The organism is Pantoea sp. Acro-807 (genome assembly GCF_011752675.1).
Taxonomy (GTDB): Bacteria; Pseudomonadota; Gammaproteobacteria; order Enterobacterales; family Enterobacteriaceae; genus Pantoea; species Pantoea eucrina.
On sequence record NZ_VWXE01000009.1, the window covers coordinates 1 to 115343 of the forward strand.

The 115343-nt window shown below is 58.0% G+C and carries 100 protein-coding genes, 2 tRNA genes and 1 riboswitch (1 of these 103 running past the window's edge); of the genes, 62 read left to right on the top strand and 40 right to left on the bottom strand.

What is annotated here, in order from left to right:
- Positions 1-49: 49 nt before the first annotated feature.
- Together F3J39_RS16435 and F3J39_RS16440 are read left to right on the top strand one after the other, a co-directional pair.
- Positions 50-126: transfer RNA gene (locus F3J39_RS16435), tRNA-Asp, on the top strand.
- Between the two features lie 8 nt (positions 127-134).
- Positions 135-210 (top strand) — tRNA-Trp (locus F3J39_RS16440).
- A gap of 126 nt (positions 211-336) precedes the next feature.
- Here the strand turns inward: F3J39_RS16440 and hdfR are convergent.
- Positions 337-1158: an HTH-type transcriptional regulator HdfR gene (gene hdfR / locus F3J39_RS16445; protein WP_039381140.1), complete on the bottom strand. Its 822-nt coding sequence runs from the start codon at positions 1156-1158 to the stop codon at positions 337-339.
- Positions 1159-1279: 121 nt separating this feature from the next.
- On the opposite strand from hdfR, the gene F3J39_RS16450 reads away from it, so the two are divergent.
- Positions 1280-1618, top strand: a complete 339-nt coding sequence (locus F3J39_RS16450) for a DUF413 domain-containing protein (RefSeq protein ID WP_039381138.1) — start codon at positions 1280-1282, stop codon at positions 1616-1618.
- A 28-nt stretch (positions 1619-1646) separates the two neighbouring features.
- Here F3J39_RS16450 and F3J39_RS16455 read toward each other — a convergent pair whose 3' ends face one another.
- Positions 1647-3167 (bottom strand): YifB family Mg chelatase-like AAA ATPase, encoded by a 1521-nt coding sequence (locus tag F3J39_RS16455; RefSeq protein ID WP_071669253.1) that lies wholly within the window; start codon positions 3165-3167, stop codon positions 1647-1649.
- Between the two features lie 327 nt (positions 3168-3494).
- Between F3J39_RS16455 and ilvL the strand changes: the two genes are divergently transcribed.
- The 6 genes from ilvL to ilvA all read left to right on the top strand — a co-directional run bounded on the left by ilvL (position 3495) and on the right by ilvA (position 10054).
- On the top strand, positions 3495-3593 hold the full coding sequence (ilvL, locus tag F3J39_RS16460; protein WP_071669254.1) for an ilv operon leader peptide: 99 nt from the start codon (positions 3495-3497) through the stop codon (positions 3591-3593).
- Positions 3594-3741: 148 nt separating this feature from the next.
- Positions 3742-5388, top strand: a complete 1647-nt coding sequence (gene ilvG, locus F3J39_RS16465; protein ID WP_104085985.1) for an acetolactate synthase 2 catalytic subunit — start codon at positions 3742-3744, stop codon at positions 5386-5388.
- A complete protein-coding gene (gene ilvM, locus F3J39_RS16470) occupies positions 5385-5642 on the top strand; it encodes an acetolactate synthase 2 small subunit (protein WP_039381130.1) in 258 nt (85 codons plus the stop codon). The genes ilvG and ilvM overlap by 4 nt, the downstream gene beginning before the upstream one ends.
- Positions 5643-5660: 18 nt before the next feature.
- Positions 5661-6590: a branched-chain amino acid transaminase gene (locus F3J39_RS16475; RefSeq protein WP_039381127.1), complete on the top strand. Its 930-nt coding sequence runs from the start codon at positions 5661-5663 to the stop codon at positions 6588-6590.
- Between the two features lie 61 nt (positions 6591-6651).
- Positions 6652-8502, top strand: coding sequence for a dihydroxy-acid dehydratase (ilvD, locus tag F3J39_RS16480; RefSeq protein WP_039381124.1), 1851 nt, complete (start codon positions 6652-6654; stop codon positions 8500-8502).
- A gap of 4 nt (positions 8503-8506) precedes the next feature.
- On the top strand, positions 8507-10054 hold the full coding sequence (ilvA, locus tag F3J39_RS16485; protein ID WP_071669255.1) for a threonine ammonia-lyase, biosynthetic: 1548 nt from the start codon (positions 8507-8509) through the stop codon (positions 10052-10054).
- Here ilvA and ilvY read toward each other — a convergent pair whose 3' ends face one another.
- Positions 10055-10936: an HTH-type transcriptional activator IlvY gene (ilvY, locus tag F3J39_RS16490; RefSeq protein WP_039381119.1), complete on the bottom strand. Its 882-nt coding sequence runs from the start codon at positions 10934-10936 to the stop codon at positions 10055-10057.
- Between the two features lie 164 nt (positions 10937-11100).
- Between ilvY and ilvC the strand changes: the two genes are divergently transcribed.
- Complete coding sequence (gene ilvC, locus F3J39_RS16495; RefSeq protein ID WP_039381116.1) at positions 11101-12576, top strand: ketol-acid reductoisomerase; 1476 nt, start codon at positions 11101-11103, stop codon at positions 12574-12576.
- A gap of 300 nt (positions 12577-12876) precedes the next feature.
- Here the strand turns inward: ilvC and F3J39_RS16500 are convergent, their stop codons facing one another.
- The 3 genes from F3J39_RS16500 to F3J39_RS16510 form a co-directional block, all read right to left on the bottom strand.
- Positions 12877-14211 carry an MFS transporter gene (locus tag F3J39_RS16500; protein ID WP_039381113.1) on the bottom strand — a complete coding sequence of 445 codons (1335 nt, stop codon included), beginning with the start codon at positions 14209-14211 and terminating at the stop codon, positions 12877-12879.
- 287 nt (positions 14212-14498) lie between these two features.
- Positions 14499-15500, bottom strand: a complete 1002-nt coding sequence (gene yhjD, locus F3J39_RS16505; protein WP_104085987.1) for an inner membrane protein YhjD — start codon at positions 15498-15500, stop codon at positions 14499-14501.
- Between the two features lie 69 nt (positions 15501-15569).
- Entirely contained in the window at positions 15570-16469 is a 900-nt protein-coding gene (locus F3J39_RS16510) for a LysR family transcriptional regulator (RefSeq protein ID WP_104085988.1), read from the bottom strand.
- A 115-nt stretch (positions 16470-16584) separates the two neighbouring features.
- Here F3J39_RS16510 and F3J39_RS16515 point away from each other — a divergent pair, with 115 nt between their 5' ends.
- The gene (locus F3J39_RS16515; protein WP_104085989.1) at positions 16585-17343 is read left to right on the top strand and encodes an SDR family oxidoreductase; all 759 of its coding nucleotides are present in this window, start codon (positions 16585-16587) and stop codon (positions 17341-17343) included.
- 26 nt (positions 17344-17369) lie between these two features.
- Here F3J39_RS16515 and F3J39_RS16520 read toward each other — a convergent pair whose 3' ends face one another.
- Complete coding sequence (locus F3J39_RS16520) at positions 17370-18218, bottom strand: PhzF family phenazine biosynthesis protein (protein ID WP_166714445.1); 849 nt, start codon at positions 18216-18218, stop codon at positions 17370-17372.
- A gap of 107 nt (positions 18219-18325) precedes the next feature.
- Here F3J39_RS16520 and F3J39_RS16525 point away from each other — a divergent pair, with 107 nt between their 5' ends.
- The gene (locus F3J39_RS16525; protein ID WP_039381100.1) at positions 18326-18949 is read left to right on the top strand and encodes a glutathione S-transferase; all 624 of its coding nucleotides are present in this window, start codon (positions 18326-18328) and stop codon (positions 18947-18949) included.
- Here F3J39_RS16525 and F3J39_RS16530 read toward each other — a convergent pair.
- On the bottom strand, positions 18946-20406 hold the full coding sequence (locus tag F3J39_RS16530; RefSeq protein WP_071669258.1) for a PLP-dependent aminotransferase family protein: 1461 nt from the start codon (positions 20404-20406) through the stop codon (positions 18946-18948). The genes F3J39_RS16525 and F3J39_RS16530 overlap by 4 nt on opposite strands.
- A 135-nt stretch (positions 20407-20541) precedes the next feature.
- On the opposite strand from F3J39_RS16530, the gene F3J39_RS16535 reads away from it, so the two are divergent.
- Positions 20542-21129 (top strand): LysE family translocator, encoded by a 588-nt coding sequence (locus tag F3J39_RS16535; protein ID WP_108570165.1) that lies wholly within the window; start codon positions 20542-20544, stop codon positions 21127-21129.
- 35 nt (positions 21130-21164) lie between these two features.
- Here F3J39_RS16535 and mqo read toward each other — a convergent pair whose 3' ends face one another.
- Together mqo and F3J39_RS16545 are read right to left on the bottom strand one after the other, a co-directional pair.
- A complete protein-coding gene (mqo, locus tag F3J39_RS16540; RefSeq protein ID WP_166714446.1) occupies positions 21165-22775 on the bottom strand; it encodes a malate dehydrogenase (quinone) in 1611 nt (536 codons plus the stop codon).
- Positions 22776-23273: 498 nt separating this feature from the next.
- Positions 23274-23519 carry a DUF1158 domain-containing protein gene (locus F3J39_RS16545; RefSeq protein ID WP_039381087.1) on the bottom strand — a complete coding sequence of 82 codons (246 nt, stop codon included), beginning with the start codon at positions 23517-23519 and terminating at the stop codon, positions 23274-23276.
- 284 nt (positions 23520-23803) lie between these two features.
- Between F3J39_RS16545 and mntP the strand changes: the two genes are divergently transcribed.
- The 4 genes from mntP (at position 23804) to F3J39_RS16565 (ending at position 27020) form a co-directional block, all read left to right on the top strand.
- A complete protein-coding gene (gene mntP / locus F3J39_RS16550; RefSeq protein WP_039381085.1) occupies positions 23804-24376 on the top strand; it encodes a manganese efflux pump MntP in 573 nt (190 codons plus the stop codon).
- Positions 24377-24735: 359 nt separating this feature from the next.
- Positions 24736-25572 carry a fumarylacetoacetate hydrolase family protein gene (locus F3J39_RS16555; RefSeq protein WP_071669293.1) on the top strand — a complete coding sequence of 279 codons (837 nt, stop codon included), beginning with the start codon at positions 24736-24738 and terminating at the stop codon, positions 25570-25572.
- A gap of 56 nt (positions 25573-25628) precedes the next feature.
- A riboswitch (Fluoride riboswitch) is annotated at positions 25629-25702 on the top strand.
- Positions 25703-25788: 86 nt separating this feature from the next.
- Positions 25789-26166, top strand: a complete 378-nt coding sequence (gene crcB / locus F3J39_RS16560; RefSeq protein ID WP_039381082.1) for a fluoride efflux transporter CrcB — start codon at positions 25789-25791, stop codon at positions 26164-26166.
- A gap of 56 nt (positions 26167-26222) precedes the next feature.
- Positions 26223-27020 carry a sugar phosphate isomerase/epimerase family protein gene (locus F3J39_RS16565; RefSeq protein ID WP_071669260.1) on the top strand — a complete coding sequence of 266 codons (798 nt, stop codon included), beginning with the start codon at positions 26223-26225 and terminating at the stop codon, positions 27018-27020.
- Here F3J39_RS16565 and F3J39_RS16570 read toward each other — a convergent pair.
- From F3J39_RS16570 to F3J39_RS16580, 3 genes are all read right to left on the bottom strand, one after another.
- Positions 27017-27622, bottom strand: a complete 606-nt coding sequence (locus F3J39_RS16570; protein ID WP_094112041.1) for a prolyl oligopeptidase family serine peptidase — start codon at positions 27620-27622, stop codon at positions 27017-27019. The genes F3J39_RS16565 and F3J39_RS16570 overlap by 4 nt on opposite strands.
- Before the next feature lie 9 nt (positions 27623-27631).
- Complete coding sequence (locus F3J39_RS16575; RefSeq protein WP_039381074.1) at positions 27632-28573, bottom strand: glutathione S-transferase family protein; 942 nt, start codon at positions 28571-28573, stop codon at positions 27632-27634.
- Between the two features lie 99 nt (positions 28574-28672).
- A complete protein-coding gene (locus tag F3J39_RS16580; RefSeq protein WP_104085995.1) occupies positions 28673-29572 on the bottom strand; it encodes a LysR family transcriptional regulator in 900 nt (299 codons plus the stop codon).
- A gap of 518 nt (positions 29573-30090) precedes the next feature.
- Here F3J39_RS16580 and F3J39_RS16585 point away from each other — a divergent pair.
- Complete coding sequence (locus F3J39_RS16585; protein WP_039381070.1) at positions 30091-31215, top strand: GNAT family N-acetyltransferase; 1125 nt, start codon at positions 30091-30093, stop codon at positions 31213-31215.
- Here F3J39_RS16585 and F3J39_RS16590 read toward each other — a convergent pair.
- Positions 31212-33044 (bottom strand): ABC transporter ATP-binding protein, encoded by a 1833-nt coding sequence (locus F3J39_RS16590; protein ID WP_039381067.1) that lies wholly within the window; start codon positions 33042-33044, stop codon positions 31212-31214. The genes F3J39_RS16585 and F3J39_RS16590 overlap by 4 nt on opposite strands.
- 63 nt (positions 33045-33107) lie before the next feature.
- Between F3J39_RS16590 and F3J39_RS16595 the strand changes: the two genes are divergently transcribed.
- Positions 33108-33608 carry a GNAT family N-acetyltransferase gene (locus F3J39_RS16595; protein WP_071669262.1) on the top strand — a complete coding sequence of 167 codons (501 nt, stop codon included), beginning with the start codon at positions 33108-33110 and terminating at the stop codon, positions 33606-33608.
- Positions 33609-33696: 88 nt separating this feature from the next.
- Here F3J39_RS16595 and F3J39_RS16600 read toward each other — a convergent pair whose 3' ends face one another.
- Positions 33697-34611, bottom strand: a complete 915-nt coding sequence (locus tag F3J39_RS16600) for a sugar ABC transporter substrate-binding protein (RefSeq protein WP_166714447.1) — start codon at positions 34609-34611, stop codon at positions 33697-33699.
- A 420-nt stretch (positions 34612-35031) separates the two neighbouring features.
- Here F3J39_RS16600 and F3J39_RS16605 point away from each other — a divergent pair, with 420 nt between their 5' ends.
- The 8 genes from F3J39_RS16605 (at position 35032) to F3J39_RS16640 (ending at position 45587) form a co-directional block, all read left to right on the top strand.
- The gene (locus F3J39_RS16605) at positions 35032-36426 is read left to right on the top strand and encodes an MFS transporter (protein ID WP_166714448.1); all 1395 of its coding nucleotides are present in this window, start codon (positions 35032-35034) and stop codon (positions 36424-36426) included.
- Positions 36427-36572: 146 nt separating this feature from the next.
- Positions 36573-37736, top strand: coding sequence for an HD-GYP domain-containing protein (locus tag F3J39_RS16610; RefSeq protein ID WP_039381059.1), 1164 nt, complete (start codon positions 36573-36575; stop codon positions 37734-37736).
- Between the two features lie 108 nt (positions 37737-37844).
- Positions 37845-37934: a K(+)-transporting ATPase subunit F gene (kdpF, locus tag F3J39_RS16615; protein WP_071669265.1), complete on the top strand. Its 90-nt coding sequence runs from the start codon at positions 37845-37847 to the stop codon at positions 37932-37934.
- Positions 37934-39613, top strand: coding sequence for a potassium-transporting ATPase subunit KdpA (gene kdpA / locus F3J39_RS16620; RefSeq protein WP_071669266.1), 1680 nt, complete (start codon positions 37934-37936; stop codon positions 39611-39613). The genes kdpF and kdpA overlap by 1 nt, the downstream gene beginning before the upstream one ends.
- A 7-nt stretch (positions 39614-39620) precedes the next feature.
- Positions 39621-41669 carry a potassium-transporting ATPase subunit KdpB gene (kdpB, locus tag F3J39_RS16625; RefSeq protein WP_166714449.1) on the top strand — a complete coding sequence of 683 codons (2049 nt, stop codon included), beginning with the start codon at positions 39621-39623 and terminating at the stop codon, positions 41667-41669.
- Positions 41670-41680: 11 nt separating this feature from the next.
- Positions 41681-42253, top strand: a complete 573-nt coding sequence (gene kdpC / locus F3J39_RS16630) for a potassium-transporting ATPase subunit KdpC (protein ID WP_039381048.1) — start codon at positions 41681-41683, stop codon at positions 42251-42253.
- A gap of 97 nt (positions 42254-42350) precedes the next feature.
- Positions 42351-45026 (top strand): two-component system sensor histidine kinase KdpD, encoded by a 2676-nt coding sequence (gene kdpD, locus F3J39_RS16635; protein WP_166714466.1) that lies wholly within the window; start codon positions 42351-42353, stop codon positions 45024-45026.
- Between the two features lie 54 nt (positions 45027-45080).
- Positions 45081-45587 carry a TIGR00645 family protein gene (locus tag F3J39_RS16640; protein ID WP_039381043.1) on the top strand — a complete coding sequence of 169 codons (507 nt, stop codon included), beginning with the start codon at positions 45081-45083 and terminating at the stop codon, positions 45585-45587.
- A gap of 5 nt (positions 45588-45592) precedes the next feature.
- Here F3J39_RS16640 and F3J39_RS16645 read toward each other — a convergent pair whose 3' ends face one another.
- Positions 45593-46525, bottom strand: coding sequence for a LysR family transcriptional regulator (locus tag F3J39_RS16645; RefSeq protein ID WP_039381040.1), 933 nt, complete (start codon positions 46523-46525; stop codon positions 45593-45595).
- Between the two features lie 92 nt (positions 46526-46617).
- Between F3J39_RS16645 and F3J39_RS16650 the strand changes: the two genes are divergently transcribed.
- The 4 genes from F3J39_RS16650 (at position 46618) to F3J39_RS16665 (ending at position 50680) form a co-directional block, all read left to right on the top strand.
- The gene (locus F3J39_RS16650; RefSeq protein WP_166714450.1) at positions 46618-47823 is read left to right on the top strand and encodes an MFS transporter; all 1206 of its coding nucleotides are present in this window, start codon (positions 46618-46620) and stop codon (positions 47821-47823) included.
- Positions 47824-47877: 54 nt separating this feature from the next.
- The gene (locus F3J39_RS16655) at positions 47878-49227 is read left to right on the top strand and encodes a sodium:proton antiporter (protein WP_039381038.1); all 1350 of its coding nucleotides are present in this window, start codon (positions 47878-47880) and stop codon (positions 49225-49227) included.
- Between the two features lie 25 nt (positions 49228-49252).
- Positions 49253-49594 carry a hypothetical protein gene (locus tag F3J39_RS16660; RefSeq protein ID WP_104085999.1) on the top strand — a complete coding sequence of 114 codons (342 nt, stop codon included), beginning with the start codon at positions 49253-49255 and terminating at the stop codon, positions 49592-49594.
- A gap of 189 nt (positions 49595-49783) precedes the next feature.
- Positions 49784-50680 carry an alpha/beta hydrolase gene (locus tag F3J39_RS16665; protein ID WP_039381033.1) on the top strand — a complete coding sequence of 299 codons (897 nt, stop codon included), beginning with the start codon at positions 49784-49786 and terminating at the stop codon, positions 50678-50680.
- Positions 50681-50766: 86 nt separating this feature from the next.
- Here F3J39_RS16665 and F3J39_RS16670 read toward each other — a convergent pair whose 3' ends face one another.
- Positions 50767-51858, bottom strand: coding sequence for an RNA-guided endonuclease TnpB family protein (locus F3J39_RS16670; RefSeq protein WP_104086000.1), 1092 nt, complete (start codon positions 51856-51858; stop codon positions 50767-50769).
- A 46-nt stretch (positions 51859-51904) separates the two neighbouring features.
- On the opposite strand from F3J39_RS16670, the gene tnpA reads away from it, so the two are divergent.
- On the top strand, positions 51905-52315 hold the full coding sequence (gene tnpA, locus F3J39_RS16675; protein WP_104086001.1) for an IS200/IS605 family transposase: 411 nt from the start codon (positions 51905-51907) through the stop codon (positions 52313-52315).
- A 102-nt stretch (positions 52316-52417) separates the two neighbouring features.
- On the top strand, positions 52418-53434 hold the full coding sequence (locus F3J39_RS16680) for an NAD(P)-dependent alcohol dehydrogenase (protein ID WP_104086002.1): 1017 nt from the start codon (positions 52418-52420) through the stop codon (positions 53432-53434).
- A 45-nt stretch (positions 53435-53479) separates the two neighbouring features.
- Here F3J39_RS16680 and gorA read toward each other — a convergent pair whose 3' ends face one another.
- Positions 53480-54832, bottom strand: a complete 1353-nt coding sequence (gene gorA / locus F3J39_RS16685) for a glutathione-disulfide reductase (RefSeq protein ID WP_104086003.1) — start codon at positions 54830-54832, stop codon at positions 53480-53482.
- A gap of 125 nt (positions 54833-54957) precedes the next feature.
- On the opposite strand from gorA, the gene rnz reads away from it, so the two are divergent.
- A complete protein-coding gene (gene rnz / locus F3J39_RS16690) occupies positions 54958-55869 on the top strand; it encodes a ribonuclease Z (RefSeq protein WP_094112214.1) in 912 nt (303 codons plus the stop codon).
- Between the two features lie 12 nt (positions 55870-55881).
- Here rnz and F3J39_RS16695 read toward each other — a convergent pair whose 3' ends face one another.
- Complete coding sequence (locus F3J39_RS16695; protein WP_039381025.1) at positions 55882-56724, bottom strand: 23S rRNA (adenine(2030)-N(6))-methyltransferase RlmJ; 843 nt, start codon at positions 56722-56724, stop codon at positions 55882-55884.
- 357 nt (positions 56725-57081) lie between these two features.
- On the opposite strand from F3J39_RS16695, the gene prlC reads away from it, so the two are divergent.
- A complete protein-coding gene (gene prlC, locus F3J39_RS16700; protein ID WP_039381023.1) occupies positions 57082-59124 on the top strand; it encodes an oligopeptidase A in 2043 nt (680 codons plus the stop codon).
- Positions 59125-59132: 8 nt separating this feature from the next.
- Positions 59133-59882, top strand: a complete 750-nt coding sequence (rsmJ, locus tag F3J39_RS16705; RefSeq protein ID WP_071669270.1) for a 16S rRNA (guanine(1516)-N(2))-methyltransferase RsmJ — start codon at positions 59133-59135, stop codon at positions 59880-59882.
- 55 nt (positions 59883-59937) lie between these two features.
- On the opposite strand, the gene uspA is transcribed toward rsmJ, so the two are convergent.
- Positions 59938-60375: a universal stress protein UspA gene (gene uspA / locus F3J39_RS16710; RefSeq protein ID WP_039381019.1), complete on the bottom strand. Its 438-nt coding sequence runs from the start codon at positions 60373-60375 to the stop codon at positions 59938-59940.
- Positions 60376-60791: 416 nt separating this feature from the next.
- Between uspA and uspB the strand changes: the two genes are divergently transcribed.
- A complete protein-coding gene (uspB, locus tag F3J39_RS16715; RefSeq protein ID WP_039381017.1) occupies positions 60792-61127 on the top strand; it encodes a universal stress protein UspB in 336 nt (111 codons plus the stop codon).
- 77 nt (positions 61128-61204) lie between these two features.
- Here the strand turns inward: uspB and pitA are convergent, their stop codons facing one another.
- On the bottom strand, positions 61205-62704 hold the full coding sequence (gene pitA, locus F3J39_RS16720; protein WP_039381015.1) for an inorganic phosphate transporter PitA: 1500 nt from the start codon (positions 62702-62704) through the stop codon (positions 61205-61207).
- Positions 62705-62945: 241 nt separating this feature from the next.
- On the opposite strand from pitA, the gene F3J39_RS16725 reads away from it, so the two are divergent.
- Positions 62946-64130 carry an NAD(P)/FAD-dependent oxidoreductase gene (locus F3J39_RS16725; protein ID WP_071669272.1) on the top strand — a complete coding sequence of 395 codons (1185 nt, stop codon included), beginning with the start codon at positions 62946-62948 and terminating at the stop codon, positions 64128-64130.
- 3 nt (positions 64131-64133) lie between these two features.
- On the opposite strand, the gene F3J39_RS16730 is transcribed toward F3J39_RS16725, so the two are convergent.
- Positions 64134-65078, bottom strand: a complete 945-nt coding sequence (locus F3J39_RS16730; RefSeq protein WP_052246458.1) for a capsular polysaccharide synthesis protein — start codon at positions 65076-65078, stop codon at positions 64134-64136.
- A 269-nt stretch (positions 65079-65347) separates the two neighbouring features.
- Between F3J39_RS16730 and F3J39_RS16735 the strand changes: the two genes are divergently transcribed.
- Positions 65348-65695, top strand: a complete 348-nt coding sequence (locus F3J39_RS16735) for a hypothetical protein (protein WP_039381011.1) — start codon at positions 65348-65350, stop codon at positions 65693-65695.
- A gap of 48 nt (positions 65696-65743) precedes the next feature.
- On the opposite strand, the gene F3J39_RS16740 is transcribed toward F3J39_RS16735, so the two are convergent.
- From F3J39_RS16740 to F3J39_RS16760, 5 genes are all read right to left on the bottom strand, one after another.
- Positions 65744-66178 (bottom strand): helix-turn-helix domain-containing protein, encoded by a 435-nt coding sequence (locus F3J39_RS16740; protein WP_104086005.1) that lies wholly within the window; start codon positions 66176-66178, stop codon positions 65744-65746.
- Positions 66179-66451: 273 nt separating this feature from the next.
- Complete coding sequence (gene hemB / locus F3J39_RS16745; RefSeq protein WP_039381009.1) at positions 66452-67429, bottom strand: porphobilinogen synthase; 978 nt, start codon at positions 67427-67429, stop codon at positions 66452-66454.
- 135 nt (positions 67430-67564) lie between these two features.
- Positions 67565-69070, bottom strand: a complete 1506-nt coding sequence (proP, locus tag F3J39_RS16750; RefSeq protein WP_166714451.1) for a glycine betaine/L-proline transporter ProP — start codon at positions 69068-69070, stop codon at positions 67565-67567.
- 314 nt (positions 69071-69384) lie between these two features.
- Positions 69385-70974: an EAL domain-containing protein gene (locus tag F3J39_RS16755; RefSeq protein ID WP_104086030.1), complete on the bottom strand. Its 1590-nt coding sequence runs from the start codon at positions 70972-70974 to the stop codon at positions 69385-69387.
- A gap of 251 nt (positions 70975-71225) precedes the next feature.
- Positions 71226-72293 carry an AI-2E family transporter gene (locus F3J39_RS16760; protein ID WP_166714452.1) on the bottom strand — a complete coding sequence of 356 codons (1068 nt, stop codon included), beginning with the start codon at positions 72291-72293 and terminating at the stop codon, positions 71226-71228.
- Between the two features lie 204 nt (positions 72294-72497).
- Between F3J39_RS16760 and F3J39_RS16765 the strand changes: the two genes are divergently transcribed.
- The 3 genes from F3J39_RS16765 (at position 72498) to iolB (ending at position 76456) form a co-directional block, all read left to right on the top strand.
- A complete protein-coding gene (locus tag F3J39_RS16765) occupies positions 72498-73706 on the top strand; it encodes an MFS transporter (protein WP_166714453.1) in 1209 nt (402 codons plus the stop codon).
- A 405-nt stretch (positions 73707-74111) separates the two neighbouring features.
- A complete protein-coding gene (locus F3J39_RS16770; RefSeq protein ID WP_104086009.1) occupies positions 74112-75617 on the top strand; it encodes a CoA-acylating methylmalonate-semialdehyde dehydrogenase in 1506 nt (501 codons plus the stop codon).
- Between the two features lie 20 nt (positions 75618-75637).
- Positions 75638-76456: a 5-deoxy-glucuronate isomerase gene (iolB, locus tag F3J39_RS16775; RefSeq protein WP_104086010.1), complete on the top strand. Its 819-nt coding sequence runs from the start codon at positions 75638-75640 to the stop codon at positions 76454-76456.
- A gap of 57 nt (positions 76457-76513) precedes the next feature.
- Here iolB and F3J39_RS16780 read toward each other — a convergent pair whose 3' ends face one another.
- Both F3J39_RS16780 and iolC read right to left on the bottom strand, forming a co-directional pair.
- The gene (locus tag F3J39_RS16780) at positions 76514-77359 is read right to left on the bottom strand and encodes a MurR/RpiR family transcriptional regulator (protein ID WP_039380996.1); all 846 of its coding nucleotides are present in this window, start codon (positions 77357-77359) and stop codon (positions 76514-76516) included.
- 262 nt (positions 77360-77621) lie between these two features.
- Positions 77622-79535 (bottom strand): 5-dehydro-2-deoxygluconokinase, encoded by a 1914-nt coding sequence (iolC, locus tag F3J39_RS16785; RefSeq protein ID WP_108570178.1) that lies wholly within the window; start codon positions 79533-79535, stop codon positions 77622-77624.
- Positions 79536-80072: 537 nt separating this feature from the next.
- Here iolC and iolD point away from each other — a divergent pair.
- Genes iolD through iolE form a run of 3 tightly spaced genes read left to right on the top strand, consistent with a single transcriptional unit; the run spans position 80073 to position 84036 of the window.
- A complete protein-coding gene (gene iolD, locus F3J39_RS16790) occupies positions 80073-82007 on the top strand; it encodes a 3D-(3,5/4)-trihydroxycyclohexane-1,2-dione acylhydrolase (decyclizing) (RefSeq protein ID WP_039380990.1) in 1935 nt (644 codons plus the stop codon).
- A gap of 59 nt (positions 82008-82066) precedes the next feature.
- Entirely contained in the window at positions 82067-83080 is a 1014-nt protein-coding gene (locus F3J39_RS16795) for a Gfo/Idh/MocA family oxidoreductase (protein ID WP_039380988.1), read from the top strand.
- Positions 83081-83139: 59 nt separating this feature from the next.
- A complete protein-coding gene (iolE, locus tag F3J39_RS16800) occupies positions 83140-84036 on the top strand; it encodes a myo-inosose-2 dehydratase (protein ID WP_071669280.1) in 897 nt (298 codons plus the stop codon).
- A 144-nt stretch (positions 84037-84180) separates the two neighbouring features.
- Here the strand turns inward: iolE and glpD are convergent, their stop codons facing one another.
- Complete coding sequence (gene glpD, locus F3J39_RS16805) at positions 84181-85689, bottom strand: glycerol-3-phosphate dehydrogenase (RefSeq protein WP_166714454.1); 1509 nt, start codon at positions 85687-85689, stop codon at positions 84181-84183.
- Positions 85690-85917: 228 nt separating this feature from the next.
- On the opposite strand from glpD, the gene glpE reads away from it, so the two are divergent.
- The 4 genes from glpE to malQ all read left to right on the top strand — a co-directional run bounded on the left by glpE (position 85918) and on the right by malQ (position 90081).
- Complete coding sequence (glpE, locus tag F3J39_RS16810; protein ID WP_166714455.1) at positions 85918-86244, top strand: thiosulfate sulfurtransferase GlpE; 327 nt, start codon at positions 85918-85920, stop codon at positions 86242-86244.
- A gap of 28 nt (positions 86245-86272) precedes the next feature.
- Positions 86273-87103, top strand: a complete 831-nt coding sequence (gene glpG, locus F3J39_RS16815) for a rhomboid family intramembrane serine protease GlpG (protein ID WP_039385660.1) — start codon at positions 86273-86275, stop codon at positions 87101-87103.
- A gap of 32 nt (positions 87104-87135) precedes the next feature.
- On the top strand, positions 87136-87894 hold the full coding sequence (locus F3J39_RS16820) for a DeoR/GlpR family transcriptional regulator (protein WP_039380978.1): 759 nt from the start codon (positions 87136-87138) through the stop codon (positions 87892-87894).
- Between the two features lie 132 nt (positions 87895-88026).
- Positions 88027-90081 carry a 4-alpha-glucanotransferase gene (gene malQ, locus F3J39_RS16825; RefSeq protein ID WP_166714456.1) on the top strand — a complete coding sequence of 685 codons (2055 nt, stop codon included), beginning with the start codon at positions 88027-88029 and terminating at the stop codon, positions 90079-90081.
- Positions 90082-90119: 38 nt separating this feature from the next.
- On the opposite strand, the gene nfuA is transcribed toward malQ, so the two are convergent.
- Entirely contained in the window at positions 90120-90695 is a 576-nt protein-coding gene (gene nfuA, locus F3J39_RS16830) for a Fe-S biogenesis protein NfuA (RefSeq protein ID WP_039380973.1), read from the bottom strand.
- A gap of 58 nt (positions 90696-90753) precedes the next feature.
- Positions 90754-91431: a DNA utilization protein GntX gene (gene gntX / locus F3J39_RS16835; RefSeq protein ID WP_166714457.1), complete on the bottom strand. Its 678-nt coding sequence runs from the start codon at positions 91429-91431 to the stop codon at positions 90754-90756.
- A 35-nt stretch (positions 91432-91466) separates the two neighbouring features.
- Here gntX and bioH point away from each other — a divergent pair, with 35 nt between their 5' ends.
- The gene (gene bioH / locus F3J39_RS16840; protein ID WP_104086018.1) at positions 91467-92240 is read left to right on the top strand and encodes a pimeloyl-ACP methyl ester esterase BioH; all 774 of its coding nucleotides are present in this window, start codon (positions 91467-91469) and stop codon (positions 92238-92240) included.
- On the opposite strand, the gene F3J39_RS16845 is transcribed toward bioH, so the two are convergent.
- Complete coding sequence (locus F3J39_RS16845) at positions 92221-93906, bottom strand: alpha-amylase family glycosyl hydrolase (RefSeq protein WP_094111189.1); 1686 nt, start codon at positions 93904-93906, stop codon at positions 92221-92223. The genes bioH and F3J39_RS16845 overlap by 20 nt on opposite strands.
- A 126-nt stretch (positions 93907-94032) precedes the next feature.
- Entirely contained in the window at positions 94033-96357 is a 2325-nt protein-coding gene (locus tag F3J39_RS16850; protein WP_211049753.1) for a Tex family protein, read from the bottom strand.
- 188 nt (positions 96358-96545) lie between these two features.
- Between F3J39_RS16850 and greB the strand changes: the two genes are divergently transcribed.
- Positions 96546-97031: a transcription elongation factor GreB gene (greB, locus tag F3J39_RS16855; protein WP_039380962.1), complete on the top strand. Its 486-nt coding sequence runs from the start codon at positions 96546-96548 to the stop codon at positions 97029-97031.
- A 53-nt stretch (positions 97032-97084) separates the two neighbouring features.
- Here greB and yjbE read toward each other — a convergent pair whose 3' ends face one another.
- On the bottom strand, positions 97085-97330 hold the full coding sequence (gene yjbE / locus F3J39_RS16860; RefSeq protein WP_039380960.1) for an exopolysaccharide production protein YjbE: 246 nt from the start codon (positions 97328-97330) through the stop codon (positions 97085-97087).
- Between the two features lie 498 nt (positions 97331-97828).
- Here yjbE and ompR point away from each other — a divergent pair, with 498 nt between their 5' ends.
- Together ompR and envZ are read left to right on the top strand one after the other, a co-directional pair.
- Positions 97829-98548 (top strand): two-component system response regulator OmpR, encoded by a 720-nt coding sequence (gene ompR / locus F3J39_RS16865; RefSeq protein WP_001157751.1) that lies wholly within the window; start codon positions 97829-97831, stop codon positions 98546-98548.
- Positions 98545-99903, top strand: coding sequence for a two-component system sensor histidine kinase EnvZ (gene envZ, locus F3J39_RS16870; protein ID WP_039380956.1), 1359 nt, complete (start codon positions 98545-98547; stop codon positions 99901-99903). Before ompR ends, envZ begins: the two co-directional genes overlap by 4 nt.
- Before the next feature lie 55 nt (positions 99904-99958).
- Here the strand turns inward: envZ and pckA are convergent, their stop codons facing one another.
- From pckA to F3J39_RS16890, 4 genes are all read right to left on the bottom strand, one after another.
- Positions 99959-101578, bottom strand: a complete 1620-nt coding sequence (pckA, locus tag F3J39_RS16875) for a phosphoenolpyruvate carboxykinase (ATP) (protein WP_039380954.1) — start codon at positions 101576-101578, stop codon at positions 99959-99961.
- A 268-nt stretch (positions 101579-101846) separates the two neighbouring features.
- Entirely contained in the window at positions 101847-102719 is an 873-nt protein-coding gene (gene hslO / locus F3J39_RS16880; RefSeq protein ID WP_039380951.1) for an Hsp33 family molecular chaperone HslO, read from the bottom strand.
- A 25-nt stretch (positions 102720-102744) separates the two neighbouring features.
- On the bottom strand, positions 102745-103146 hold the full coding sequence (hslR, locus tag F3J39_RS16885) for a ribosome-associated heat shock protein Hsp15 (protein WP_039380949.1): 402 nt from the start codon (positions 103144-103146) through the stop codon (positions 102745-102747).
- A 323-nt stretch (positions 103147-103469) separates the two neighbouring features.
- Entirely contained in the window at positions 103470-105605 is a 2136-nt protein-coding gene (locus F3J39_RS16890) for an intracellular growth attenuator family protein (protein ID WP_071669286.1), read from the bottom strand.
- 388 nt (positions 105606-105993) lie between these two features.
- Here F3J39_RS16890 and nudE point away from each other — a divergent pair, with 388 nt between their 5' ends.
- Positions 105994-106560, top strand: coding sequence for an ADP compounds hydrolase NudE (gene nudE / locus F3J39_RS16895; protein WP_039380943.1), 567 nt, complete (start codon positions 105994-105996; stop codon positions 106558-106560).
- A 30-nt stretch (positions 106561-106590) separates the two neighbouring features.
- Here the strand turns inward: nudE and mrcA are convergent, their stop codons facing one another.
- Positions 106591-109140 carry a peptidoglycan glycosyltransferase/peptidoglycan DD-transpeptidase MrcA gene (gene mrcA / locus F3J39_RS16900; RefSeq protein ID WP_166714458.1) on the bottom strand — a complete coding sequence of 850 codons (2550 nt, stop codon included), beginning with the start codon at positions 109138-109140 and terminating at the stop codon, positions 106591-106593.
- Positions 109141-109293: 153 nt separating this feature from the next.
- Between mrcA and pilM the strand changes: the two genes are divergently transcribed.
- The 8 genes from pilM to F3J39_RS16940 form a co-directional block, all read left to right on the top strand.
- Positions 109294-110109, top strand: a complete 816-nt coding sequence (pilM, locus tag F3J39_RS16905) for a pilus assembly protein PilM (protein WP_039380938.1) — start codon at positions 109294-109296, stop codon at positions 110107-110109.
- Positions 110103-110645, top strand: a complete 543-nt coding sequence (locus tag F3J39_RS16910; RefSeq protein WP_166714459.1) for a PilN domain-containing protein — start codon at positions 110103-110105, stop codon at positions 110643-110645. Before pilM ends, F3J39_RS16910 begins: the two co-directional genes overlap by 7 nt.
- Positions 110638-111126 carry a hypothetical protein gene (locus F3J39_RS16915; RefSeq protein WP_247648280.1) on the top strand — a complete coding sequence of 163 codons (489 nt, stop codon included), beginning with the start codon at positions 110638-110640 and terminating at the stop codon, positions 111124-111126. Before F3J39_RS16910 ends, F3J39_RS16915 begins: the two co-directional genes overlap by 8 nt.
- On the top strand, positions 111116-111523 hold the full coding sequence (locus tag F3J39_RS16920; RefSeq protein WP_039380932.1) for a HofP DNA utilization family protein: 408 nt from the start codon (positions 111116-111118) through the stop codon (positions 111521-111523). Before F3J39_RS16915 ends, F3J39_RS16920 begins: the two co-directional genes overlap by 11 nt.
- Complete coding sequence (gene hofQ, locus F3J39_RS16925) at positions 111441-112700, top strand: DNA uptake porin HofQ (RefSeq protein ID WP_071669289.1); 1260 nt, start codon at positions 111441-111443, stop codon at positions 112698-112700. Before F3J39_RS16920 ends, hofQ begins: the two co-directional genes overlap by 83 nt.
- Positions 112701-113183: 483 nt before the next feature.
- A complete protein-coding gene (gene aroK / locus F3J39_RS16930) occupies positions 113184-113705 on the top strand; it encodes a shikimate kinase AroK (protein WP_039380929.1) in 522 nt (173 codons plus the stop codon).
- Positions 113706-113744: 39 nt separating this feature from the next.
- Positions 113745-114833, top strand: a complete 1089-nt coding sequence (gene aroB / locus F3J39_RS16935) for a 3-dehydroquinate synthase (RefSeq protein ID WP_039380926.1) — start codon at positions 113745-113747, stop codon at positions 114831-114833.
- Between the two features lie 120 nt (positions 114834-114953).
- A protein-coding gene (locus F3J39_RS16940) for an SPOR domain-containing protein (protein ID WP_039380924.1) crosses the window boundary here: on the top strand, positions 114954-115343 show its 5' portion. It continues 642 nt past the right edge of the window; the window shows 390 of its 1032 coding nt (coding positions 1-390); the start codon lies at positions 114954-114956; its stop codon lies off the right edge, out of view.

Genomic DNA, 115343 nt, shown 5'->3' on the forward strand with positions numbered 1-115343 from the left:
GCGAAACACCTGGCTTCAGGCGCGGTCCTGAGGGCAGTAAAGAATCGGTGGAGCGGTAGTTCAGTTGGTTAGAATACCTGCCTGTCACGCAGGGGGTCGCGGGTTCGAGCCCCGTCCGTTCCGCCACCCTAATTAGGGGCGTAGTTCAATTGGTAGAGCACCGGTCTCCAAAACCGGGTGTTGGGGGTTCGAGTCCCTCCGCCCCTGCCAGAAAACAATCCTTTGCTTCGGCAAAGGATTTTTTTTGCCTGAAATTCAGGATCTTTTTGCATCCTTTCAAAAAATAAAGAGTCTGCGCCCGCTTTCACAGCTTCAGACCCTTCTCAATCTGCTATCTCAATGCGTCAGAACCGGAAATTTAAGCAGCTGACGAATATGCGTTTGCTGATCGCTATTCTGCAGCCAGACGGCATATAGCGGGCGCACCGCTACCGGTGTATCGGGGATCGGCACAATATCGTTATATATCCCCTGCCAGGAATCGGGTAAGAAAGCACAGGCCCCGGTAGTGTGTAACAGTTCCCGCGTTACATGTGCCGATGTCGTGGTTAACACCGGAACATCATCACTCGACAAATAGCTCTCATGCTGATGAAAATCTGCGCCCCATTCCAGTTTGATATAATCATACTTCTCGCGTTTTTCCGTTTTACGCGCCCGGAACAGAGCAAGTGAAATATGACCAATCTGCTGGCTGGTCAGCTCATCCATTTTTGGCGCTTCCGTGGTGATTAGCAGATCAAGCTGCCGCTCATGCAGCTGTTTAACCAGCAGATGACGCTGGGCAATACGGGCTTCCATATGCAGGCTCTCACGGTTCTCATAGAGCGTCTGAAGCCAGGGCGTGAGATAAGCCTCCCACAGGGAAGCGCTGGCACCGATTGAGAGCTCATGATGCTGCTGCGTATGCGAAACCTCTTTCTTTGCCATCAGCCAGGTACTCATCAGGCTTTCCGCATAAGGTAATAACCGCTCACCTGCTGAAGTCAGGCGGATGTTATTACGATGGCGGGTAAAGAGATTTACGCCCAGCTGGTTTTCCAATTGACGGATGCGAAAACTGACAGCAGATTGCGTAAGGTACAGCGCCTCCGCAGCACGTCCAAAATGACGCGTTCTGCTCACCTCCAGAAAAGTTTTCAGTAATTCCGTATCCACACTATTCTCCCAAAATTTGTTTGTCGTACTGATTTAAATGTTTTGTTTTACACTCTGTCAAGCCTATCTAATACTCCGCGCCATAAATAGCACGGCCATATGAGAATCAGGAGCGTGTAAAATGGCGGAAAGCTTCGCAACAACAAATCGTTTCTTCGATAACAAACATTATCCACGTGGATTTTCACGTCACGGTGATTTCACCATTAAAGAAGCCCAGCTTCTGGAGCGTCACGGATACGCTTTTAATGAGCTTGATCTGGCAAAACGCGAACCGGTAACAGAAGAAGAGCGGTCGTTTCTTGAAGTGTGCCGCGGACAACGTGAGCCGCTGACCGAAGCAGAGCGCGTCTGGTCTAAGTATATCGCCCGCATCAAGCGTCCTAAGCGCTTTCACACCCTCTCGGGTGGCAAGCCGCAGATGGATACGGTTGAAGATTTCAGCGACAGTGATGACTGATAAAACGGGGCTATGAACGGCCCCGTTTTTATTCCAGCGTCTTATGCAGATAAATCATTAAACGATCGATACTGCGGTAGCTCACCGCTTCCTGCAGATGTGGCCGTACTATCTGTGTTTCCCCGGCAAGATCGGTGATGGTTCTGGCCACTTTCAGGATGCGCTGCCATGCACGCACCGACAAACCCAGCGTATTAAGTATTCCTTCCAGCCACTCTGCATCAGCCTGTAACAACGCACAGTCGCGCGCGATCTCCGCATTAGTAAGATGGGCATTAATTTTGCCAGCGCGCGCCTGCTGTCGTGCTCTGGCTGCCAGCACCCGTTCCCTGACCTGTGCAGTGCTCTCGCCGGTGACAGCCTGCTGACTCAGGGTACCGCCTGGCAGCAGCGGGATCTCAAGCGACAAATCAAAGCGGTCCAGAAAGGGCCCTGACAACCGGCTGAGATAACGCAGTACCTGCTGTGGTGAACAGCGGTTGTGATTGCCCTGGTAATGCCCGGTGGGGCTGGGGTTCATTGCGCCTATCAGCTGAAAGCGCGCAGGATAAGTCACTTTAGCCCGCGTACGGGAGAGCGCAATTTCGCCTGATTCAATAGGTTCACGCAGCGCATCAAGGACGCGGCGATCAAATTCCGGTAACTCATCCAGAAACAGTACGCCATTGTGTGCCAGTGATATTTCACCCGGGCGGGGTATAGAGCCTCCGCCAACCAGCGCATAGAGTGAGGCGCTGTGATGAGGTGCCCTGAAAGGGCGCTTGCGCCACTGAGCGCGCTGTTCACCATTGCTGACCAGGCTGGCAATTGCCGCACACTCCAGCGCTTCACCGTCGTCCAGCGGGGGCATAATGCCCGGCAGACGCGTCGCCAGCATCGTTTTGCCTGTACCGGGTGGTCCGAGCAGCAGCAGATTATGTCCGCCTGCTGCTGCAATCTCCAGCGCGCGTCGTCCCTGCTGCTGACCAATAACGTCACGCAGATCCTGCGGTGAGTCCGTGGCCTCTTCGGCAACGGTCTGCGCCACTCTGAGCGTGGTCTGATTGTGCAGAAAAGCGCATATTTCACTAAGATGCACGCCAGTCAGCGTTTCGCCCTGCTGAATTAATCCCACATCCTGCTGATTCTGTTCAGCAACAATCATCTGGCGGCCGGCTCTGAGCGCTGCCATAGCGGCCGGAATTGCGGCCTGCACGCCACAGAGCGCGCCGTTAAGCGCCAGCTCACCCAGGAACTCATAGCGCGTAAGTTTATCCCCTGGCAGCTGTTCTGAGGCTGCGAGAAGCGCGATAGCAATCGGCAGATCGTAGCGACCACCCTCCTTAGGCAGGTCAGCAGGCGCCAGATTGATGGTGATACGTTTGGCCGGAAAGCTGAATCCGCTATTAATAATAGCGCTGCGTACCCGTTCGCGAGCCTCCTTAACCGTGGTTTCAGGCAGGCCGACCAGCGTCAGCGCAGGCAATCCATTACTGATATGAACCTCGACGGTTACCAGCGGCGCTTCGATTCCCAGTGCCGCACGGGTCAGAACTTTAGATAAAGACATCACCCCTCCTTGTTGCCTCTATCCTTGCTCCTCAGCGCGCTATCTGCGATCCCGGTTGTGCCATTTTGCCCGCCTTATTCCATATTTTTCTCTATTGTTTCACTGTTTTCGTCAAAAATGAGCGATCTCTTCCGCTAAGCATTCTGCAATTACGCGCCGGGCGTGATGAATATTTATCACAAATCTGAATAACCTAGTTTTTACAAGGTGATAACGATGATTGCATCAGAACCGCGAAAAATTGGCTGATGAAAATTATTGTAAATGACCCGGTAACTATGATAACTCTGTAGGCATTACTTCGAACAAGTGAAAAAAAGACAACGTATGAAAGCCCTTCTATCCGTGATTAGCCTAGTCGTGATTAGCGTGGTGGTGATTATTAACCCACCGTGCGGGGCTGCGTCTGGAGAAAGAAAGGCTTAAAAATCAAGTCTGAAATCCAAAAACCCCCGCACCGAAAGGTCCGGGGGTTTTTTTTTGACCAGACAAACTATCAGCTGATTAGCGAGGAGCAGATTATGAGCAGTAGCATAAAATTCTGTTGTTCTCACAGGATTACAGGAGAATAACCATGACAGGTGCACAATGGGTAGTTCAGGCATTACGCGCGCAGGGCGTTGATACCGTGTTCGGTTATCCTGGCGGCGCTATCATGCCCGTGTACGATGCGCTATATGATGGCGGCGTAGAACATCTGTTGTGCCGTCATGAGCAGGGCGCGGTGATAGCGGCTATCGGCTATGCCCGTGCTACGGGTAAAACCGGCGTCTGCATCGCAACCTCTGGTCCGGGAGCCACTAACCTGATCACTGGCCTGGCGGATGCGATGATGGATTCTGTTCCCGTAGTAGCCATCACCGGACAGGTTTCATCCGCTGTGATGGGAACCGACGCTTTTCAGGAGATTGACGTCCTTGGGCTGTCGCTGGCCTGCACCAAACACAGTTTTCTGGTTGAATCGCTTGACGATCTGCCTTCAGTGATGGCCGAAGCCTTTGCTATCGCGCAGTCGGGACGCCCGGGGCCGGTACTGGTTGATATCCCAAAAGATATCCAGATTGCCAGCGCGGAACTGACGCCCCATCTGCTGCCGGTTGAGGAGACCCTTTCCCATTCGCCGCAGCACATTGATGACGCGCGCGCCTTAATGGCACGTGCGGCAAAACCCATCCTCTATGTAGGGGGTGGCGTGGGTATGGCGCAGGCGGTACCGGCACTGCGTGCGCTGGCAAAAGAAAGCGGCATCCCGGTCGTCTCAACCCTGAAAGGGCTTGGCTGTGCAGAGAGCAGCAGCGAGCTTTATCTCGGGATGCTGGGCATGCACGGCACTAAAGCGGCCAACCTTGCCGTACAGTCGTGCGATTTGCTGATTGCAGTAGGCGCCCGCTTTGATGACCGCGTGACCGGCAAGCTGGATACCTTCGCCCCGCATGCCAGCGTTATTCATATCGATATCGATCCGGCGGAGCTGAACAAACTGCGCCGTGCTCATGTTTCGCTGCCGGGCGACCTCCGGCAGATACTGCCCGCGCTGAGTATGCCTCTGCAGATCGATGCATGGCGTCAGGAAGTCCGCGCGATGAAAGCGGAGTTTAGCTGGCGCTACGATCATCCCGGTGACGCTATTTACGCACCGCTGCTGCTGAAGCAGGTTTCCGATCGCAAACCGGACAGTACGGTTGTGACCACCGATGTGGGTCAGCATCAGATGTGGACCGCGCAGCATATGCAGTTCAGCGCGCCGGAAAATTTCATCACCTCCAGCGGTCTCGGCACCATGGGATTTGGTCTGCCGGCAGCCGTGGGGGCGCAGATTGCCCGCCCTGATGATACGGTAATCTGCGTCTCCGGTGATGGTTCCGTCATGATGAACATTCAGGAGCTGGGCACGATTAAACGCAAACAGCTGCCGGTAAAAATTCTGCTGCTGGATAACCAGCGGCTGGGCATGGTGCGCCAGTGGCAGCAGCTGTTTTTCGATGGCCGCTATAGCGAGACCATCCTGACCGATAACCCCGATTTTCTGATGCTGGCCCGCGCGTTTGATATTCCAGGCCAGCGTATCAGCCGTAAAGATGAAGTTGACGCCGCGATTGATGCTCTGCTGAACAGCGAAGGACCTTATTTCCTGCATGTTTCGATTGATGAGCATGAAAACGTCTGGCCACTGGTCCCGCCGGGTGCCAGCAACGCAAACATGATGGAGAAGAGCATATGAATCAGCATCAGTTATCAATTGAAGCCCGTTTTCGCCCGGAAGTGCTGGAGCGCATTTTACGCGTTGTTCGCCACCGCGGCTTTCAGGTCTGCGCGATGAATATGGGCTCCGCCAGCAACGCAGACAATATTAATATCGAAATGACCGTTGCCAGCCAGCGCTCAGTCGATTTACTGTCTTCTCAGTTACGCAAACTTTTGGATGTCGCCTGTGTCGAGATCCAGCAGCAGACAACACAACAAATCCGCGCTTAGTCGCCAAAGGACATAACGATGAGTACGAAGAAAGCAGACTTTATTTGGTTCAACGGAGAGATGGTTAAGTGGGAAGACGCCAAGGTCAGCGTTATGTCTCACGCACTGCATTACGGCACTTCCGTGTTTGAAGGCGTACGCTGCTACGACTCGCACAAAGGCCCGGTAGTGTTCCGTCACCGTGAACATATGCAGCGTCTGCACGACTCCGCAAAAATCTATCGTTTTCCCATCAAAGCCAGCGTCGATGAGCTGATGGAAGCCTGCCGCGAAGTGATCCGCGTTAACAATCTGAAGAGTGCCTATATCCGCCCGCTGGCGTTTGTCGGCGATGTAGGCCTGGGCGTTAACCCGCCGGACGGTTTTACCACTGACGTGATTATTGCGGCTTTCCCGTGGGGAGCCTACCTCGGTCCGGAAGCGCTGGAGCAGGGTATCAACGCCATGGTCTCTTCGTGGAATCGCGTGGCGCCTAACACACTGCCTACCGCAGCCAAAGCGGGCGGTAACTATCTCTCCTCCCTGCTGGTGGGCAGCGAAGCACGCCGCCACGGCTATCAGGAAGGGATCGCGCTGGATACGCAGGGCTACATCTCTGAAGGCGCAGGCGAAAACCTGTTTGAAGTCAAAGATGGCATCCTGTTTACGCCGCCGTTTACCTCTTCCGCTCTGCCAGGCATCACCCGTGATGCAATTATCAAGCTGGCGCACGATCTCGGTATTGAAGTGCGCGAGCAGGTGCTGTCACGCGAGTCGCTCTATCTGGCCGATGAGATCTTCATGTCAGGCACCGCTGCTGAAATCACCCCGGTGCGCAGCGTTGACGGCATTCAGGTCGGCGAAGGCAAGCGTGGTCCGGTGACCACCCGAATTCAGAAAGCGTTCTTTGGCCTGTTTACCGGCGAAACCGAAGATAAATATGGCTGGCTGGATCAGGTTAATCCGTAACAAGAGATCAGCGCGGGGGCAGCAGCGCCCGCGTCATTTTTCAGACTGGAGTAAATAGAGCATGCCTAAGTACCGTTCAGCCACCACCACCCACGGCCGTAATATGGCGGGTGCCCGTGCCCTGTGGCGCGCCACCGGAATGACCGATGATGATTTCGGCAAGCCGATTATTGCGGTAGTGAACTCATTCACACAGTTTGTACCAGGGCACGTGCACCTGCGCGACCTCGGCAAGCTGGTTGCAGAGCAGATTGAAGCAGCGGGCGGTGTGGCAAAAGAGTTCAACACCATCGCGGTAGATGATGGTATCGCCATGGGACATGGCGGCATGCTGTATTCACTTCCGTCACGTGAGCTGATCGCCGACTCCGTAGAGTATATGGTCAACGCCCACTGCGCGGATGCGATGGTCTGTATCTCCAACTGCGACAAAATCACCCCGGGCATGCTGATGGCGGCACTGCGCCTCAACATTCCGGTGATCTTTGTCTCCGGCGGCCCGATGGAAGCGGGGAAAACCAAACTCTCCGACCAGATCATCAAGCTGGATCTGGTAGATGCGATGATTCAGGGGGCGAACCCCAACGTCAGCGACGCCGACAGTGAGCAGATTGAGCGCTCAGCCTGCCCAACCTGCGGCTCCTGCTCCGGAATGTTTACCGCTAACTCCATGAACTGCCTGACAGAAGCGCTGGGCCTGTCACAGCCGGGCAACGGCTCGCTGCTGGCCACCCACGCCGATCGTAAAGCGCTGTTCATCAATGCCGGTAAACGCATTGTGAGCCTGACCAAACGCTACTACGAGCAGGATGACGCCAATATGCTGCCGCGTAATATCGCGACCAAAGCAGCATTTGAGAACGCCATGACGCTGGATATCGCCATGGGCGGCTCCACCAATACCGTACTGCATCTGCTGGCGGCGGCGCAGGAGGGCGAGATCGACTTCAATATCTCCGATATCGACCGCCTGTCACGTAAAGTACCGCAGCTGTGTAAAGTGGCGCCCAGCACTCCGAAATATCATATGGAAGATGTGCACCGCGCCGGCGGCGTAATCGGTATTCTTGGCGAGCTGGATCGGGCTGGCCTGATTGACACCAGCGCGCGCAATATTCTGCAGCAGACGATGCGTGAAACGCTGGATCAGTACGACATCATGCTGACGCAGGACCAGGCCGTAAAAGATATGTTCCGCGCCGGTCCGGCGGGCATCCGCACCACGCAGGCTTTCTCGCAAAGCTGTCGCTGGGACACGCTGGATGACGATCGCGCTGAGGGCTGTATCCGTACGCGCGAACACGCCTACTCACAGGATGGCGGCCTGGCGGTTCTGTACGGTAACCTGGCAGAAGATGGCTGTATCGTTAAAACGGCGGGCGTCGATAAAGAGATCCTGACCTTTAAAGGGCCGGCTAAAGTCTATGAAAGCCAGGATGATGCCGTTGAAGCGATCCTGGGCGGTAAAGTGGTGGCCGGTGATGTCGTCGTCATTCGCTACGAAGGGCCAAAAGGGGGGCCGGGCATGCAGGAGATGCTTTATCCGACGACCTATCTGAAGTCGATGGGCCTTGGCAAAAGCTGCGCGCTGATCACCGACGGGCGCTTCTCTGGCGGCACATCCGGCCTCTCTATCGGCCACGCCTCGCCGGAAGCGGCAAGCGGCGGCACCATTGCGCTGGTAAAAGATGGCGATCTGATTGAGATCGATATCCCGAATCGCGGCATTAAGCTGGCGGTACCGGATAATGAGCTGCACGCCCGTCGTGAAGAAGAAGCTGCGCGCGGAGAAGCCGCCTGGACGCCGCATAATCGCGAACGTCAGGTCTCTTTTGCGCTGCGTGCTTACGCCTCACTGGCGACCAGCGCGGATAAAGGCGCAGTGCGCGACAAGTCGAAGCTGGGAGGCTGATGGTATGGCTGAGTCTCAACCCCTGTCTGCGTCGCCTGGCGGCGCGGAATACCTGCGTGCCATTCTGCGTGCGCCGGTTTATGAAATTGCGCAGGTAACGCCGCTGCAGAAGATGGAGAAACTCTCATCAAGGCTCGGCAACACCGTTCTGGTGAAACGTGAAGATCGGCAGCCGGTGCACAGCTTCAAGCTGCGCGGTGCCTATGCGATGATCGCCGGATTAAACGAAGAGCAGAAAGCGCGCGGCGTGGTGACCGCTTCTGCCGGTAACCACGCGCAGGGGGTTGCACTCTCAGCCAGCACGCTGGGAATTAAATCGCTGATTGTCATGCCGGTCACCACGGCGGATATCAAAGTCGATGCGGTGCGGGCGTTTGGCGGCGAAGCCTTTCTGTTTGGCGCAAATTTCGATGAGGCGAAAGCCAAAGCGATTGAGCTGGCGCAGCAGCAGGGGTACACCTTTGTGCCGCCGTTTGACCATCCGGCGGTGATTGCCGGGCAGGGCACGCTGGCGATGGAGCTGCTGCAGCAGGATGCGCATCTTGATCGCGTATTTGTTCCGGTTGGCGGCGGCGGGCTGGCAGCCGGCGTGGCGGTGCTGATTAAACAGCTGATGCCGCAGATCAAAGTCATCGCGGTGGAGTCTGAAGACTCCGCCTGCCTGAAAGCTGCGCTGACGGCGGGCGAGCCGGTGGATCTGCCGCGCGTCGGGCTGTTTGCCGAGGGCGTGGCGGTGAAACGTATCGGCAGCGAAACTTTCCGGCTCTGCCAGGAGTATCTCGACGACATCATCACCGTTGACAGCGATGCCATCTGTGCGGCGATGAAAGATCTGTTTGAGGATGTGCGGGCCGTGGCGGAACCCTCAGGTGCGCTGGCGCTGGCGGGAATGAAAAAGTATATCCAGCAGCACGACATCAAAGGCGAGCGCCTGGCACACGTGCTGTCGGGCGCCAACGTCAACTTCCACGGCCTGCGCTATGTTTCCGAACGCTGCGAGCTGGGAGAGCAGCGGGAAGCGCTGCTGGCGGTGACCATTCCTGAGCAGCAGGGCAGCTTTCTGACGTTCTGTCAGACGCTGGGCGGCCGATCGGTCACGGAATTCAACTACCGCTATGCGGATGCGGACAGCGCCTGCATCTTTGTCGGCGTGCGTCTGACGCGCGGCCTTGAAGAGCGCGGCGAGATCATCAGTCAGCTTACTGAAGGGGGCTACCAGGTGGTGGATCTCTCTGATGATGAGATGGCCAAGCTGCATGTGCGTTATATGGTCGGCGGGCGTCCGTCAAAACCGCTGCGCGAGCGGCTGTTCAGCTTTGAGTTCCCGGAGGCGCCGGGCGCGCTGCTGAAGTTTCTGCAGACGCTGGGCGCGCACTGGAATATCTCACTGTTCCACTACCGCAGCCACGGCACCGATTTTGGTCGCGTGCTGGCGGCATTTGAAGTGAATGATAAAGAACCCGATTTTGAAACTCACCTGACGGCACTGGGTTACGAGTGGCACGATGAGGCGAATAATCCGGCGTTCCGTTTCTTTCTCGCCGGCCAGTAATCAGAGCAGATGCCAGAATGCATGAATCAGCGGCTCCCCGAGCCGCTTTTTTTGTACGCAAACGCCCAGCTGCAGCGGCGCCACTGACTCCACGTTCTCCAGCGTCATAACCCGGTTTCGCACCGGCTCAGGGCTGTTCTCCAGCACCACATCCGGCACCAGCGCAATTCCGCAGCCCAGCGCCACCATAGAGATGATCGCCTCATGGCCCGCCACCGTAGCGTAGATCTGCGGATTAGCGAGACGATAGCGCCGGAACCAGAGATCGATGCCGCGCCGCGCCGGTCCCTGATCCGGAATAATAAACGGGATCTGCGACCAGTCGGGCTCCGTCTGCGTGGCCTGGCTGCGTACCGGGCAGGGCAGCGCCGGTGCAATCAGCACCAGCGGGATCAGCCCCAGCGGTGTAAAGCCGATGCTGGCGGGCAGCGACTCCGGCCGGCCGGCGATGGCCAGATCCGCCTCGCCAGACTGCACCATCTCAATGGCGTCCGCCGCGTCGCCGGTCGTGAGCTTGATCTCCACCTGCGGATGTTCAGCGCGAAAGCGATCGAGAATCGGCGGCAGATGGCTGTAAGCGGCAGTCACCGAGCAGAACAGACGCAGCTCACCGCTTAGCGAGGGGCCGTTGAGATCCATGACGTGACGCAGCTGCTGATACTGCAGCAGCGTCTGCTGGGCAAACTGGCGCAGCCGCTCACCCGCTTCCGTCAGCGTCACGGTGCGGTTATCACGCAGAAACAGCGCATGGCCGACATCCTCTTCCAGCCGCTGGATCTGGCGCGACAGCGTAGAGGGGCTGACGTGCATGGCGCGTGCCGTACGGCCAAAATGGCAGCTTTCTGCCAGATGCAGAAAGAGTTTTAAATCGCGTAAATCCATCCGGGATCTCCTGACATTTCGTATTGCAAAAATTGCAACGTAACGTTGTTAATATATCAATTTAAGCAATGGATTTCCTGTCATATGATGGGGTCATTCGCAGCGCTGAAACAGGCGCCGCTATCAGACAATAATGCAAACACAACATTGATGCGGAGTACCCCATGGCTAACTACTTCAACACATTAAACCTGCGCAATCAGTTAGCGCAGCTGGGCAAATGTCGCTTTATGGCGCGCGATGAGTTCGCCGATGGCGCCAGCTTCCTGAAAGGTAAAAAAGTAGTGATCGTGGGCTGCGGCGCACAGGGCCTGAACCAGGGGCTCAATATGCGCGACTCCGGGCTGGATGTAGCCTATGCGCTGCGTGCAGAAGCGATTGCAGAGAAGCGCGCCTCGTTCCGCAAAGCAACAGAAAACGGTTTTAAAGTCGGTACCTATGAAGAGCTGATCCCGCAGGCGGATCTGGTGGTTAACCTGACGCCAGACAAACAGCACTCTTCTGTTGTGAAGGCGGTTCAGCCCCTGATGAAAGATGGCGCTGCGCTGGGCTACTCGCATGGCTTTAACATTGTTGAAGTGGGCGAAACCATCCGCAAAGACATCACCGTGGTGATGGTGGCACCGAAGTGCCCGGGTACAGAAGTGCGTGAAGAATATAAACGCGGTTTTGGTGTTCCGACGCTTATCGCCGTGCACCCGGAAAACGATCCGAAAGGCGAAGGCATGGCTATCGCGAAAGCCTGGGCTGCGGCTACCGGCGGTGACCGCGCAGGCGTGCTGGAATCCTCCTTTGTAGCGGAAGTAAAATCGGATCTGATGGGTGAGCAGACCATTCTGTGCGGTATGCTGCAGGCGGGTTCGCTGCTCTGCTTCGACAAGCTGGTGGCTGAAGGGCACGATGTCGCCTATACCGAAAAACTGATCCAGTTCGGCTGGGAAACCATCACTGAATCACTGAAGTTTGGCGGTATTACGCTGATGATGGATCGCCTGTCTAATCCGGCAAAAATCCGTGCCTGGGCGCTTTCTGAGCAGCTGAAAACGATCATGGCTCCGCTGTTCCAGAAGCATATGGATGATATCATCTCGGGTGAATTCTCCTCCGGTATGATGGCTGACTGGGCGAACGATGATAAAAACCTGCTGACCTGGCGTGAAGAGACCGGTAAAACGGCGTTTGAAAATGCGCCACAGTTTGAGGGCAAAATCGAAGAGCAGGAGTACTACGACAAAGGCGTGGTGATGGTCGCGATGGTAAAAGCGGGCGTTGAGCTGGCGTTTGAAACCATGGTAGATGCCGGCATCATTGAAGAGTCTGCATACTATGAGTCGCTGCATGAGCTGCCGCTGATTGCTAACACCATCGCACGTAAGCGCCTGTATGAGATGAACGTGGTGATCTCCGATACCGCTGAGTATGGCAACTACCTGTTCTCATTCGCCGCTGTACCGCTGCTGGAGGAGTTTATGACCACGCTGCAGCCGGGCGATCTGGGCAAAGCGACAGAAGGCACTCAGGTTGATAACGCACAGCTGCGCGACGTTAACGAAGCGATTCGTCAGCATCCGATTGAAACCGTTGGTCGCAAGCTGCGTGGCTACATGACCGATATGAAACGTATCGCGGTAGCTGGCTAAGTTCCCACCGACAATTTTCAGCCTTATCAAACCCCGGCCTGCCGGGGTTTTTTATTGCGCCACACCTCCCGTAGGGGCGCCATTAATGGCGCCCAACGCCGCACCGTCCCGGCACAACGGGCCGCATAAATGCGGCCCCTACGAGATATATCCTGTAGGGGCGCCATTAATGGCGCCCTGGTACAAAGGGCCGCATAAATGCGGCCCCTGTACGATATACCCCGCGCCGCACCGTCCCGCGGCATTACGCAATAAAAAACCCGGACTGGCCGGGTTTTTATGCTGCATCAGGATACGCGTTTACGCCGCATCATACAGCGTCTGGTGCCGCGTCTCTTTACAGGCGATCAGGGCAATCAGCGTCAGCACCGCCATGGCGGCAAGATAGAAACCCACTGCCTGCAGGCCATAGTTTGCATTGAGCCAGGTGGCGATATAGGGTGCTACGGACGCTCCCAGAATGGATGACAAATTATAAGAGAAAGAGGCACCGGTATAGCGCACTTCGGTCGGGAACAGCTCCGGCAGCAGCGCACCCATCGGGCCAAACGTCAGGCCCATAATGCTCAGGCCCAGCAGCAGAAAGCCCATCACCAGAATCTGCGAGCCGGAGCCGAGCAGCAGCGGAAACATCAGCGCAAAAGCGATAATCATCAGCGTAATAGTGATCATCGTTCTGCGGCGACCAAAACGATCGGCCAGCAGACCGGCAATGGGCACCATCACGCCAAATCCGATTACCGCCACCATCAGCATCCACAGGAAACTGTTGCGCGAGTAGCCCAGTCCGACCGGCGCCGGGGCGGTGCCGTAGCTCATCGAATAGACGGTCATGATATAGAACAGCGTGTAGGTCGCCAGCATGATAAAGGTGCCGAGTATGGTCGCCGTCATATGTTTGCTCAGCAGCGTGCCAATAGGCATACGCACCTGCTTCTGCTCCTTCTGCACTTTGGCAAAAACCGGACTCTCATGCAGCGAGACGCGCACGTAGAGGCCGATTAGCACCAGTACTGCAGAAAGGATAAACGGCACGCGCCAGCCCCACTGCATAAACTGCTCGTCGGTCAGCAGCCAGGAGAGCAGCAGGAACGTACCATTGGCAAAGAAAAAGCCAATCGGCGCGCCCAGTTGGGGGAACGATCCATACAGCGCGCGCTTTTTCGCCGGCGCATTCTCCGTTGCCAGCAGCGCGGCACCGCCCCATTCGCCGCCCAGTCCCAGCCCCTGACCGAAGCGCGCCAGCGCCAGCAGCAGTGGCGCGGCAACGCCAATAGTTTCATAGCCAGGCAGCAGGCCGATCAGCACCGTTGAGACGCCCATCGTCAGCAGTGAAGCGACCAGCGTCGCTTTACGACCAACGCGGTCGCCAAAGTGGCCAAACACCGCTGAGCCGATTGGCCGCGCGACAAAGGCGATGGCAAAGGTTGCCAGCGACTGCAGCGTCGCAACCGTGGCGTCCCCCTGAGGAAAGAAAATATGCGGAAAGACGATAACCGCTGCGGTGGCGTAAATATAGAAATCGAAGAACTCGATAGCCGTACCGACCAGAGAAGCTACGACAACTTTACCGCGTGAATTGACCGGCGCTTCGTCGTGCAGCGCGTCAGGTGTTTCTGTAATGGAGGCTTGCATAAATGTTTCTTAATTGTAAATGTAAACCAGAAATATTACGCACCTGGTATGCGGCATTCAATGAGCAAAAAGCGTCGCAAAACGACGATTTTCGGCGAAAAAGAGGATAATGTCTGAGTTAAGCGGAATGGTGGCGAATGGCAGCGGCAGGAAACGTTTTTCTGGCGTGAATCGCTGCTAAACCGCTAAATAAAAGTGACTGGCTGGCGTTTCCTGCTGGCGGGAGCGCTAAAATTCGCCAGCAGGAAACAGGTTTTACTGTTCAGGTGGTTGCCCTGTGCCCGTTGTCAGGAGGGCTGGCGCGGCTGCGGCATCTCCGTATCACCTTTATATTTCGCCGTGGCGATCCACGCGGCGCAAAACAGCGTCAGGCGGGCAAAGAAGTAGAAAAATGCCATCAGGCCGAGTACTGAACCAAAGGCAGCGCCTGAAGGAGAGGTCGCCAGCTTCGGCAGCGTCAGCGTCATAACAAATTTAATCACCTCAAAGCCGATAGCTGCCAGCAGCGTGCCGCGCAGCAGCGCTCTTTTACGCGGCTTATGGCGCGGCAGGATCCAGAAAATCCACAGGAACAGCAGATAGTTCGCCAGCACGGAGATGGAGAGGGCAATAATTGTCATTACCGGACGCAGCCAGTCGATGCCATCCAGCCCCAGCGCGCTGACGATCGCTGCCTGAGCCGCACCGGCAATCGACGTCAGCGAAAGGGTGATCACCAGCGCCAGCATCAGCCCCAGGAGTGAGAAGAGATCGCGCAGATATTTTTTCCAGAACACCTCTTTATCATCCGGCGTTCGCTCCCAGACATCGCGCGACTGCGCGCGGACCGCTTCGCGCAGGTTGCCCATCCAGTTGATACCGGAATAGAGTGCCAGCAGCAGACCGGTCAGACCCACGGTAGCGCGCTGCTGAATCGCAGTGTTCACGGTATTTTTTAACGTGGTGGCGAGCGTAGGATCGCTGATGCTGCTGACAATTTTGTTAATCAGCTCTGACAGCAGATCCTGATTAGAGGCCAGCACAAACCCCACGGCGGCAAACGACACCATCAGAATCGGGATCAGCGATAAAAAGGAGAAGTAGGTGATCGCCGCGCCAAACTGGCTGCCCAGCCGGTCATTAAAGCGATCCAGCGCCCGGATAAAGTGCGCGACGGCCGGAATAGACTGAAACCACGTGGCGAAGCGCGACACGCGACGAATTGAGCCATCCACGGTTTTGTTACCGGTATGGATATCGATCAGCGGCTTTGAATCGGCGGCTGACTCCTGGGTTGTTTTGTCTGTCATAGACGATAGGCATCCTGTTCACTGCGAAACTGAAATTATATACCGTAAATAACGGCGGCGGCGGATGTGTCAGGTGACATACTCCTGCAGCACCTGGCTCAGCCACTCCATAAACACCCGCACGCGGCGCGCCACGTTGCGGCGGTGCGGATAGAGCAGCGTAATCGGCATCGGTTTTGCCGGAAAAGCGTGCAGCACTTCCACTAGCTGACCCGACTCCAGCAGCGGCTGAACGCCCATTGCCGGCACCTGAATAATCCCCAGCCCGGCGAGGCAGGCGGCACGGTAGGTTTCAGTACTGTTTACCGTCACCACGCCGCCGGTCTGCACATAGTGACACTGGCGGCCATCGAAATATTCAAATCCCGGCGCAGGCTGACCCAGCTGCTGGGTATAGTGCACCATGGCGTGCTGCGACAGCTCCTCCAGCCGTATCGGACGGCCAAAGCGGGAAAGGTAGTCGGGACTGGCGCAGTTGATCAAGGCATAGGTGCCAATTTTTCGCGCAATCAGACCGGAATCTTTCAGCTCGCCCACGCGCACCACGCAGTCAAATCCCTCCCGAATCACATCCACCTGGCGATCGCTGCTGCTCAGCTCAATCTCAACGCCGGGATAGTGCTGCAGAAACTCCGGCAGGCGCGGCAGAATAAAGCTGGTGGCCATCGCCACCGACATATCGACCCGCAGCTTGCCGCTCAGCGTCGCCGGGTCATGCTGAAACAGACTGTCCATATCCTCCATCATCGACAGCAGATCGAGGCAGCGATCGTAATAGACCAGTCCATCCTGGGTGAGGTGCACGCGCCGGGTAGTGCGATGCAGCAGGCGCGTGCCCATCTGGTTCTCCAGCGCCTGCAGCTGACGCGACACGCTGCCTTTTGGTAAACCCAGACTTTCAGCGGCCCGGGTAAAACTGCCCATCTCCGCAACGCGTACAAAAACCTGCATTGCATGAATTTTATCCATATTGTTCACCGATTGTTGTTGTTATTGAAACAGTGCTGCGCAGTTATCTGCGTTTATAGAACACTTCGGTTTGAATATCTTTATCAGGAGTTCACTTTTTCAGCAGGAGAGAGTTATGAGTCACAAAATAGCGCTGATTACCGGCGGAAACCGCGGCCTGGGACGTAATGCAGCCCTGAAACTGGCCGCACGCGGCACGCATATTGTGTTTACTTACCGAAGTCACGCTGATGAAGCGCAGAAAGTGGCAGAGGCGATCGAAGCGCTGGGCGTGCAGGCGGCTGCGCTGCCGCTGGACGTTGGCGACAGCAGCCAGTTCGCTGCCTTTGCACAACAGCTTACGCAGACGCTGCAGCGCGTCTGGCAGCGCGACCGGTTCGATTTTCTGGTGAATAACGCCGGTCATGGTCACTATCAGCTGCTGACCGATACCACCGAGGCGGAGTTTGATGCGCTGGTCAATGTGCACCTGAAAGGCCCGTTTTTTCTGACCCAGGCGCTGCTGCCGCTGCTGAACGACGGCGGCCGTATTCTGAATATCTCCAGCGGGCTGACCCGTATCACGCAGCCTGGCTCCGGAACCTATGCCGCAATGAAAGGCGCCATGGAGGTGCTGACGCGCTATCAGGCGAAGGAGCTGGGCGCGCGCCGCATTCGCGTCAATATTCTGGCACCGGGCGCCATTGAGACTGACTTTGGCGGCGGACGGGTGCGCGATACGCGTGAACTTAACGCGCAGATTGCGTCCGTCACCGCGCTGGGGCGGGTCGGGCTGCCGGACGACATCGGGGACGCTATCTGCATGCTGCTGAGCGAGGAGAGCGGCTGGATCACCGCCCAGCGCATTGAAGCATCGGGCGGTCAGGCGTTGTGATCACCTGCTGACGTAAGAGCGGCGCGTCAGAGCGTGATGGTACCGTCGATAACCGTTACCGTCTGGCCGCCGATCCAGATCGCCTCTTCCGTATAGGTAACGTCAATACGGCCGTTGCGCTGGATCGCGCTGCCCTGGCGCGCCCGGTAGCTGCGCGTCTGGCCCTGGGCCGCCAGGTAGCGAGCCAGACAGGCGTTGGCGCTGCCGGTGACCGGATCTTCAGTCAGGCTGCCATTCTCCACAAACAGCGCGCGGACCTCATACTGCTCCGGTTCCCCCGGCGGCAGCGCGCCGAAAATCAGCGCGCCGCTGACGCCCGCCCGCTGCTGCAGCTGCTGCAGATCGGCCACGGAAGCCGTGACGTCGACGACCGCCTGCGCGCTGCTGAGCGGGATCAGCAGCCAGCGAATACCCATATCCGCTACGGCAGGCGACTGCGTCAGATCAAAGGCCTCGCTGTTAAGCGCGCGGCTCATCAGCGCATCGCTGAACGGCGTCAGGGTTGCCGCAGGGGCAGCGAATGCCAGTGCGCCATCGGCGGCGATACGCACCTCAACCAGTCCGACGCCGCACTCCTGAACAATACAGCCGGCGTTTTTCCGCGGCCAGCCCGCTTCCAGCAGCGCATGGGCTGTACCCAGCGTCGGGTGACCGGCAAACGGCAGCTCACCCGAAGGGGTAAAAATGCGGATGCGATAGTCCGCCGCGCTGCTCTCTGGCGGCAGCACAAACGTGGTCTCTGACAGATTGGTCCAGCGCGCAATCGCTGCCATCTGTTCGTCAGCTAATCCCTGTGCATCCATAATCACGGCCAGCGGATTTCCCCGAAATGCCGTTGCGGTAAAGACATCCACCTGTTTAAACGCCACTCTCATAACAATTCCTTTTCTGTCAGCCAATATGTGGAATGATACCCTGCGCATGGTAAAAGCGCGCTAACAGGGCTATGAATAGATTAATAATTCTGCAGGCGGAGTCCGCGATGTTAAAAATTTTAGGCCGTAAAACGTCAATCAACGTGCGCAAGGTGCTGTGGCTCTGCGCTGAGCTGAATATCACCTATAAGCATGAAGCCTGGGGCGACGAGGGTCTGTCGCTGCATGCACCGCAGTTTATGGCGCTGAACCCCAACGCCCTGGTGCCGGTCATCATCGACGACGGGCTGGTGATATGGGAATCCAACGCTATTCTGCGCTACCTGGCCAACAGCTACGGTGGTGCATGGCTCTATCCGGAGGAGCCGCGCTTACGCGCGCCGGTGGATCAGTGGATCGACTGGCAGGCTACCGAGCTTAACACCTCCTGGCGCTACGCCTTTATGTCGCTGGTACGAAATTCACCAGCGCATCAGGATCCCCGTCTGCTCGCAGCAGCGGTGAAAGGCTGGACGCACACCATGGGGATACTCAATCAGCAGCTGGAAAAATCGGGCCGCTATGTGGCCGGGCGTCACTTTAGCCTGGCGGATATTCCCATTGGACTGGCCGTAAACCGCTGGTTTGAAACGCCGCTGGATCACCCCGATTTTCCGGCAATACAGACCTACTATGAGCGGCTGACCGAGCGCCCCGGATTTACCACCTGGGGACGCAACGGCACGCCTTAAGACGCAGCAGGGGCAATGCCGCTCATCTCGCACGCCAGAGCACCCGTGCGCGCTAAGGCACGGGTGTAACGCGCGTCGAACGGATAACAGCAGGAGAGGCGCAGCGCATGCCGGTAGCGTTCGCTCAGCGTGTAGAGCGCGCCTGGCGTGACGCAGATCTGCTCCTGCAGCAGACGATTAAACAGCAGCACGGTATCAATCTTACCCGGCAGCTCGACCCAGAAGACAAAGCCACCGCGCGGCAGCGTGGCGCGTGTTCCCTGCGGAAAATGGCGCGCCAGAATGCCCCGCGCCGCATCCAGATTTGCCGCATAGCGCCGGCGCAGCGAGCGCAAATGATGATCGTACCCCCCGCTGGCGAGGAACTCTGCCAGCGTCTCGCTCAGCAGCCGCGATTCAGTCATCGACGAGACCGCTTTCAGCCGCGCAATGCTGGCATGAAACCGGCCCGCGGCGGTCCAGCCGATACGAAAATCAGGCGCCACGGTTTTGGTAAAGCTGGTGCAGTAAATCACCCAGCCATCGCGATCGAACGCCTTAACCGGCGGTGACAGCGGCCAGTCAAACTGCAATTCATCGTAGAGCCCGTCTTCAATCAGCGGAATGCGATAGTGATTCATCAGCGCAGCGAGCCGTTTTTTGTTCTCCAGCGGCATCACGTAGCCCAGCGGGTTTTGCGCGCCCGGCATAGCGATCAGCGCCTGAATGCGCTGCTCCTGCAGCAGCATCTCCAGCGCGTCCAGCGAAAGACCGCGCTGCGGATCGGTGGGGATCTCCAGCGCCTTCAGTCCGAGCGAGGCGAGCAGCGGAAACAGGAAAAAATAGGTGGGGGATTCCAGTCCGATACAGTCGCCGGGCTGCGTGACAGCGCGCAGCGCCAGCTGCAGCGCCTCCATGCAGCCGTGGGTCAGGGTAATCGCCTGAGCGGTAAGGTTCAGTCCGGTATGCACGCTGCGCCGGGCGATCTCCTCGCGCAGCCGCTCGCTGCCGGGAGGCAGCGCATAACGACCGATAATGTCGCCCTGGCGCCGGATCAGCGCGGCGGTGATACGGCCCAGCTTCGCTGAAGGAAAAAGCTCACTGTCCTGCGGACAGGCCAGCGAAATATTGGTGTAGTCGGGATTATTCTGCGCGGCAAAAACCTGTTCAATCAGCGCCAGCTTCTGTGCATCCGGATCGCCACTCTCTGCGGTGGGCGGCTGCGGCTGCAGCGTAACGGCAGGCAATACGCCGCGAACGTAATAACCTGACTGCGGCCGCGCCTCAATCAGGCCGCGATCTTCCAGCAGTTGCCAGGCGCTGATCACGGTATTTACGCTGAGCTGGTGCGACTGCGCCACTCGCCGGATAGCGGGCAGGCGGGCGCCCGGCCGCAGCGAACCCTGATGAATAGCGTCGGCAAATTTTGCTGCCAGCTGCTGGTAGCGCGGTTGATCGTCAGTAAACGCGAGGGACACAATGGCCTCCGGAAGTGACAGGTACAAAGCAGAAAAAGTGTGACTGTACCCATTACAATACTGAATTACTGTCTCTGTTGCCATTGCGGTGACGGCATTACGATGGAGTCAGCTTATTCAGTCCGGAGAACGTCTATGCTCGATCCCGCCTTTTTCAGTTATGTCACCATCATGTCTATTACGCCCGGCCCGAACAATCTGCTGCTGGCCACATCAGGGGTCAATTTCGGCTTTCGTCGCACGCTGCCAGTGCTGGGCGGTATACTGCTCGGCTGCGCGCTGCAGATGCTGCTGGCAAGCGTGGCGCTGGAGCTGCTGCTGACGTGGATGGCAGCCGTACGCCTGCCGCTGACGCTGGCGGGCTGCGGCTATCTGCTGTGGCTGTCATGGAAAATTTTTCGCGCCGGTGCGCCGCAGGCCAGCGCCCGTCCGCGTCCGATGACGCTGCTGGGCGGCGTGGCTTTTCAGGCGGTTAATCCCAAGGCCTGGCTGATGGTCACAAACGTTGCGCTGCTTTACGCCAGCAGCAGCAACGTCTGGCTGGTGCTGACCGGTTTTGCCGCGCTCAATCTGCCCTGCATTCTGCTCTGGGCAGCGCTGGGCGATCGGCTGCGGACGTACCTGCAGACGCACTGGAAGCGGCGCCTGTTTAACACGCTGATGGCGCTATCGCTGCTGGCAACGACCGGCTGGATGGGGTATGACGCGCTGAGCGCAATATAGAGCAGGTGCGCCGGGCGGCGCACCTGAGCAGTCAGCTATTTGCCGACCACGTGAGCGGTGATCCGCGCTTCGTCGTTTGCCGCATGCGAGGTGATCACCGGCTCATATTCCAGCTGCAGTATGCGACTGGTATCGGCCAGTACTTTCTCGGTCAGCGCCACGTCACCATTGAGCTTGCGGCCCCATGATGGAATAACGGCCCGGATTTTAGTCTGCCACTCCGGTGAGCGCATCTGCTCAGGGAAAGCTTTTGCCATCAGCTCCAGCATAATCGGTGGCGCGGTCGATGCGCCTGGTGAGGCGCCCAGCAGCGCAGAAATAGAGCCATCAGCAGACGTCACCACTTCAGTGCCGAGGCGCAGCACGCCGCCTTCCAGCTCATCATTTTTGATGATCTGCACGCGCTGGCCCGCCGTGACCAGGCGCCAGTCTTCCTGTTTCGCCTGCGGCACATAGGCGCGCAGCGCCTCCATGCGATCGGCATCGCTCTGCAGCACCTGATCAACCAGATATTTCACCAGGTCAAAACTCTTCAGGCCGACCTGCATCATCGGCAGCAGGTTGCTGGTGTTCATCGCGCCAAACATATCCAGCAGCGAACCCTGTTTCAGGAACTTAGTGGAGAAGGTGGCGAACGGGCCAAACAGCAGCACCTGTTTGCCATCCAGCACGCGCGTATCAACGTGCGGCACTGACATAGGCGGTGCGCCGACGCTGGCTTTGCCGTAGACCTTGGCCATATGCTGCGCGACCACATCCGAATTTTCAGTGACAAGGAAAGAGCCGCCTACCGGGAAGCCGGCGTAACCTTTGACCTCAGGAATGCCTGACTTCTGCAGCAGCGGCAGCGCCGCACCGCCGGCACCGATAAACAGCTGGCGGGTAATCAGGGTGCGCTGTTCACTGGTATCCAAGTTCATCAGCGTAACCTGCCAGCGGCCATCGTTCAGGCGCACCAGGTCACGCACTTCCTGCCGCATACGCAGGCGGAAATGCGTTTTTTTCTCCAGGGCGGCGATCAGCTGACGCGTCACTTCACCAAAGTTGACGTCTGTACCCATATCGGTCCAGGTGGCGGCTACCTTCTGCTGCGGATCGCGTCCTTTCATCACCAGCGGGATCCACTGCGCAATCTGATCGCGATCTTCGGAATAGTGCATACCGCGAAACAGCGTGCTCTTCTGCAGCGCCTGGAAACGCTTGCGCAGGAAGTCGACGTTAGCGTCACCCCAGACAAAACTCATGTGTGGCGTGGTATGGATAAAGCTTTTGGGATCCTGCAGGTTGCCTTTCTGCACATGATGCGCCCAGAACTGACGCGACATCTGGAAAGATTCGTTGATGGCTACTGCTTTAGCGATATCGATCGAACCATCCGCCTTTTGCGGCGTGTAGTTAAGCTCCGCCAGCGCGGCGTGACCGGTACCGGCATTATTCCAGCCGTTAGAGGATTCCACTGCGACGTCATTCAGACGCTCAACCATTTCAATGGACCAGTCTGGCTCCAGCTCCTGCAGCCAGGTGCCGAGCGTAGCGCTCATGACGCCTGCGCCAATCAGCAGGACATCAACTTCTTTCCGTTCCTGACGTTTTGCACCATCCATTGCAGCGCTGCTCAGCGCCAGGTTTACCGCAGTGTTGCTCATGAGGCGACATCTCCTCTTCTGTTGACCTGAAGCTCAACAGGTTGGCAGGCAAAATAGCCGCGCGGCTTACGCGCGCTGCGCTATCTCAAAGGGTTAAGACTCAGGTTAAGCCAATGGGGCGATAACGGTTAACTACACGTTATGCATATGCTTCTGAATATAACATTCTCGTATTGGAATTAAACGTTTGTTTATTTTTTAAATGCCGAAATGATTCAGCATAAGAATTAATCAGCCTGAGCGGCGGCTTATAAGATATTTTTATCCGCTAATCAGCAGGTTATGCAGATATCAATGTTATGTAATTGTGATGAGGTTGCAGAGGTTAAAAGTTGAACGGTGACAGGTATCACAAAATAACATTCTGAATAATAAGAAATATTTATGGTGAGCTGGAAACGGGGATTTTTTGTTGCGTGATATGTCGCCCGTTTGTGTAAAAATAGTGTTACATTTCTGTGATTCTGATTTTAACGGGCGAAGCGTTTGAGAGAAGGGTCAGCGCATCTGAAACCAGCGACGCCAGATAAAACGGATAACAAAAAACTCCAGCGTGCCAAGCAGCAAAAACCACAGGCAAAATACCAGCGTATAGAGCTGGTTGAGATCCTGGAGGTGTAAGCTCTGCTGCAGTCGCTGCGCCCATATCAGACCAAAAGAGGGGGCGGGCAGCAGAAGCGCCGAAAGAAAGCCCAGCAGCAGGATCCCGCCTGGAATAATCAGTGTTTCGAAAGGGTTTTTCATCGCTCTTTTCCTGTCAATATTGCGCGTGCATTAGCGCATAAAAGGGGCGGGCAGTGCAATCTGTGAATCAGATGACGCCAGGAAATTTCTGCGATTCCATCAACTTAGCGTTAAAAATAGCGGCAGTTAAGAGTTATAGCCTTTGCTATACTTAAACCCATGATTTTGTTGTCTTTTTTTTGGGGTGTTTGCATGCTAGACTGCGCGCACTTTTTTATGACTGACTTATTAATACGAACAAAGCAGAGGATTTACGCATTTGTTCGCTAACTGGCTAAAAACCCATGACATTCATCGCAACCCTGATCCTGGCTTTTGGCATGTCAATGGACGCCTTTGCCGCTGCACTGGGTAAAGGTGCGTCGTTGCACCGTCCGGGAATAAAAGAAGCCTTACGCACTGGCCTGATTTTTGGTGCCATCGAAATGCTGACGCCGCTGATCGGCTGGGCAATCGGCCTGGCGGCCAGTCACTACATCATGGCGTGGGATCACTGGGTGGCCTTTGGTCTGCTTAGCGTACTGGGCGGCCGTATGATTATGGAAGGTTTCCGCCAGACAGCAGATGAGCCCTGCGAAGCGCCGCAGCAGCACGGCTTTATGGTGCTGGCGCTGACGGCGGTTGCCACCAGCCTTGATGCGCTGGCCGTCGGCGTCGGTCTCGCTTTCCTGCAGGTTAATATCCTGTTCACCGCGCTGACCATTGGTGCTGCAACCACGCTGATGGCGACAACCGGTGTGCTGGTGGGACGCTTTATCGGCCCGGTGCTGGGCAAGTGGGCAGAAGTGCTGGGGGGTGTGGTCCTGATCTGTATCGGCAGCACGATTCTGATCGAGCATCTGGGATTGATGAGCTGAACGTTAATTTTGTGATCTGGCTCAAATAAAATTGCATGAAAAACGCGCTACCGCTATAATTTGCGCGTAATTTTTCAACAATATTTGAGTCAGGTGTTTCATGAAAGCTTTTTTCCGTTATGTGTTTCGCGCCTATGTCGCAACCTTTAAACACGTACCGCCGGGCGCGCTTTCTTAAGCGTCCAGAGTTACCCTCGATAATCGCCTTCAGGGATCGAAGGATGATTATCACCTCTCATCTTTGTCCTTTCCCGCACGCAGACTGACACAAACCTTCACCACTTTCTTTGCAGGTCATACCGCATTTCTGGCTGGCTTTTGATACGCTGCGCGCCATTTCTTATTATAACGAGGCGGTTATGCAGCTTTGCAGTTTTTATCTGATTGATTGTGCACGCAAAAGCTATGGCATCGTGCAGAAAGAGGGTGTGGTCGATCTGGGGCTGCGCTTCGGTGACGTCTGTCCCGACCTGAAAACCCTGCTGGCGCGCGGTGGTATCAGCGATCTGGCCGCATTTGAGCATCTGCCAGCGGATCATGCGTTTAGTGCCATTCGTTTTCTGCCGGTCATTGAGCAGCCGGGAAAAGTTTTCTGCGTCGGCATGAACTATGCCGATAAACGTAAAGAGTTTGCGGAAACGCTGGAAGCGCCCACGCTGTTTGTCCGTTTCGCTGACTCACTGGCGGCGCACGAACAGCCGCTGCTGAAGCCTGCGACTACCGCAGAATTTGACTACGAGGGCGAGCTGGCCGTGATTATCGGCAAAGCCGCCTCGCAGGTGTCGGCAAGCGACGCGCTGGCGTATGTGGCGGGCTATAGCTGCTTTATGGATGCCACTGTCCGCGATATGCAGTTTACCTGGTTTACCGCCGGAAAAAACTGGCAGCAGACCGGCGGCTTTGGCCCGTGGATGACCACGGCTGATGAGATCCCCGATCCGCAGCAGCTGGCGATCAAAACCTGGCTTAACCAGCGCGAAGTGCAGAACGACACCACGGCCAGTATGGTGCATCCGGTGGCGAAAATTATTGAGTATATCTCTGCGTTTAGCCCACTCTCGCCGGGAGACGTTATTATTACCGGATCGCCCGGCGGCGTCGGCAAAAAGCGTACGCCACCGCTGTTTATGTTCCCGGGTGATGAGATTGAAGTGGAGATTGAAAAAATCGGTCGTCTGCGTCACCGGGTGGTCTGACCGTAACCCGGCGCTGCTGCCGGCAGGGTGATCGTTTACCGGCGATAGCGTATTATCTCAGCACGGGTGATGGCGTACCACCCGATCCAACCGCCGCTGTTTTCAGACGGCTGATGACGCCTGACTATGCGCTTATCCCTGCGCGGAGAGGGCGGCGGGTCAGGCGTTTTTCGTTTCCTGCTGCCGTTACGCGCGCTTCATTCCGGAGATCAAATTATGCTGAAGTCGCTGTGTGCCGTAATCGTCGGCGGAGCTGCTGGCTGCACCCTGCGCTGGCTTATCTCGCTACGTTTTAACGCGCTGTTTCCTGATTTGCCGCCAGGCACGCTGATCGTCAACCTGGTGGGCGGTTTCATTATTGGCGCCGCTCTGGCGTGGTTTATGCGTTACCCACAGCTCGATCCGGCATGGAAACTGCTGATCGTTACCGGTCTGTGCGGCGGCCTGACCACGTTTTCTACCTTCTCAGCAGAAATTGTCAGCCTGCTACAATCAGGTAAATACCTGTGGGCAATGTCGAGCGTGCTGGTGCATGTCGTGGGTTCGCTGCTGATGACCTTTGCGGGCTTTGCAGTGGTTAACCTGCTCGGCTGAGCGCCCGCCAGCGGCCCGTCAGGGAGGATTCTGTTCAGACGCAAAGGAGCGTAACCATGCCGGGCAATCCACTTTTTCTTAATCTGGTCCTGCTGCAGGGCGAGCCTGCAGCAAAGCTGCGCGCGGCGCAGGATGCAGGGTTTGATCAGGCTGAAATCTGGCGCGAGGATGTAGAAAAGATGGAGACGGCGCACTTAGCGCACTCCGCGATCCGTTTCACTAATCTGCAGGTGCTGCGCGATTTTACCGGCGCGCCGGACAGCGAGCGCCAGCAAAAGCGTGAGGAGCTGCAGCAGTTTATCCGGCTGGCGCGTGCGATTGGCTGCGACACCATCCAGGCGCCTGCCACCACGCGACAGGATTGCATCCCGGAACGCATTGATGACGATCTGCGCTGGCTGGCGGCGGAAGCGGCGCGCCATGAGATGCGCATCATGTATGAGCCTATGGCGTGGAGTAGCGTGGACAATACGCTGCCGCTTGCCTGGCAGCGCCTGCAGCGTCTTGATCTGCCTAATGTTGGCCTGGTGGTGGATCTGTTTCATATCTGCGCGCTGGGTGGTGACGCGTCGCACCTTGAGGGCATCCCGGCCAGCCGTATCTATGAAGTCCAGCTGTGCGATATGGCTGAACAGCCGCCGCAGAATAATCAGGCGCTGAGCGACTATGCGCGTCACCAGCGGCTGCTGCCGGGCGACGGCATTATTGATGTGGCCAGCTTTGTCAGTCGCCTGCAGCGAGCCGGTTATGCTGGTCCGGTTGGCATTGAAGTATTCAATGACCAGCTGAAAGCGCAGCCGGCGGCAGAGAGCGCACGGCGCGCCTGGCAGGCGCTGAATCGCTGCTGGCGCTAATCCTGCAGGCACTGCGCAATATAGGTTACCGCCTCTCTTGCGCCCTGCGGCGAGATGGTGTGGCCGGTGGTGGCTTCGAAAGCGGCCGTTACGTTAACGCCTGCCGCCTGTAACCGGCTGACGGCGGACGCTGTTTCGCTGAAGGGGATCACCTCATCCGCTTTGCCGTGGATCAGTAGCGCGGAAGCGCAGGGCTGCGGGGTTAGCGGTTCGTCGAATGCCAGCCGGCCGGAAAATGCCACCACGCCGGCCAGCGGGTAGCGTCCTGAAGCCAGTGCATCCAGCGCCATGATCGATCCCTGCGAGAAGCCGACCAGAATAACGTTTTCCCAGGCATCCGGCATGCCGTGCTGCGCCATCAGGCGCTGCAGCGTATCATCAAATGCATCGCGCGCCGCACGCACGCGCGCCGGACGATTCTCCGGCGTAACGCCGGTCAGGCTGAACCACTGATAGCCCATCGCATGCTCAAATGGCCAGGGCGCGTCGGGGGAAGCAAACGCCACGTCGGGCAGCAGCCCGCTCCAGTGCTCCCCGAGCACCGCCAGATCGTCACCGCTGCTGCCAACGCCATGCAGAAAAATAACCAGTGCTTTTGCCATGCCTGCTCCTTAAAAACCGTACGCTGCCATATCCGGCCCGGCGGGCACGATGCCGTTGGGGTTCAGAGCGTTAATCGAATAGTAGCCCTGTTTGATATGGTCCATGTTCACCGTCTGTCGTATGCCCGAGACCGCCAGAACGCTTTTCAGATAGCGATCCAGCAGCGGATAGTCGCACAGACGACGCAGGTTGCATTTGAACAGGCCATAGTAGGCGGCGTCAAAACGAATCAGCGTGACAAACAGCCGGATGTCGGTTTCAGTCAGGCGTTCGCCCAGCACAAAGGTACGGCCATCTTTCAGCAGCGCTTCCAGCTCGTCCAGCTGCGCAAAAACGTCGCTGAAAGCCTGCTGATAACTTACCTGGGTAGTGGCAAAGCCGGTACGATAAACGCCATTATTTAACCGGGTGTAGATCGTTTCATTCAGCGCATCGATCTCCGTGCGCAGATCGGCAGGATAGAGATCCAGGCGATCGTCAGCCAGATCGCCAAAGCCGCTGTTCAGCATGCGCAGAATATCGGCCGACTCGTTATTGACGATAGTCTGCGTCTTTTTATCCCACAGCACCGGGACGGTGGCGCGTCCGGTAAAAGCGGCATCGGCGCGGGTATAGAGTTCATGCAGATACTCAGCCTGGTTCAGCGTGTCGCGCTGCGCCCCCGGATAATCGCCAAAGCGCCAGCCGGCGCTGCCCAGCTGCGGTTCAACCACGGAAACAGTAATCACCTGTTCCAGACCTTTCAGGCTGCGCGCAATCAGCGTACGCGATGCCCACGGGCAGATCAGCGCCACGTAGAGATGGTAGCGATCCGGCTCTGCGGCAAATTCGGTTGTGCCATCAGCACTGATCCAGTGACGAAACTGCGAGGTCTGTCGTACAAATCCACCCTGCCGATCGGTGGCCTGTACCGGATGCCAGGCTTCACTCCATTTGCCATTCACTAACATAACGCTGCTCCTGTGTAATCAGGGCGCAGAGAGTAGCGCGCCGCGGGCCTGGTGATAATCCAGGCAAAACGGCTTTCATTCTTTCCGAAATGGAAGTAATCAGGCGGGCGGCTGATGGAGGAAGTGGCTGGCCAGAAAGTCGATCAGCAGCCGGGTTTTCTGCGCCAGAAAACGGGCAGAGGGGTAAAGTGCAAACAGCCCCATGGGCGGCGGCGCAAACTCCGCCAGCAGCGTAACAATCTCCTGACGCTGCAGAGCGGGCGTGGCGATAAAGCCGGGCAGGCGGGCGATACCGAGCCCGGCGACGGCAGCGTGCAGGCACGCTTCGGTGTTGGAAAAACAGAGGCGGCCGCGGATCGGTACCGTGGCGCTGTCGCCTGCAGCCGTGACAAAAGGCCAGTTCCACGGATCGCGAAAGTTGGTGTCGCTGATGCACTGGTGTCGGGCGAGATCGCGCCAGTGCTGTGGCGTGCCATGCCGGAGCAGGTAGGCCGGCGATGCGGCAATATGTACCGGCACGTCACCCAGTCGCCGGGCGATCAGGCTGCTGTCATCGAGGCGGCCGATGCGCACCGCCAGATCGAACCCTTCATCCACGATATTGACAGCGCGATCGGAAAAGCTGACGTCCAGCTCGATTAGCGGATAGTGACGGGCAAACGCGACCAGCACCGGTGCCAGTACCGCCGTTCCAAAGGTGCCAGGCGCGCTGATACGCAGCCGGCCAGAGGGCAGGCTGGCATTTTCGCGCATAGCGTCATCCAGCGCATCAAACGCATCCAGCAGCGTTTTAATGCGTTCATAGTAAGCGCGGCCCGCATCGGTCGGAGAGAGCGCCCGCGTGGTACGTTTGAGCAGCTGAACGCCCAGCAGCTGCTCAAGCCGCGACACCAGCTTTGACGCCTGCCCGCTGCTGGCGCCAAGGCGCATCGCCGCAGCGGCAAAGCTGCCCGTCTCCAGTACAGCGACAAACATCCGGTCACAATCAAGTCGATCCATCTTCTCTCCAGGCAGGCCAAAGCCAGAGTATACGCATCAACCGGCGCCCCCGGGCGGGAATTCCGTCGCAGGGAGCGCATTAATGCGTCCCTGGCCGCAGCCCGCACCGCGCCGGCGTCATCGCGTTTCGCACGCGGATTAACCCGGGCGCCATAAATGGCGTCATCACGTTCCGCCCGCGCATTAACCCAGGGCGCCATTAATGGCGCCCCTACGGGGCATTGTAGGGGGCGCATTAATGCGCCCCTGCCCGCATCGCGCACTGCGCCGGCGTCATCGCGTTTCGCACGCGCATTAACCCGGGCGCCATTAATGGCGTCATCACGTTCCGCCCGCGCATTAACCCAGGGCGCCATTAATGGCGCCCCTGCGGGGGCATCGCAGGGGGTGCATTAATGCGCCCCTGGCCGCAGCTCGCACCGCCCCTGCATTGCATCATGGCGGGAAAGGGCGCCGTGACGTATCGTATACGCATTCATCCGGGCGTCATAAAGGGCGCCCCTGGCCGGGAGAGCTGCATGTCACTGCATTTTCTATCATCACTGACGGAGATCGCGGCTGCTGAATGGGACGCGCTGCTGCCTGACGATCAGCCCTTTTTACGCCACGCCTTTCTGACCACCCTTGAGGAGAGCGGCAGCGTGCGCGCTGAAACGGGCTGGCAGCCGGCACACCTGCTCTGGCGGGAGCAGGGCAAAACCGTCGCTGCGCTACCGGGCTATGTTAAATCCCACTCGCGCGGAGAATATGTCTTCGATCAGGCCTGGGCCGAGGCGTGCCAGCGCGCGGGGATCCGCTACTACCCCAAATGGCTCGGTGCCGTTCCGTTCAGTCCGGTAACGGGGCAGCGTCTGCTGGGCGAAGCGTCCGCCATCACTCAGCTGCTGACCGCGCTGCCGGACGCGCTGCTGGCGCGACAGATAAGCGGGGCGCATATCAACTTCACCACGCCGCCCGCCAATGCCCTGATCGCAGAGCAGTCCGACTGGCTGATGCGCCTCGGCCTGCAGTATCACTGGCACAACCGTCACTACCGCGACTTTGCCGACTTCCTTGATACGCTGATGTCGCGTAAACGCAAGCAGCTGCGCAAAGAGCGGGAGCTGGTGCAGCAGAGCGGCTTTGTCTTTAGCTGGTATCGCGGTGATGAACTGCGGGAGGATCAGTGGGATTTTGTCTACACCTGCTACGTCAGCACCTATGCGGTACGCGGCCAGCGTCCTTACCTGACGCGTGCATTTTTCAGTCTGCTGGCAGAGCGTATGCCGCAGGCGATTCGCGTGGTTATCGCCACGCTGGATGAGCGGCCTGCCGCGATGGCCTTTTACCTGTGCGACAGCACCACGCTTTATGGCCGCTACTGGGGCTGTCTGGCAGAGTTTGACCGCCTGCATTTTGAAACCTGTTTCTATCAGGGCATGGAGTTTGCTATCGCAGAAGGGCTGCAGCGCTTTGATGCGGGAGCGCAGGGTGAGCACAAACTGGTGCGCGGTTTTGAGCCGGTGATAACGCACTCGTGGCACTATCTGGCGCATCCGGGACTGCGCGCGGCGGTGGAGGATTTTCTGCAGCAGGAACGGGCAGGGGTGCACGACTGGGCCGATGAGGCGCGTGCAGCCCTGCCGTTCCGGCGTGGCGATTAATCGGTGCCGACAAAACCGCCGGTCTGATGCTGCCACAGGCGGGCATAGAGACCGTTCTGCGCCAGCAGCTCGTGATGATTGCCCATCTCCACGATCTCCCCCTGCTCCAGCACCACCAGCCGGTCCATCTTCGCAATGGTCGACAGACGATGGGCGATAGCGATCACCGTTTTGCCCTGCATCAGGCTCTCCAGGCTCTCCTGAATGGCCGCTTCCACTTCAGAGTCCAGCGCCGAGGTGGCTTCATCCATAATCAGAATCGGCGCATCTTTGAGCAGCACGCGGGCGATAGCGATACGCTGTCGCTGACCGCCGGAGAGCTTGACGCCGCGCTCACCGACGTGCGCCTCCAGCCCGGTGCGCCCCTGAGAATCAGAGAGCAGCGGAATAAACTCATCGGCACGCGCCTGCGTGATGGCCGCCTGCAGCTCCGCTTCTGTGGCGTCGGGACGACCATAGAGCAGATTGTCGCGGATGGAACGGTGCAGCAGTGAGGTATCCTGCGTGATCATACCAATCTGCCCGCGCAGGCTCGCCTGAGTCACATCCGCAATGTTTTGATCGTCAATCGCAATGCGGCCGCCGTTGAGGTCATACAGGCGCAGCAGCAGATTCACCAGCGTGGATTTACCGGCACCGGAAGGGCCAATCAGGCCGATTTTTTCACCCGGTTTAATCGTCAGATTCAGCCGGTTAATCACCTGACGGTTAGTGCCATAATCAAAGCGCACATCTTCAAAGCGGATCTGACCGCGCGTCACCCGCAGCGGTGGCGCCGCCGGCGCATCCTGGACGCTGAGCGGCTGCGCAATAGTACCCAGCCCATCCTGCACCATGCCGATATTTTCAAAAATACCGTTCACCACCCACATGATCCAGCCTGACATATTCACCAGCCGGATCACCAGCCCGGTCGCCAGTGCAATGGCGCCGACGCTGATCAGCGACTGGCTCCAGAGCCACAGCGCCAGCCCGGAGGTGCTGACAATCAGCAGGCCATTGAGCGCAGAGAGCGTGATGTCCATGCTGGTCACCATGCGGCTGGCGTGGCGGGTTTTGTCGGTCTGGTCCTGAATCGCCTCGCGTGCGTAGCGCTTCTCCAGATCGGTATGCGCAAACAGCTTGATGGTGGCAATGTTTGTGTAACCATCCACAATGGTGCCCATCAGGCGCGATCGCGCCTCTGAAGAGACCACCGACCGCTGCTTCACGCGCGGGACAAAAAAGCGCAGTGACAGGCTGTAAGCGATCAGCCAGATTACCAGCGGGATCATCAGCCGCCAGTCCGCTTCTGCAAACAGCACCAGCGAGGTACCGGCGTAAATCACCACATGCCAGATGGCGTCCACCAGCTGTACCGCTGAATCGCGCAGCGCGTTGCCGGTCTGCATGATGCGCTGGGCGATGCGGCCGGCAAAATCGTTCTGAAAGAAGTTCAGGCTCTGGCGCAGTACATAGTTATGATGCTGCCAGCGGATCATGCTGGTCATGCCGGGGTTGATGCTCTGGTGAACCAGCAGGTCGTGCAGGGCGATCACCACCGGCCGCAGGATCAGCGCCACCGCCGCCATCCAGAGCAGAGTCGGCCAGTGTTCACTGAAGAGCGTCGCCGGCGTGGCATGGCTGACGAGGTCGATAATGCGGCTGAGATAGCTGAACAGCGCCACTTCAATCAGCGCCTGCGCCAGGCCCACTACCAGCAGCGCGGCGAAACCTGGCCATACCTGACGCAGATAGTAGCGATAGAACGCGCCGAGGGTGGCGGGGGGAGAATCCGTTGGTGCATCCTGAAAAATATTGATAAAACGTTCAAAACGGCGAAACAACATAGGGTCACTCTTTCCGGAAGGTCAGAGTTAACAGCTTAGTGCAATCAGACGGAGATCACGGATATGGAGATAAAGATTCGCGGCCGCGAACCGCGCGACGCCGCGGCTTACCAGCGTCTCTACAGTCAGCCAGAGGTATATCGCTGGACCACGCAGCTGCCCTTTCCCAGCGTGGCCACGTGGGAGAAAAAATTTGAGCGCATGGACGCTGAAGGCTATATCGCGTTTGTCGCTGAGCTGGAGGGGCAGCTGGTGGGCGAACTGACGCTGTTTACCGAACAGCGGCTGCGCACCCGCCACAGCCTGAGCTTTGGCATCAGCGTTGATCCGGCGTTTGCCGGACGCGGCATCGGTGAGCAGCTAATCCGCACCGGGCTCGACTACGCCTTTAACTGGATGGGGATTATCCGCGTGGAGCTGGAAGCGTTTCATGACAACGCGCGCGCGCTGCGCCTCTATACGCGTCTGGGCTTTGAGCATGAGGGCGTAAAGCGCAAAGCGTGCCTGCGCGATGGCGACTATCACGATATTGTGGTGATGGCGAAACTGCGCGACCCTCAGTGACGCTGCGCGCGCCTTCTGAAGTGCACGAAAAGAAGAGCTGACAGCAGAGCCGCCGCACCGTACGGCTCTGCTGCGTTCTCAGGCGGGGCTACTGGCTCTTTTTAACGTAGTTCTGCATATTCTCTTTGGTGACCAGCTCAAACGGGATCCAGACGTGAGAAGCGACTTTTTCACCGGCAATCAGCTTTTGCGCGACCTCAACGGACGTTTTGCCCTGGCCGATGGCGTCCTGAAATACGGTGACCTGAATTTTATCCTGCGCCAGCGCCTGCAGACCATCCGGCGTGGCGTCAATGCCGCCAATCAGCAGCTTTTTGTTGCTTTTTGCCAGCGCCATGGCTGCGCCAATCGCCATCTCATCGTTGTTCGCCGCGACAATATCAATCGACTCGCCGTTGCCAAGCCAGTTAAGCATTAAATCCATGCCTTCATTGCGCGCATAATTAGCCGGCTGTTTCTGCACCACTTTCATCCCGGGATATTTCGCTACTACCTGTTCCACATCTTTGGTGCGCTGCAGGGCGCCGGCATCAGTGAGATTGCCGATCATAATCGCCACATTGCCTTTGTAATTGGCCATTTTAGCCAGCGCTTCCATCTGCAGCGTGCCTGACTCACGCTCATCTGAGCCAACAAACACCACTCCCGGCGGCAGCGTTTTATCGCCCGGCGTACGGTTCACATACACCAGCGGAATTTTTGCCTGCTGTGCCAGACGGGTCAGCTGCGGCGTGCTGGCCGAGTCCACCGGATCGACAATGATGGCATCCACGCCCGCGCCGATAAAACTCTGTACCTGATCGGTCTGACGGCCGACATCGCCGCGTGCATCTTCAAACTGCACCGCCAGCCCGCGCGCTTTCGCCTCTTTATCGATCGACTGGCGGATGATGGTTAAAAAGTTCTGATCAAAGTAGGCCATCGACACGCCGATTTTATCCGCCAGCGACGACGCAGAAGCCGAAAGCAATCCCACCAGCAGCACCGCTTTTACTGTTTTCATTGCGTACTCCAGAGCATGAGAGAAGAGAGGATGGAACAAATGTTTCAGTAAAATTAAAAATGACCTGTTGCAACCATTTGAGACTACGATCGGCGCGCAAGCCTGACAATCTGCCGGTGCGCGTTTTGCTGCCGGGAGCACAGATCGGCTCCCACATAGCCAGCACCAGCCGCCTTTTCTTTCGCCTGGCGCACACTCTGCGGCGGTCACCGGAGAAAGATCGGCAATCTGTGCGGCACAGCACGCGGCATTGTGCCAAACGCTGAAAGCGGGACCGTTTTTAACCTGCCGATCCCTGCAACCGCACAATGACCGCGCACCAGCCCGCTTTCTATAGTTGCTGAACAGTAAAGATTGCGCGGTATTGCTGATCCCTGTCGCATCGCGACAGGACGCTTCCCCTTTCAAGGAACTGAGCCTATGTTGCAACGTCAAACCCGCAGTGAAACCAGCCGTGTGCGCCTCTGGATCCTGTGTCTGATCCTGTTTCTGTCGGTGGTGGCCTATGCTGACCGTTCGATCCTGTCGATCTCCGGTTCCGCAATTAAAGAGGAGTTTGGTCTTTCAGCGATCCAGCTTGGCCTGATCCTCTCCGCCTTCAGCTGGGCTTACGTGATTGGTCAGATCCCCGGCGGCCTGTTGCTCGACCGCTTTGGCACCAAAAAAGTCTACGGCGCGACGCTGGTGCTCTGGTCGGTCTCCACGCTGCTGATGGGCTTTGTCGGTGAGTTCTCCGCCGGCGTAACCATGACGCTGACGCTGATGTTTGCGCTGCGTTTTGCGCTGGGGCTGATAGAAGCGCCGAGCTTTCCCGCCAACGCCCGCGCGGTCATTATGTGGTTTCCCGGAGCCGAACGCGGCCGCGCCTCATCGCTGTTTGCCTCGGCGCAATATTTTGCCGTCGCCATTTTTTCGCCCATCTCAGGCTGGCTGGTCATGCGGTTTGGCTGGGAGTGGCCGTTCTTTGTGCTGGGCACCATCGGCATTCTGGCCGTGTTTGGCTGGATGGCGTGGATGCACACGCCGCGTCAGCATCCGCGCGTGACAAAAAGCGAGCTGGACTACATTGAGCAGGGCGGTGCGCTGGTGGATATTGATGCCGCAGAGACGCTGAAAGCCCGTCCTCCGGTCGATAAACGCATGTTTAAACTGCTGCTCAGCAGCCGCATGCTGTGGTGCGCCTATCTGGGGCAGTACTGCACGATTGCACTCAGCTACTTCTTCATTACCTGGTTCCCTATCTATCTGGTTCAGGCGCGCGGCATGAATATCATGGATGCCGGTTTTGCCACCATTGCGCCGGCGCTGTTTGGATTTCTTGGCGGCATCAGCGGCGGTTTCCTCTCTGACAGGCTGCTGGCGCGCGGCTGGAGCCTCTCCTGGGCGCGCAAGGGGCCGTTTATCGCCGGTATGGTGATGGCGGCTTCGCTGACGCTGGCCGCGGTGATCCCGAGCAACGCCGGTATTATCGCTATCATGTCTTTCGCGTTCTTCGGCAAGGGCGTGGCGGCGGGGGCGGGCACCTGGACCATTGTCAGCGATACCGCGCCAAAAGAGGCGGTAGGGCTGGCGGGTGCCATCTTCAACGGTATCGGCAATATGGCTGGCTTCATCACGCCGCTGCTGTTTGGCATTATCGTCGGCCTGACCGGCAGCTACAGCGTCGGCCTGCTGTTTGTTGGCGCGCACTGTATTATCGCGGCCCTGCTGTTTCTGCTGGTGATGGGACCGATTCAGCGCGCAGAGAGCCAGACGCCTGCGGGCCAGACGCGCACGCCGCACCGTGAGCAGGGCGAAGGCGCTCTGAGCCGGTAGTCTGTTCACCGCCACCGGTAAAGGGCACCCGCGGGAAAATGTGCGCTTTACCGGCGGGCTCACAGCCGCACAAAACGCCTCTGAAGATTTTTTGATCAGCTGCCGATACCCCTCCTGACCATCCACAGCGAGTCAGGAGAGTACGTGTGATAAAGCTGATTTCCGTGGACGAACTGCAAGAGGGCATGTTTATCCACAAACTTGAGGTCTGGTGGCTGAAAGATCGGCGCATTCGCAACCTTATGCTGATCACTGACCGCCGCCAGATCGCCATGATCCGCAGTGAAGGGATCCGCCAGGTCTGGATCGATCTCGATAAGTCGGTGCCGATCCCGCACAGCCAGCCCGTCAGAGCGCCGGTTGCGGAGAGTGCCTTTTTCCGCGAGCTGGATCAGGCGCAGCAGATTTTCGCCCAGGGCAAGCCGCGCGTGCTGGCGATGTTTAATGAGGCCCGTATGGGGCAGCGCCTCGATCTCAGCTTCACGCTCGATCTGGTTGATCAGATAGCGGGATCGATTGCGCGTGAGCCTTCAGCGCTGCTCAGCGTGGCGCGCCTGAAAAATCACGATGACTACACCTATCTGCACTCCATGGCGGTGTGCGGGCTGATGATCTCGCTCGGGAAGAAACTGGGGCTGGAGGCCGACCGGCTGCGTCGCGCAGGCATGGCTGGCCTGCTGCACGACGTCGGCAAAGCGGCCGTGCCGCTGGCGATCCTCAATAAGCCCGGCAAGCTGAGCGACGATGAGTTCGCGGTCATGCGTGAACACCCGATTGTTGGCGCGCAGATGTTGATGGAGGCGGATGCGGGCTACGATCTGCTGGATGTGGCGCTGCATCATCACGAAAAATTTGACGGCAGCGGCTACCCGCACGGCCTGCGCGGCGAGGAGATCACGCTCTATGCCCGCATGGCCTCCGTCTGTGATGTCTATGACGCGCTCACCTCGCATCGTCCCTACCGTAAAGGCTGGACGCCTGCAGAAGCGATGCACAATATGCTGAGCTGGCGCGGCCATTTCGATCCCGCGCTGCTGCACAGTTTTGTACGGTCGATTGGCATCTATCCGGTCGGATCGCTGGTACGTCTGGCGTCGGGACGGGTCGCGCTGGTGGTGCAGGCGGGTGAAAAATCGCTGCTGAAGCCTAAACTGCACGTCTTCTGGTCGCTGCATGCCCGGCGCGAAGTGAAACCGGAAATTGTCGATTTAGGCGACAGCTTCTGTACCGACAGCATTACCGGTGCTGAAGAGGGGTCGCTGTGGCAGAACATCGACCTTAACCGCGTCTGGGCGCTGGAAAGCGCTTAATTTTACGCCATATTTATACTTTCTTTACGCCCGTCCTCCGCCTTTTTATCCCTTCTTTATGCCGCGCCGCGCATGCTTGTCGCACTACTGACTACTCCGGAGGTTGCTGTGAGCGTGGGCGTAATAGCGGGCATTGTGCTGCTGATTTTGTTACTGGGCTATCTGGTTTATGCCCTGCTTAATGCGGAGGCATTCTGATGGCGGCGAATGCATTCTTACTGATCGCGCTGTTTCTGCTGGTGCTGATGGCGCTGGCGCAGCCGCTGGGTCGGTTTCTGGCGCGGCTGGTGGCGGATAAACCGCTGCTGCCGCGCACCGAGCACCTGCTGTGGCAGCTGACGGGCAGCGGCACAGCGGCGATGCGCTGGCAGCACTATCTGCTGGCGCTGCTGCTGTTTAACGCCGTAGGCTTCGTGGTGCTGCTGGCGATACTGATGCTGCAGGGGGCGCTGCCGCTTAATCCGCAGCAGATGCCGGGCCTGAGCTGGGATCTGGCGTTTAACACTGCGGTAAGCTTTGTCACCAATACCAACTGGCAGGCGTATGGCGGTGAGAGCAGCCTGAGCTACTTCAGCCAGATGGCGGGGCTGACGGTACAAAACTTTCTCTCTGCGGCAACCGGTATCGCCGTAGCGTTTGCCCTGATGCGCGGGTTTGCTAACCGCTCGCTGGCGACGCTCGGCAACGCCTGGCGTGACCTGACGCGCATCACGCTCTACGTCCTGCTGCCGCTCAGCCTGGTGATTGCGCTGTTTTATGTCAGCCAGGGCACCATCCAGAGCTTTGCGGCGTATCATACCCTCACCACGCTGGAGGGCGCACAGCAGACGCTGCCGCTCGGTCCGGTAGCCTCACAGGAAGCCATCAAGATGCTCGGCACCAACGGCGGTGGGTTCTTTAACGCGAACTCTGCCCACCCGTTTGAGAATCCGACCGCCCTGACCAACTTTGTTCAGATGCTGAGCATTTTCCTGATCCCGGCGTCGCTCTGCTTTACGTTCGGGCAGCACCTGAACGATCGCCGGCAGGGCCATATGCTGCTGTGGAGCATGAGTATTCTGTTTGTCCTCGCGGCCTCGGCGGTGATGTGGGCAGAGGTACGGGGCAACCCGCATTTCCTGGCGCTGGGCGCTGACAGCGCGCTCAACATGGAGGGCAAGGAGACGCGCTTCGGCATACTCAACTCGGGCCTGTTCGCGGTAATTACCACGGCAGCCTCCTGCGGCGCGGTTAATGCAATGCATGACTCCTTTACCGCGCTGGGCGGTATGGTGCCGATGTGGCTGATGCAGCTGGGCGAAGTGGTATTCGGCGGCGTGGGCGCAGGGCTGTACGGCATGCTGCTGTTCGTTCTGCTGGCGGTGTTTATCGCCGGGCTGATGATCGGGCGCACGCCGGAGTATCGCGGTAAAAAAATCGACGTGTGGGAGATGAAAATGACCGCGCTGGCGATTCTGGTCACGCCCGCGCTGGTGCTGCTGGGTACCGCACTGGCGCTGATGACCGATGCCGGTCGCGCGGCGATGGCCAACCCCGGCATTCACGGATTCAGCGAAATACTCTATGCGGTCTCATCTGCGGCAAATAACAACGGCAGCGCTTTTGCCGGACTCAGCGCCAACACGCCGTTCTGGAACCTGCTGCTCGGCGTCTGCATGCTGGCTGGCCGCTTCGGCATCATTATTCCGGTCATGGCGATTGCCGGATCGCTGGCGGCGAAAAACGTTCAGCCCGCGGGTAACGGTACGCTGCCGACGCACGGCCCGCTGTTTATCGGCCTGCTCACAGGCACCGTGCTGCTGGTGGGTGCGCTGACCTTTATTCCCGCGCTGGCGCTTGGGCCGGTCGCGGAACATCTGCAACTGATTCAGGAATAACGCAATCATGAGTCGTCAACAACTGGCGCTGTTTGATGCGCAGCTGACCCGCACCGCGCTGCTGGATGCGGTAAAAAAACTCGATCCGCGCGTGCAGTTTCGCAACCCGGTGATGTTTCTGGTATGGCTGGGCAGCGTGCTGACGTCGCTGCTGGCCGGCGGCATGCTGGCGGGCTGGCTGAGCGGCAGCGCCGGCTTTACCGGCGCCATTGCCTTCTGGCTCTGGATAACCGTGCTGTTCGCCAGCTTTGCAGAAGCGCTGGCGGAAGGGCGCAGCAAGGCGCAGGCCAACAGCCTGAAAGGCATTAAGAAAACCAGCGAGGCGAAGAAGCTTGCGGCAGCGCACTATGGTGCTGCATGGCAGCCAGTCTCTGCGGATACGCTGCGCAAAGGTGACGTGGTCCTGGTTGAGGCGGGCGATGTGATCCCGTGCGACGGCGATGTACTGGAGGGCGGCGCGTCGGTAGATGAGAGCGCCATTACCGGCGAATCGGCGCCGGTGATACGCGAGTCCGGCGGTGATTTTGCTTCCGTTACCGGCGGCACGCGCATTCTGTCTGACTGGCTGGTGATCCGGTGCAGCGTCAATCCGGGCGAAACCTTTCTCGATCGGATGATCGCCATGGTGGAGGGCGCAAAACGTCGTAAAACCCCGAATGAGGTCGCGCTGACCATTCTGCTGGTTTCACTGACCATCGTATTTCTGCTAATGACCGCCACGCTGTGGCCATTTTCCGCGTACGGCGGTACACCGGTCAGCGTCACGGTACTGGTGGCGCTGCTGGTCTGTCTTATTCCCACCACGATTGGTGGTCTGCTGTCGGCCATTGGCGTGGCGGGCATGAGCCGCATGCTGGGGGCAAACGTGATCGCCACCAGCGGACGCGCGGTGGAGGCGGCAGGGGACGTTGACGTGCTGCTGCTGGATAAAACCGGCACCATCACGCTCGGTAATCGCCAGGCGACGCAGTTTCTGCCCGCGCCAGGCGTCAGCGAAGAGCAGCTGGCGGATGCGGCACAGCTCGCCTCTCTGGCAGATGAAACGCCGGAAGGACGCAGCATTGTGGTGCTGGCGAAGCAGCGGTTTAACCTGCGCGAACGCGATCTCAGCGCAATGGGCGCCAGCTTTATCCCTTTTTCCGCTCAGACCCGCATGAGCGGCGTGAACGTGCAGGATCGGCTGATCCGTAAAGGCGCCGTGGACGCCGTGCGCCGCTATATCGACGCCGGCAATGGACGCTTTCCGGCGGAGGTCAACGCCCGGGTTGAGGAGGTCGCGCGCGCGGGCGGCACGCCGCTGGTGGTAGCCGAAGGCGCGCAGGTTCTGGGCGTGGTGGCGTTGAAAGACATTGTCAAAGGCGGCATCAAAGAGCGTTTTGCTGAACTGCGCCGGATGGGCATTAAAACCGTGATGATCACCGGCGACAACCCGCTGACCGCAGCGGCTATCGCCGCAGAGGCGGGCGTGGATGACTTTCTGTCAGAAGCGACGCCGGAGGCTAAACTGGCGCTGATCCGTCAGTATCAGTCAGAAGGACGGCTGGTCGCGATGACCGGCGACGGCACCAACGATGCGCCTGCGCTGGCGCAGGCGGATGTCGCGGTGGCGATGAACTCCGGCACCCAGGCGGCGAAAGAGGCGGGGAACATGGTCGATCTCGACTCGAATCCGACCAAGCTGCTGGAGGTGGTGCATATCGGTAAGCAGATGCTGATGACGCGGGGGTCGCTGACCACCTTTAGCATCGCCAACGACGTGGCGAAATATTTTGCCATCATTCCGGCGGCGTTTGCCGTGACCTACCCGCAGCTCAGCATGCTCAATATCATGGCGCTGCACTCTCCCGCCTCCGCGATCCTGTCGGCGGTGATCTTCAACGCACTGGTGATTGTGTTTCTTATTCCGCTGGCGCTGAAAGGGGTGAGTTACCGGCCGGTGAGCGCGGCAGCGCTGCTGCGACGCAATCTGTGGATTTACGGTGCGGGCGGGCTGGTGGTGCCTTTTATCGGTATTAAAGCGATTGACCTGCTGCTCACGCTGTCAGGCCTGGTGTAAGGAGAAGAGAGATGAGTCAGTTACGTCCGGCTGTTGTATTGTTTATGGTGCTGATGCTGTTTACCGGTGTTCTCTATCCGCTGCTGACCACCGGGCTGGCACAGTGGTGGTTTCCGCAGCAGGCGAGCGGTTCGCTGCTGAGGCAGGCGGGCAGCGTGCGCGGCTCAGCGCTGATTGGGCAGCAGTTCACTCAGCCCGGCTATTTCCAGGGTCGGCCATCGGCCACGGCGGAGCGGCCTTATAACGCGCAGGCTTCCGGTGGCAGCAACCTGGCCGGGAGTAACCCGGCGCTGGACAGCGCCGTCGCCGCGCGCGTGGCCGCGCTGCGGGCGGCGAATCCGCAGGCGCCGTCAGCGGTGCCGGTGGAGCTGGTCACCGCTTCAGGCAGCGGCCTGGATCCGGATATCTCTCCTGAAGCCGCGCTGTGGCAGGCACCGCGCATTGCGGCAGCGCGCAATATGACGCTGAAAGACGTTGAGGCGCTGATTGCGCGTAACACCGGGCGTCCGCTGCTGCCGTTTATCGGCGAAGAGACGGTGAACGTGCTGCGGCTCAATATGGCGCTGGATAATTTGCAGGGATGAGGCACATTCGGTGCGCATAAATGCGCACCCTGCAACGCAGGGTCGCCATGTATGGCGACCCTTTCACCGATCGTACGGAATTCACTATTTGAACGACATGAATGATGAACTGCCTCGTCCGGACCCCGATGCGCTGCTGCTCAGCCATAGCGACAGCCATCGCGGCAAGCTGAAAATCTATTTTGGCGCCTGTGCCGGCGTGGGCAAAACCTTTGCGATGCTGCAGGAGGCGCAGCGGCTGCGCGCGCAGGGGCTGGATGTGCTGGCCGGTATCGTGGAAACCCACAATCGCGCAGAAACGGCCGCGCTGCTGCATGGCCTGACGCTGCTGCCGCGTCGCACCACCGGTCGCTCGCACCACACGGAGTTCGATCTGGATGCGGCGCTGGCGCGTCATCCGGCGGTGATCCTGATGGATGAGCTGGCGCATACCAACGTTCAGGGCGCGCGCCATCCCAAACGCTGGCAGGATATTGACGAGCTGCTTGATGCCGGCATCGATGTCATCACCACGGTAAACGTGCAGCACCTCGAAAGCCTCAATGACGTAGTAGCCGGTATCACCGGAATTCAGGTGCGCGAAACCGTGCCCGATCCCTTTTTTGACAGCGCAGATGAGGTAGTGCTGGTGGACCTGCCGCCGGACGATCTGCGTCAGCGGCTGAAAGAGGGCAAAGTCTACGTCGGCGACCGGGCCGAGCGCGCGATTGAAAACTTTTTCCGCAAAGGCAATCTGTTTGCGCTGCGTGAACTGGCGCTGCGTCGCACCGCCGATCGCGTGGACGATCAGATGCGCGCCTGGCGTGACCAGCAGGGACGCGATCGGGTCTGGCATACGCGGGATGCGATTCTGCTCTGTATTGGTGATGATACCGGCAGCGAAAAGCTGGTGCGAACCGCCGCACGTCTGGCCGCGCGGCTCGGCAGCGTCTGGCACGCCGTTTATGTGGAAACCCCGCGCCTGCATCGCCTGCCGGAGGCGCAGCGGCGTGCGATCCTGCGTACGCTACAGCTGGCGCAGGAGCTGGGCGCGGAAACGGCCACGCTCGCCGATCCCGATGAGGTGCGCGCGGTGCTGCGCTACGCGCGGGAGCATAATCTGGGCAAAATTGTCGCCGGACGCCAGCCGCACCGGCGCTTCCGCCGCGACAGCTTCGCCCAGCGTCTCGGCGAGCTGGGGCCGGATCTCGATCTGCTGATCGTGGCGCTGGATGAGCCGCTGCGCCCGGCGCTGCATGCGGCCAGCAGCAAACCGGTCAGCAGCGATAAGTGGCGGCTGCGGCTGCGCGGCTGCATCATGGCGCTGCTGCTCTGCCTTGCGGTGACGTTTATCGGACGCGGCCTGCTTGCAGAGTTCGATAGCGCCAACGCCGTCATGATCTATCTGCTGTCGGTCGTGCTGGTGGCACTGCGCTACGGGCGCTGGCCCTCGGTGTTTGCCACCGTGATCAATATCGTCGCGTTTGATCTGATGTTTGTCGCGCCCACCGGCACCGTCGCCGTCTCTGACCTGCAGTATCTGGTCACTTTTGGCGTGATGCTGGCGGTCGGCGTGATCGTAGGAAATCTCACCGCCGGCGTGCGCTACCAGGCCAGGGTGGCGCGCTATCGCGAGCAGCGCGCCCGCTATCTCTATGAAATGGCGAAATCGCTCGGCAGCGCGCTGACGCCGCAGGATATTGCTGCTACCGCACAGCGAGTGATTGAGGTGACGCTGCAGGCGCGCAGTCAGCTGCTGCTGCCCGATGAGCAGGGGGAGCTGCAGGCAACCGGACCGGACTTACGCGGCACGCCGCCCGATGCCGGAATCGCAAAATGGAGCTACAGCAAAGGTCAGCCTGCCGGCGCCGGCACCGATACGCTGCCGGCCGTGCCCTACCAGATTGTTCCGCTGAAGAGCGGCCAGCAGTGCCGGGGTCTGCTGGTGGTTGAGCCGGAGAACCTGCGCCAGCTGATGATCCCGGAGCAGCAGCGGCTGGTGGAGACGTTTACCGTGCTGATCGCCAACGCGCTGGAGCGCATGGCGCTGACGCAGAGCGAAGCGGCTTCGCGCCTCGCAGCAGAGCGCGAGCAGCTGCGCAATGCGCTGCTATCGGCACTGTCACACGATTTACGCACGCCGCTGACGGTGCTGTTTGGTCAGGCAGAGATGCTGATGCTCGATCTGGCGCATGCGCAGTCGCCGTTTGTCGCGCAGGCCGGCCAGATCCGTGAACAGACGCTGAGCACGATTCGTCTGGTCAGCAATATGCTGGATATGGCGCGCATTCAGTCCGGCGGCCTGCAGCTGCGCGAAGAGTGGGTGGCGCTGGATGAGGTGATCGATGGCGCGCTGCGCAGCATGGGGCCGATGCTTAAAGGTCACGCGTTTGAGCTGGCGCTGCCGTCCGAGCTGGTACTGATTAAAGGCGACAGCGCGATGCTGGAGCGGGTATTTTCCAATCTGATTGAGAACAGCCTGAAGTATGCCGGTAACGCGGCGCAGCACGGTATTCGCGCCTGGCGCGACGGCAGCAGGCTGGAGATTGGCGTCTGGGACAGCGGGCCGGGCATCGCGGGCGACAGCCTGACGCAGATTTTTGAAAAGTTTGCCCGGGGTGATAAAGAGTCTGCCGTACCGGGGGTCGGACTGGGGCTGGCGATCAGCAAGACCATCACTGAAGCGCATCGCGGACGCATCTGGGCGGAAAACCGTGCCAGCGGCGGCGCTGAGTTTCGTCTGTCGCTCCCGCTCCCGGCGCCGCCGGAAATTTCCGAGGCCGCACTTAAATAACTTCACACAAGTTCGGGTATACTCGGCAGCTTCGCTGCTAACTTATGGAAACTTATGGAACGTTTTACCGAAAACCTGATGTATTCATCCCGCTGGCTGCTGGCACCGGTTTACATTGGACTTTCGCTGGGGCTGCTGGCGCTGACCGTTAAATTTTTTCAGGAAATTTTCCATCTGCTGCCGAACATCCTCAGCATTGCGGAAAACGATCTGATCCTGCTGCTGCTGTCGCTGGTTGACATGACACTGGTCGGAGGGCTGCTGGTGATGGTGATGCTCTCCGGCTATGAAAACTTTGTCTCGAAGCTCGATATAGCCGAACACAAAGAGAAGCTGAGCTGGCTGGGCAAGATGGACTCCGGCTCGCTTAAGAATAAAGTCGCCGCCTCCATTGTGGCGATCTCCTCTATCCATCTGCTGCGTATCTTTATGGATGCGCGCAACGTCGCCAACGACAAGCTGATGTGGTACGTGATCATCCATCTGACCTTTGTGCTCTCCGCGTTTGTTATGGGCTGGCTGGATAACATGTCAAAAATGGAGAAAAAGCACGCTGGCTGATCTGCTCAGCGTGCCGGGGGGCGGGTGCCGAGCAGCTGCGGCATGACCGTTTTAATCAGCGTAAAAAAATGGCGCAGCCTTGCCGGATAGTAGCTGGCCCACGGGTAGGTCAGCCAGACCGGCAGCGGCGGCGCCTGCCACGCCGGCAGCAGCTGCACCAGCGCGCCGCTCTCCAGATCGTCCTGTACCACCCACGATGAAACCAGCGCCACGCCCATTCCGGCCAGCGCGGCCTTGCGCACCGCATAAAGGCTGTCGCTGGCGAGCCGCGGCGCGATCGCCAGGTTCACCATTGCGCTATCGCTGACGCGCTGCAGCGCAATCTCATTGCGATAAAAGCTGGTCAGCGCCAGCCACGGCAGCTGTGTCAGTTCTTCTGCCTGCGTCACGGGCGGATGGGCGGCCAGCAGCGCCGGCGCTGCCACTACAATACGCGGCACTTCCGCCAGCAGCACGGCCACAATACCCGGATCGTCCGGCGCACCAACCTGAATCGCACAGTCCACGTTTTCACTGATAAAGTCCGGCGTGCGATCGTTAAGCATCCACTCTACATTCAGACGCGGATAACGCTCCAGCCAGGCGACCAGCGGCGTAATCAGCTGATCCTGCCCGAAAGCGTGCGGTGCGCGCACCCGCAGCGTGCCCGCTGGTTCGTCATGTGAGCCGGTCAGTTCATCCTCCAGCGCGTACCACGTTGCCAGCAGCTGGCGCGCCTGCGTATAGCAGCGCTCCCCGTCATCGGTCAGCTTGAGCGCATGGGTGGTGCGCAGTATCAGCTTCAGGCCGAGATAGTGCTCCAGCGCCTGCAGCCGGCGGCTGACGGTAGGCTGGGTGGTATTAAGCTGCCGCGCGGCGGCGGAGAGGGAGCCACTCTCAACGATACGGATAAAGGTCTGCATCAGGGCAATACGATCGGTGCTGGTCAGGTTATTCATACGTACCACGCATAACAGTTGTGTCCTGTCACACTCTACCGCGTATGGCTGCCGCGCGCTTTAATAGGCGCAACTTTTCAGGAGAGTCACCTATGTCTGTTTTATTGTCATCTGCCCGTCGCGCAGAAACGCTTCCCGCTCCGCTGCTGTTTACGCTTGCCGCCGGTGCCGGCCTGAGCGTCGCCTCTATCTACTACAGTCAGCCCATGCTGGACATTATCAGTAAAACGTTTAATACCGGCATCAGCAGCACCGGTATGGTGCCGATGCTGACGCAGGCGGGCTATGCGCTGGGGATCCTGCTGCTGGCCCCGCTGGGCGATCGCCACGACCGGCGGACCATTATTCTGATTAAAGGTCTACTGCTGGTGGCCTCGCTGCTGCTGTGTGGCTTTGCCGGCGGAATCGGCGCGCTGCTGATCGCCAGCTTTGTCACCGGGCTGACCGCTACCGTCGCGCAGGATATTGTGCCCGCCTCTGCCGTACTGGCACCGGAGCATCGCCGGGGCAAGACGGTTGGCGTGGTAATGACCGGGCTGCTGGCGGGCATTCTGCTGTCGCGCGTGATCAGCGGCCTGGTGGCGGAGTATGCCGGCTGGCGTACGCTCTATTTTATCGCTGCGGGTGCCATGCTGCTGATGACGCTGGCGCTCTGGCGCGTGCTGCCGCGCTTCACACCCGGTACCGCCGTCAGCTATCCGCGCCTGCTGCTGTCGCTGGCGCAGCTGTGGCGTCAGCATCAGACGCTGCGCCGCGCCGCGCTGGCACAGGGGCTGCTATCGGTGGGATTCAGCGCCTTCTGGTCAACGCTGGCGCTGATGCTGAGCGAGCGCTTTCATTTCGACAGTGCCATCGCGGGTGCGTTTGGCCTGGCGGGCGCGGCAGGGGCGCTGGCTGCTCCGCTGGCCGGCAGCGTAGCCGATCGCATCGGTCCGGCGCGGGTGACGCAGTATGGCTCTGCGCTGGTGATGGTGTCGTTCGCGCTGATGTTTCTGCTGCCGCTGCTGCCGCTGGCGGCGCAGCCGGGCGTGATTATCCTGAGTACGGTGGGATTTGATCTGGGGGTGCAGGCGACGCTGGTGGCGCATCAGACGCTGGTCTACAGCCTGGCACCTGAGGCGCGCAGCCGCCTGAATGCCCTGATGTTTACCGTGGTGTTTGTCGGCATGGCCGCCGGCGCGGCCCTCGGCAGCCTGGCGCTGGCGCATTTTGGCTGGAACGGCGTGGTCACGCTGGCAACGACGGCGGCGGCGCTGGCGCTGCTGGTACGCCTGGGCAGTGCGCATCTCAGACACTAATTTTCAATCCTGTGCCAGGCTTAAGGGAGTTATGTTTTTGAAAAGCGGAGCGTTATGAATTTCCTTGCCTGGACCGCCGTTGTCGGCGGTCTGTTACTGATCATGTCACTGGCCTCCGGCTGGATCCACCGCGGGCCGGTGACCTCATTTGGCCTCTATCTTATCGCCGGGATTATCTGCGGTCCCTGGGTGCTGGACCTGCTGCGTATCGATATTGTTGGTCACTCTGAGCTGGTGGCGCATATCACCGAAATCACCATGGCCGCGTCGCTGTTTATCACCGGTCTGAAGCTGCGCCTGCCGCTGAAAGCGCACGCCTGGCGGGTCGGACTGCGGCTGGCGTTTCCGGCGATGCTGCTGACGGTAGGCGGTATGGCGTGCCTGGTGCACTGGATCACCGGCTTTAACTGGCCACTGTCGCTGGCGTTTGGCGCCATTGTTGCGCCAACCGATCCGGTGCTGGCCAGCCTGATTTCAGTCAACGATGCGCGCGATGATGATGCGCTGCGCGTTGCGCTCTCCAGCGAGGCGGGAATGAACGATGGCTCGGCGCTGCCGCTGCTGATCCTGGCGCTGCTGCTGATGCGCCCGGAAGGCTTTGATCTCGCCAGCCTGGGGGAGTGGGCGACGCTGGATGTGCTCTGGTCTATTGGCGGGGGGATTGCAATTGGCTATCTGCTGGGGCGCGTTATCGGCCAGCTCGCGGCGCGGCTGCGCAGCGCGCACGACGATGTGGCGCCAAACGATTTTCTCGCGCTGGCGCTTATTGCGTTCAGCTATGCCGCCTCGCAGGCGCTGGATGCCTCCGGCTTCCTGGCAACCTTTGCTGCAGGCGTCGGCCTGCGGCGCGCTGAACTGCGCGTCACGCGCTGTTTTCCGCTGGAAGATCTGCCGGAGGAGAAGCAGCATCTGCCGGCTGAAGTCATGGTGAATCCTAATCAGCGCGTGCGGCAGAGCGGCGGCGGCATGGTTAAGTCCGTGGGTCTGGTCATTGGCGATGCGCTCTCATTTGGCGATACGGTAGAGCGCCTGCTGGCTGCCGCGCTGATGGTGGTGCTGGGCATTACGCTGGCGCACCACTGGAATCCGATGGGCATCGGCCTGGCGCTGCTGCTGTTTGTCGTGGTGCGACCGCTGGCGGTCTGGCTCACCACCTGGCGCTGCGAAATGCCGCGCGCGCGCCGGCTGCTGATTGGCTGGCTCGGCATTCGCGGGATCGGCAGTATCAACTATATCGCTTTTGCCTGGGTGCACGGCCTGCAGGGCGCTGAAGCGCAGCAGATGGTGGATATGGCCCTGACCATTGTAGTATGCAGCGTGGTGCTGCACGGTATCACGGTGACACCGCTTTTAAACTGGCGTGCTGCCCGCCAGGCGGCACGCACGCAACAGGATGAAACCTGAGTTTCCGGAAACAACAGGAGCCTTTATGAAACGCTTATTGATTGCCCTGACGGGCTTAACCCTTTCCGCCAGCGCGCTGGCGGCAGATGCGGATGCGCAGGAAAATGTCTACGCCGGCCAGCTCTGCCATCTGGTCAGCAGCGAACAGAAAACCGGTGACATGGAGAGCTATACCGCCAAGCTGAAGGCGCAAATGGCCGCCAGCCAGTCACCTTCTGCCATGAACAAGACTGAATTTGATGAAGAGATCGCGCAGGAAGTGATCAACGGCTGGCTGGAACTCGGCGAAGAGGAGCGCGGTAAGCTGCGCCGCGATCAGCAGCAGTGCGAGCAGACCGTCATGACGCAGTTTCAGCAGCAGGATTAAGCCGCCGCTTTGCGGTATGTGCCACCGCGGCAGCGACAGCCATCACGTTATACGCGCCTTTTATGGCGCGTTTTTTTATGGCTTTTTGGTGCGGAATGCGTACATTATCGCCGGATAGAAATCAGACTTTCGTCACACCAATAATCTGACCCGTGGCCGGGTGTTTCCTGAGAGTGGCTGGCACGCAACATGATGACACGTCGTCGTTTTTTACAGGCGAGCGGGGCAACCGTTCTCGCGATGACCACCGGCAAGCTGTTTGCCCGTGATGACATCATTCCGCTCTGGCCGGATGAGCCGCCGGGTGGGGGCGGTCCGTCCGGCCTGTTAAGGGTCAATACTAAAGGCTCATGGACCAATATCGTTTCACCCGCTATCCAGCGCTTTCGTCCGGAAAACCCCAACGGCGAGGCGGTACTGATTGCCGCGGGCGGTGGCTATCGCTTCATCGGCATGGGCCGGGAGGCGTGGCCGGTGGCGCGCTGGCTGAATGCCAATGGCTATACCGCCTATGTGCTGAGCTATCGCCTGCCCGGTGAAAAGTGGCAGGCGGGCAATCTGGCACCGCTGCAGGATGCACAGCGCGCCATTCGCATGGTGCGCGCGATGGAGTCGAAAGTGCACCTGCTCGGCTTTTCGGCCGGCGGCCATCTGCTGGGTATGGCCGCCGCGCGACCTGACTTTCGCACTTATCCGCAGCAGGACGCGCTGGATGAGATCGTGCCTTCAGCCAGCAGCGTGGGGCTTATCTACCCGGTGATCACGCTGGAAGCGCCGTTTCAGCATACGCAGACCCGCCTGATGATGGTGGGGGCGCACGCCACCGCGACCCAGGCGGCGAACTGGTCCGTGCAAAACTATGTTACCCGCGCCTATCCGCCGACGTTTCTCGCCCAGGCAGAGGACGATCGCACCTCTAATCCTTACAACACCGAACTGATGCGCGACGTCTGCCGGCGCATGCGCGTACCGGTTGAGCTGATTGAGCTCAGCAGCGGCGGGCACGGATTTGGCCTGGGTAAAGCGGGCACGCCTGCTGCGCTCTGGGACCAGGCGTATGTGCGCTGGCTCGATAAACTGAGCTGATCGCTGCGGCGCACCTGCCGCACACCCTACCAGGCGGGAATGCTGTTGCACTGCCACACTCAGTAACCGTTGACATCCTCCCCGCCCTAAAGGGCGGGGATTTCTACAGCCAGACGGCGATGCCCCGCCGCGAGTATATTCTTTGACGCGTTCACATCGCGATCATGTAGCGTTCCGCACTCGCTACAAGTCCATACTCTTATTCGCAAGCCTGCTCTACCTTTCGGACTGTTGGGGGATAGTGCCCCACAACACGAACAAGCCTGGGTGGAATAGCTTTCGTTGACTACCTGAAACACGGCTGATCGCGCAATCGCTTTATATTCCAGTTGTGTTTTGAGCATTGACCAGCCAGCGTCTAAAACGCTTTTTGCCATCTTTGTTTTGATTAGCTTGCTGGTGCTCACGTCGCCCACGAAGATCGCCGCATTCGCATTCACAATAGCTGTACTGAATTTGTGCAATGCGTCTTTGCGACGGTTTTTAATTTTGGCGTATATAGCCTTCACACGGCGCTTTTTGTTCGCCCGTTGTGCCTTGCCTAACGACGATTCAAGATCACGATAGAACCGCCCCGCCGCCAGCTTTTCACCGTCTGACGTGGTGGCAATATCCTTTAACCCTAAGTCGATACCAACGGCGCTAACGCCTTCGGTTGGCTGTGCGGTGTAGTCTACTGCTACGTTGAAATACCAGCGCCCCCGGCTATCTTCGGAGAAGCTACCCGCGCGGAATTTATAGGCGCTCAAGCCGTATGAATCCCACACTTTAAACAGCTTGCCAGCAAACTTAACTTGCCCATTTTGCCACTTCGCAAAACCGACTTTAAACGGAATCCAGCCTAACGAGCGTTTAGATCCGCCGCTGATACGCCAGCGCAATTTTGCCCGTTTAAACTGCTTGCGGGCTTTGCCGTGGACGGCGATCACTTCCTGAATGCTGGCGCTATCGATCAGATAGCCTTTTTCCTTGCGGAGTCCGGCGGTTTGCTTTTGAACATCATACGCGGTTAGCCACTTTGGAACCTGCGCACCAAACTCGCCAGCATTGCTATATGCCTTGCTGGTTATCTCGTTTGCCAGATTAAAGATCTGATTCACCTCATACGCCATTTGGCGCAATAAAGCGGCGTGTTTGTCTTTAACTCTGACTGATAAGGTTTTGGTCTTAACATTCATAGTTCGCTACACTACGCAATTTGAAGCATGTTTACAAGGTTGGTCTATGGAGTTAACTTATCGAACGGGGCGGCATTGTGTCTTTGTGCTGCACTGCCATTTAATCTTTATCACTAAGTATCGGGGCAAGGTGTTTAACGCCGTGCAACTGGAAACGCTGGAAAAGATAATTCGCAACGTATGCGAACAATTTGAATGCGAAGTTGTGGAGTTTAACGGGGGGGCGGATCACGTTCATATTCTGCTTAACTTCCCGCCGAAGGTGGCGATCAGCAAGCTGGTTAATAGCCTGAAAGGGGTTAGCAGTCGCAAGATGAAATTGCATCATCCTGAATTGCATAAGCCCGCGTGGAAGTCAGACGCGCTCTGGTCGCCGTCTTATTTCGCTGGAACCGTGGGCGGTGCGCCCCCTGAAATGATAAAAAAATATATTGAGGATCAGAGCCGCCCTCATTAGCGCCCTTGCGGGCGCTTCGCTCTGCATCCCCTACCTAAAAGGAAGGGGCTTTCCGCGAAAAGCCTGGTAACGCGTTATTGTGTCCTGACAGGAGAAAAGCGAATGAAAGCGATGATTCTTAACCAGCCCGGCGGGCTGGATAATCTGCGGCTGGTGGATCTGCCCGATCCCGGCAAGCCCGCCGCTGACGAGATCCGCGTCCGTATCCACGCCACCTCACTTAATTATCACGATCTGCTGGTTGCCGACGGATCGATCCCGACCGAAGCGGGGCGCATTATGATGGCGGACGGCGCCGGCGTCGTGGAGGCGGTGGGCAGCAGCGTCAGCGAATTCCGCCCCGGCGACCACGTGGTTTCCTGCTTTTTCCCGCAGTGGCAGGATGGCCTGCCTTACGCCCGCGTGGGCGACTTCACCCGCACGCCGGGAGATGGCGCGCAGGGCTTTGCCGCGGAAACCGTGGTGCGCCCGGCGCATCACTTCACCCTGGCGCCGCGCGGCTGGAGCCATGCTGAAGCGGCCACTATCACCACCTCCGGGCTGACGGCGTGGCGGGCGCTGGTAGGCGATGCGCAGATCAAGGCGGGCGATACTATCGTTACGCTCGGCACCGGCGGCGTCTCCATTACCGCACTGCAGATCGCCAAAGCGATGGGCGCGCGGGTGATTGTCACCTCATCCTCTGATGAGAAGCTGGCGCGTGCGCGCGAGCTGGGCGCCGATGCCGGCATTAACTACCGCACCACGCCCGGGTGGGGCAGCGAAGTACAGCAGCTGACGGATGGGATCGGTGCGGACGTGGTGATTGAGCTGGGCGGACCGGGCACCATGGCAGAGTCGATCAAAGCGGTGCGTATCGGCGGACATATCGCGCTGATTGGCGTACTGACCGGCCATGAAGGCGTGATCCCGACCTCGCTGTTGATGGCGAAGCAGGCGCGGATCCAGGGGCTGATAGTGGGCCATCGCCGGCAGCAGCAGGAGTTTGTGCGGGCGCTGGAGCAGATTGCGGTGCGGCCGGTGATTGGTGAGCATTTTGCGGCGCTTGACGATCTGCCGGCGGCGTTCCGCCATCAGCAGGGCGCCAGCCACTTTGGCAAAATTACCGTCTCCTGGTAACCGGCTACGGCGATCAAAAAAGGCGCCCGTCCGGGCGCCTTTTTGTTAACGCATCGTCACAAACTCTTCCGCTGCGGTGGGGTGAATCGCCACGGTATTGTCGAAATCTTTTTTCGTGGCACCCATCTTCAGCGCCACGGCAAAGCCCTGCAGCATCTCATCCATGCCGCTGCCGATGCCGTGAATACCGACAATCTTCTCTTCCGGGCCGACGCAGACCAGCTTCATGCGGCACGGCTGGCGATGCTGCGTGACCGCGGTGTACATGGCGGTAAAAGAGGATTTATAGACTTTCACCTGGTCATCACCATACTGCTCGCGCGCCTGCGGTTCGGTCAGGCCCACCGTGCCAATCGGCGGATGGCTGAACACCACTGTCGGAATATTGCTGTAGTCGAGATGCTCATCCGGTTTGTTGTTAAACAGACGCTCAGAGAGACGACGGCCTGCCGCCACCGCTACCGGCGTCAGCTCGACGGCACCGGTGTTATCTCCTACCGCATAAATGCCTGCGACGCTGGTATTCTGAAACTTATCGACGCGGATATAGCCTTTCTCATCGAGCGCAACGCCGGTCACGTCAAGGTTAAGATTATCGGTTGCCGGTTCACGACCCACCGCCCAGACCAGGCAATCCACGGTCTGTTCGCTGCCATTTTCCAGCTGCAGCGTCAGGCTGCCGTCAGCATTTTTAACCACGGCTTTTGGCGTCGCTTCGGTATGCAGCTGCGGGCCTTCCGCCTGCATCACCTCCACCAGCGTTTCGCTCAGGAGCGGATCAAAACTGCGCAGCGGAGCGTGTTTACGCACGAACAGATGCGTTTCCGCGCCCAGCGCGTTGACCACGCCTGCCAGCTCGACGGCGATATAGCCTGCACCCACTACGGCCACGCGCCGCGGTAAGGATCCCAGCTCAAAGAAACCGTCAGAATCGATACCATATTCGGCACCTGGCACAGCAGGGCGCACCGGGCGTCCGCCGGTGGCGATCAGAATATGATCGGCGGTGATCGTTTCACCATTAACTTCCACCGTGTGCGCATCCACAAAGCGGGCAAAGCCTTTGATGACTTCGACTTTGTTTTTGCCCAGCACGTTGTCATAAGAGGTGTGAATGCGATCGATATAGGCGCTGCGGTTCTTTACCAGCGTGGCCCAGTCAAAGCGGTTCATCGTAGTATCAAAGCCGTAATCGGGTCCATACAGATGAATGGCTTCGGCGATCTGTGCCGCATGCCACATCACTTTTTTGGGCACGCAACCGACGTTAACGCAGGTGCCACCCAGCTCTTTCGCTTCGATCAGCGCACACGTCTGGCCGTGCATGGCTGCACGATTAATGGAGGCGATGCCGCCGCTGCCGCCGCCGATAGCGAGGTAGTCAAAATGTCTGGTCATCCGTTGTTTCCGTCTGTTGAGAAAATATGGCGTAAAGTTTACCGCTACCTGGCGGAGCGGCGCAAAGGTTCCGCCTATGATTATGATAGAGTGAAATCCAGGTTTCGCTTACAGGTAAGGCTATTATGCATCTGACTTTTTTAGGCACCGGCGCGGGCGCGCCCAGTTTACAGCGCAATGTCAGCGCGATCGCCCTGACGCTCTCAAAGCGTGGCGACACCTGGCTGTTTGACTGCGGTGAGGCGACGCAGCATCAGTTTATGCGCTCGGCGCTTCGCCCTGGCAAACTGGAGAAGATTTTCATTACGCACCTGCATGGCGATCACATTTTTGGCCTGCCGGGCCTGCTTACCAGCCGCTCGATGGCGGGCATGCTCGATCCGCTGACGCTGTATGGCCCTGAGGGGCTGAAGGCATTTGTTGAAAACGCGCTGAGCCTGAGCAGTTCATGGACCACTTATCCGCTGGAAATCGTGGAGATTGAGGCGGGTCTGGTACTGGATAACGGCGAGTTCCGGGTGACCGCTTATCCGATGAATCATGTCGTAGAGTGCTACGGCTACCGCATTGAGCAGCATGATAAGCCCGGATTTCTGGATGCCGCACGGCTTAAAGCAGAGGGCGTGCCGCGCGGCCCCTGGTATCAGGATCTAAAGCAGGGAAAAGTTATCCGGCTGGAGGATGGGCGCGAAATTAACGGCGCAGACTATCTGGGGCCCGCGACGCCAGGTAAGGTGCTGGCAATATTTGGCGATACCGCGCCGACCGACGCCGCGCTGGCGCTGGCGGCCAACGCCGATGTCATGGTGCATGAAACCACGCTTGAGGCAGCAATGGCGGAGAAGGCCAACGGGCGCGGTCACTCAACGACGGTGCAGGCGGCAGCCGTGGCGCAGCAGGCGGGGGTTAAGCGTATGATCGCGACGCACTTCAGCTCGCGCTATCTCTCTGCAGATCGGGACAAGCTGCTGGCGGAGTGCCAGTCGGTGTTTGCGGCAACCGAACTGGCACACGATTTTGCTGTTGTGGAGATTTAACGCGCCGGGCGGTTACTCTGGTACTACCTGCGTCACGCTATAGTGCCCCGTGCCGGCAGGGACCAGCGTTTTATGCAGCCACGGCAGCAGCTCTTCCATCTGCGCTTTGAGTTTCCACGGCGGATTAATGACGATCATGCCGGAGGCGGTCATGCCGCGCTGGTCGCTGTCCGGACGCACCGCCAGCTCAATCTGCAGAATATTGCGGATACCGGTAGCTTCCAGATCGCGCAGCATATGTTTGATTTGCTGGCGCATTACCACCGGATACCAGAGCGCATAGATACCGGTAGCAAAGCGCTTATAGCCTTCCTGAATCCCTTTCACCACATCCTGGTAGTCGCTTTTCATCTCATAAGGGGGATCGATCAGGATCAGGCCGCGCCGCGCCGGCGGTGGCAGTTTCGCCTTCAGCTGCTGATAGCCATCGCCGCGTTCCACGCGCGCGCGCGCATCTTTGCTGAACTCGGTGCGTAGTAGCGGATAGTCGCTGGGGTGCAGTTCGGTCAGCTGCAGCTTATCCTCTTCGCGCAGCAGGTAACGGGCGATCAGCGGTGAACCTGGATAGTAGCGCAGGGTGCCACCGGGATTCAGGTTACGCACCGCGTTCAGATAGGGTTTCAGCAGCGCAGGCGCGTCAGGCTGCTGCCAGATGCGGGCGATGCCTTCCAGATATTCACCCGTGCGCTCGGCGTGCGCGCTGCTCAGCTGGTAGCGTCCGGCACCCGCGTGCGTATCCAGATAGAGAAAGGGCTTATCCTTCTCCATGAGCGCGGTGAGGATCAGGCTTTCAACGGTGTGTTTCAGCACGTCGGCGTGGTTGCCGGCGTGAAAACTGTGGCGATAACTCAGCATAAAAGATGGGGGTCCGCAGTTGGATCAAAGGAGTTGACGATTGAATATGGCGCGATTATAGCCGGACCGTACAGAAATTGCTGGGCTTTTGCGGCCTCCGCCCCGGCGCTGCGGCAGCGCAGTACGCATCGGGCCAGCCGCGGGAAAGCGGGCAGGGCACGGCAAAATAGTGACAGGCCGATTCAGGCTCACGCTTAATTTGCTGCCAGATCGCGCCTGGAAATGCAATTTTGAGCGTTTTTTCCTACTTCTATTCCATTTTACGGCATTGATTTTAATGTCCGGCGCCCGCATTTTAGTAAAATTGCGTAGCGCGAGTATTCGCGCCCATAATTCCACGATGAAAGGATCGCGCTTATGACTAACCCATTACTTACCCCTTTTACCCTGCCCCCTTTTACCGCCATTAAACCCGAGCATGTGGTGCCTGCCGTGACTCAGGTTCTTGAAGAGTGCCGTGATACGGTAGATCGTGCGGTAACGCGGGGAGCGCCTTACACCTGGGAGAGCCTGGTTCAGCCTATTGCAGAAGCAGACGATCGTCTGAGCCGCGTATTTTCACCTGTCAGCCATCTGAATGCGGTAAAAAATAACCCCGATCTGCGCGACGCCTTCGACAAAGTGCTGCCGCTGCTTTCTGAATATTCTACCTGGGTTGGACAGCATGAGGGCCTCTACAAGGCGTATCGCAGCCTGAAGCAAAGCGAAGGCTTTGCTGCACTCAGCCCGGAGCAGCAGCGCGCTATTGATAACAGCCTGCGTGATTTCGAGCTGTCAGGCATCGGGCTGGAAAGAGACAAACAGCGGCGCTATGGCAAAATTATGGCGCGCCTGTCAGAGCTGGGCTCAGCCTATAGCAACAATGTGCTGGATGCGACCATGGGCTGGACCAAACTTGTCACCGATAAAGCGGAGCTGGCGGGTGTGCCTGAAGATGCGCTTGCCGCTGCCGAGGCGCAGGCTAAGCTACGCAAGCAGGAAGGCTGGCTGCTGACGCTGGATATCCCGAGCTATCTGCCAATTATCACCTATTGCGACAACGCCGCCCTGCGTGAAGAGATGTACCGTGCGTACGCTACGCGCGCTTCCGATCAGGGACCCAACGCAGGCAAATGGGATAATGGCCCGATAATGGAAGAGCAGCTGGCGCTGCGCCACGAGCTGGCCCAGCTGCTTGGCTACGACTCCTACGCGGATAAGTCGCTGGTAACCAAAATGGCCGACAGCCCGTCTCAGGTCATCGACTTCCTGGGCGATCTGGCAAAACGCGCCCGTCCACAGGCTGAGCAGGAGCTGGCGCAGCTGCGTGAGTTCGCTAAAGAGGTGTACGGGGTTGATAACATGCAGCCCTGGGATATCACCTATTTTAGTGAAAAGCAGAAGCAGCATCTCTTCGCGATCAGTGATGAACAGCTGCGTCCCTATTTTCCGGAAGCCCGCGTATTAAAAGGCCTGTTTGAAGTCGTAAAACGTATCTACGGCATCAACGTTAAAGAGCGCAAGGGCGTTGAGATCTACCATCATGATGTCCGCTTCTTCGACCTGTTTGATGAAAGCGGCGAACTGCGCGGCAGTTTCTATCTCGATCTCTACGCGCGCGAGCATAAGCGCGGTGGTGCCTGGATGGATAATTGCGTTGATAAAATGCGCAAGGCGGACGGCAGCCTGCAGAAGCCTATCGCCTATCTGACCTGTAATTTCAGCCAGCCGCTGTCGGATAAGCCTGCCCTGTTTACGCACGACGAAGTTATCACGCTGTTCCACGAATTTGGCCATGGTCTGCACCACATGCTGACGCAGGTTGAAGTCCCGGGAATATCGGGTATCAACGGCGTACCGTGGGATGCGGTCGAACTGCCGAGCCAGTTTATGGAAAACTGGTGCTGGGAACCGGATGCGCTGGATTTTATCTCCGGTCACTACCAAACCGGTTCATCCCTGCCGGACGAGCTGCTGGAAAAAATGCTGAAAGCGAAGAATTACCATGCGGCGCTGTTTATCCTGCGTCAGCTTGAATTCGGCCTGTTCGATCTGCAGCTTCACACAGGTTTTGACCCGCAGCAGGGGCCGAAGGTTATGGATACCCTGCATGCCGTCAAGAAGCAGGTTGCCGTTGTGGAATCGCCGCAGTGGGGACGCTTCCCGCATGCGTTCAGCCATATCTTTGCAGGCGGATATGCCGCCGGTTACTACAGCTATTTATGGGCCGATGTGCTGGCAGCAGATGCGTGGGCGCGCCTCAGCGATGAGGGCATTTTCAATCGCGAAACCGGCCAGGCTTTCCTTGACAATATCCTGACGCGCGGCGGTGCTGAAGAGCCAATGGAGCTGTTCAAACGCTTCCGCGGCCGCGAGCCGCAGCTTGATGCCATGCTGAAAAGCTACGGCATCCAGGGATAAACCGGCTTGTGAAAATCGGTTTAGTGGATGAAACAGGCGCCGGAGACGGCGCCTTATTACAGCTGGCAACGCGCTGGGGCCTTGAGCAGGATGAGAACGCGCCGCTGGCGCTGGTGCTCACGTCTGCGCATCTTGAGCTGCGCAAGCGCGATGAGCCTAAGCTGGGCGGTATTTTTGTCGATTTTGTCTCCGGTGCCATGGCGCACCGGCGCAAATTTGGCGGCGGACGCGGCGAAGCGGTGGCCAAAGCCGTGGGCATCAAAGGCGGCTATCTGCCGGATGTGGTCGACGCAACGGCCGGTCTCGGACGCGATGCGTTTGTGCTTGCCGCGCTGGGGTGCCGGGTGCGGATGCTGGAGCGCCACCCGGTGGTCGCCGCGCTGCTTGAGGATGGCCTGCAGCGTGGCTACGCCGACAGCGAAATCGGCGGCTGGCTGCGCGAGCGGCTGACGCTGCTGCACGTGGCGAGCCAGCAGGCGCTGAGCGATATCGCGCCCGCGCCGGATGTGGTCTATCTCGACCCCATGTATCCGCACCGGCAGAAAAGTGCGATGGTAAAAAAAGAGATGCGCGTATTTCAGTCGCTGGTGGGGGCTGATGAGGATGCCGATGCGCTGCTGGAGCCTGCGCGGCGTCTGGCGAAAAAGCGTATCGTGGTCAAGCGTCCTGATTACGCACCGCCGCTGGCAGGCGTGGTGACACAGTCTGCCGTGGTGACAAAAAGTCACCGCTTTGATATCTATCCGCCGCTAACCTGAAGCGGCAGAGCAGGGCGTCAGATATAAAACAGGCCGGTTATCCCGGCCTGTTTTTTTATTCTTCTTCTGCGTCGCGCAGCGGCACAATCAGCATATCGATATGCACGGTATTGATCAGCTGACGCGCGGATGACATCAGCTTGCTCCAGAAATCCTGGTGATGTCCGCAGACCACCAGATCCACATCATATTTCCGGATAGCATCCACCAGCACCTGGCCCAGATCGCCGCTGCCGCTCAGCGTTTCGCCAACCGGATAGCCTGCGCTGACGGAGAGAGCTTTCAGGGCGCTGTGCGTCTCCTCTGAAATGCGCTTCTGCATATCGCCGAGATTCACGTCAATCAGGCCGGTATAGAGATCGGAATAGTTAACGTCAACGTGGATCAGCGAGATTTTGGCATCATAAGGACGCGCCAGCGATACCGCTTTATCCACCAGCAGCTGGCTTTCCGGAGAGAGATCGACTGCAATCAGGATATGTTTATAGGCCATGATAAAACTCCTTTCTCAATATTCTGGGGGGCTACCCTCCCGCAAACCACGGCGGGCGTTTTCCTTAGCGCGAAGCGGCGATGATGCGCCGGTGACTCAATGAAACTGCAGGATCTGTTGTTATCTGCTGAGTATAGCCAGTGTCACCGGCAAATGCTGCACCGCTGCGCCTGAGCGTGATAACGATCCACTGAGCAGGGGGTTATGCATATATTGACGAAGCGCGTCGCTGGAAAAAGTTTGAGCAGATATTCTACACTGAAATTGCGTGCCACTTTTCTCTGGTGGCGAGGCGCAGATCTGTAAAACAACAACGCCAATCTGCTTATCGATGGCTGGCTTATTTTCCACAGGGCGTCTGCAGCACTTCCCCGCTGCATATCACGTCATTGCGGTACCAGCCAGAAGGGGGAAATATGATCAGCACTATCGCGCTTTTTTGGGCTCTTTGTGTGGTTTGTCTGGTGAATATGGCGCGCTACTTCTCTTCCCTGCGTGCGCTGCTCTACGTATTGCGCGGCTGCGATCCGCTGTTGTACCAGTATGTTGATGGTGCCGGCTTTTTTACGTCTCACGGCCAGCCGGGTAAACAGGTGCGGCTGGTGCGCTATATCTGGTTAAAGCGCTATCTTGACCATCATGACGATGAGTTTATCCGCCGCTGTGAACGGGTGCGCAGTCAGTTTGTACTGACCAGCGGACTCTGTTTTCTGGTCGTGGTGAGCCTGGTGGCGATGGCGATCTGGCAGTAAAGCGACACCGTTATTCCGCGCGCAGGCAATAAAAAAGGGCGACACTGCTGTCGCCCTTTTGCCGGAATAGTGCGGTATCAAATCAGATGCAGCGCAATCCAGTAGAGTCCGCCCGAGAGCAAAATACAGACCGGCAGCGTGAAGATCCACGCCATGGCGATATTTTTAATGGTGCGACTCTGCAGTCCGCCACCGTCAACCAGCATGGTGCCGGCCACAGAGGAGGAGAGGATATGCGTGGTTGAAACCGGCATACCGGTATAGCTTGCCACGCCAATCGATACGGCGGCGGTCACCTGCGCTGACATACCCTGCGCATAGGTCATGCCTTTCTTACCGATTTTTTCACCGATGGTGGTCGCCACACGACGCCAGCCAATCATGGTGCCGATACCCAGCGCCAGCGCCACGGCCACAATAATCCAGACCGGAGCATACTCGATGGTGCCAAGCAGATCGCCCTTCAGCTTGCTGAGGAAGCGCTTATCATCCGCGCCGGTTTCCGGCAGCTTGGCCGCCTTATCTGCAGTGTCAGAGATGCACAGCAGCAGACGACGCATCTGGCTGCGCTGATCGACAGAGAGCTGATCGTAGCTCTGCAGATTGTTCAGCAGGCCCTGGGCCCGGCCGATAGCCTGCAGCGCACGGGCGCTGTCACAGTGGAACTCCTGCGGGCCGCTCGGAACTTCTTCCGGCGTCGGCAGCGCAGGCGGTGCCATCTGCACAATGTGCGTCAGCGAATCGCCGTGCTGGCGGTAATACTGCTCCAGATGATTAACGGCATCGCGCGTGCGGGTGATGTCATAACCGGAAGCGTTCATATTCACGACAAAACCTGCCGGCGCCACGCCAATCAGCACCAGCATGATCAGACCAATGCCTTTCTGTCCGTCGTTAGCGCCGTGTGAATAGCTGACACCGATGGCCGAAACAATCAGCGCGATGCGCGTCCAGAACGGCGGCTTTTTCTTGCCATCGATCTTTTCACGGTCAGCGGGGGTCATATGAATACGCGCGCGTTTCTTCGTACTGCTCCAGTAGCGGCGCAGCAGGAAAATCAGGCCGCCGGCGATGATCAATCCGATAATCGGTGACAGGATCAGCGACAGAAAGATATTGATCACTTTTGGCAGATTAAGCGCATCCACTACAGAGGTGCCGGTCATCAGCGCATTGGTGAGACCAATACCGATAATGGCGCCAATCAGCGTATGGGAGCTGGAGGCCGGCAGGCCCAGATACCAGGTGCCGAGGTTCCAGATAATGGCAGCCAGCAGCATGGAAAAGACCATGGCGAGGCCGTGCGCCGAACCGACATTCAGGAGCAGGTCGGTAGGAAGCATATGTACGATGGCGTAGGCCACGCTCAGACCGCCGAGCAGCACGCCAAAAAAGTTGAACACACCTGCCATCACCACTGCCAGCTGCGCCCGCATCGCACGGGTGTAGATGACGGTAGCGACCGCGTTGGCGGTGTCGTGGAAGCCGTTGATTGCCTCATAAAACAATACAAACAGCAGGGCAAGAACCAATAACAGGCCGGTACTCAGGTCAAGACCAGCAAACAGATGTAGCATAAACGTTACGCCATTTTGGAGGACATGAACGCGGCGCATTATCTGCGACAACGCACTGTATGGGAAAGAGAAATATAGCCTTTTTTTGTCTTAAATTGGTAACTCAGAGGACAAAACAAGGTAAAAGAGCCGAAAAATGAAACAGTTACATTATGACATATTTACGGCATTTTTTTGAAGGTGGCGCAAAAAGCCGCAGATCACTACAATCAGCGCCTTTCGTAATCAGGTGGACATCGCAGTGGAAAAGTTTGACGTTATCGTAATAGGGGCAGGTGCTGCCGGGATGTTCTGTGCAGCGCAGGCGGGACAGCGCGGGCGCCGCGTACTGCTGCTGGATAACGGCAAAAAAGCGGGCCGTAAGATTCTGATGTCAGGCGGCGGCCGCTGCAACTTTACCAATCTGTATACCGAGCCGGCGGCCTACCTGTCGCACAATCCGCACTTCTGCAAATCTGCACTGGCGCGTTACACCCAGTGGGATTTTATCGATCTGGTCAGCCGGTACGGCATCGCCTGGCATGAAAAAACGCTGGGTCAGCTGTTCTGTGATGACTCCGCGCAGCAGATTGTCGATATGCTGCTGAAAGAGTGTGAAGCGGGTGCGGTGACGCTGCGGCTGCGCAGCGAAGTGCTGAGCACGGAGCGTGACAACGGGGGATACCGGCTGCAGCTTAATGGCGCAGAGGTATGGGCAGAGAAGCTGGTGATCGCCAGCGGCGGGCTGTCGATGCCGGGACTGGGCGCGTCGCCGTTTGGTTACAAAGTGGCGGAGCAGTTTGGTCTGCGCGTCTATCCGACCCGCGCCGGACTGGTGCCGTTTACGCTGCATAAGCCGCTGCTGGAGCAGCTCAGCACCCTGTCGGGCGTTGCGCTGCCGGCCACCATCGAAGCGCAGGATGGCACGCTGTTTAAGGAGGCGATGCTGTTTACCCATCGCGGTCTCTCTGGTCCGGCAGTGCTGCAGATCTCCAGCTACTGGCAGCCAGGCGAGTTTATCAGCGTCAACCTGCTGCCGGCGCTGGCGCTGAACGACTACCTTGATGAGCAGCGCAGCGCACATCCCAATCTCAGCCTGAAAAACAGCCTGGCGAAGATCCTGCCGAAGCGGCTGGTGGAGGTTCTGCAGGCGATGAATTCGATTCCGGATGTCACCCTGAAGCAGCTCAACAGCAAACAGCAGGCTGAACTGGCGCAGTTACTGCACCAGTGGCGGGTACAGCCAAACGGCACCGAAGGTTATCGCACCGCAGAGGTCACGCTGGGAGGCGTCGATACCACCCAGCTCTCTTCAAAAACCATGGAGGCGCGCGATGTGCCGGGCCTCTATTTCATTGGTGAAGTTGCGGACGTGACCGGCTGGCTGGGGGGCTACAATTTCCAGTGGGCGTGGAGTTCCGCCTGGGCCTGCGCCCAGGCGCTCTGAGCATTACCGGCGGCTCAGCAGCAGCTGTCCCAGCAGGCTGTCGCGGTTGACCACGCCATATTTCAGGTTGGTGGCGAGATATTTGCGATCGAAGCCGGTGAGTTTGGTTAACGGCGGCAGCACCTCAGGCAGACGATCGACCATCAGCATGCGGCTCAGCCGGACCGGACGCCACTCGCTCAGGCTTTGATAAAGCAGCGCGCTGGCTTCGCACTTGCGCAGATAAAGATTGTAATGATTGCTTTCGCGCAGCGCCTGCTGCTGCGCCAGATAGACTACCAGATAGTCGGGTGGCGTAATCCCCTGCACCAGGGTGTCATAGTCAGGCTGCGCCAGCAGCTGCCGGAAGAAAGCCTCCGCCCCCAGCGTCACAATCGGGCGGAAATAGTGCAGCCAGCGGCCAATAAAGGCATTGTTCGCCGGAGCCGCAAGAAACCACGACTCAATCACCGGATAAGCCATATCGTGCGTTGAACCGGCACGATAAAACGCAATCAGGTCGTAACGCGAGTCGGCGTTAACGGCCAGCAGCGTATCCAGCGTACGGTTGAGGATAATGGTGGCATCCATCCAGATGCCGCCATAGCGGTAAAGCAGCTCCAGGCGGATAACATCGCTTTTGTGCGACGGACGCATATCGGGATGCGTAAACTGCAGGTCCGGCAGATAGTGGGCGAGATTGCGATTGTTAATCACCGTCATCTGATAACCCGGGTTTTCCCGGACAATTTTATCCACAAAAATCTGCACTTCAGCGGGCAGCGTTTCGCTCTCCCAGTACATCCAGATCTGCTGCGGGATCGGCGTGCCGGTGGCGGGCTGGCTGCACATATCGATATCCTGCTCATCGCGCGGATTATAGCTTGCCAGCTGTTTACGCCGCGTCAGCATCTTCTCTGCCCGCAGACCCAGCGAGACCAGATGGGTTTTAACGTTATTTTTGTTCATGCTTTTTCCTGTCGCAGGCCGTCAGCTATCGCAGTTTTTATGCAGGCAAAAAAACTGGCCCTGTGGCAACGTCCTGAATGCACCCTGAGCGGCGCGAAATGAAGTTTTAAAATTAACAAAGGGCGGGAAGTTGCTCAATCAATAAACCGTAAAACAACAACTTTAAGAGAATCCGCAGAAACCGGCGCGGATGGCTCACGCGTGCGGGTAGCCGGACTGCTAATCTGCTATTATCGCCAGGTTTTTTACTCCGCCGATCCTGTGACACTATGTTAAAAATGAAATTTCTGCTGCCGGTGCTGATTTTGCTGAGCGCAGCCGTATGGTGGCTGATGCCACATTATGATGATGAAGATAAAGCTTATTATATTGCTGTATTCTGTACGCTGACCCACGACGGGCGCGATAACAGCCCGCAGGCGATGCAACAGATTATTGAAGGCGGTAACTCCGATTACGCGCTGCAGAAAATCCGCTTCCAGCCTGGCCTGGCAACCCATCTGCAGCAGGTGTGGCAGGATCTGGCCTTGCCGCAGCAGCAGCAGGCGCGTCAGGAGGCGCTGCGCTGCCGGCAGATCATGTCAGCCGTGATGCTGCCGGGTAAGCCAGTGGCATAAAAGCGATTGCGCTTCTCTGCGGCCGGCGCGAAGCGTGTTGCCGGCCGATCACAGCGGGTCTTCATCCGGAGAGCCCGGTTTACCCTCCATACGCCGGCAAATCGCACAGGGATCGTCACTGTTGCGGATATGCGCTTCCGCTTCGTGACTCAACCTGCGCCTGCGGCACTGCAGCGGCGTGCAACCCAGCGTCTGCTTAAACGAACGGGTCAGCGACTGCTGGCTTTCAAAATGGTATTTCAGCGCCAGGCGAATAATCGGCGTGTCGCTGTATTTAAGATCCGCAATACAGTGGGTCAGTTTTTTCCGGCGAATATAACGCGCCAGCGTTTCACTATAATAGCGGGCAAATAATTTCTGCAGATACCATTTCGAATATCCTGATTTCTTTGCAATATCGTCGATGCTCAGGCGCTGCTCCAGATTATCGGTGATCCACTCTTTTATTATGGCGATAACTTGCTGATTATATTTCTGCTTCATGCCGATGTTTTCCCTTCACTCGTTATTATGAAGGTTAATTAAACGGCATAAAATAGCGGCATGCTAAATTATTTTTCTGCTTTTGATTAATATATTCTCATATCAAGAATGGTCTTGTTTTTATATAAATGCTTTACCGTTATTTCTGGAAATAACAGAATAAAAGCAGCGTTATTTATTTAAATTTCGATCAGAAAAAGCGGTTCACGTGCTCACGATTATTGTGTAAATCAGCAGCCCGGCGATAGCGACCGCCAGGCTGAAGAGTGCTTATCAGAGCACTTTCTGCTCGGCGAGATCCAGCGCAAAGTAGCTGAATATCAGGTCGGCACCGGCACGCTTAATGGCGCCCAGGCTTTCCAGTACGACATTACGCTCGTCAATTGCACCCGCCTGCGCGGCGAACTTGATCATCGCATATTCACCGCTCACCTGGTAGGCAGCCAGCGGCAGCGTGGTGCGTTCGCGAATATCACGCAGAATGTCGAGATAGGCGCCGGCAGGTTTAACCATCAGCGAATCCGCCCCTTCGGCTTCATCCAGCAGGGATTCGCGGATCGCTTCACGCCGGTTCATCGGGTTCATCTGATAGGTCTTGCGATCGCCTTTCAGCGCCGTGCCAGCGGCCTCACGGAACGGGCCGTAGAACGAAGAGGCAAACTTAGTGGAGTAGGACATAATCGCCGTATCCGTAAAGCCCGCCCCATCCAGCGCCTGACGAATCGCCTTAACCTGACCATCCATTGCCGCTGAAGGGGCAATGAAGTCAGCACCCGCCTGCGCGGCTACTACCGCCTGCCTGCCCAGATTGATCAGCGTCTGGTCATTATCCACGCCGTGATCGCACAGCACACCGCAGTGGCCGTGGCTGGTGTATTCACAGAAGCAGGTGTCGGACATCACGATCATCTCCGGCACGGTATCTTTACAGATACGCGCCATACGCGCGACCAGGCCATTCTCCTGCCATGCATCGCTGCCGGTGGCGTCGGTATGATGCGAAATACCGAAGGTCATTACCGAGCGGATACCCGCTTTGGCAATACGCTCAATTTCATACGCGAGACGTTTTTCCGGAATTCGCATCACGCCTGGCATAGCGTTGATCGGCACATAGTCATCCACCTCTTCTTCAACAAAGATCGGCAACGCCAGATCGTTGATGCTAAGGCCGGATTCCTGGAACATTGCGCGCATAGAGGCGCTTTTACGCAGCCTTCTCGGGCGCTGGATCAGATTAAATTCAGACATGTTCACACAACTTTTTTGGATGAAAATAGTGACTACAGTTTACTCTTTTTCACGTCGGGTAATGAAGAATGTGTGCTGCTGAGAGGCGGAGACGGGAGATAAAAAAGTCCCGCCGGGCGGCGGGACTGGTGAATATTACTCTTTAATAACCGGATGCTGATCGACCAGGTTGCGGCGTTTAGCCTCAAGGCGTGCGATCTCGGCATCAATATCTTCAATCTTCTGTTCGATGTTGTCGTGATGCTCCTGCAGGATCTCACGGGCTTCATCCAGGTCAGATGCCGCAGGCGTGGCGCCACGCAGCGGTTTGTTCGCCGTCTCTTTCATATAGAGACCGGTGATCAGACCCACGACAGCAACCACCATCAGATAGTAGGCAGGCATATAGAGGTTATTGCTGGCTTCTACTGCCCAGGCGGTCATGGTCGGCGTCAGACCGGCCACCAGAATCGAGATGTTGAATGCGCTGGCCAGCGCGCTGTAGCGAATATGCGTCGGGAACATCGCGGGCAGCGACGAGGCCATCACGCCGGTAAAGGCGTTGAGGATCACCGCCAGCAGCAGCAGGCCGGCAAAAATCAGGCCCAGCACGTTACTGTTAATCAGCGTAAACGCCGGGATCGCACAGAAGAACAGCGCAATACTGCCGAGGATAACAAACGGACGACGGCCGAAGCGGTCGCTCAGCATGCCCATGATCGGCTGTACAAACAGCATACCCATCATGATGGCGATGATAATCAGCACCCCATGATCTTCTGAGTAGTGCAGGTTGTGCGACAGGTAGCTCGGCATGTAAGTCAGCAGCATGTAGTAGGTCACGTTGGTGGCAAGCACCAGACCGATACAGGCCAGCAGGCTTTTCCAGTGTTTGGTGGCGATCTCTTTAAACGACACTTTCGGGCCATCGCGCAGGCCGTCACGGTCGCCCTGCTCCAGACCATCAACGTGCTGCTGGAAAGCCGGGGTCTCTTCCAGCGCATGGCGCAGATAGAGGCCAATCAGGCCCAGCGGCAGCGCCAGGAAGAACGGCACGCGCCAGCCCCACTCAAGGAAGTTAGCTTCCCCGACGATGGTCGAGAGCAGCACCACAACGCCTGCACCCAGCACAAAGCCGGCAATAGAACCAAAGTCGAGCCAGCTGCCCATAAAGCCGCGTTTACGGTCCGGGGAGTACTCTGCGACAAAAATCGATGCGCCGGTATACTCACCGCCGACCGAGAAGCCCTGGGCCATTTTGGCCAGCAGCAGCAGAATCGGCGCCCAGATGCCGATAGAGGCGTAAGAGGGGATCAGGCCGATACAGAAGGTACTGACCGACATAATAACAATGGTGATAGAGAGAATTTTCTGGCGGCCATACTTATCGCCCAGCATGCCGAAGAACAGACCACCCAGCGGACGGATCAGGAACGGAACCGAAAAGGTACCCAGCGCCGCGATCATCTGCACGCCCGGAGATGCATCCGGGAAAAAGACTTTACCCAGCGCATAGGCAACAAAGCCATAGACACCAAAGTCGAACCACTCCATCGCATTACCCAGCGATGCCGCAGTAATAGCCTTGCGTAAGCGGGCGTCATCGATAATGGTGACGTCATCCAGCCCGATAGGTTTTACACGCTTCCTACGTAATTTCATGATGTTACCCTGTATTGGAATTCGAAAAATCCTCAACGCCGCCGGCTGTCTGCTATCAACTCAGTCCGCGGCGTTGAGAAAATTAAAGCATAGCCGTGAAAACGGGTTTTTCCCTGGCCAGCCATAGCAATTATTACCCGGGTAATTATTGCGAACCGCGACAGAGTATACCGTTTTTATGTGATATTTGTCATGTTTTAGCCAGTAAGTGGTTACTTTTTAGCTAATTATATGGTCGTAAAGCGGTGTCAGAGGGATAAAAAATATTTTACTTTTTTTGACATAACCCGCATGTCATGCGGGCTGTGATGAGGTCAGTGCGATGCAGAGACAATACCGCTCAGCGGCTGGCTGCCATGCTCTTCCAGCCAGCGCAGAAAGGTCTGACTGGCGACAGGACGGGCATAATAATAGCCCTGAATAAACGTGACCTGACGCTGCTGCAGATAGGCGAGCTGCAGCGCGGTTTCCACCCCTTCGCCCAGCACCTCCAGCTTCAGCTTATGGCAGAGAGTGATAATCGCATCCAGCACCGGCGTTTCGATCTCCAGCCCCTCAATAGCGTTGATAAAGCCGCGATCGATCTTCAGGTAGTCGAGCGGGAAGGTCATCAAATAGGAGAGGGAGCAGTGGCCGGTGCCGAAATCGTCGATGGCGACTTTCATGCCCTGCGCCTGCAGAAAGCGCAGCTTGCGCGCCACCGCTTCGCCATCCTGAATCAGGCTGCGCTCGGTAAGTTCAAGCGTGAGCAGCATCTGCTTGTCGCGGATAGCGTGCGCAAATTGCATGATATCCTCAGTAAATTCCGCATGTTGCAGATGATCTGCCGCCAGATTAAACCCGAGGTGAAAACCTGGCATCACCGGCCAGCGGGCGATATCTTCACTCATCAGTTCCAGCAGATGGCGGGTGAGATCGACAATCATCCCCTCTGACTCCGCATGCGTAATAAAAATATCGGGTCGCACCATCTCCCCATCGGGGAGCTGCCAGCGCAGCAGCGCTTCTGCGCCTGAGCAGCGCGCCAGGGTGTTGCTGTACACCGGCTGATAGTGAACCGAGAACTGACGATTACGCATGGCGCGGCGGATTTCATCGGCCCAGGAGATACGCCGGCGCAGCCAGTTTGCCGTCAGTATCATCAGCATGATTGAGAAGATTGAGGCCATCGGCAGGAAGATAAACAGCGCCTGTCGCCAGGCGGCGATCAGCTCTGCCGGCGGCACGGTTACGCTGACGCGAATAGGGTAACGCGGCGATTCACTCTGAAACAGAGTGCTCTGCATATAGTGTTCAGCTGGCGTTTTAGAGTTGCCGCTGGCGATAATTGCGCCTTCGCTGAACTGCAGGCTCATCTGATAGCCGCGGGACTCTCCCATGGCATGCATAAAGTCCATCAGATACTGGCCATCAATAACGGCCCAGAAGCCGCTGCTGTCCGGTAGCTGACGCACGAAAATCACCGCCGGACGATGCGGTACGCCCGAGGTGCCGGGCAGTGAGAGGCTCCAGACGGCTTTATCCGTCACCGGCAGCGGACGCATTATCATCGATTCAAGCGCGCCGTGATTAACGCCGTAAGCGGAGGAGCAGGTGATGTTATCGCCCTGCAGCATTCCCACCGAACGAAAGTAGGCGTTAAGCGTGCCGATGCGCTGCAGATGCTTTTCGATATCGCTGCAGGTCTGATGCTGGTATTGCTGCAGTTCGGCGATCATACCCCAGGCGTTGTCGCTCATTTTCTCCGCCTGAGCCAGCAGAATATTAGCTGTTGCCACCTGCTGCTGCCTGACCATATGGCGCGCTTCAATCGCCGTACAGACGATGCCCAGCACCAGCGGCAGCAGTCCGGCGCAGACAATATAGAGCCAGCCAAAATCACGACGTTTTTTACGCAGAGGCACCAGACTCTCCTCGGTGGGGTTAGGCATTCATCAGCCGCGCCAGCAGCATAGCATCTTCTTTACGCTCTGCAGGGCTGTGAATCGTCTGCGATGCCACCCGCTGGCGTTAACGATCGCTGCCCGTTGCGCTTATCGCCCGCTTTTTCCCGCTCAATTTGCGTTTATCCAGCGGATAAATCGTGGTTTTGCGGTTAAAAGCAGCGATAAAGAGGTATTAATCGCTAAAAGCAAAACGGTGACGAGGCCGGATGCTATTTGATCTGCCGCTGCGGCTCGCGTCGTTTCAGGCGCGGCCTGCCGGTGCCAAGCATGATCGCCAGCCGGCTGCCGCCCGGCGTGGTTTCCATCAGAATTTTTGTGACGCTGGTCAGCGGCACCGACAGCAGCATGCCGACCGGCCCCAGCAGCCAGCCCCAGAAAATCAGCGACAGAAAAACCACCAGCGTAGAGAGGCCCAGCCCGCGGCCCATAAGACGCGGTTCCAGCATATTGCCAAATACCATATGGATTGCGCTGAACAAAAACGCGACCAGCATCGCATCGTAAATATCATTCAGCACCAGCGCCTGAATAAACGGCGGGATACCGGCGATAATCGGGCCGATATTAGGGATAAAATTGAGTATAAAGGCCACCACGCCCCAGAAGAGCGCAAACTTCACGTCCAGCAGCAGCAGAACCAGCCATACAGAAAATCCGGTTATCAGGCTTACCAGCGTTTTCAGAGCCAGATAGTGGGTGACGCCTTTTAGCGCTTTATGCAGGCCCGCAATACGGATCTGCGGGTTAGTCAGGGCGTTACGCATTTTATAAGGCAGGTGGTGCACTTCAAACAACATAAACACCACCGTCAGGATCAGCAGCACAATATTGGTCATCGCGCCGGAAAACTGCGCCAGTACCGTGGTTGCCATGTTCATGATCAGATTCGGGTCAAAGTGCTGCGCCAGCGTTTCGGTTGAAATATTGATATGAAAACCCGCCGCCAGATGCTGGATGACCGTCAGCTTCTGCTCCAGCATGGTGCGGATCTGCGGATAGGTATCGCTGAATTCACCGACTGAGCTTGCCAGCACGGCGACCAGCAGCAGCATCATAATAAAGATAACGGTAATCACCAGTGAGATAGCGACGCCGCGGCGTAGCCCGCGACGCATCAGCGTGCTGACCAGCGGGTTGAGCACGATGGCCAGAAAACTGGCGAGCAGAAAGGGGACGAGTATGTCTGACGCGGCGCGGATGCCTGCCAGAATAATGACTAACATCGCCAGCTTGACCAGAATGTTCTGGCCAATTCTCTCCTGTGGCTTTTCGTTCATTGCTGCTCCTGCGGGGAATTTTTCTGATCCAAGTGTAGCTGAAGGCGGGTAAGAGATTGTTTATACACGTGCAGGCAGGGCAGACGCCAGGGCACAGCGCCAGAAACAGGAGCGCGATCCAGGGCGTTCAGCAGATGCATACCCTCTGAAAAAGCGTATAGTTAATTTTCTGTTATCAAATGCCTGTCGTGAGCGCGTTTATCTATGCCTGACCTGCCTGCTGCTGCGGAACAGAGCCGTCTCCGGCTGGATCTGCAGATTCTCTCTATTGTGAAGTTTAATTTCGCCACCTATCTGACTATCGGGCTGCCGCTGGCGGTGCTGCCGGGGTTCGTCCATGACAATCTGGGGTATAGCGCGTTCTGGGCCGGGGTGGTGATCAGCCTGCAGTATATCGCTACGCTGCTGAGCCGGCCCTATGCCGGACGCTTTGCCGATAGCTGGGGACCCAAGCGCGTGGTGGTGCTGGGGCTGGCAGGCAGCCTGCTGAGCGGACTCTGTATGCTCTTCTCCGCCCTGACACAGCAGCAGGCGCTACTCAGCCTGACGCTGCTCTGCCTGGGGCGCATTATTCTCGGCGTCGGTCAGAGCTTTTGCGGCACCGGTACATCGCTGTGGGGCGTGGCGAAAGCGGGTTCTCTGCATATCGGGCGCGTTATCTCCTGGAACGGCATTGTCACCTATGGCGCCATGGCGCTGGGTGCGCCGCTGGGCGTTACGCTGTTTCGCAGCGGCGGGCTGCTGCAGCTCTCAGGGGTAATTGTGGCCATCAGCCTGCTGGCGATGGTGCTGGCGCTGCCGCGTGCGGCGGTTAAAGGCAGTAAAGCGCGCCCGCTGCCGTTCCGTGCGGTCCTGGGAAAAATATATGGCTATGGCGTGCTGCTGGCGATGGGGTCGGCCGGATTTGGCGTGATTGCGACCTTTATTACCCTGTTCTACCGCGAACGTGGCTGGGAAGGGGCGGCGTTTGCCCTGACGCTGTTCAGCAGTGCGTTCGTGGGCATGCGCCTGCTGTTTCCGGATGCGATTAACAAATGGGGCGGGCTGCGCGTCGCCAGCGTCTGCTTTGCCATCGAAGCGGCGGGCCTGTTTCTGGTCGCAGGCGCGGTCGATCCGTGGATGGCGAAGCTGGGGGCCTTTCTGACCGGCGCCGGCTTTTCTCTGGTATTTCCGGCTATCGGCGTTGTCGCGGTCAAAGCGGTGCCGCAGCAGAATCAGGGCAGTGCGCTGGCAACCTATACCGCCTTTATGGATCTGGCGCTGGGCATTACGGGACCCCTTGCTGGCCTGATCATGAGCTATGCCGGCGTGTCGCAGGTCTATCTGCTGACGGCGCTGCTGGTCTGCGTCGCGCTGGGCTGCACGCTCTATATGCTGAAATCCCGCCAGCCGGACAGCGCGGAGACGCCATAAAAAAAAGGCCCCGACCGGGGCCAGCAACGGCAAAAGTATCCCTGAGGGACACAGATAAGGATCGCTGAGCACCTCGTGCAGGCAGAGATACTGATGGAAATCAGGAGAACATTTGTTTCAAAATAAGTAAATAATGAAATGTAAAACAGTAGATCCGCTTCGCAAAAATGCGCCGTTAACATTATCTGCAGTAACCAAAACGTTGGCTGATGAGAGTGATCATCGCCCCGTCAGCCAGAAAAAATGCGATCCAGCCCGCTAAAAGAAAATCTTCCAAAAAAGATTATTTGAAAAATTTATTTCATTGTAATAGCTTCATAGCACGCTTTTCATCTCACCTGCCCGGGTAGCCTGACGCTAACCCTTTGCTGCCTGCAGGGCCCTTTACATCAATGAGGCATCGACATGACTATTATTGGAAACTTTATCGGTGGCAGCATCACGCACAGCGCCAGTAATGAAACCATTCCGGTTTACGATCCGGCAACCGGCAAAGTGGTGCGTGAGCTGACGCAAAGCACCGCTGCAGAAGTAGAGCAGGCGATTGCGGTAGCGCACGCTGCCTTTCCGGAATGGTCGAAAACCGCGCCGCTGCGTCGTGCGCGCGTCATGTTTAATTTCAAAGCGCTGATGGAAAAGCACCGTGATGAGCTGGCAGCCCTGATCGTCTCAGAACATGGCAAGGTCTGGTCAGATGCGCTCGGTGAGCTGACGCGCGGTATTGAGGTGATTGAGTTTGCCTGCGGCATTCCGCACCTGCTGAAAGGCGAAAACTCGCCGGGCGTAGGCACCGGCGTTGACAGCTACTCACTGATGCAACCGGTGGGCGTGGTGGCAGGCATTACGCCATTTAACTTCCCGGCGATGGTGCCGCTCTGGATGTTCCCGATCGCACTGGCGTGCGGAAATACCTTTATTCTCAAACCACCGGCTCTGGATCCGTCCGCATCGGTGCGTATGGCGGAGCTGCTGAAAGAAGCGGGCCTGCCGGATGGCGTATTTAACGTTGTGCACTCATCTAATGATGATGCAGAACAGCTGTATAAAGATCCGCGCATCGCGGCCGTCAGCTTTGTCGGCTCGTCCGGCGTTGCGGAGCACATCTATAAAACGGCCAGCGCGCACGGCAAACGCGTACAGGCGTTTGGCGCGGCGAAAAACCACGCTATCGTCATGCCGGATGCCGATCTGGATGCCACCGTCAATGCCATCATGGGTGGTGCGTTTGGCTCAGCGGGCGAGCGCTGCATGGCGCTGCCGGTAGTGGTTGCCGTCGGCGATGATACCGCAGACAAACTGATCGCCCGCCTGACGCCGCTGATCAAAGCGCTGCGCGTGGGGCCAGGCATGCAGCAGGGCGCGGAAGAGAATGAGATGGGTCCGGTGGTCTCTGCCGCTCATCAGAAAAAAGTGCTCGGCTACATCGATAAAGGTGAGCAGGAGGGAGCGAAGCTGGTGGTCGATGGCCGCACTATCCGGGTCGCGGGCCATGAAGAGGGCTACTATGTAGGCGGCACGCTGTTCGATAATGTCACCTCCGATATGGTGATCTGGCGTGAGGAGATCTTTGGCCCGGTGCTGAGCATTATGCGCGCCAGCGACTTCAGCAGCGCGCTGCAGCTGGTTAACAGCCATGAGTTTGGTAACGGCAGCGCCATCTTTACCAGCAATGGCCACACCGCGCGCGAGTTTATTCAGAACGTCGAGGCGGGCATGGTGGGCGTAAACGTTCCGGTGCCGGTTCCTATGGCGTTCCACAGCTTTGGCGGCTGGAAACGTTCCGTGTTTGGTGCGCTGAATGTGCACGGCCCGGATGGCGTACGTTTCTATACGCGGATGAAAACTGCCACCGTACGCTGGCCCAGCGGCCAGCAGACCGTATCGGAATTCAGTATGCCTACGCTGGGTTGAGGCGGTCACAGGAGGAAAGCATGTCCCTGATTTCAAAAGCACAGCAGCCTGACAGCAGCGGTCGTATTCAGCACGTCACGCCGCAGAGCGCAGGCTGGGAATATGTTGGCTTTGCGGCTTACCTGCTAAAGCAGGGCGAGACGCTGACGCTGCAGAGCGGTGAGAAAGAGCTCTGCCTGGTGCTGGTCGCCGGGCGGGCGTCGGTTAAAACCCGTCACGCTGCCTTTGCCGGTATTGGCAAGCGCATGTCGCCGTTTGAGCGGACTCCCCCGTGGTCAGTCTATGTGCCGCACCACGATCAGGCGGAGATCACCGCAGAAACCGATCTTGAGCTGGCCGTATGCAGCGCGCCGGGACATGGCGATCTGCCGGCCCGGCTCATCCCGCCGGAAGAGGTAGGCATTGAGCATCGCGGCAAAGGGCGTAACCAGCGTCTGGTGCATAATATTCTGCCGGATAACAAAGCGGCGGACAGCCTGCTGGTGGTGGAGGTTTATACCGGTGAAGGAGCGACCAGCTCCTGGCCAAGCCATAAGCATGATGATAAAGCGAGCCCGGATGAGACCTATCTGGAGGAGACCTATTACCATCGCTTTGATCCGGAACCCGGTTTTGCTATGCAGCGGGTCTATACCGACGATCGCTCGCTGGATGTCTGTATGGCGCCCGGCAATCGCGATGTGGTCATGGTGCCACGCGGTTACCACCCGGTCGCCACGCTGGCGGGCTATGACAACTACTATCTCAACGTGATGGCGGGACCGGTACGGCAGTGGAAATTTACCTGGGAGAAAGATCACGCCTGGGTAAACAGCGATAGCTATCCACGCAGCCGCTGAGTCGCGGTATGGAGGGTAAAAGGGCAGCCAGCGCGCTGCCCTTTTTTATGGGTGCAGTTATTCCGGCTCGCTGCTGTTAGTCAGCGCCAGCGACACGGCCAGCGTCTGCGCCAGACAGAGTGAAGCAACCTGAGAACGGAATCCATCGACCTGCGCTTCACGAACCACAAAACAGACGTCGCTGAAGGCGGCCAGCGGGCTGACCTGACTGTCGGTGATAGCGATCTGATGCGCGCCGCGTCGGGCGCCCAGCTCGACCAGCTCAACGGCTTCGCGGGCGTAGGGCGAGTAGCTGATAGCGATCACCACATCTTTGGGATTCACCATGCTCAGCTGCTCGGCAAACATGCCGCCGAGACCGTCAATCAGGAACGCGCGGCGCTCAAGGTGACGCAGCGCATACACCAGATAAGAAGCCACACTGAAGGAGCGGCGCAGGCCAATAATGTAGATATTCTCCGCCTCATTCAGCATCTGTACCGCTTTGTTGAGCTGTTCAGGGTTTATCTGCATCGCCAGCTGCTGCAGCGCCTGACTGTTAACCATGGTGAAGACGTTGAGGATCTCCATCGGGCTTTCCGGCGAGCTGGCGCTGTCATCGGTGGCCGTCTGGCGAAACAGGCGCGCGCGCTCGGTATAATTAACGGTCTCTTCCATCAGATGCTGACGAAACACCTGTTTCATTTCATTGAAGCCGCTGAAGCCAAAAGCGTTGGCAAAACGGATCAGCGTGGAGGGCGGTACATCAGCCTGCTGAGCGATAGAGGCGACGGTATCAAAAGCGATGCTGTTGCTGTTATCGAGAATATAACGAGCCACCTGCTTCAGACGCTTGCTCAGCGTCTCGTAGCGACGACGGATATCGTCCTGTAGCAGAGTGAGCTGGGTTGGATTATTGGTCATTGCTTCGGCCCGTTAACAAAAGAAAAATGGCTGGATAATGAGCGCTATAGTACCAGATGGATGGAAAATTTCATTCAATTGTCATCAGCAGCGCATCTATTTCATTGGATTATGCAATACCTCACAAAACCGCGTGGCGGCAGTACGGTTTGCGGTGAAGTTATCGGAGGCCGGAAAGAGAGAGGCACGGGAAAGAGCTAAAGCAGAGGGTTGCACCCTCTCCGCCAGGGGAGAGGGTGTGCGGAAACAATGCCCGCCGGATCTAACCGCGCGCCGCGCGCCAGTAGCCAATCAGGCGCAGATAGTTGCCTTTTACCGTCTCAATCAGCGTCTGGTCATCCAGCTCGCCTTTCAGCCACTGACGTGAAGGCTGACCAAAGATGGTGCGCCCGACGGCAAATCCTTTTACCCACTCCGCCTGCGCCGCCGCGGCAAAGCCCGCCTTGAGCTTATCTTCCGGCGCGTCCAGGCCAAGCAGCAGTATGCCGCGACAGTACGGATCCTGCTGTTCAATCAGCGCACCTATCGCCTGCCAGCTCTCTGCAGAGAGCGGCGGCAGTTTCCACCAGTCGGGCTGAATGCCGAGGCTGTAGAAGTGGCTCAGCATCTCATGATAGTAAGACTCGTTGTGATCCGGATTGCTCTCCGGCAGGATCACCTCTACCAGCAGCTCATGCCCGCTCTTGTTACAACCGCGCCAGACATCCAGCAGCAGCGCATCCTGCTCATCGCGCAGCTCAGCGCTGTCGTGCGGATGGTAAAACACCAGGCACTTCACCACGTGCTCCGCCGGCCAGTCGATCAGCTGCGAGCCGATATTGCCATGCTCCAGGCGCAGCGGCCGCGATCCGGGCTGCTCAATCGGACGACCAATCCACCACTTTTTGCCGGTGATGGCGTTCAGCGCTTTCTGCCCGTAGGTGGTATCGGCCAGAATGCCGCTCTTTTCATTCAGGCCTGCTTCTGCCGCCGCCTCCTGCGCCGCCTGCAGCAGCAGCAGTTTCAACTGCGGAATGCGCGTCTCGCTGACGCCCGCTTCCAGCGCCATATCGGCCAGCTGTTTACGGTGGTCAAAGGCGAACACATTCAGCTCCGGCCACTGCTGCCGGCGCGTGGTGACCCGGTGCAGGTGAGTAAGGCGCGTATCGCGATCTGGTCGTTTAACCTCACGGTCGCGGCTGAGGAAATCATCCAGCTCCGCTTTAGTAGGCATTGCCGGCGCGCAGCCGTGCCGCGACACCACCAGCGCGCCACAGGCATTCGCGTAGCGACACGCCTGCTCCCAGCTCTCATCGTTCAGCCAGCCGCGCAGCAGACCGGACATAAATGCATCGCCCGCACCCAGTACGTTCAGCACTTCAACCTGCACGCCGCTCTGCAGCCGGGTCTGTTCCCAGCTGTCCGGAATATCGCCCTCAAACACCACGCAGCCCAGCGGACCGCGCTTGCACACCAGCGTGGCCTGGCTTGCCTGGCGCACATTTTTTAGCGCCGTCAGCGTATCGGTACTGCCGCCGGCAATGTGAAACTCCTCTTCGGTGCCGACGATAAGGTCAAAATAGTGCAGCACTTCCTGCAGCTGGCGGGTTACCTGGCCCGATTCAATAAAGCGCGTCTCACCGTCGCCCAGTGAGGTCAGGCCCCACAATACCGGCCGATAGTCGATATCCAGCGCGGTACGCAGCCCGTTGCGGCGGGCAATATCCAGCGCTTTCAGCACGGCGGCGCGGGTATCCGGATGGGAAAGGTGCGTGCCGGTAATCGCGACCGCGCGTGAAGAGGTAATGAACGCCTCCTCAATATCATCCGGCACCAGTCCCATATCCGCGCAGTTATCGCGATAGAAGATCAGCGGAAAGGTCTCTTCATCTTTAATGCCGAGGATCACCAGTCCGGTCAGACGCGTTTTGTCGGTGATCAGGCCGTCAGTATTACAGCCGACGCGCTGCAGCTCTTCACGTAAAAAACGGCCGTTATGTTCATCGCCGACGCGCGCCAGCATCGCAGATTTCAGCCCCTGAATGGCTGTGCCATACGCCACGTTGCCTGAGGATCCACCCAGATATTTATTAAAGCTGGTCATATCCTCTAAGCGCGAACCGATTTGCTGACCATAGAGATCAACGGCGATGCGTCCGATACAAATCACATCAAGCCGCTTCTGTTGTGTACTCATACCTATAGTTTCCTTCTGTGATAAGCAGGCACGAACATCATCACCCGTGTCGGGTGCGCTGCTGTCGGGTTCTCAGAATGCCTGACTGGCTGGAAAATCAGTATGAGGAATGAATATTTCATAAACAACATAAAATGAAACATACATCTTTATTTTGTGAGCCAGGTAAAATTACCGCTCTGCGCAACAGAGCAGGGGTAACGTCGTAAACAGGCGCGGCATCTCCGGGCTGTGAAGCCGATCGCAGGAAATATCAGGTAAATAGCAGAAGCTCTCCGGGTGAAACAAAAGTTCATAACCGCGCCACGCTTTCTGGCTTCGTTCCACTTTAGCCACGCAGAAACGGCTGCTCAGCCACTTTACTCTGCTGAATTTGATCTCCATCGCAAAATGAAATGTTTCTTCTGTAATTGTATTTTATGGAAAAAATATTTGTTTATAATCGCCGCATGTTTCACTTATGCGCGGGGCAGCCAGACAGCCTGCTCCGGGTCGCGAGGCTCCTCTGCGGATGCCGGCAAGCAAAGGAAAAGAGATATGGGCACGATCAGACTGACAACGGCACAGGCGCTGGTGAAGTTTCTCGATAATCAATATCTGAATGTCGATGGCGCAGAGAGCAAGTTTGTGAAAGGCGTGTTCGCCATTTTCGGCCACGGTAACGTACTCGGTATGGGTCAGGCGCTGGAGCAGGATAGCGGCGATCTGATTGTGTATCAGGGACGCAACGAGCAGGGTATGGCGCATGCTGCGACCGGCTTTGCCAAACAGTCGCTGCGCCGTCAGATTATCGCCTGTACCTCGTCGGTAGGCCCGGGCGCGGCCAACATGATTACCGCTGCGGCAACCGCCACGGCCAACCGTATTCCGCTGCTGCTGCTCCCCGGCGATGTGTTTGCGACCCGCCAGCCCGATCCGGTGCTGCAGCAGATTGAGCAGAGCCACGATTTAAGTATCAGTACCAATGATGCTTTCCGCGCCGTCAGCAAATACTGGGATCGCATCAGCCGCCCGGAGCAGCTGATGTCCGCCTGTATTAACGCCATGCGCGTGCTGACCGATCCCGCCGAAACCGGTGCAGTGACGCTCGCCCTGCCGCAGGATGTACAGGGCGAAGCGTGGGATTTCCCGGACTACTTCTTTCAGAAGCGCGTGCATCGGCTCGATCGCCGCCTTCCTTCTCCTGCGCAGCTTGAGGCTGCGCTGGCGCTGATTGCGCGCAAGCACAAGCCGCTGATTGTCGTGGGCGGTGGCGTCAAATACTCCGGAGCGGGCGAGGCGCTGCTGAAATTTGCTGAGCGCTTCGCGATTCCGTTTGCGGAAACGCAGGCGGGCAAAGGCACGCTGAGTTCCGAACATCCGCTGAACCTGGGGGGCGTGGGGGAAACCGGCTCTCTGGCCGCTAACCTGCTGGCGAAAGAGGCCGATCTGGTTATCGGTATCGGCACCCGCTATACCGACTTCACCACCGCGTCAAAATGGATTTTCCGCCATCCGGAGGTCAGCTTCCTTAATCTTAACGTCAGCAACTTCGACAGCTACAAGCTCGATGGCGTGCAGCTGCTCGCCGATGCGCGCGAAGGGCTGACCGCGCTGGCGCAGCAGCTGCAGGGCTTTGAAAGCCACTGGGGCGATCAGATAGAAGAGGCGCAGCGTCAGCTGCGGCAGGAGACGCAGCGCGTCTATGCTGCTACCTGGAACAGCGATGATTTCGTTCCGGAAATTGCTGACCATATCGATCGCGACGCGCTGTTTGCCGAATTTCAGCGTCTTACTCAATCCGTGCTGACGCAGAGTAGCGTGCTCGGCACGCTGAACGAGCAGCTGCCGGATGACGCAGTCATTGTGGCCGCAGCGGGCAGCCTGCCGGGCGACCTGCAGCGCGTCTGGCGCACCCGCAGTTACAACGACTATCACGTGGAGTATGGCTACTCCTGCATGGGTTATGAAGTCAACGCCGCGCTGGGGGCAAAGCTGGCCCAGCCGCAGCGTGAGGTCTATGCCATGGTCGGTGATGGCTCTTTCATGATGCTGCACTCAGAGCTGGTGACGTCGATTCAGGAGGGCGCGAAGATCAACGTCATCCTGCTGGATAACATGACCAACGGCTGCATTAACAACCTGCAGATGGAACACGGTATGGACAGCTTTACGACCGAATTCCGCTTCCGTAATCCGGAAGGGGGGCGGCTCGATGGCGGCTTTGTGCCGGTGGACTTTGCGGCCATTGCCGCCGGATACGGCTGCAAAACCTACCGCGTCACCACGCTTGAGCAGCTGAAGGCTGCGCTGGCCGACGCACAGCAGCAAAGCGTCTCCACCCTGATTGATATCAAAGTGCTGCCAAAAACCATGGTGCACAAATATTTCAGCTGGTGGAACGTCGGCGTGGCGCAAACCTCTGAATCTGAGCGTACGCAGCAGGTCGCTGACAAGCTGAATCAGCACATTCAGCAGGCACGTAAATATTAACGCTTCTGGCCGGCGCAGATCGGCCGTCTTATCTCTTATCTGACTCTACAGGTGTAATCATGACGCTCAAACTCGGGGTAATCGGGACCGGTGCAATTGGTCAGGAGCATATCCGTCGCTGTAACAACGTACTGCAGGGCGCAAAAGTGGTGGCGGTTTCCGACATCAACGTTGAGGGGGCCCGGGCGGCGCTGCAGCGGCTGAATATCAGCGCGGAGGTTTATCAGGATGGTCATCAGGTGATCGCCTCGCCGGAGGTTGACGCCATTCTGGTGACCTCCTGGGACCCGACGCATGAAGAGTTTACCTTGGCGGCTATCGCTGCCGGCAAGCCGGTATTCTGTGAAAAGCCGCTGGCGATGAGTGCGGAAGGCTGCCGCCGTATTGTGGATGCGGAAATTCAGCACGGTAAACGGCTGGTGCAGGTGGGCTTTATGCGCCCGTATGACGCGGGCTACCGCGCCCTGAAAAAAGTGATTACTGAAGGTGAAATTGGCGAACCGCTGATGCTGCACTGTGCGCACCGTAATCAGAGCGTGGGTGAGAACTACACCACCGACATGGCCATCACCAACACGCTGATCCACGAGCTGGATGTGCTGCGCTGGCTGACGGAGGATGACTATAAATCGGTGCAGGTGGTCTTTCCGCGCGTCACGTCAAAATCGCATGCGCAGCTGAAAGATCCGCAGATTGTGCTGTTTGAAACGCAGAAAGGGATCCGCATCGATGTGGAGATCTTCGTGAACTGCGCCTATGGCTACGATATCCAGTGTGAAGTGGTGGGAGAAGAGGGCATCGCCCGTCTGCCAGAACCGTCGGCGATCCAGACGCGTAAAAATGCGCGCCTCGGTACGCCGCTGCTGACCGACTGGAAAGATCGCTTTATCGACGCCTATGACGTCGAGCTGCAGGCGTTTATTAACGATGTTAAAGCCGGTGAGCTTACCGGACCTTCCGCATGGGATGGCTTTGCCGCTTCAGTAGCAGCTGACGCCTGCCTGAAGGCGCAGAACAGCGGCGCGATTGAGCCGGTTGAAATGCCACCGCGTCCGGCATTCTACAGCAAATAACCTGCTACTTTTTTTGCGGCGGCGCGGCTGCTCCGCCGCCCTGATTCCGGGATCTGAAGATGAACAAAGAGAATGTAAAGCTGGCGATAGCGCCGATCGGCTGGACCAATGACGACATGCCCGATCTGGGCAAAGAGAACACATTCCAGCAGACGGTCAGTGAAATGGCGCTGGCCGGTTTTACCGGCAGCGAAGTCGGCAGTAAATACCCGCGCGATCCGGCGATTCTGAAACCGATGCTCGATATCCGCGGCATTGAGATCTGCAACGCGTGGTTCAGCACCTTTTTTGCTAACGGCGATAAGGCGAAGACCATCGATGAGTTCATCAACCATATGAACTTCCTGCATGCGATGGGCGCGCGCGTTATCGGCTGTTCAGAGCAGAGCAAAAGTATTCAGGGTACCACGCTGGCTGTGTTTGAGCAGAAACCGGTGTTCAGTGACGAAGAGTGGCGCCTGACGGCGGAAGGCTATAACGAACTGGCGCAGCTTGCCGCAGAAAAGGGCATGCGCGTGACGCTGCACCACCATATGGGAACCGGGATCCAGACGCCGGAAGAGATTGACCGTTTTATGGCGCTGACCCACGACAGCGTAGGCCTGCTCTATGATACCGGCCATATTTACTACTCTGAAGGATCGCAGCAGGCGATGCTGGACGTACTGACCACGCATCTGCCGCGTATTTTCCACGTGCATCTGAAAGATGTGCGCGACGAAGTGGTAGCTGAAGTGCGCGGGCAATCCCTGTCGTTTCTTGATGGCGTGAAGAAAGGCACCTTCACCGTGCCGGGAGATGGTGCGATCGATTTCGCGCCGGTGTTTAAAATTCTCGACGAGGCAGGCTATAAAGGCTGGATGGTGGTAGAGGCGGAGCAGGATCCGGCTATCGCCAACCCGTTTGAATATGCGGTAAAAGCGCGCAAATATATCCGCGAACACGCCGGGCTCTGATTGCTGCTCTGTGCCAGCGCCGCTGCCGCTTCTGTGGGGCAGCGGCGCTGTTCTGTTATCCCTGCACGCTCTTCCTGAATCGGTTATCCGGCGACATAAAAAACCCCGCAGCGGGTGCGGGGTCGGTAAAGCGGATAACAGACCTTACGATGCGAGCGAAAGCGCCGGCTTCTGGCTGTTGCGCGCCAGCCACTCGCTGATGCGCGCCTGCTGGGCCGTGTTCAGCCACATACCCTGCTTGGTACGGCGCCAGATAGCATCATCCAGTTCACGTACCCACTCGTTTTTGACCAGATAACGCAGTTCAGCTTCATAGAACTCATGACCAAAATTCTCGCCCAGATCGGTCAGGCTGGTGGCACCCTCAAGCAGCATTTCGGTGCGACTGCCGTAGGTGCGGGCATAGTGCCGCGCCATGTTTTCGCTGATAAAGGGATAGCGGCGACGCAGACCGGCAGCGTAGTCCTCACGCGTACCGGAGAAATCACCACCCGGCAGCACGGCATTTTTTGTCCAGGCCGGGCCGGCGTTCGGGTAGTACTTCGCCAGTTTCTCCATCGCATGCTCTGCCAGCTTGCGATAAGTAGTCAGCTTGCCGCCAAACACTGACAGCAGCGGCACCCCGCCGTTATCATCACGCACGTCCAGCGTATAGTCGCGGGTGATCGCCTGCGGTGAATCTGACTCATCATCACACAGCGGACGCACGCCGGAGTAGCTCCAGACGATATCATCTGAGGTCAGCTGCTTTTTGAAGTGCGCGTTAAACACCTTCAGCAGATAGCGCGTCTCTTCCTCATCAATTTTAACGTTTTTCGGATCGCCTTTGTACTCAACGTCGGTGGTACCGATGATAGAGAACTCATCCATCCACGGAATAACAAACACGATACGGTTATCTTCGTTCTGCAGAATATAAGCCTGCTTTTCGGTGTGCACGCGCGGCACCACGATATGGCTGCCTTTAATAAGGCGAATGCCATAAGGGGATTTCAGCTTCAGGCCGTCGTCAAACAGCTGTTTAACCCACGGGCCGGCCGCATTAACCAGGCCTTTAGCGCGCCAAGTCAGAATTTTGCCGGTATCGACCTCTTCTGCCTCAACCATCCACATGCCGCCTTCACGCCATGCGCGGTTAACGCGGGTACGGGTGCGCACTTCGCCACCTTTACGCTCAACTTCCTGCGCGTTCAGCACCACCATGCGGGCATCATCCACCCAGCAGTCGGAATATTCAAAACCGCGCGTAATTTCCGGCTTCAGCGCCGACTCCGCGCCAAAGCGCAGACCTTTACTGCCCGGCAGCGTAGTGCGCTTGCCGAGGCGGTCATACATAAACAGGCCCATACGGATCATCCACGCCGGACGCAGGTGCGGGCGGTGCGGCAGGCGGAAGCGCATCGGGAAAGCGATATGCGGCGCCATTTTTAACAGCACTTCACGCTCGGCCAGCGCTTCGCCAACCAGACGAAACTCGTAGTGTTCAAGGTAGCGCAGGCCGCCGTGAATCAGTTTGGAACTGGCGGAGGAGGTGGCACACGCCAGATCCCGCGCCTCCAGCATCAGCACAGACAGTCCGCGTCCTGCAGCGTCCACTGCAATGCCGGCTCCGTTGATGCCGCCGCCGATCACGATCAGGTCTTTGGTTTCCACGTCATCTCCTCCGATGTTCGGAATAGTTCTAAAATGTTCGTTTTCGAGCGTAATAATAATCGGAAACCAACATTTTCGCCAGTCTTTAACGCAATAAAAACATTCCTGCGTGATGCAGCTAACATTCCGGCAGGAAAAAAAACAGATAACCCTTTTCTTTATCAGGTTATGGCACCTGTTTCTCAGGGTAAACTAGGCGCAAACAGAACAGCGAAATGAGAGATAACGATGGAAATCTTCGAGTGTATTAACGTTCAGCAGGCAAACACGCAGCTGGCGCAGGGCGCGCAGTTAGTCGATATTCGCGATCCACAGAGTTTCGCCCTGGGACATGCCGCTGGCGCGCAGCATCTCTCCAATGACAACCTGGCGGACTTTATCGCGCAGGCGCGCCGCGATCTGCCGGTGCTGGTGATGTGTTATCACGGCAACAGCAGCAAAGGCGCCGCGCAGTTTCTGCTGGGGCAGGGTTTCAGTGAGGTGTACAGCATTGATGGCGGGTTTGACGCCTGGCGTGCAGCGTTTCCTGCGCAGACCGCGACCGGTAGTCTCTGACCCGCCACCTTAAGGAGAGCGCAGCATGATGCGTATTACCCGGTTCAGCCACGCCCGCACCGCGCAGGCGTTTGTGGATTATATGGCGACGCGCGGTGTGACGCTGCGCATAGAGCAGGAAAGTCACTTTGTGATCGTGCTGGATGATGAGAGCCAGCTGCAGATGGTCGAAAACGAACTTGCGCAATTCGTTCGCGACCCTAATCACCCGCGCTATCAGGCGGCCAGCTGGCGCAGCGGCAGCACCCGCAGCGGGCTGCACTATGAGCGCAGCAACGTCTGGGCCACGATTCGCGAACGCGCCGGACCGCTGACGCTTTCGGTGATGGCGCTCTGCGTCGCAGTGTTTATTCTGATGCAGATTGCGGGTGATGATGTCGCGCTGGCCTGGCTGGGCTGGCCGGCTGACGCCTCGCAATATTTTCAGGTCTGGCGCTGGTTCAGCCATGCGCTGCTGCACTTTTCGTTGCTGCATATCCTGTTTAACCTGATGTGGTGGTGGTATCTCGGCGGAGCGGTCGAGAAGCGACTCGGCAGCGGCAAGCTGTTTGTGATTATGCTGATCTCTGCGCTGCTCAGCGGCTGGATGCAGGCCAAATTCAGCGGCGTGCTGTTTGGCGGTCTTTCGGGTGTGGTCTATGCGCTGATGGGCTATTGCTGGCTGCGCGGCGAGCGCGATCCCGAAAGCGGTATTTATCTGGAGCGCGGACTGATTGGTTTCGCTATTGTATGGCTGGTAATTGGCTGGTACGGCGCATTTGGTCTGGCAATTGCTAATGCCGCGCACGTGACCGGCCTGCTGGTCGGGCTGGCTATGGCGTTTGTGGATACGCGCCACGCTGCCCGTCATCAGAGATAAAAAGAACACGGCTGCAAGCCGAGGAGAGAGATGTGAAGCAGACGCAACGTCATGACGCCATTATCGATCTGGTCCGGCGTCAGGGGTATGTCAGTACGGAAGAGCTGGTTGAGCATTTTGCGGTCAGTCCGCAGACCATCCGCCGGGATTTAAACGATCTGGCCGATCAGAATAAAATTCAGCGCCATCACGGCGGCGCGGCGCTGCCCTCCAGTTCGGAAAATACCGCCTGGCAGGATCGTAAAATGATGTGGTCGGCAGAAAAGGCACGCATCGCCGCACGCGTGGCCAGTCAGATCCCGGATGGCGCAACGCTGTTTATTGATATCGGTACTACACCCGAAGCGGTTGCCCATGCGCTGCTGAACCATAACGATCTGCGGATTGTCACGAACAACCTTAACGTTGCCATTCTGCTGATGGGCAAGCCCGATTTCCGGGTGATCATCGCCGGCGGAGAAGTGCGCACGCGTGACGGCGGGATCATGGGCGAAGCCACGCTCGACTTTATCTCGCAGTTCCGCCTCGACTACGGCATTCTCGGTATCAGCGGCATCGATATGGATGGCTCGCTGCTGGAGTTTGACTACCATGAAGTCCGGACCAAACGAGCCATCATCGACAATTCGCGCTGCGTAATGCTGGTTGTGGATCACTCAAAGTTCGGGCGTAACGCTATGGTCAATCTGGGCAATATGGGACTGATTGATTACATGTTTACCGATCAGAAGCCTCCCGCCAGCGTGCTTAAAGTAATTGAGCAGCATGAGGTCCATCTCGAACTCTGCTGATCCTGCGCCGGGCCACGCGCCCGGCAGCTATTTTTTCCCTCTCCCTTCCGATCCGGTCGCTTTTTTCACCAGGCGCGACTTTACTTATCCTTTTGATCTCTATCCGCCAGCCCGGACGCGAAAGGAGCGTTGATGTCTCTCAATAAACTGGATCAGGCCGCAGAAGCGGCGGGAATTGCCTTGCGTTTTGTGAATGCCAGAGGGGAAAAGGAAACCATCAGCGATGAGACCAAAGAGGCGCTGCTGGCGGTAATGGAGGCGCCGGCAGGTAAAGCGCCGCCGGTGCCGCCGGTGCAGGTCTTTGTGGCACGCGCCCGGCGCGAGCTTGCGGTGGGTGGCAAAGGTGAATTTACCTGGCAGCTGACCACTGAGCAGGGCAAAAGCCACAGCGGCACGGTACAGGGTGGCGAGATGCTGACGCTGCCGCCGCGTCTGACGCAGGGCTATCATCAGCTCAGCCTGCGTAAAGGGCGTCAGGAGTGGCAGTCGCGCCTGATTATTGCGCCGCGTCGCTGCTACCTGCCTGAACCGCTGGCACAGGGAGAAAAACGCTGGGGTGCGCTGGTGCAGCTCTATACGCTGCGCTCAGAGCAGAACTGGGGTATCGGTGACTTTGGCGATTTAAAACGGATGCTGGAGCAGGTAGCGGCGCACGGCGGCGACTTTATTGGCCTTAACCCGCTGCATGCGCTCTATCCGGCTCAGCCCGATCTCGCCAGCCCCTACAGCCCGGCGTCGCGCCGCTGGCTGAATATTCTCTATATTGACGTCAGCCAGGTGGCAGCATTTCAGCAGAGCGCCGCGGCACAGCGCTGGTGGAAGAGTGCGAAAACCCGCAAGGCGCTGGAGAAGGCGCGCGCGGTGGAGGCAGTTGACTATGCGGCAGTGGCGGCACTCAAGCTGGAGGCGCTGCGTCTGGCCTGGCAGCAGTATCAGCCGCAGGCGGCAGAGGAAGCGGATTACCAGGCGTTTCTGACGGCGGGCGGCGACGCGTTGCGTTATCAGGCCGCGTTTGATGGCATTCTGGCTGAGCGCAGCGGGCAGGATGAGCAGGGGTGGGGCTGGGAAACCTGGCCGGAGGGTTTACGCAGTGCCGCGCAGCCGGAAGTCCAGGCCTGGTGCGCGCAGCATGAAGAGGAGATTGGCTTCTGGAGCTGGCTGCAGTGGCTGGCGCATCAGCAGTTCAGTGACTGCTGGCAGCGCAGTCAGGAGCTGGGTATGGCGGTGGGGCTTTACCGTGACCTGGCGGTAGGTGTGGCTGAACATAGTGCCGAAACCTGGCAGGATCCGCAGCTATATAAACTTGGCGCTTCGGTCGGCGCGCCGCCCGATCCGCTGGGACCGCTGGGACAAAACTGGGGGCTGCCGCCGCTCGATCCGCACGTGCTGCGCGCGCGTGGCTATCAGCCGTTTATCGACCTGCTGCGCGCGAATATGCGCGACTGCGGCGCGCTGCGCATCGACCATGTGATGTCGCTGCTGCGACTGTGGTGGATCCCGCATGGGGAAGGTGCGGATAAAGGCGCCTACGTCTCCTATCCGGTAGAGGATCTGCTGGCGGTTCTGGCGCTGGAGAGCCAGCGGATGCGCTGCATGGTGATTGGCGAAGATCTCGGCACCGTGCCGCAGGAAATTGTCAAACTGCTGCGCGACAGCGGGGTTTTCTCCTGGAAAGTACTGTTCTTCGAGCAGGAAAAAGAGGGGCGCTATCGCCTGCCCGACAGCTATCCGCCGCAGTCCATCGCCAGTGCCAGCACGCACGATCTGCCGACGCTGAGCGGCTTCTGGCAGGCGGAGGATCTGGCACTGGGCGAGAAGCTGGGTATGTATAAAGGCAGTACGCTGCAGTCGCTGCAGGCGCAGCGCGTGGAACAGAAACAGGCGCTGCTGGATGCGCTGCATCAGGCCGGGGCCATGCCGGCGCGCAGTGCAAAGCAGGCGGAAAAACAGGCGCTGACGCCAGCCTTTAATCAGGCTATCCATCGCTTTCTGGCGCTTACCCGCAGCACGCTGCTGGGCCTGCAGCCGGAGGACTGGATGGGCATGACAACGCCGGTTAACGTGCCGGGCACAACAGATGAGTATCCTAACTGGCGACGCAAGTGGAGCTTTACGCTGGAAGAGGTGTTTGCGGATAAGGGCGTGAAGAAACTGCTGAAAACGGTAAGCGAGGCGCGTAAAGCGTAGTAAAAGCGCGGCAGCGCAGGGCGCTGCCGCATAAACTATCAGTAGTAGGAGTGTTCGCCGCGCTGGTGTTCAGTGAGATCGCGAACCCCTTTCAGTTCCGGGAAGGCAGCCAGCAGCTCTTTCTCAATGCCATCTTTCAGCGTGACATCAATCATCGAGCAGCCGTTACAGCCGCCGCCAAACTGCAGCACGGCGATGCCATCATCGGTGATCTCCATCAGCGACACGCGGCCACCGTGGCTGGCCAGCTGCGGATTGATCTGCGCCTGCAGCAGATATTCGACCCGCTCTGCCATCGGCGCATCGTCAGAAACTTTACGCATTTTCGCGTTTGGCGCTTTCAGGGTCAGCTGAGAGCCGAGATTATCCGTAACGAAGTCAATCTCTGCATCTTCAAGATAGGGTGCGCTCAGCTCATCCACATAGGCAGAGAGTTTATCGAACTTCAGTTCGGTATCCGTTGCTTCTACCGCGTCAGGCGGGCAGTAGGAGACGCCGCACTCGGCGGTTGGCGTACCCGGGTTAATAACGAATACGCGGATCTGGGTGCCATCTTCCTGTTTTGACAGCAGTTTTGCGAAATGCTCTTGCGCAGTATCAGTAATACGGATCATGGCGATTGCTCAATAGTTGACTAAATTACCTGGTTATAATACGCCCAACACCGACGCTCTACAAGGTACGGCACAGGCAGCCAATATGGATGCGGGCGGCGCCATCAGCCTGCAGCAGGCGGCTGATCTCCGCTACGGTGCTGCCGGTGGTGACCACATCATCAATCAGCAGGATATGGCGATCCTGCACCGGCATTTCAAGGCGGAACGCGCTGCGCAGATTATGATGGCGCGCGCGGGCATTAAGCTGATGCTGGGTGCCGCCGCGACGTATCCGGCTGACACCTTCACGATACTCACACCTCAGCCAGCGTGCGAGCGGCTGCGCAAGCAGCGCTGACTGATTAAAGCCGCGCTGCCAGGCGCGCTGATGATGCAGCGGCACGCTCAGCACCAGATCGAACGCTGTAGCGGGTTCATTCCGGCGCGTTGTTAACAATTTTAACAAAAGCAGCCGCGCCAGCATCACCCTGAGTGCGATCGCGCCGGAAAATTTCAGCTGCTGTACCCAGTCACTCAGCGGCGGAGTGTAATCGCTGACGCAGGTTAAGCGATGCCACGGCGGCGGCTGACGCAGGCAGCGACCGCAGCGCTGCGCTGCAGTGGCTGGCAGGCCGCAGCAGGGGCAGAGCGCCGGCAGGAGCGGCAGCTGATGCAGACAGAGAGTGCACAAGCCGTGGTGTGCAATCTGCAGCGGAAGATGGCATAGCCAGCAGCGGGCCGGGGTTGATAGCATAGCGACCTCTTTTTCACTTTTCGGGAGTGTAACCGATGAGTTCGCTTTACTGGCACACCACGGGCGCGGGCGATCGCGATCTTGTGCTGCTGCACGGCTGGGGACTGAATGCCGAAGTGTGGCAACACATTGTTCCGCGACTCAGTCCCCATTTTCGCCTGCATCTGGTGGATCTGCCCGGATTTGGCCGCAGCGCAGCGGCCGGTCCGCTGACGCTGATACAGATGGCGCAACAGCTGCTGCCGCAGCTGCCTGAACGCGCCACGCTGCTGGGCTGGTCACTGGGCGGGCTGGTTGCCAGCCAGCTGGCGCTGCTGCAGCCGGCGCGCGTTTCTGCATTGATCAGCGTAGCCTCCTCGCCCTGTTTTACCGCGCAGGCGGAGTGGCCGGGGATTAAGCCCGACACCCTGACCGGTTTTCAGCAGCAGCTCAGTGACGATTTCCGGCGCACCGTTGAGCGCTTTCTGGCATTACAGACCATGGGGACAGAAAATGCGCGTCAGGATGCGCGTCAGCTGAAAGAGGTGGTGCTTTCGCAGCCGATGCCGTCAGTTGCGGCGCTGCAGAGCGGGCTGGAGATTCTGCGGCAGAGCGATTTGCGCCCGGCGCTGGACACTCTTAGCGTGCCGTTTCTGCGCCTCTATGGGGCGCTGGATGGGCTGGTACCGCGACGTATTGCCGCCGAGCTGGATGCGCGCTGGCCCGGCTCCCCGTCAGTGGTCATGGAAAAGGCAGCGCATGCGCCGTTTATCTCACATCCTGAGGCGTTCTGCGGGCACGTGACGCAGTTTATCCACGCAGCCACATAAACTGCCAGGCAGCGAGCGTCACCGGCGCGCTGCCGTCCACCTTTTGCCCGCTGACGATATCCTGGTAGTGGCGCGCCTGCGGCAGCGTGGCGGTAATTTCACGGCTGCTCAGGTTAAACAGGCACAGCAGCCCTTCTTCATCTGGCGCGTGGCGGCGAAACAGCAGGATTGCATTGTCGCTCTCCAGCAGAGTCATGGCGTTATCGGGATGAAAAGCGGGCTGGCGGGTGCGCAGCTGGATCAGCGCACTCAGCCGTTCAAACACCTGCTGACGCAGCCAGTCGCCGCCGCTGATCCACTGCTCCATTTCACGCAGGCTATATTTTTCTCGATTGATGGCGCGGTTGTGGCCGGCAGCGCGCACCCCTTCGTTATCGTTACGCGAGCCGAGGATGCTCTGAATATAAATCGCGGGCACGCCCGGAAACGCCAGCAGGATGGCGTGCGCCAGCAGGAAACGGCGCAGGCGCGTCTCATCATCATCGGTCTGATGGTTAAGCGCATCGAGATAGGTAACGTTGATTTCATAGGGGCTGGTGGTGCCGTCGGGGTTGTTTTTATATGACACCAGCGCGCCTTCCAGCGCCAGCTCACGCACCAGGGCAACAATTTCAGGCTCTGACAGAATGCCACGCGCCGGATTCAGGCCGATACCGTCATGCGAGGCGAGAAAGTTAAAAAAGGTGGTGCTGCCGCTGCCGGGCGTCAGCGAGGCGGCCCACTGACGCAGCGCGCGCGCTGAACCGGCATGGATCGCCTGCAGCACCAGCGGCGGCAGAGAAAACTGATATACCATCTGCGCTTCATCATCCCCGCGGCCAAAATAGCTGATGTTATCCTGGTGCGGCACGTTGGTTTCCGTGATGATCACCGTGCCCGGCGCAACAACATCGGCGACGGCGCGGAACAGCTTCACCAGCAAATGGGTTTTATGCAGGTGAATGCAGCGCGTGCCCGGCGTTTTCCACATATAGCCAACCGCATCCAGCCGCACATAATCCGCACCTTTTTTCAGGTAGTCGAGCAGCACGCCGATCATACGGATCAGCACATCCGGGCTGGCGAAGTTAAGATCGATCTGATCGGCGCTGAAGGTGGTCCAGATATAGCGCGTGCTGCCGTCGGCCAGGGTAAAAGGCGTAAGCAGCGGCGAAGTGCGCGGGCGGGTCACGGCGCTGAGATCGGTGGCCGGCGGCATACTGATAAAAAAATCATCCCAGCCCGGGTCCTGCGCCAGATAGTGACGAAACCAGGCGCTGTGCGCCGAGATATGGTTGCAGACAAAGTCGAACATCAGCCGCGTCTGGCTGTGCAGCGCCGCAATCTGCTGCCAGTCACCGCAGATCGGATTGACTTTGTGGTAGTCGATAACCGAAAAGCCATCATCGGACGAGTAGGGAAAGAATGGCAGCAGGTGCACCAGGTTAAAAGCAGACTGCAGGTGCTGCTGATAAAAGCGTGTAAAGCTGGCGAGGGTGGGCTGCTCCGGCTCACGAAACTGATCGGCGTAGGTGATGAGCACCACATCTTTCTCATCCCAGTGCGCTTTGCGTGGCATTTTCACGCTGTCGCGCGCGGCGCGAATATGTGACAGCAGACGCTCGCGCGCGATGGCGGGCAGGTCTCCTTCATAGATCTCATCGAGCAGGGCGTTGATTTTATCCATCAGATTGTCAGGCCACGCGGAAGGTCAGTGGATCACACAGATTTTTTCAGCGTAGCCTGACGGGACAATTTCGCAACCTGTTACCTGCAGCCATTTGCCGGCTGCAGGCAGATTAGCAGGCTGAAATCAGCGCTTTTTACCAAAAGCCGCAGCCAGCGCATCACCCATGGCACTGTTGCCTGCAGGCGCAGGCTTGCCGCGCCCTTTGGCCGGATTTGCGGCGCGCGCCGGTTCTCTGGCAGCAGGTCGGCTACCGCTGCGTGCATTGCTCTCACCCGGCTGTTCATCCAGACGCATAGTGAGCGCAATACGTTTACGCTGCAGATCCACTTCCATGACTTTGACCTTCACGATATCGCCTGCTTTCACCACCTGATGCGGATCTTCCACGAAGCGATCGGAGAGAGAAGAGATATGCACCAGTCCATCCTGATGCACGCCGATATCCACAAAGGCACCAAAGTTAGTCACGTTGGTCACGGCGCCTTCCAGAATCATGCCGGGCAGCAGATCGTTCATGGTTTCCACGCCTTCGGCAAACTGCGCGGTTTTGAACTCAGGACGCGGATCGCGGCCCGGCTTTTCCAGCTCTTTGATGATATCGGTCACGGTAGGCAGACCAAAGCGTTCATCGGTAAAGTCGCGCGCGTTCAGATTGCGCAGGCTGCCGGGATTTCCCATCAGCGCATCCAGCGCCTGCTCAGTGGCAGAGAGAATACGCTCCACCAGCGGATACGCTTCCGGATGCACCGTAGAGGCATCCAGCGGATTGTCACCGTGATTGATGCGCAGAAAGCCGGCGCACTGTTCAAACGCTTTTGGTCCGAGGCGGCTCACTTTCAGCAGCTGCTGACGGTTCTGAAAACGTCCGTTTTCATCACGCCAGCCCACAATATTCTGCGCCATCATGCGCGTCAGACCCGCTACGCGCGTAAGCAGGGCGACCGAGGCGGTGTTGAGATCGACGCCAACGGCGTTAACGCAATCTTCAACCACGGCATCCAGCTTTTTCGCCAGCTGACTCTGACTGACATCATGCTGATACTGGCCCACACCAATCGATTTAGGGTCAATTTTGACCAGCTCGGCCAGCGGATCCTGCAGGCGACGGGCAATAGAGACCGCACCGCGCAACGATACGTCGAGGTCAGGAAACTCCAGCGCCGCCAGTTCCGAAGCGGAGTAGACGGAGGCGCCCGCTTCACTGACGATCACTTTTTGTGCGCTGACCTGCGGAAACTGTTTCTGCACATCGAGGAAAAAGCGCTCGGTTTCGCGCGAAGCGGTGCCGTTACCAATCGCCACCAGCTCAACCTGATGCTTTATACAGAGCGCCGCGACGGCCGCCGCCGCTTTCGCCGCCTGACCGGTGTGCGGGTAGACCGTATCAGTGGCCACCAGTTTGCCGGTCGCATCAACTACGGCAACCTTCACACCGGTGCGCAGGCCAGGGTCAAGCCCCATAGTGGCGCGCATACCGGCCGGAGCGGCCATCAGCAGATCGTGCAGATTGCGGGCAAAGACGTTAATCGCTTCATCTTCGGCCCGTTCACGGATGGTGCCCATCAGTTCGGTTTCGAGATGCAGCAGCACCTTGATGCGCCATGTCCAGCTCACCACCGCTTTACGCCAGCTGTCAGCCGGCGCATTATTCAGGCGCAGACCCAGGTGATCGGCAATCAGCGTTTCGCCATAGCTTTCACGCGGCGCCTCTTCAGACTGCGGATCGGCATTCAGCGACAGCTGCAGTACGCCTTCGTTGCGGCCGCGAAACATCGCCAGTGCGCGGTGCGAAGGCACGCTGCTCAGCGCTTCGTGATGATCAAAATAGTCGCGGAATTTAGCGCCCGCCTCTTCTTTGCCCTCAACGACACGTGCTACCAGATGGGCGTTTTTCCACAGATAGTCGCGCACTTTTGCCAGCAGCGCGGCGTCTTCGGCAAACCGCTCCATCAGGATATAGCGTGCGCCATCGAGCGCGGCGCGCGTATCCGCCACGCCTTTATCCGCATCCACAAAGCCTGCAGCTACCGCTTCCGGCTGCTGCGAGGGATCGTTCCACAATGTGTCAGCCAGCGGTTCGAGGCCCGCTTCAATGGCGATCTGGCCACGCGTACGGCGCTTCTGCTTGTAAGGCAGATAGAGATCTTCCAGCTCGGTTTTACTCAGCGTGCTGTTGATAGCCAGCGCCAGTTCCGGCGAGAGTTTGCCCTGATCGTCAATCGATTTCAGAATCGACTGGCGGCGATCGTCCAGCTCGCGCAGATAGCTCAGGCGGCTCTCCAGCGCGCGCAGCTGGGTATCATCCAGCCCGCCGGTGACTTCCTTACGGTAACGTGCAATAAAGGGGACGGTATTCCCTTCATCCAGCAGGCGTACGGCGGCATCAACCTGTTCGGCGCGTGCCTGCAGCTCACCTGCGATAATCTGGCTCAGCGAATCTTTCATCATCAGTAACGATCTTGCTTATCCGGGGTTAAAAACAGGGGACAGTTATACGGACTGAGGGCGTAAATTGCCAGCCAGCCGGGCGGCAATCCATCTTTTTCTGAATCGCGCCCGCATCTTGCTGCCTGCGGCAGCGTCGCTTATTGTACGCAGCTGGCGACCTGCAAAACTGACATAAATGAGCCGATGTAATGAAAACTCAACTGATTACCCGCGAAGGCTACAACAAGCTGCGCGCCGAGCACGATCATCTGTGGAATGAGAAGCGTCCGGAGATCACCCGTATCGTCTCCTGGGCCGCCAGCCTCGGCGATCGGTCAGAAAACGCGGACTATACCTACAATAAACGGCTGCTGCGGCAGATTGACCGGCGGGTACGCTACCTGCGCAAATGCCTCGCTGAGCTGAAAATTGTTGATTACGCCCCGCAGCAGGAGGGCAAAGTCTTTTTCGGCGCGTGGGTAGAAGTGGAGAATGAGCAGGGGGAACAAAAGCGTTTTCGCATCGTCGGACCAGATGAAATCTATGGCGATAATGTGAAAGAGTACATCTCGATCGATTCACCTATGGCGCGGGCGCTGATCAAAAAAGAGGTCGATGATGAGGTCACCGTTAACACGCCTGAAGGACAAAAGATCTGGTTTGTGAATCAGATTACCTATCACGACAAGGCGTAAGTGAACTGCACTGCGCGTGGTGAGCCACAGGCAGCGCAGTCCCGGTATAGCGCTTACTTGCCCGGCACCGTTGCGGTAGTGGTTGAGGTGCTGCTGCCATTGCCATCGCCACCGCCACCGCCCATGGTAGCCAGCGCCACGCCCAGCAGTGCTGCTACTGCGCCCACGCCAATTGCATCCGAGTTGCCTTTTGCTGTCGTTGACGCCTGCGCACCGGCGGCTTCACCGACTGACGTTGCCGCCTGAACCTGGGTAAGGCTGGAGAGAACCAGCGCGCTCAGCAGAACAACTTTTTTCATTTTTCTTCTCCACATGACACCGATCTGGTCGATACAGCAGAAGTGTCGGAGATCATCGGGCCGGGCGAAAGTGGTGTTTACTCGCTGATTTAACTGTCTTTATTTATAAATGGTCTTGGATTGTGCCGCCGCTGGCACTCTTCCGAGAGCGTTATGAGGCGCTAACCAGAATCTGCGCAGTTTTGTGCTGCCGGCGGTCTGCTATCCCGCTGAATTGATGTGAAAGCGCAGGGCAGGCTCTGGCAGAGCGGGAAAAGTGCGGTCGAGCCACGCGCAGTGAGAAAAAGTGCCGTTTTTTCAGACAAGCGCTAATCAGGGTAAAATCGGGTGGCAAAAGCGGGAGCGGAGCCGCATTTCAGGCAAGAAATTAAATATAAGCTCCTGTTTAATATGCTTTGTAACAATTTCGCTTAGAATATAAACCATAAATATCTGTCACAGACAGGTCCCTTATCCTCACAATATTGCTTCAGGCAATGGCGCCTTTGGGAGTTGAACATGCAAGAGAACTACAAAATTCTGGTCGTTGATGACGATATGCGTCTGCGCGCGCTGCTGGAACGCTATCTCACCGAACAGGGCTTTCAGGTGCGCAGTGTCGCTAATGCTGAACAGATGGATCGCCTGCTGACGCGTGAATCGTTTCATCTGATGGTGCTGGATTTAATGCTGCCAGGCGAAGATGGCCTCTCTATCTGTCGCCGTCTGCGCAGCCAGAGTAACCCGATGCCGATTATCATGGTGACAGCTAAGGGTGAAGAGGTTGACCGCATTGTCGGGCTGGAAATCGGGGCGGATGACTATATTCCCAAACCGTTTAACCCGCGTGAACTGCTGGCGCGGATCCGCGCGGTGCTGCGTCGTCAGGCCAACGAGCTGCCGGGTGCGCCTTCACAGGAAGAGGCGGTTATCGCCTTCGGCAAATTCAAACTGAACCTCGGCACGCGTGAAATGTTCCGTGAAGATGAGCCTATGCCGCTCACCAGCGGTGAATTTGCCGTGCTGAAAGCGCTGGTAAGTCATCCGCGTGAGCCGCTTTCGCGTGACAAGCTGATGAACCTGGCGCGCGGACGTGAATACAGCGCCATGGAACGCTCAATCGACGTGCAGATTTCGCGCCTGCGCCGCATGGTGGAAGAAGATCCCGCGCATCCGCGCTATATCCAGACCGTCTGGGGTCTGGGCTACGTTTTTGTGCCGGACGGCAGTAAAGCATGAGGCGACTGCGCTTCTCGCCCCGCAGCTCCTTTGCCCGCACCCTGCTGCTGATCGTTACCCTGCTGTTTGTCAGCCTGGTAACGACGTATCTGGTGGTGCTGAACTTCGCTATTCTTCCCAGCCTGCAGCAGTTTAATAAGGTGCTGGCCTACGAAGTGCGTATGCTGATGACCGATCGGCTGCAGCTGGAAGATGGGACACAGCTGGAAGTGCCACCCGCCTTCCGGCGCGAAATTTACCGCGAGCTGGGGATTTCGCTTTATACCAACGCGGCGGCAGAAGAGAGCGGGCTGCGCTGGGCGCAGCACTATGAGTTTCTGAGTGAGCAGATGGCGCAGCAGCTGGGCGGCCCGACCGATGTGCGCGTCGAGGTCAATAAAAATTCGCCGGTTGTCTGGCTGAAAACCTGGCTTTCGCCCGATATCTGGGTGCGGGTGCCGCTGACGGAAATTCATCAGGGCGACTTCTCGCCGCTGTTCCGCTACACGCTGGCAATCATGCTGCTGGCGATTGGCGGAGCCTGGCTGTTTATCCGGATGCAAAACCGGCCGCTGGTGGATCTGGAGCACGCGGCACTGCAGGTGGGTAAAGGCATTATTCCGCCGCCGCTGCGTGAATACGGGGCCTCTGAAGTGCGTTCAGTGACGCGCGCCTTCAATCAGATGGCAGCTGGCGTCAAGCAGCTGGCTGACGATCGCACCCTGCTGATGGCGGGCGTCAGTCACGATCTGCGCACGCCGCTGACGCGCATCCGCCTGGCGACCGAGATGATGGGTGAGCAGGATGGCTATCTGGCGGAGTCAATTAATAAAGATATCGAAGAGTGCAACGCTATCATTGAGCAGTTCATCGATTATCTGCGTACGGGTCAGGAGATGCAGACCGAGCGGGCCGATCTCAATAGCGTGCTGGGAGAAGTGGTCGCGGCCGAGAGCGGCTATGAACGCGAGATTGAGAATGCGGTGATGACCGATGAGCTGATGCTGAATATCAATCCGCTCTCGATTAAACGCGCGGTGGCAAATCTGGTGGTAAATGCTGCGCGTTATGGTAACGGCTGGATCAAAGTCAGCAGCGGCCAGGAGCTTAACCGCGCCTGGTTCCAGGTTGATGATGATGGTCCCGGTATTAAACCCGATCAGCTGCAGCATCTGTTTCAGCCGTTTGTGCGCGGCGACAGCGCCCGCAGTACCAGCGGCACCGGGCTGGGGCTGGCGATTGTGCAGCGCATAATCGATGCGCATGAAGGATCGCTGGAGATTGGTGCCAGCGAGCGCGGCGGATTACGTATCCGCGCCTGGCTGCCGATGCCGGAAAACAGCACCGCGCTGGCCAGCGTCGCGCACAGCACCTGAGCAGACAGAAAAAAGGGCGGCAGTGATGCCGCCCGCTGCAGTGGTTCAGCCGTGCTTACAGCTGCGGACCCGCCTGTACCAGCGCTTTACCCGCGTCGTTGTCGGTATACTTCTCAAAGTTAGTAATAAAACGCTGTGCCAGATCCTGCGCGGCCTGCTGCCACTCCGCTTCGCTCTGCCAGCTGCGGCGCGGATCCAGCGTGGCGGCGTCCACCCCGGCCAGCTGCGTCGGGATCTGCAGATTGAACACCGGCAGGGTCACGGTCGCGGCGTTATCCAGCTCGCCTGCCAGAATCGCGTTGATAATCGCCCGGGTATCTTTCAGTGAGTTGCGCTTGCCGCTGCCGTTCCAGCCGGTGTTAACCAGATAAGCCTGCGCGCCCGCCGCTTCCATGCGCTTAACCAGCACTTCAGCATATTGCGTCGGATGCAGGGTCAGAAATGCGGCGCCAAAGCAGGCAGAGAAGGTTGGCGTTGGCTGCGTGACGCCGCGTTCAGTGCCGGCCAGCTTGGCTGTGAAGCCGGAAAGGAAGTGATACTGCGTCTGCTCTGGCGTCAGCCGCGAAACCGGCGGCAGCACGCCAAACGCATCAGCCGTAAGGAAAATGACCTTTTTCGCATGACCCGCTTTGGAAACCGGCTGCACAATGTTTTCAATGTGATTGATCGGATAGGAGACGCGGGTGTTTTCTGTTTTGCTGCCATCGGCGTAATCCACGCTGCCGTCGGCACGCACCACCACGTTTTCCAGCAGCGCATCGCGGCGGATAGCGCGATAGATTTCCGGCTCTGCCTGTTCAGACAGGTTGATGGTTTTTGCATAGCAGCCGCCTTCAAAATTGAAGACGCCGTCGTCATCCCAGCCGTGCTCATCATCGCCAATCAGCTGCCGCTCAGGATCGGTGGAGAGCGTGGTCTTACCGGTGCCGGAGAGGCCAAAGAACACGGCCACGTCGCCCGCTTTACCCACATTTGCGGAGCAGTGCATGGAGGCGATGCCTTTTAGCGGCAGCAGATAGTTCATGATGGCGAAGAGGCCTTTCTTCATTTCGCCGCCGTACCAGGTACCGCCAATCAGCTGCATGCGTTCTGTCAGGTTAAATGCAACAAAATTTTCTGAGTTCAGCCCCTGCGCCTGCCAGTCCGGATTGGTACACTGCGCCGCGTTCATCACCACAAAATCAGGCGTGAAGCTGGCCAGCTCTTCATCGCTCGGGCGGATAAACATGTTTTTCACAAAGTGTGCCTGCCAGGCCACTTCCATCACAAAGCGTACGCTCAGGCGGGAGTCAGGATTGGCACCGCAAAAGGCATCCACCACAAACAGGCGTTTGCCTGAAAGCTGCTGGGTACAGCGATCCTTCAGCGCCTGCCAGGTCTCCTGCGAAAGCGGCTGATTATCGTTTTTACCGTTGCCGGTGCCATTCCACCACAGCGTATCGCGCGTCGTGTCATCGCGGACAATATATTTATCTTTCGGTGAGCGGCCGGTAAAAATGCCGGTATCCACGGCGATTGCGCCGCTCTGCGTCAGGGTGCCTCGCGCATAACCCTCCAGCTCCGGGCGGGTTTCTTCCTGAAACAGCGTGTCATAGTCAGGGTTATACACCACTTCGGTAGTGCCGCTGATGCCCAGGTCGGCGAGGTCTTGCGATGTCAGGCCGTTAACGCGCATGTGACTGCTCCTTAAATCGGTACTTCATTGCATTTTTAGGGGGTGTCTGCCGCGTGGCGCACTCGGTTGCGCAGGACAGATCGCGCGCAGTGTACACATCTGAGCAGAAGCGGAAAGTGAAGATAGTTAAAAATGCGAACTGGAACGTGACAAGCGGAGAAATCGGCTACTTATAAAAGTAAAGTTAGTGAAAATTAGTTAATTTCCGTGAAAAAACATGGGGGTATAGTTTTACGCGAAACGGGCGGCGTGGCCGCCCGCAGCGGAATCAGTGCAGCTGGTCGCTGTCGCTGACAGATTCGTTCCGGATGGCAGCAATATCAACCGCGTCATAAACATAGTGCGTGCCGCAATAGTCGCAGTGCATATCGATTTTGCCATCTTCCTCGAGGATCTCATCCACTTCGCTCTCTGGCAGCGTTTTAAGCACTTCACCGCAGCGCTGGCGCGAGCAGGTGCACTTAAACATAACGGGCAGCGGATCGTAAACGGTGGCTTCTTCCTGATGGTAGAGACGCCACAGCACATCGTTTGCCGGCAGCGTGATCAGCTCTTCCGCTTTCACCGTTTCCGTCAGCATGGCCAGATGATTGAAATCATCCTGACTGGTCTCCTGCGCGGGCAGCACCTGCAGTAAAATACCGGCTGCGCCCTGCTCAGTAGTACGGATAAACAGGCGGGTAGGCAGCTGCTCAGAACGCATGAAATAGTCTTCCAGACAGCCTGCCAGCGTATCCGCCTCAAGACCCACCACGCCCTGATAACGTTCGCCTTTTTCTGGTGTAATGGTGATAACCAGATAGCCGTTACCTGTCATCTCTTTCAGCGTGCTGCCGGGCGCAATCTCTGCACCTTCTTTCACGCGCGCCACGCCACGCAGCTCCTGACGGTTATTACCGTTGATCACTGCCAGCGTCAGCGGGCCGTCACCCTGCAGCTGCACCGTGATATCACCGTCAAATTTCAGCGTGGCGGTCAGCAGACTGGTCGCAACCAGCAGCTCGCCCAGCAGCGTTTTTACCGGCTCTGCGTAGTCATGATTGCGGATAATGTCCTGCCAGGTATGGGAGACATTGACCAGCTCGCCGCGCACGGCAACGTTTTCGAACAGGTAACGGTGTAATTGATCTTGAACAGACATAAGTTTTCTCTCGCAGGGGTGGAAACTATTCATCACCCGACAGTTTAAATTTCATCAGATCGCGGCGCTCTTTTTTATCAGGCCGGCGATCCGGATGGGGCATAGTCAGCGCGTTGAGCTTGCGCGCCAGCGCCGTTTTTTCCCGTTTTTCCACGCTGGCGGCGGTTTCGCTATACATCAGTTGCGCTTCGCTGGCGGGGCGGCGCTGATCGCTGATGGCGTTAACGATCACCGTCCGCTCATCGTTTCCCTGTCGCAGCGTTAACTCCGCGCCGGATTCAACCAGCTTGCTGGGTTTGCTGCGCTGACCGTTATAGTGAACCTTGCCGCCTTCGATCATTTCACGTGCCAGCGCGCGGGTTTTATAGAAGCGCGCGGCCCACAGCCATTTATCAAGGCGTACGCCGTCGCTGATTTTCTCTTTCATTGTGGCTCCTGCTTTAACGCAGCGTTTCACCTTTACCGGTAAACGGGTCCGGCAGGGCGGCGCTGAAAAAGGGTGGCGGCCAGTCGTGACGCCCGGGCCTCTGCACCAGACGCTGGCCGGGCTCTCATCACCGCGTCGCGCTATATGCAACCGGCTCTGACGCGAACTTCGCAGAGGAAAAGCTGCAGATACCCGGAGATATGGGCAGAAAGTGATAAATCAAGGTGCGACGCGATGCCGCACCCTATCAGTTTAGCGTAAATGCCGGCCCCGACAGCCGTCGCAAAAAAATGCGCGTCAGGGTAGCACAGAAGGGCGGAGGGTCAGAACAGCGAGCGCACACTCTGCATAGTGCTGAGATTGTGGTTAAAGCATTTATCGTAATATTGCTGAATTTCAGCCATGCGCAGCCGGTTACGATGGATGCGACGCAGCGTCAGTAACCCGTTCACCAGCGCGGAAATCAGCAGTATCAGCATCAGCACAACGCTGCCGATGTAGCGCCATTGCGCCATGGCATCCGGTTCGTTATGCAGCATGATATGGCGTGTCCCGTTAGCGTCGGTACTCATACTGGTAATGATGCCGCTGGCGCTGAACGGCGTATGCAGCAGCATGCCCGCGATACGCTGCAGCTCGCGCCACTGTGAAGGCGCGTCCAGATCAAACAGGGAGACGGCAGGCTGCGGCTGCGTCACCAGCTGCCGGCCTTCATCGCTGATGATAAGAAAGCCGCCCGGCGGCGGGCTGTTAAGCGTTTCCGCCGCACGACGGGTTTCACGGGAAAAGAAGGTCGACGTCGCGGTATTCACCAGATTCTCCAGCGCCTCGGCACTGACAGGCCTTAACAGCACATTCATGCCGCTGAGTTTGCCGGTGTCCGCGCGGTGGATCAGCGAATCCCAGTCTTTTGCATTGCCCAGGTTAACCAGCGCATTTTTCAGCCGGACGCAATCCTGCTGCTGGCTGCAGAGATCCTGCGTCCTTAGCACCAGCTCGGAAAAATCATCCAGCAAAATCATGCCTGACTTCTGAATTGCTGAGGCGAGCTGCGGATTAAGCTTGGGATCGGTACTGGTTTCCGGATGCAGCTGGCGCAGGGTGGTATCCAGCAGCGCAGCGGCCTTGTCAATAATGTCAGACTGCGGCTGAGGCAGCGGAGCAGCTTTGTTCCAGTAGATAGCAGAGCAGTCAAAAGGCATGTAAGCGTAGGTGCGATTGCTCTGGTAATTGCCTGGCACCGAGCACATACCGGTTCCCGTCACCCTGAGCACATCGCCGACGTGCAGCGGCAGGGCAGAGAGCTTATCCACGCTGTCGACCTCAAGACTTTCCGTGCCTTTGACCCAGGCCAGGCTCAGCTTGAGCGGCATACTGAGCGGGATCCAGGTCAGCAGCATTGCCAGTACCAGCAGTGAACCGCAGGCCAGTACCAGATTCTTGCGCCACCGCTGGACCGGGAAATTCCTGACTTCATCCTGCAGCGACAAAAAACGCCCCTGACGCACAACCTGGCGGTTCAGATAGATATCCACTTCGGTGATCTGTCCCAGATCGTGAGCGATATAAGGCTGCCAGTGCGGCGGGTAGATGAGATCGATAATGCCCAGCGAAATGTTGCTCTGCTCCTGGTTCGATTCACCAAACAGGCCCCAGCGTTTCGGCGCACCGCGCAGGCAGTGAATATCACGCAGTCTTTTCTCACCGGGAAAACGACAGAGGAACCAGAGGCTGACGGCGATCATTACGCAGCCAGGCACCACCAGCCAGAGCAGGAGATTGCCCGGCAACACCAGACCGAGAAAAAACAGCAAAAAAGCGCAGCTGATAACGACCGCTTCACGCGTACCGTCAGGCCGCGAAAGCTGGTACTCCTCGTGCGACTCTTTGCGCACCCGCAGTAACTCAACGTTTTCACTCTCTGCTTTACGGATAGAGGCGTTGGTACTGGCAGGCTGGATCAGCGGCGGCAGGGCGGGTTGCTCAATGGCGTAGTTAACCAGCGAGTGACCATTCAGAGAGATGACCAGCGGCAGCGTCTGCGTGCGGATCAGCTCAACGTAATTTTCATCGGCAATATACTGTTCCCAGAGCGGTGGCAGATGCACTTCCACTTCATCCAGGTAGTAGCGCCATTTATGCGGATCGTCGGTTGAGAGACCGTAGCGGGTGATGGAACGGGTAACCGGGTAGACATGATTGCTCTGAGCCGTCAGCGTCAGCGCTTCCGCTTCCGTAGCAAAGCGGGCGCGGGTGCGCGGCGGCTGACGTTTTGCCAGCGCAGCCAGATACTTTTCTACTGCGATGCGCTCATCATCAGAGAGTTTGCGGCAGGGCGGACTGATAAACGGCAGAGGTCGCGCTAACGGCGGACGATGCCGCATAGCGTACCAGTAAGTGATACCTGCTAATGATGAGCCGATCAGCATCACTGTCAGGATGACAATAAAAGTGCTCATGCTCAGCTCATTCCAGCCAACGAAATGCCTTCACGTTAACGTTCTACTCCCGGCGAAAATCGTAAGATGTGTCAATTCTGGCGAGCAGAAGAGGTTCTGACAAGAAGAAACACAGATAAAATAATGCGCTAAATCATCGGATTATAAATTATTAGATTAATCCCTGATAGGATGTTAACCAGGCAATACTCAATTAAATATCGGTATTTTCTGAATTTCGCGCTGAGGCGTTGACTTATGCTTAAAGCGAGCGAGCGCATAGCGCGCTATACGGCGGGCCGCGCAATCCGGCAGCGGCTTAGCCTACGTTGCCTGTCGCACATTTGCGCGGCCTTCGGTATGCTGGCGCTATCGCATTTCACAAGGTTGTGCAACGTCTGAGGCTGATATGACCACTCCATTGAAAAAACCTGACATCCTCAAGGTAGAAGCGGTGGCCCGCTCCCGCCTGTTTACCATTGAAGCCGTCGATCTCGCTTTCAGCAATGGTGCACGCCGCGTTTATGAGCGCATGAAGCCTTCTGAACGCGAAGCGGTAATGATTGTGCCGATTCTCGGCGACGACGTTATCCTGATTCAGGAATATGGGGTGGGGCTGGAAAGCTATGAACTTGGTTTTCCAAAAGGGCTAATCGATCCGGGCGAAAGCGCCTTTGAGGCGGCTGACCGGGAACTCAAAGAAGAGGCTGGCTACGGCGCGACGCGTCTTGAAGCACTCGGCAAGCTCACCATGGCACCCTCTTACTTCTCCAGCAAAATGAATATCGTTGTGGCTGAAGGCCTCTATGAAGAGAAGCTGGAAGGGGATGAGCCGGAACCGCTGGTGGTACGACGCTGGCCGCTGAAGAATTTGCTGGCGCTGCTGGAAGAACCCGACTTCAGCGAAGCGCGTAACGTCAGTGCGCTGTTTCTGGTGCGCGAATGGCTGGTAAAACAGGGCCGGCTTGATTACTGAATAGAAAAGGCGCCCGCAGGCGCCTGTTTATCAGAACAGTTCGTGGCTTTCGCCATTGTCCATAATGGTTGTGCCGACGTCGTGCACGCTATATTCCACCGGCTGCGTGCCGTCAATGAAATACTCCTGACGCGTATTGCCACCACCGTTAGCCAGTTTGCCGGTTGCCCGGTCAATAGTCACGGTGACCACGCCTTCCGGCGGCGTCAGCGGCTGCATCGGTACGCCCTCCAGCGCAGATTTCATATAGTCATCCCACGCCGGCTGCGCGCTCTTGGCTCCGCCCTCGTAACCGGAAATCTGATCCGGAATCGCACCTGATACGGTTGAACGTCCCAGCGCGCGTGAATCATCAAAGCCAATCCAGACCGACGTCACCACACCCGGGCCATAGCCGGAGAACCAGGCATCTTTAGAGCTGTTTGTCGTACCGGTTTTTCCGCCAATATCATTTCGCTTCAGATCGCGTCCGGCACGCCAGCCGGTACCCATCCAGCCCGGCTCGCCAAAGATATTGGAGTTAAGCGCGCTTTTAATCAGGAAAGAGAGCGGGGTATTAATCACGTGCGGCGCATACTGCTGATCGCCTGCTGGCTGCGGCTGTGCCGGAACCTGCTCCAGCGCTGGCTGTGGCACCGTCTGATTCTTCGACTCATCAGAGGTGGCGACGTTCTCCACGCTCTCTTCATTCAGGGCAACTGACTTCTTCGTATCACCATAGATCACCGGCAGATTACACTGCGGACAGGCAATCTTAGGCTTTGTTTCAAAAATCACGCCTCCCTGCTCATCCTCAATGCGGGTGATGAAATAGGGGTCAACCAGGAAACCGCCGTTTGCCATGACCGCATAGCCACGCGCCACTTGCAGTGGGGTGAATGAAGCCGCACCCAGCGCCAGCGACTCGGTATGAATAATATTTTGCGCCGGGAAGCCAAAGCGCTGCAGATATTCCGCAGCATAATCGACGCCCATCGCGCGCATGGCGCGTACCATCACCACGTTTTTAGACTCTCCCAGCCCCTGCCGTAAACGGATAGGACCAGCATAGGTTGGCGGCGAGTTTTTAGGCCGCCAGTCTGCGCCTGCGCCGGCGTCCCAGCGGGAAATCGGCACATCGTTGAGGATAGAAGCCAGCGTCAGACCACGATCCATAGCGGCGGTATAGAGGAAAGGCTTGATGTTCGATCCCACCTGGCGCAGCGCCTGGGTGGCACGGTTAAACATGCTCTGATTGAAATCGAATCCGCCCACCAGCGCGCGCACTGCGCCATCTTCCGGATTCAGCGACACCAGCGCAGAGTTCACCAGCGGTACCTGACCCAGCCACCACTCATCGCCCACTTTACGTACCCAGATCTGCTGACCAGCCTGCAGCACCTGCGTGATACTGCGCGGCGTCGGGCCCTGCAGCGTGTCTGATTTATAAGGGCGCGCCCAGCGCACGCCGGAGAGTTTCAGCGCGACCGTGCTGCCATCTTTCAGTAAGGCCGTGGCCTCCTGAGCGCTGGCGCTGGTCACCACTGCGGCATTCAGCGGTCCGTAGGCGGGCAGTGTTTTCAGCGTTTTAAGAATACGCGGCTGATCCCAGCTGGTCTCGCCCACTTTCCATAATACGGCGGTCGGGCCGCGATAGCCGTGGCGCATATCATAAGCCATAACGTTATTACGCACCGCCTGCTGCGCCGCCTCCTGCAGGCGACGGGTTACGGTGGTATACACCTTGTAGCCGTCGTCATAGGCGCGATCGCCGTAACGTTTCACCATCTCCTGACGCACCATTTCACTGAGATAAGGGGCAGAAAAGGCGATCTCAGGACCGTGATAGCTGGCGGTCAGCGGCGTATTGCGGGCCTCTTCATACTGCTGCTGTGTGATGTCGTTCTGATCCAGCATGCGCGCCAGCACCACATTACGACGCGCCAGCGCCCGGCTGTGCGAATAGAGCGGGTTGAAGGTTGAGGGCGCTTTCGGCAGGCCAGCGATCATCGCCATTTCACTCAGCGACAGCTGATTGACCGTTTTACCGAAATAGACCTGCGCCGCCGCGCCAACGCCATACGCGCGATAGCCGAGATAGATTTTATTGAGGTAAAGCTCAAGGATCTCATCTTTGCTCAGCAGCTGCTCAATGCGGATGGCCAGGAACGCTTCCTTGATTTTACGCATCAGCGTACGTTCAGGGCTCAGAAAGAAGTTGCGCGCCAGCTGCTGAGTAATCGTACTGGCACCCTGCGACGCATGGCCTGACATCAGCGCGATGCTGGCGGCACGGAAAATCCCCACCGGATCGACGCCGTGATGCTCATAAAAGCGGCTATCTTCGGTCGCGATAAATGCTTTGATCAGCTCTGGCGGCATCTGCTTCAGCGTCAGCGGTACGCGGCGTTTTTCACCATACTGGGCGATCAGCTCGCCATCGGCGCTGTAAACCTGCATCGGCGTCTGCAAACGCACATCTTTCAATGTGTTCACATCGGGCAGCTGCGGCTCTATATACTTGTACAAGCCATAAACCGTACCGGCTCCCAGCAAAATGCAACACACTGCAAGAATCAATAAATACTTTACGAACTTCACCTGAGAATTCCCATCTGTTGGCGTTTGGGCAGTTTATAAACAATCGCGCGGTAGTATAAAGGCAAGCCTGACGCTTTGATATACCCGTCATTTGCCTGTCATTCAGCATAGCCGGGTTTAGCGTTTACCTTTGATGATAAGGAGATCGCGCGTATGGCTTTTCAGCGCTGGCAAATTGGACTGGATATTCAGAACAGGCACCTGTGTGCGCTGGGTATTGAACGCCGTCGTCATGGCTGGCAGCTGCGACACTGGTGGCAGCAAGCGCTGCCGCACGATACGTTACGCAACGGCGTGTTGCAAAGCTCGCCGCTGTTACAGGAGATGTTAGCGTCGTGGCGGCGGCAGCTGCCGGCGCAGTTTTCCCTGCGCGTTGGCCTGCCGCCACAGCTGGTTCTGCAGCGGACCTTGCCGCTGCCCGACACCTCGCTGCGCGAACCCGCTTTAAATCGTTATGTCACTGCCGCCGCCCGTACCCTCTTTCCGGTGGAAACCGCGCTGCTGGCGTTTGACTATCAGTGTGACGCGGCTGAAAACAGGCTGCAGGTTACGGCGGCACGGCGGGACGTAATGGCGCAATGGCTGCAGCCGCTGCAGCAGGCGGGTCTGGAGCCTGACATCTTTGAACTGAGCACGCAGGCCCTGATGCAGGTCGCACAGCAGCTGCCGCTTGCCCCCCATACGCTACTGATCCACCCGGCAGGCGAGCACGGGTTCTGGGTGTTTAATGATGGCGCGCTGCGCTGCGGGAGCGTCACAGGCGCGCTCGATGCAGACACTGTTACACAGCTCTTTCCGCAGGTATCGGACTCGCTTTGTACCTCTTCGTCAGCCCTGACCACACTACAGGCGAAGCTGTGCCTGCCGCTCTCATTATTACGCTACCAGCAGCCGCCTCTGCCCGCACAGCAGGGCGACTTTACGCTGGCGCTGGGACTGGCGCTGCGTCCCGGAGACAGCTCATGCTAAGGGTTAATCTGCTGCCGTGGCGTGAGCGGCAGTGGCAGAAGTGCTGCCGGCAGACGAAATATCTGCTGATTACCGCGTTAACGCTGCCGCTGCTCGTTGCGCTGGTGCTGGGAGGATATAGCAGACAGCAGCTGACTCAGGCTGAAAGCGCGACAGAACAGGCCCGGCAGCGACTGCTCGCGCTGCGGCACCTGCGCACGCAACAGCAATCACTGCTGCAGGCGCGCGACAGGCTGCTGGACTTACAGCAGCAGCGTCAGCAGGTGGCGCTGCAGTATCAGCACTGGCAACGTTTCTGGCAGCAGCTGCCGGGGCTGCTGCCGGATGCATTGTGGCTGGAGCGTATCGATCGTCAGCAGCAGCTGCTGCGCGTCGAAGGGTGGAGTGACAGCGTGGCTGCGGTGAGCGAGCTGCGCCATCGGTTGCTGGCACAGCCGCTGTTTGCCGCCGTCAGGCAGAGGGCGATAACCTGGCAGTCCGATGGCCGATACCGCTTCACGCTGCAGGCGCGGATGCGGGAGCCGCGCAATGAATGAGCTGATGTGGCGCTATGCGCTGTGGCCTTTTGCCTGGCGTGCCGGTTGCAGCACGCTGGTTGCCGCAGCCGTGCTGCTGCTGCTCTGGCTGCTGCTGCTGCAACCCCAGCAGCAGGCGCTGGCACAGCAGCGGACAGCGCTGACAGCGCTTACCGCGCAGCAAAGCCAGCTGCAGCAGGCGCTGCAGCCGTCAGTCGCCACGCTTTCGCTGGAGATCGCTATGTTACAGATGCCGCAGCGCGGCAGCGCGGCCAGCGCATCGCTGGAGCAGCTGGTGAACACGCGTGGCGCGCAGCTGCAAAACTGGCAGCCGCAGGCTCAGCCATCAGAACTGGTGCTGCAGCTGGAGTGGCGTGAATTTATGCCGCTGTTCAGTGAGCTGGCCGGAACCGCTCAGCCGGTACCGCAGCGTTTTTCACTGCGGTCCGGCGCGCGTCTGCTGACGGCAGAGCTGTGGCTGGAGCAATCCGATGCGGAGTAGCGCGCTGCTGTGCCTGCTGCTCTGGGTCGGTGCCGTCGCAGCACGCAATCCTTTCGTCCCTCTGACCACCCGCGCCTGCGAACCGCCTGCCGCCACGCCGCAGAACTGGCGTCTGCAGGGCGTGGCAGGTCGCGCACCCCACTTTGTCGCCTGGGTAATATCGCCCGAGGGGAAAAGCTACCGGCTGGAGCCATCCATTCCTTTTCCGGTTTATCCCTGGCAGGTCGCGGGGATAACCGCGCGCACGCTGACGTTAACCGCGCCGCGCCGCTGTGTGAAGCAACAGATCGTTTGGGTAATTAAAGGAGGCTTTTATGAAACGGATCGTGATGCTGCTGGGGCTTATGTTAAGCACCCCGCTGCAGGCGCAGACCAGCACGCTGAGCCTGGTATTTGACGATGCGCCGGTAGAGCGCATTCTGCAGGCGCTGGCGGATTATCAGCAGACTAATCTGCTGATTGCGCCCGGGGTTGAGGGACGACTGTCGCTGCGCCTGGAGAAGGTAAGCGCAGAGCATGCCCTGTCGCTGATTTCCCGCCTGACCGATCTTGTTCTGATAGAAGAGGAGGGGGTGCTGCTGGTCTATCCGCAAAGCTGGCAGCAGCGTCAGATGCAGCGGGTCCGGCAGGAGCAGGAAGATAAACAGGCGCAGCGGACGCTGGAGCAGCGCACCGTTACGCTTCATTATGCCAGCGCCAGCGATATTCACCGCAGCCTGCAGGGAGAGCCTTCACTGATGTCAGCACGCGGCAGCGTCACGGTCGATAGCCGTACTAACTCACTGCTGCTGCGCGACACGGCACCGGCTCTGGAAAGCACGACGCGCTGGATCAAAGCCCTCGACCGGCCACTGGAGCAGGTGGAGCTGCAGGCGCATATCGTGACGCTTAACGAAGAGCATCTGCGTGAACTGGGCGTCAGCTGGCAGCTCTCTCCGGCAGATGCGGTAGCGGCGACGCTGCGCAATCCGCAGCTTAGCCTGCCGCTGGCGGTCAGTACGCCAGCACTGCGCGCCGGGGTGACGCTGGGTAAAATGAGCGGTGAATTGCTGAATCTTGAGCTGAGCGCGCTGGAGCAGGAGAATCAGATCGATATCATCGCCAGCCCGCGGCTCTTTACTGCGCATCAGCAGACGGCCACCATCAAACAGGGCACCGAAATTCCGTACGAGGTGAAGTCAGGCAACAGCGGTGCGACGGCAATCGAGTTCAAAGAGGCGGTGCTGGGTATGGAGGTCACTCCCACGGTTCTGGGCAACGGTCGCATTCAGCTGCGGCTGCGGCTGAGCCAGAACATGCCTGGCCGCAGCCTGACGCTGGGAGAGAACCAGGTGCTGAGCATTGAAAAGCAGGAAATTGAGACGCAGGTGACGCTGCGTGATGGCGAAACGCTGGCGCTGGGCGGCATTTTTCAGCAGCAGCGCACGCAGAGTGAAAAGCGCGTGCCGTGGCTGGGAGAAGTGCCCCTGCTGGGCGCGCTGTTCCGGCAGCAGCTGCAGGAGCAGAAAAAACGTGAGCTGGTTATCTTTATTACCCCCAGACTGGTCAGGGAAGCAGCGCTTTCTGCCGGATAAAGCGGAAAATTCGTTCTGTAGTGCCGTGCGCGTTGACGCCAGAGAGGAATTAGCTTACAAGGTTTAGCGATTTTAAAACGGTGTAGCGGTACGCGGCAGGATAATCTTCCGACGGGCGTCAGTCACAAGCGATACTGGCGTCAAAAAAGAAATATGCCAGCATAAAGTGGGCAGCAGCAAGCAGATAAAGGGCCGTTTTCAGCGCTAATATCAGCCGATGATAAGCACCGGCAACCCCCGGCCTGCGCAGCTGTAGCCCGTTTAATGAAGGCACGTAAGGAAGAGCGTTACCGTCTCGCGAACCAAAGACCATACCTGTGTGCAGGTTGCCGGAGGCGATTTATTCGGTTGCCAAACGGCCATGAGTGTTGAGATAATTTTCTATCTGACTCTTGCTAATGCTTATGAGGTCTCAGTTCCTGTCCCGCCAGCAACGCGCTGAACGCGGGGTATCATCAACGAATTCTTAGTAATACCGACAAAATGGCAGAGAAACGCAATATCTTTCTGGTTGGGCCGATGGGTGCCGGCAAAAGCACTATTGGTCGTCAGTTAGCTCAGCAACTCAATATGGAATTTTTCGATTCCGATCAGGAAATTGAGCGACGTACCGGAGCGGATGTAGGCTGGGTATTTGATGTGGAAGGCGAAGCTGGTTTCCGCGATCGCGAAGAAAAAATCATTAACGAGCTGACCGAGAAACAAGGCATCGTACTGGCGACCGGCGGCGGTTCCGTCAAATCCCGTGAAACGCGCAATCGTCTCTCCGCCCGCGGCGTGGTTGTCTATCTGGAAACCACCATCGAAAAGCAGCTTGCCCGCACGCAGCGCGATAAAAAGCGCCCGCTGCTGCAGGTTGATGAACCGCCTCGTGAAGTGCTCGAAGCACTGGCAGATGAACGCAATCCGCTTTATGAAGAGATCGCTGACGTCACTATTCGCACTGATGATCAAAGTGCCAAAGTGGTCGCCAATCAGATCATCAACATGCTGGAAAAAAATTAATCCAGCATCCTGAGGGCTCAGCAACAGGTATCGGTCATCATGGAGAAGATCACTGTCTCACTGGGGGATCGTAGTTACCCCATTACCATTGCTGCCGGATTGTTTAAGGATCCGGCTTCTTTTTGGCCGCTGAAGGCAGGCGATCGCGCCATGCTGGTAACCAACCAGACGCTGGCCCCGCTCTATCTCGGGAAAGTCGCAACGCTGCTGACCCAGGCGGGCATCCATGTTGATCAGGTGATTTTGCCTGACGGTGAGCAGTATAAAACGCTGACCGTCATGGATGAGGTCTTTACCGCGCTGCTGCAGAAGCCGCACGGCCGCGACACCACGCTGATTGCGCTGGGTGGCGGCGTGATTGGCGATCTCACCGGATTTGCCGCTGCCAGCTATCAGCGCGGCGTCCGATTTATTCAGGTGCCCACCACGCTGCTGGCGCAGGTTGACTCGTCAGTAGGCGGAAAAACCGCCGTCAATCATCCGCTCGGCAAAAATATGATTGGCGCGTTTTATCAGCCCGCCTCGGTGGTCATTGACACGGATTGCCTCTCCACGCTACCGCCGCGCGAACTGGCGTCTGGCCTGGCAGAGGTGATCAAATACGGCATTATTCTGGACGGTGAATTCTTCCACTGGCTGGAGCAAAATCTTGATGCGCTGCTGGCGCTGGATGCGCGCGCAATCGCCTGGTGTATTCGCCGCTGCTGCGAGCTGAAAGCGGAAGTGGTTGCTGCCGACGAGCGTGAAAACGGCCAGCGTGCGCTGCTCAATCTGGGCCATACGTTTGGTCATGCGATTGAAGCGCATATGGGCTATGGCAACTGGCTGCATGGCGAAGCCGTGGCCGCAGGTATGGTGATGGCCGCGCGTACGGCGCAACGGCTGGGGCAATTTACCGCAGCAGAGAGCGAACGCGTGATTGCGCTGCTGCAGCGTGCTGGCTTGCCGGTAACCGGTCCCGCTGAGATGACAGCTGAAGCGTATCTGCCGCACATGATGCGCGACAAAAAAGTGATCGGGGGCGAGCTGCGTCTGGTGCTGCCTCTCGCTATTGGTCGCTCTGAAGTGCGTGCCGGTGTTGCACATGATATGGTGCTGGCTGCAATTAACGATTGTCGCAGTAACTGAGCGCGAATGTAGCGTTCTGACAGCAGACCGTCATATAACGCTGCGGCAGGCAAGTTCAGGCTGAAGAAGAACGTTGTGATACGGTGTGTCGGAGACGCACCGTTTTACGGAGGAGGCGAGATGGATGAGTTCAAACCGGAAGATGAGTTAAAACCTGATGCCAGCGATCGCCGTCCCGCGCGATCCCGTAAAGCGTCTTCTGCGCCAAAGGCCAAAGCGCCGGTCTCCCGTCAGCATATGATGATGGGGATTGGCATTCTGGTGTTGCTGGTTCTGGTGCTGGGCATTGGTTCAGCGCTGACCGGGCCGGATGATAAACCCGCGGCTAACCGCAGCAGCGGCAGTGCGTCGACATCTGGCGGCAGTGAAAAACATATCGATCTCTCTGACTCCACCTCCATGAGCGGCCAGCAGGCAGCGGCCCCAACGGCTGAAGGCAGCGCGCCACAGGATACGACGCAGCCGGCAGCCGGCAGTGAAGGGCAGGCGATCTCAATGCCTTCCGTGTCA

Bases quoted from the DNA above. Each gene is read 5' to 3' on its own strand.
- F3J39_RS16450 (WP_039381138.1), top strand. From the start codon at position 1,280: ATGGCGGAAAGCTTCGCAACAACAAATCGTTTCTTCGATAACAAACAT.
- F3J39_RS16455 (WP_071669253.1), bottom strand. From the start codon at position 3,167: ATGTCTTTATCTAAAGTTCTGACCCGTGCGGCACTGGGAATCGAAGCG.
- ilvL (WP_071669254.1), top strand. From the start codon at position 3,495: ATGAAAGCCCTTCTATCCGTGATTAGCCTAGTCGTGATTAGCGTGGTG.
- ilvG (WP_104085985.1), top strand. From the start codon at position 3,742: ATGACAGGTGCACAATGGGTAGTTCAGGCATTACGCGCGCAGGGCGTT.
- ilvM (WP_039381130.1), top strand. From the start codon at position 5,385: ATGAATCAGCATCAGTTATCAATTGAAGCCCGTTTTCGCCCGGAAGTG.
- F3J39_RS16475 (WP_039381127.1), top strand. From the start codon at position 5,661: ATGAGTACGAAGAAAGCAGACTTTATTTGGTTCAACGGAGAGATGGTT.
- ilvD (WP_039381124.1), top strand. From the start codon at position 6,652: ATGCCTAAGTACCGTTCAGCCACCACCACCCACGGCCGTAATATGGCG.
- ilvA (WP_071669255.1), top strand. From the start codon at position 8,507: ATGGCTGAGTCTCAACCCCTGTCTGCGTCGCCTGGCGGCGCGGAATAC.
- ilvY (WP_039381119.1), bottom strand. From the start codon at position 10,936: ATGGATTTACGCGATTTAAAACTCTTTCTGCATCTGGCAGAAAGCTGC.
- ilvC (WP_039381116.1), top strand. From the start codon at position 11,101: ATGGCTAACTACTTCAACACATTAAACCTGCGCAATCAGTTAGCGCAG.
- F3J39_RS16500 (WP_039381113.1), bottom strand. From the start codon at position 14,211: ATGCAAGCCTCCATTACAGAAACACCTGACGCGCTGCACGACGAAGCG.
- yhjD (WP_104085987.1), bottom strand. From the start codon at position 15,500: ATGACAGACAAAACAACCCAGGAGTCAGCCGCCGATTCAAAGCCGCTG.
- F3J39_RS16510 (WP_104085988.1), bottom strand. From the start codon at position 16,469: ATGGATAAAATTCATGCAATGCAGGTTTTTGTACGCGTTGCGGAGATG.
- F3J39_RS16515 (WP_104085989.1), top strand. From the start codon at position 16,585: ATGAGTCACAAAATAGCGCTGATTACCGGCGGAAACCGCGGCCTGGGA.
- F3J39_RS16520 (WP_166714445.1), bottom strand. From the start codon at position 18,218: ATGAGAGTGGCGTTTAAACAGGTGGATGTCTTTACCGCAACGGCATTT.
- F3J39_RS16525 (WP_039381100.1), top strand. From the start codon at position 18,326: ATGTTAAAAATTTTAGGCCGTAAAACGTCAATCAACGTGCGCAAGGTG.
- F3J39_RS16535 (WP_108570165.1), top strand. From the start codon at position 20,542: ATGCTCGATCCCGCCTTTTTCAGTTATGTCACCATCATGTCTATTACG.
- mqo (WP_166714446.1), bottom strand. From the start codon at position 22,775: ATGAGCAACACTGCGGTAAACCTGGCGCTGAGCAGCGCTGCAATGGAT.
- F3J39_RS16545 (WP_039381087.1), bottom strand. From the start codon at position 23,519: ATGAAAAACCCTTTCGAAACACTGATTATTCCAGGCGGGATCCTGCTG.
- mntP (WP_039381085.1), top strand. From the start codon at position 23,804: ATGACATTCATCGCAACCCTGATCCTGGCTTTTGGCATGTCAATGGAC.
- F3J39_RS16555 (WP_071669293.1), top strand. From the start codon at position 24,736: ATGCAGCTTTGCAGTTTTTATCTGATTGATTGTGCACGCAAAAGCTAT.
- crcB (WP_039381082.1), top strand. From the start codon at position 25,789: ATGCTGAAGTCGCTGTGTGCCGTAATCGTCGGCGGAGCTGCTGGCTGC.
- F3J39_RS16565 (WP_071669260.1), top strand. From the start codon at position 26,223: ATGCCGGGCAATCCACTTTTTCTTAATCTGGTCCTGCTGCAGGGCGAG.
- F3J39_RS16570 (WP_094112041.1), bottom strand. From the start codon at position 27,622: ATGGCAAAAGCACTGGTTATTTTTCTGCATGGCGTTGGCAGCAGCGGT.
- F3J39_RS16575 (WP_039381074.1), bottom strand. From the start codon at position 28,573: ATGTTAGTGAATGGCAAATGGAGTGAAGCCTGGCATCCGGTACAGGCC.
- F3J39_RS16580 (WP_104085995.1), bottom strand. From the start codon at position 29,572: ATGGATCGACTTGATTGTGACCGGATGTTTGTCGCTGTACTGGAGACG.
- F3J39_RS16585 (WP_039381070.1), top strand. From the start codon at position 30,091: ATGTCACTGCATTTTCTATCATCACTGACGGAGATCGCGGCTGCTGAA.
- F3J39_RS16590 (WP_039381067.1), bottom strand. From the start codon at position 33,044: ATGTTGTTTCGCCGTTTTGAACGTTTTATCAATATTTTTCAGGATGCA.
- F3J39_RS16595 (WP_071669262.1), top strand. From the start codon at position 33,108: ATGGAGATAAAGATTCGCGGCCGCGAACCGCGCGACGCCGCGGCTTAC.
- F3J39_RS16600 (WP_166714447.1), bottom strand. From the start codon at position 34,611: ATGAAAACAGTAAAAGCGGTGCTGCTGGTGGGATTGCTTTCGGCTTCT.
- F3J39_RS16605 (WP_166714448.1), top strand. From the start codon at position 35,032: ATGTTGCAACGTCAAACCCGCAGTGAAACCAGCCGTGTGCGCCTCTGG.
- kdpA (WP_071669266.1), top strand. From the start codon at position 37,934: ATGGCGGCGAATGCATTCTTACTGATCGCGCTGTTTCTGCTGGTGCTG.
- kdpB (WP_166714449.1), top strand. From the start codon at position 39,621: ATGAGTCGTCAACAACTGGCGCTGTTTGATGCGCAGCTGACCCGCACC.
- kdpC (WP_039381048.1), top strand. From the start codon at position 41,681: ATGAGTCAGTTACGTCCGGCTGTTGTATTGTTTATGGTGCTGATGCTG.
- kdpD (WP_166714466.1), top strand. From the start codon at position 42,351: ATGAATGATGAACTGCCTCGTCCGGACCCCGATGCGCTGCTGCTCAGC.
- F3J39_RS16640 (WP_039381043.1), top strand. From the start codon at position 45,081: ATGGAACGTTTTACCGAAAACCTGATGTATTCATCCCGCTGGCTGCTG.
- F3J39_RS16645 (WP_039381040.1), bottom strand. From the start codon at position 46,525: ATGAATAACCTGACCAGCACCGATCGTATTGCCCTGATGCAGACCTTT.
- F3J39_RS16650 (WP_166714450.1), top strand. From the start codon at position 46,618: ATGTCTGTTTTATTGTCATCTGCCCGTCGCGCAGAAACGCTTCCCGCT.
- F3J39_RS16655 (WP_039381038.1), top strand. From the start codon at position 47,878: ATGAATTTCCTTGCCTGGACCGCCGTTGTCGGCGGTCTGTTACTGATC.
- F3J39_RS16660 (WP_104085999.1), top strand. From the start codon at position 49,253: ATGAAACGCTTATTGATTGCCCTGACGGGCTTAACCCTTTCCGCCAGC.
- F3J39_RS16665 (WP_039381033.1), top strand. From the start codon at position 49,784: ATGATGACACGTCGTCGTTTTTTACAGGCGAGCGGGGCAACCGTTCTC.
- F3J39_RS16670 (WP_104086000.1), bottom strand. From the start codon at position 51,858: ATGAATGTTAAGACCAAAACCTTATCAGTCAGAGTTAAAGACAAACAC.
- tnpA (WP_104086001.1), top strand. From the start codon at position 51,905: ATGGAGTTAACTTATCGAACGGGGCGGCATTGTGTCTTTGTGCTGCAC.
- F3J39_RS16680 (WP_104086002.1), top strand. From the start codon at position 52,418: ATGAAAGCGATGATTCTTAACCAGCCCGGCGGGCTGGATAATCTGCGG.
- gorA (WP_104086003.1), bottom strand. From the start codon at position 54,832: ATGACCAGACATTTTGACTACCTCGCTATCGGCGGCGGCAGCGGCGGC.
- rnz (WP_094112214.1), top strand. From the start codon at position 54,958: ATGCATCTGACTTTTTTAGGCACCGGCGCGGGCGCGCCCAGTTTACAG.
- F3J39_RS16695 (WP_039381025.1), bottom strand. From the start codon at position 56,724: ATGCTGAGTTATCGCCACAGTTTTCACGCCGGCAACCACGCCGACGTG.
- prlC (WP_039381023.1), top strand. From the start codon at position 57,082: ATGACTAACCCATTACTTACCCCTTTTACCCTGCCCCCTTTTACCGCC.
- uspA (WP_039381019.1), bottom strand. From the start codon at position 60,375: ATGGCCTATAAACATATCCTGATTGCAGTCGATCTCTCTCCGGAAAGC.
- uspB (WP_039381017.1), top strand. From the start codon at position 60,792: ATGATCAGCACTATCGCGCTTTTTTGGGCTCTTTGTGTGGTTTGTCTG.
- pitA (WP_039381015.1), bottom strand. From the start codon at position 62,704: ATGCTACATCTGTTTGCTGGTCTTGACCTGAGTACCGGCCTGTTATTG.
- F3J39_RS16730 (WP_052246458.1), bottom strand. From the start codon at position 65,078: ATGAACAAAAATAACGTTAAAACCCATCTGGTCTCGCTGGGTCTGCGG.
- F3J39_RS16735 (WP_039381011.1), top strand. From the start codon at position 65,348: ATGTTAAAAATGAAATTTCTGCTGCCGGTGCTGATTTTGCTGAGCGCA.
- F3J39_RS16740 (WP_104086005.1), bottom strand. From the start codon at position 66,178: ATGAAGCAGAAATATAATCAGCAAGTTATCGCCATAATAAAAGAGTGG.
- hemB (WP_039381009.1), bottom strand. From the start codon at position 67,429: ATGTCTGAATTTAATCTGATCCAGCGCCCGAGAAGGCTGCGTAAAAGC.
- proP (WP_166714451.1), bottom strand. From the start codon at position 69,070: ATGAAATTACGTAGGAAGCGTGTAAAACCTATCGGGCTGGATGACGTC.
- F3J39_RS16760 (WP_166714452.1), bottom strand. From the start codon at position 72,293: ATGAACGAAAAGCCACAGGAGAGAATTGGCCAGAACATTCTGGTCAAG.
- F3J39_RS16765 (WP_166714453.1), top strand. From the start codon at position 72,498: ATGCCTGACCTGCCTGCTGCTGCGGAACAGAGCCGTCTCCGGCTGGAT.
- F3J39_RS16770 (WP_104086009.1), top strand. From the start codon at position 74,112: ATGACTATTATTGGAAACTTTATCGGTGGCAGCATCACGCACAGCGCC.
- iolB (WP_104086010.1), top strand. From the start codon at position 75,638: ATGTCCCTGATTTCAAAAGCACAGCAGCCTGACAGCAGCGGTCGTATT.
- F3J39_RS16780 (WP_039380996.1), bottom strand. From the start codon at position 77,359: ATGACCAATAATCCAACCCAGCTCACTCTGCTACAGGACGATATCCGT.
- iolC (WP_108570178.1), bottom strand. From the start codon at position 79,535: ATGAGTACACAACAGAAGCGGCTTGATGTGATTTGTATCGGACGCATC.
- iolD (WP_039380990.1), top strand. From the start codon at position 80,073: ATGGGCACGATCAGACTGACAACGGCACAGGCGCTGGTGAAGTTTCTC.
- F3J39_RS16795 (WP_039380988.1), top strand. From the start codon at position 82,067: ATGACGCTCAAACTCGGGGTAATCGGGACCGGTGCAATTGGTCAGGAG.
- iolE (WP_071669280.1), top strand. From the start codon at position 83,140: ATGAACAAAGAGAATGTAAAGCTGGCGATAGCGCCGATCGGCTGGACC.
- glpE (WP_166714455.1), top strand. From the start codon at position 85,918: ATGGAAATCTTCGAGTGTATTAACGTTCAGCAGGCAAACACGCAGCTG.
- glpG (WP_039385660.1), top strand. From the start codon at position 86,273: ATGCGTATTACCCGGTTCAGCCACGCCCGCACCGCGCAGGCGTTTGTG.
- malQ (WP_166714456.1), top strand. From the start codon at position 88,027: ATGTCTCTCAATAAACTGGATCAGGCCGCAGAAGCGGCGGGAATTGCC.
- nfuA (WP_039380973.1), bottom strand. From the start codon at position 90,695: ATGATCCGTATTACTGATACTGCGCAAGAGCATTTCGCAAAACTGCTG.
- gntX (WP_166714457.1), bottom strand. From the start codon at position 91,431: ATGCTATCAACCCCGGCCCGCTGCTGGCTATGCCATCTTCCGCTGCAG.
- bioH (WP_104086018.1), top strand. From the start codon at position 91,467: ATGAGTTCGCTTTACTGGCACACCACGGGCGCGGGCGATCGCGATCTT.
- F3J39_RS16845 (WP_094111189.1), bottom strand. From the start codon at position 93,906: ATGGATAAAATCAACGCCCTGCTCGATGAGATCTATGAAGGAGACCTG.
- F3J39_RS16850 (WP_211049753.1), bottom strand. From the start codon at position 96,357: ATGATGAAAGATTCGCTGAGCCAGATTATCGCAGGTGAGCTGCAGGCA.
- greB (WP_039380962.1), top strand. From the start codon at position 96,546: ATGAAAACTCAACTGATTACCCGCGAAGGCTACAACAAGCTGCGCGCC.
- yjbE (WP_039380960.1), bottom strand. From the start codon at position 97,330: ATGAAAAAAGTTGTTCTGCTGAGCGCGCTGGTTCTCTCCAGCCTTACC.
- ompR (WP_001157751.1), top strand. From the start codon at position 97,829: ATGCAAGAGAACTACAAAATTCTGGTCGTTGATGACGATATGCGTCTG.
- envZ (WP_039380956.1), top strand. From the start codon at position 98,545: ATGAGGCGACTGCGCTTCTCGCCCCGCAGCTCCTTTGCCCGCACCCTG.
- pckA (WP_039380954.1), bottom strand. From the start codon at position 101,578: ATGCGCGTTAACGGCCTGACATCGCAAGACCTCGCCGACCTGGGCATC.
- hslO (WP_039380951.1), bottom strand. From the start codon at position 102,719: ATGTCTGTTCAAGATCAATTACACCGTTACCTGTTCGAAAACGTTGCC.
- hslR (WP_039380949.1), bottom strand. From the start codon at position 103,146: ATGAAAGAGAAAATCAGCGACGGCGTACGCCTTGATAAATGGCTGTGG.
- F3J39_RS16890 (WP_071669286.1), bottom strand. From the start codon at position 105,605: ATGAGCACTTTTATTGTCATCCTGACAGTGATGCTGATCGGCTCATCA.
- nudE (WP_039380943.1), top strand. From the start codon at position 105,994: ATGACCACTCCATTGAAAAAACCTGACATCCTCAAGGTAGAAGCGGTG.
- pilM (WP_039380938.1), top strand. From the start codon at position 109,294: ATGGCTTTTCAGCGCTGGCAAATTGGACTGGATATTCAGAACAGGCAC.
- F3J39_RS16910 (WP_166714459.1), top strand. From the start codon at position 110,103: ATGCTAAGGGTTAATCTGCTGCCGTGGCGTGAGCGGCAGTGGCAGAAG.
- F3J39_RS16915 (WP_247648280.1), top strand. From the start codon at position 110,638: ATGAATGAGCTGATGTGGCGCTATGCGCTGTGGCCTTTTGCCTGGCGT.
- F3J39_RS16920 (WP_039380932.1), top strand. From the start codon at position 111,116: ATGCGGAGTAGCGCGCTGCTGTGCCTGCTGCTCTGGGTCGGTGCCGTC.
- hofQ (WP_071669289.1), top strand. From the start codon at position 111,441: ATGAAACGGATCGTGATGCTGCTGGGGCTTATGTTAAGCACCCCGCTG.
- aroK (WP_039380929.1), top strand. From the start codon at position 113,184: ATGGCAGAGAAACGCAATATCTTTCTGGTTGGGCCGATGGGTGCCGGC.
- aroB (WP_039380926.1), top strand. From the start codon at position 113,745: ATGGAGAAGATCACTGTCTCACTGGGGGATCGTAGTTACCCCATTACC.